Source organism: Nitratidesulfovibrio sp. D1, assembly GCF_051133415.1.
Lineage (GTDB): Bacteria > Desulfobacterota > Desulfovibrionia > Desulfovibrionales > Desulfovibrionaceae > Cupidesulfovibrio.
The window spans coordinates 516,718-604,596 of record NZ_JBPGNZ010000002.1 but is presented as its reverse complement, the minus strand read 5'-3'; the positions used below and the strand labels follow the sequence as shown (position 1 = coordinate 604,596).

Annotated in this window: 83 protein-coding genes (1 of these 83 only partly in view); 45 read left to right on the top strand and 38 right to left on the bottom strand. The window is 69.3% G+C overall.

Features of this window, described 5'->3' with window-relative positions; translation table 11 throughout:
* Positions 1–120 precede the first annotated feature (120 nt).
* Positions 121–891, bottom strand: a complete 771-nt coding sequence (thpR, locus tag ACR4XJ_RS05760; RefSeq protein WP_434754304.1) for an RNA 2',3'-cyclic phosphodiesterase — start codon at positions 889–891, stop codon at positions 121–123.
* Complete coding sequence (locus tag ACR4XJ_RS05755; protein ID WP_434754303.1) at positions 888–1,520, bottom strand: CinA family protein; 633 nt, start codon at positions 1,518–1,520, stop codon at positions 888–890. Before ACR4XJ_RS05755 ends, thpR begins: the two co-directional genes overlap by 4 nt.
* 156 nt (positions 1,521–1,676) lie before the next feature.
* Here ACR4XJ_RS05755 and ACR4XJ_RS05750 point away from each other — a divergent pair, with 156 nt between their 5' ends.
* The 4 genes from ACR4XJ_RS05750 (at position 1,677) to ACR4XJ_RS05735 (ending at position 5,529) form a co-directional block, all read left to right on the top strand.
* Positions 1,677–2,456, top strand: coding sequence for a hypothetical protein (locus tag ACR4XJ_RS05750; protein ID WP_434754302.1), 780 nt, complete (start codon positions 1,677–1,679; stop codon positions 2,454–2,456).
* Between the two features lie 196 nt (positions 2,457–2,652).
* Positions 2,653–2,994 carry a PilZ domain-containing protein gene (locus ACR4XJ_RS05745; RefSeq protein ID WP_434754301.1) on the top strand — a complete coding sequence of 114 codons (342 nt, stop codon included), beginning with the start codon at positions 2,653–2,655 and terminating at the stop codon, positions 2,992–2,994.
* Positions 2,995–3,045: 51 nt separating this feature from the next.
* Positions 3,046–4,092, top strand: coding sequence for a glucokinase (locus ACR4XJ_RS05740; RefSeq protein WP_434754300.1), 1,047 nt, complete (start codon positions 3,046–3,048; stop codon positions 4,090–4,092).
* A 483-nt stretch (positions 4,093–4,575) separates the two neighbouring features.
* Positions 4,576–5,529 (top strand): deoxyribonuclease IV, encoded by a 954-nt coding sequence (locus ACR4XJ_RS05735; protein WP_434754299.1) that lies wholly within the window; start codon positions 4,576–4,578, stop codon positions 5,527–5,529.
* A 56-nt stretch (positions 5,530–5,585) separates the two neighbouring features.
* On the opposite strand, the gene ACR4XJ_RS05730 is transcribed toward ACR4XJ_RS05735, so the two are convergent.
* Together ACR4XJ_RS05730 and ACR4XJ_RS05725 are read right to left on the bottom strand one after the other, a co-directional pair.
* Positions 5,586–6,215, bottom strand: a complete 630-nt coding sequence (locus ACR4XJ_RS05730; protein ID WP_434754298.1) for a hypothetical protein — start codon at positions 6,213–6,215, stop codon at positions 5,586–5,588.
* A gap of 144 nt (positions 6,216–6,359) precedes the next feature.
* A complete protein-coding gene (locus tag ACR4XJ_RS05725; protein ID WP_434754297.1) occupies positions 6,360–7,121 on the bottom strand; it encodes a hypothetical protein in 762 nt (253 codons plus the stop codon).
* Positions 7,122–7,312: 191 nt separating this feature from the next.
* On the opposite strand from ACR4XJ_RS05725, the gene ACR4XJ_RS05720 reads away from it, so the two are divergent.
* The 17 genes from ACR4XJ_RS05720 (at position 7,313) to ACR4XJ_RS05640 (ending at position 23,426) form a co-directional block, all read left to right on the top strand.
* A complete protein-coding gene (locus ACR4XJ_RS05720) occupies positions 7,313–7,777 on the top strand; it encodes an Hpt domain-containing protein (protein WP_434754296.1) in 465 nt (154 codons plus the stop codon).
* 129 nt (positions 7,778–7,906) lie between these two features.
* Positions 7,907–8,536 carry a hypothetical protein gene (locus ACR4XJ_RS05715; RefSeq protein ID WP_434754295.1) on the top strand — a complete coding sequence of 210 codons (630 nt, stop codon included), beginning with the start codon at positions 7,907–7,909 and terminating at the stop codon, positions 8,534–8,536.
* Between the two features lie 86 nt (positions 8,537–8,622).
* Positions 8,623–9,672, top strand: a complete 1,050-nt coding sequence (locus ACR4XJ_RS05710) for a FlgO family outer membrane protein (protein WP_434754294.1) — start codon at positions 8,623–8,625, stop codon at positions 9,670–9,672.
* 298 nt (positions 9,673–9,970) lie between these two features.
* Positions 9,971–10,108, top strand: a complete 138-nt coding sequence (gene rpmH / locus ACR4XJ_RS05705) for a 50S ribosomal protein L34 (RefSeq protein ID WP_333506890.1) — start codon at positions 9,971–9,973, stop codon at positions 10,106–10,108.
* Positions 10,096–10,653: a ribonuclease P protein component gene (rnpA, locus tag ACR4XJ_RS05700; RefSeq protein ID WP_434754320.1), complete on the top strand. Its 558-nt coding sequence runs from the start codon at positions 10,096–10,098 to the stop codon at positions 10,651–10,653. Before rpmH ends, rnpA begins: the two co-directional genes overlap by 13 nt.
* On the top strand, positions 10,650–10,967 hold the full coding sequence (gene yidD / locus ACR4XJ_RS05695; RefSeq protein WP_434754293.1) for a membrane protein insertion efficiency factor YidD: 318 nt from the start codon (positions 10,650–10,652) through the stop codon (positions 10,965–10,967). Before rnpA ends, yidD begins: the two co-directional genes overlap by 4 nt.
* Positions 10,957–12,555, top strand: coding sequence for a membrane protein insertase YidC (gene yidC / locus ACR4XJ_RS05690; RefSeq protein ID WP_434754292.1), 1,599 nt, complete (start codon positions 10,957–10,959; stop codon positions 12,553–12,555). The genes yidD and yidC overlap by 11 nt, the downstream gene beginning before the upstream one ends.
* 157 nt (positions 12,556–12,712) lie before the next feature.
* Complete coding sequence (locus ACR4XJ_RS05685; RefSeq protein ID WP_434754291.1) at positions 12,713–14,047, top strand: Jag N-terminal domain-containing protein; 1,335 nt, start codon at positions 12,713–12,715, stop codon at positions 14,045–14,047.
* 191 nt (positions 14,048–14,238) lie between these two features.
* Positions 14,239–15,678, top strand: a complete 1,440-nt coding sequence (gene mnmE / locus ACR4XJ_RS05680; RefSeq protein WP_434754290.1) for a tRNA uridine-5-carboxymethylaminomethyl(34) synthesis GTPase MnmE — start codon at positions 14,239–14,241, stop codon at positions 15,676–15,678.
* A 129-nt stretch (positions 15,679–15,807) separates the two neighbouring features.
* Positions 15,808–16,620, top strand: a complete 813-nt coding sequence (locus ACR4XJ_RS05675; protein ID WP_434754289.1) for a 4Fe-4S dicluster domain-containing protein — start codon at positions 15,808–15,810, stop codon at positions 16,618–16,620.
* Between the two features lie 18 nt (positions 16,621–16,638).
* Entirely contained in the window at positions 16,639–18,036 is a 1,398-nt protein-coding gene (locus ACR4XJ_RS05670) for a 4Fe-4S binding protein (protein ID WP_434754288.1), read from the top strand.
* A gap of 194 nt (positions 18,037–18,230) precedes the next feature.
* A complete protein-coding gene (locus tag ACR4XJ_RS05665) occupies positions 18,231–18,836 on the top strand; it encodes a 3'-5' exonuclease (protein ID WP_333506862.1) in 606 nt (201 codons plus the stop codon).
* Between the two features lie 263 nt (positions 18,837–19,099).
* Positions 19,100–19,792: a response regulator gene (locus ACR4XJ_RS05660; RefSeq protein WP_035065555.1), complete on the top strand. Its 693-nt coding sequence runs from the start codon at positions 19,100–19,102 to the stop codon at positions 19,790–19,792.
* Positions 19,793–19,951: 159 nt separating this feature from the next.
* Positions 19,952–20,719: a phosphate ABC transporter ATP-binding protein PstB gene (pstB, locus tag ACR4XJ_RS05655; RefSeq protein ID WP_434754287.1), complete on the top strand. Its 768-nt coding sequence runs from the start codon at positions 19,952–19,954 to the stop codon at positions 20,717–20,719.
* Between the two features lie 277 nt (positions 20,720–20,996).
* Positions 20,997–21,677, top strand: coding sequence for a phosphate signaling complex protein PhoU (gene phoU / locus ACR4XJ_RS05650; protein WP_434754286.1), 681 nt, complete (start codon positions 20,997–20,999; stop codon positions 21,675–21,677).
* A gap of 191 nt (positions 21,678–21,868) precedes the next feature.
* Positions 21,869–22,171, top strand: a complete 303-nt coding sequence (locus ACR4XJ_RS05645; RefSeq protein ID WP_434754285.1) for a hypothetical protein — start codon at positions 21,869–21,871, stop codon at positions 22,169–22,171.
* A complete protein-coding gene (locus ACR4XJ_RS05640; protein WP_434754284.1) occupies positions 22,161–23,426 on the top strand; it encodes a GAK system CofD-like protein in 1,266 nt (421 codons plus the stop codon). Before ACR4XJ_RS05645 ends, ACR4XJ_RS05640 begins: the two co-directional genes overlap by 11 nt.
* Positions 23,427–23,732: 306 nt before the next feature.
* Here the strand turns inward: ACR4XJ_RS05640 and alaS are convergent, their stop codons facing one another.
* Together alaS and recA are read right to left on the bottom strand one after the other, a co-directional pair.
* Entirely contained in the window at positions 23,733–26,372 is a 2,640-nt protein-coding gene (alaS, locus tag ACR4XJ_RS05635; RefSeq protein ID WP_434754283.1) for an alanine--tRNA ligase, read from the bottom strand.
* A gap of 48 nt (positions 26,373–26,420) precedes the next feature.
* Positions 26,421–27,494, bottom strand: a complete 1,074-nt coding sequence (recA, locus tag ACR4XJ_RS05630) for a recombinase RecA (protein ID WP_434754282.1) — start codon at positions 27,492–27,494, stop codon at positions 26,421–26,423.
* Between the two features lie 222 nt (positions 27,495–27,716).
* Between recA and ACR4XJ_RS05625 the strand changes: the two genes are divergently transcribed.
* Complete coding sequence (locus ACR4XJ_RS05625) at positions 27,717–28,823, top strand: tRNA(5-methylaminomethyl-2-thiouridylate) methyltransferase (RefSeq protein WP_434754281.1); 1,107 nt, start codon at positions 27,717–27,719, stop codon at positions 28,821–28,823.
* Between the two features lie 293 nt (positions 28,824–29,116).
* Positions 29,117–30,481, top strand: a complete 1,365-nt coding sequence (locus ACR4XJ_RS05620; protein ID WP_434754280.1) for a sodium-dependent transporter — start codon at positions 29,117–29,119, stop codon at positions 30,479–30,481.
* Here the strand turns inward: ACR4XJ_RS05620 and ACR4XJ_RS05615 are convergent.
* The 3 genes from ACR4XJ_RS05615 to ACR4XJ_RS05605 form a co-directional block, all read right to left on the bottom strand.
* Positions 30,478–30,684 carry a hypothetical protein gene (locus ACR4XJ_RS05615; RefSeq protein WP_434754279.1) on the bottom strand — a complete coding sequence of 69 codons (207 nt, stop codon included), beginning with the start codon at positions 30,682–30,684 and terminating at the stop codon, positions 30,478–30,480. The two genes, ACR4XJ_RS05620 and ACR4XJ_RS05615, sit on opposite strands and share 4 nt — an antisense overlap.
* A gap of 144 nt (positions 30,685–30,828) precedes the next feature.
* On the bottom strand, positions 30,829–31,293 hold the full coding sequence (locus ACR4XJ_RS05610; protein ID WP_434754278.1) for a thermonuclease family protein: 465 nt from the start codon (positions 31,291–31,293) through the stop codon (positions 30,829–30,831).
* A gap of 281 nt (positions 31,294–31,574) precedes the next feature.
* A complete protein-coding gene (locus ACR4XJ_RS05605; RefSeq protein WP_434754277.1) occupies positions 31,575–31,937 on the bottom strand; it encodes a molybdenum cofactor biosynthesis protein MoaE in 363 nt (120 codons plus the stop codon).
* A gap of 52 nt (positions 31,938–31,989) precedes the next feature.
* Between ACR4XJ_RS05605 and ACR4XJ_RS05600 the strand changes: the two genes are divergently transcribed.
* Positions 31,990–34,614 (top strand): tetratricopeptide repeat protein, encoded by a 2,625-nt coding sequence (locus ACR4XJ_RS05600; protein ID WP_434754276.1) that lies wholly within the window; start codon positions 31,990–31,992, stop codon positions 34,612–34,614.
* A 15-nt stretch (positions 34,615–34,629) separates the two neighbouring features.
* Here ACR4XJ_RS05600 and ACR4XJ_RS05595 read toward each other — a convergent pair whose 3' ends face one another.
* Positions 34,630–36,834, bottom strand: a complete 2,205-nt coding sequence (locus ACR4XJ_RS05595; RefSeq protein ID WP_434754275.1) for a Tex family protein — start codon at positions 36,832–36,834, stop codon at positions 34,630–34,632.
* 109 nt (positions 36,835–36,943) lie between these two features.
* On the opposite strand from ACR4XJ_RS05595, the gene ACR4XJ_RS05590 reads away from it, so the two are divergent.
* A complete protein-coding gene (locus ACR4XJ_RS05590) occupies positions 36,944–37,180 on the top strand; it encodes a hypothetical protein (RefSeq protein WP_333506876.1) in 237 nt (78 codons plus the stop codon).
* Positions 37,181–37,290: 110 nt separating this feature from the next.
* Here ACR4XJ_RS05590 and ACR4XJ_RS05585 read toward each other — a convergent pair whose 3' ends face one another.
* Together ACR4XJ_RS05585 and tpx are read right to left on the bottom strand one after the other, a co-directional pair.
* A complete protein-coding gene (locus ACR4XJ_RS05585) occupies positions 37,291–37,764 on the bottom strand; it encodes a hypothetical protein (RefSeq protein ID WP_434754274.1) in 474 nt (157 codons plus the stop codon).
* Positions 37,765–38,077: 313 nt separating this feature from the next.
* Entirely contained in the window at positions 38,078–38,590 is a 513-nt protein-coding gene (gene tpx, locus ACR4XJ_RS05580; RefSeq protein ID WP_434754273.1) for a thiol peroxidase, read from the bottom strand.
* Positions 38,591–39,019: 429 nt separating this feature from the next.
* Between tpx and ACR4XJ_RS05575 the strand changes: the two genes are divergently transcribed.
* The 4 genes from ACR4XJ_RS05575 to ACR4XJ_RS05560 all read left to right on the top strand — a co-directional run bounded on the left by ACR4XJ_RS05575 (position 39,020) and on the right by ACR4XJ_RS05560 (position 44,856).
* Positions 39,020–40,228 carry an ammonium transporter gene (locus ACR4XJ_RS05575; RefSeq protein WP_333506879.1) on the top strand — a complete coding sequence of 403 codons (1,209 nt, stop codon included), beginning with the start codon at positions 39,020–39,022 and terminating at the stop codon, positions 40,226–40,228.
* A gap of 84 nt (positions 40,229–40,312) precedes the next feature.
* A complete protein-coding gene (locus ACR4XJ_RS05570; protein ID WP_434754272.1) occupies positions 40,313–40,651 on the top strand; it encodes a P-II family nitrogen regulator in 339 nt (112 codons plus the stop codon).
* 94 nt (positions 40,652–40,745) lie between these two features.
* Positions 40,746–43,658, top strand: a complete 2,913-nt coding sequence (locus tag ACR4XJ_RS05565) for a bifunctional uridylyltransferase/uridylyl-removing protein GlnD (protein ID WP_434754271.1) — start codon at positions 40,746–40,748, stop codon at positions 43,656–43,658.
* 493 nt (positions 43,659–44,151) lie between these two features.
* On the top strand, positions 44,152–44,856 hold the full coding sequence (locus tag ACR4XJ_RS05560) for a hypothetical protein (protein WP_434754270.1): 705 nt from the start codon (positions 44,152–44,154) through the stop codon (positions 44,854–44,856).
* Positions 44,857–44,989: 133 nt separating this feature from the next.
* Here ACR4XJ_RS05560 and ACR4XJ_RS05555 read toward each other — a convergent pair whose 3' ends face one another.
* From ACR4XJ_RS05555 to ACR4XJ_RS05535, 5 genes are all read right to left on the bottom strand, one after another.
* Positions 44,990–45,736, bottom strand: coding sequence for an amino acid ABC transporter ATP-binding protein (locus ACR4XJ_RS05555; protein ID WP_434754269.1), 747 nt, complete (start codon positions 45,734–45,736; stop codon positions 44,990–44,992).
* Complete coding sequence (locus tag ACR4XJ_RS05550) at positions 45,723–46,514, bottom strand: amino acid ABC transporter permease (protein ID WP_434754268.1); 792 nt, start codon at positions 46,512–46,514, stop codon at positions 45,723–45,725. The genes ACR4XJ_RS05555 and ACR4XJ_RS05550 overlap by 14 nt, the downstream gene beginning before the upstream one ends.
* A gap of 88 nt (positions 46,515–46,602) precedes the next feature.
* A complete protein-coding gene (locus ACR4XJ_RS05545; protein ID WP_333506885.1) occupies positions 46,603–47,343 on the bottom strand; it encodes a basic amino acid ABC transporter substrate-binding protein in 741 nt (246 codons plus the stop codon).
* A gap of 197 nt (positions 47,344–47,540) precedes the next feature.
* Positions 47,541–48,146, bottom strand: coding sequence for a lysine exporter LysO family protein (locus ACR4XJ_RS05540; protein ID WP_434754267.1), 606 nt, complete (start codon positions 48,144–48,146; stop codon positions 47,541–47,543).
* Positions 48,136–48,474: a LysO family transporter gene (locus tag ACR4XJ_RS05535; protein WP_434754266.1), complete on the bottom strand. Its 339-nt coding sequence runs from the start codon at positions 48,472–48,474 to the stop codon at positions 48,136–48,138. The genes ACR4XJ_RS05540 and ACR4XJ_RS05535 overlap by 11 nt, the downstream gene beginning before the upstream one ends.
* A 309-nt stretch (positions 48,475–48,783) precedes the next feature.
* On the opposite strand from ACR4XJ_RS05535, the gene ACR4XJ_RS05530 reads away from it, so the two are divergent.
* Complete coding sequence (locus tag ACR4XJ_RS05530) at positions 48,784–49,101, top strand: cupin domain-containing protein (RefSeq protein WP_007522704.1); 318 nt, start codon at positions 48,784–48,786, stop codon at positions 49,099–49,101.
* 443 nt (positions 49,102–49,544) lie between these two features.
* Here ACR4XJ_RS05530 and ACR4XJ_RS05525 read toward each other — a convergent pair whose 3' ends face one another.
* From ACR4XJ_RS05525 to ACR4XJ_RS05490, 8 genes are all read right to left on the bottom strand, one after another.
* Entirely contained in the window at positions 49,545–50,324 is a 780-nt protein-coding gene (locus ACR4XJ_RS05525) for an MlaA family lipoprotein (RefSeq protein ID WP_434754265.1), read from the bottom strand.
* A gap of 57 nt (positions 50,325–50,381) precedes the next feature.
* Positions 50,382–51,059 carry an ABC transporter substrate-binding protein gene (locus ACR4XJ_RS05520; RefSeq protein ID WP_434754264.1) on the bottom strand — a complete coding sequence of 226 codons (678 nt, stop codon included), beginning with the start codon at positions 51,057–51,059 and terminating at the stop codon, positions 50,382–50,384.
* Positions 51,060–51,061: 2 nt separating this feature from the next.
* A complete protein-coding gene (gene mlaD / locus ACR4XJ_RS05515; RefSeq protein WP_434754263.1) occupies positions 51,062–51,508 on the bottom strand; it encodes an outer membrane lipid asymmetry maintenance protein MlaD in 447 nt (148 codons plus the stop codon).
* Between the two features lie 55 nt (positions 51,509–51,563).
* The gene (locus ACR4XJ_RS05510) at positions 51,564–52,385 is read right to left on the bottom strand and encodes an ABC transporter ATP-binding protein (RefSeq protein WP_434754262.1); all 822 of its coding nucleotides are present in this window, start codon (positions 52,383–52,385) and stop codon (positions 51,564–51,566) included.
* A 15-nt stretch (positions 52,386–52,400) separates the two neighbouring features.
* Positions 52,401–53,204, bottom strand: coding sequence for an MlaE family ABC transporter permease (locus ACR4XJ_RS05505; RefSeq protein ID WP_333507017.1), 804 nt, complete (start codon positions 53,202–53,204; stop codon positions 52,401–52,403).
* A 116-nt stretch (positions 53,205–53,320) separates the two neighbouring features.
* The gene (locus tag ACR4XJ_RS05500) at positions 53,321–54,148 is read right to left on the bottom strand and encodes an SPOR domain-containing protein (protein WP_434754261.1); all 828 of its coding nucleotides are present in this window, start codon (positions 54,146–54,148) and stop codon (positions 53,321–53,323) included.
* A gap of 25 nt (positions 54,149–54,173) precedes the next feature.
* Positions 54,174–55,829: an arginine--tRNA ligase gene (argS, locus tag ACR4XJ_RS05495; RefSeq protein WP_434754260.1), complete on the bottom strand. Its 1,656-nt coding sequence runs from the start codon at positions 55,827–55,829 to the stop codon at positions 54,174–54,176.
* Between the two features lie 325 nt (positions 55,830–56,154).
* Positions 56,155–57,117: an ACP S-malonyltransferase gene (locus ACR4XJ_RS05490; protein WP_434754259.1), complete on the bottom strand. Its 963-nt coding sequence runs from the start codon at positions 57,115–57,117 to the stop codon at positions 56,155–56,157.
* Positions 57,118–57,417: 300 nt separating this feature from the next.
* On the opposite strand from ACR4XJ_RS05490, the gene ACR4XJ_RS05485 reads away from it, so the two are divergent.
* On the top strand, positions 57,418–58,140 hold the full coding sequence (locus ACR4XJ_RS05485; protein WP_434754258.1) for a 16S rRNA (guanine(527)-N(7))-methyltransferase RsmG: 723 nt from the start codon (positions 57,418–57,420) through the stop codon (positions 58,138–58,140).
* A 27-nt stretch (positions 58,141–58,167) separates the two neighbouring features.
* On the opposite strand, the gene ACR4XJ_RS05480 is transcribed toward ACR4XJ_RS05485, so the two are convergent.
* Positions 58,168–58,386, bottom strand: coding sequence for a hypothetical protein (locus ACR4XJ_RS05480; protein ID WP_434754257.1), 219 nt, complete (start codon positions 58,384–58,386; stop codon positions 58,168–58,170).
* A gap of 305 nt (positions 58,387–58,691) precedes the next feature.
* Here ACR4XJ_RS05480 and ACR4XJ_RS05475 point away from each other — a divergent pair, with 305 nt between their 5' ends.
* Positions 58,692–60,995, top strand: coding sequence for an STT3 domain-containing protein (locus tag ACR4XJ_RS05475; RefSeq protein ID WP_434754256.1), 2,304 nt, complete (start codon positions 58,692–58,694; stop codon positions 60,993–60,995).
* Positions 60,996–61,008: 13 nt separating this feature from the next.
* On the opposite strand, the gene ACR4XJ_RS05470 is transcribed toward ACR4XJ_RS05475, so the two are convergent.
* Positions 61,009–61,476: a 23S rRNA (pseudouridine(1915)-N(3))-methyltransferase RlmH gene (locus ACR4XJ_RS05470; RefSeq protein ID WP_434754255.1), complete on the bottom strand. Its 468-nt coding sequence runs from the start codon at positions 61,474–61,476 to the stop codon at positions 61,009–61,011.
* 137 nt (positions 61,477–61,613) lie between these two features.
* Between ACR4XJ_RS05470 and ACR4XJ_RS05465 the strand changes: the two genes are divergently transcribed.
* On the top strand, positions 61,614–62,249 hold the full coding sequence (locus ACR4XJ_RS05465; RefSeq protein WP_434754254.1) for an L-threonylcarbamoyladenylate synthase: 636 nt from the start codon (positions 61,614–61,616) through the stop codon (positions 62,247–62,249).
* Positions 62,250–62,597: 348 nt separating this feature from the next.
* On the opposite strand, the gene ACR4XJ_RS05460 is transcribed toward ACR4XJ_RS05465, so the two are convergent.
* Positions 62,598–63,668 (bottom strand): glycosyltransferase family 9 protein, encoded by a 1,071-nt coding sequence (locus ACR4XJ_RS05460; protein ID WP_434754253.1) that lies wholly within the window; start codon positions 63,666–63,668, stop codon positions 62,598–62,600.
* 142 nt (positions 63,669–63,810) lie between these two features.
* On the opposite strand from ACR4XJ_RS05460, the gene ACR4XJ_RS05455 reads away from it, so the two are divergent.
* The 9 genes from ACR4XJ_RS05455 to ACR4XJ_RS05415 all read left to right on the top strand — a co-directional run bounded on the left by ACR4XJ_RS05455 (position 63,811) and on the right by ACR4XJ_RS05415 (position 75,294).
* Positions 63,811–64,305, top strand: a complete 495-nt coding sequence (locus ACR4XJ_RS05455) for an NUDIX domain-containing protein (RefSeq protein ID WP_434754252.1) — start codon at positions 63,811–63,813, stop codon at positions 64,303–64,305.
* Between the two features lie 109 nt (positions 64,306–64,414).
* Positions 64,415–65,881 (top strand): glycogen synthase GlgA, encoded by a 1,467-nt coding sequence (gene glgA, locus ACR4XJ_RS05450; protein ID WP_434754251.1) that lies wholly within the window; start codon positions 64,415–64,417, stop codon positions 65,879–65,881.
* Positions 65,882–65,970: 89 nt separating this feature from the next.
* The gene (gene glgB, locus ACR4XJ_RS05445; protein WP_434754250.1) at positions 65,971–67,902 is read left to right on the top strand and encodes a 1,4-alpha-glucan branching protein GlgB; all 1,932 of its coding nucleotides are present in this window, start codon (positions 65,971–65,973) and stop codon (positions 67,900–67,902) included.
* Between the two features lie 285 nt (positions 67,903–68,187).
* Positions 68,188–69,168: an isoaspartyl peptidase/L-asparaginase family protein gene (locus ACR4XJ_RS05440; RefSeq protein ID WP_434754249.1), complete on the top strand. Its 981-nt coding sequence runs from the start codon at positions 68,188–68,190 to the stop codon at positions 69,166–69,168.
* Positions 69,169–69,294: 126 nt separating this feature from the next.
* Complete coding sequence (gene pdxA, locus ACR4XJ_RS05435) at positions 69,295–70,350, top strand: 4-hydroxythreonine-4-phosphate dehydrogenase PdxA (protein WP_434754248.1); 1,056 nt, start codon at positions 69,295–69,297, stop codon at positions 70,348–70,350.
* A 3-nt stretch (positions 70,351–70,353) separates the two neighbouring features.
* A complete protein-coding gene (locus ACR4XJ_RS05430; protein ID WP_434754247.1) occupies positions 70,354–72,096 on the top strand; it encodes a hydantoinase/oxoprolinase family protein in 1,743 nt (580 codons plus the stop codon).
* Positions 72,093–73,664, top strand: coding sequence for a glycoside hydrolase family 3 N-terminal domain-containing protein (locus tag ACR4XJ_RS05425; protein WP_434754246.1), 1,572 nt, complete (start codon positions 72,093–72,095; stop codon positions 73,662–73,664). The genes ACR4XJ_RS05430 and ACR4XJ_RS05425 overlap by 4 nt, the downstream gene beginning before the upstream one ends.
* A gap of 119 nt (positions 73,665–73,783) precedes the next feature.
* The gene (locus ACR4XJ_RS05420; RefSeq protein ID WP_434754245.1) at positions 73,784–74,242 is read left to right on the top strand and encodes a tRNA (cytidine(34)-2'-O)-methyltransferase; all 459 of its coding nucleotides are present in this window, start codon (positions 73,784–73,786) and stop codon (positions 74,240–74,242) included.
* Positions 74,242–75,294 carry a CobD/CbiB family cobalamin biosynthesis protein gene (locus ACR4XJ_RS05415; protein WP_434754244.1) on the top strand — a complete coding sequence of 351 codons (1,053 nt, stop codon included), beginning with the start codon at positions 74,242–74,244 and terminating at the stop codon, positions 75,292–75,294. The genes ACR4XJ_RS05420 and ACR4XJ_RS05415 overlap by 1 nt, the downstream gene beginning before the upstream one ends.
* An 11-nt stretch (positions 75,295–75,305) precedes the next feature.
* Here the strand turns inward: ACR4XJ_RS05415 and ACR4XJ_RS05410 are convergent, their stop codons facing one another.
* The 3 genes from ACR4XJ_RS05410 to ACR4XJ_RS05400 all read right to left on the bottom strand — a co-directional run bounded on the left by ACR4XJ_RS05410 (position 75,306) and on the right by ACR4XJ_RS05400 (position 78,493).
* A complete protein-coding gene (locus tag ACR4XJ_RS05410; protein ID WP_434754243.1) occupies positions 75,306–75,578 on the bottom strand; it encodes a DksA/TraR family C4-type zinc finger protein in 273 nt (90 codons plus the stop codon).
* Between the two features lie 29 nt (positions 75,579–75,607).
* Positions 75,608–76,966, bottom strand: a complete 1,359-nt coding sequence (locus tag ACR4XJ_RS05405; RefSeq protein WP_434754242.1) for a hemolysin family protein — start codon at positions 76,964–76,966, stop codon at positions 75,608–75,610.
* A 288-nt stretch (positions 76,967–77,254) separates the two neighbouring features.
* Complete coding sequence (locus ACR4XJ_RS05400) at positions 77,255–78,493, bottom strand: NAD(P)/FAD-dependent oxidoreductase (protein WP_434754241.1); 1,239 nt, start codon at positions 78,491–78,493, stop codon at positions 77,255–77,257.
* Between the two features lie 317 nt (positions 78,494–78,810).
* On the opposite strand from ACR4XJ_RS05400, the gene ACR4XJ_RS05395 reads away from it, so the two are divergent.
* Positions 78,811–79,803, top strand: coding sequence for a YheT family hydrolase (locus ACR4XJ_RS05395; RefSeq protein ID WP_434754240.1), 993 nt, complete (start codon positions 78,811–78,813; stop codon positions 79,801–79,803).
* Between the two features lie 21 nt (positions 79,804–79,824).
* On the opposite strand, the gene ACR4XJ_RS05390 is transcribed toward ACR4XJ_RS05395, so the two are convergent.
* The 6 genes from ACR4XJ_RS05390 to ACR4XJ_RS05365 all read right to left on the bottom strand — a co-directional run bounded on the left by ACR4XJ_RS05390 (position 79,825) and on the right by ACR4XJ_RS05365 (position 83,899).
* Positions 79,825–80,190: a hypothetical protein gene (locus ACR4XJ_RS05390; protein WP_434754239.1), complete on the bottom strand. Its 366-nt coding sequence runs from the start codon at positions 80,188–80,190 to the stop codon at positions 79,825–79,827.
* Positions 80,191–80,389: 199 nt separating this feature from the next.
* Positions 80,390–80,959, bottom strand: coding sequence for a hypothetical protein (locus ACR4XJ_RS05385; RefSeq protein ID WP_434754238.1), 570 nt, complete (start codon positions 80,957–80,959; stop codon positions 80,390–80,392).
* Positions 80,952–82,850, bottom strand: coding sequence for a heme lyase CcmF/NrfE family subunit (locus tag ACR4XJ_RS05380; RefSeq protein WP_434754237.1), 1,899 nt, complete (start codon positions 82,848–82,850; stop codon positions 80,952–80,954). Before ACR4XJ_RS05380 ends, ACR4XJ_RS05385 begins: the two co-directional genes overlap by 8 nt.
* 87 nt (positions 82,851–82,937) lie before the next feature.
* Complete coding sequence (locus ACR4XJ_RS05375) at positions 82,938–83,345, bottom strand: periplasmic heavy metal sensor (RefSeq protein ID WP_434754236.1); 408 nt, start codon at positions 83,343–83,345, stop codon at positions 82,938–82,940.
* Between the two features lie 182 nt (positions 83,346–83,527).
* Positions 83,528–83,737: a hypothetical protein gene (locus tag ACR4XJ_RS05370; RefSeq protein WP_434754235.1), complete on the bottom strand. Its 210-nt coding sequence runs from the start codon at positions 83,735–83,737 to the stop codon at positions 83,528–83,530.
* Positions 83,738–83,770: 33 nt separating this feature from the next.
* Positions 83,771–83,899 carry an SHOCT domain-containing protein gene (locus tag ACR4XJ_RS05365; RefSeq protein ID WP_434754319.1) on the bottom strand — a complete coding sequence of 43 codons (129 nt, stop codon included), beginning with the start codon at positions 83,897–83,899 and terminating at the stop codon, positions 83,771–83,773.
* 465 nt (positions 83,900–84,364) lie between these two features.
* Here ACR4XJ_RS05365 and ACR4XJ_RS05360 point away from each other — a divergent pair, with 465 nt between their 5' ends.
* Positions 84,365–86,143, top strand: coding sequence for an ATP-binding protein (locus ACR4XJ_RS05360; RefSeq protein WP_434754234.1), 1,779 nt, complete (start codon positions 84,365–84,367; stop codon positions 86,141–86,143).
* A 10-nt stretch (positions 86,144–86,153) separates the two neighbouring features.
* Positions 86,154–87,524, top strand: a complete 1,371-nt coding sequence (locus tag ACR4XJ_RS05355) for a sigma-54-dependent transcriptional regulator (RefSeq protein WP_434754233.1) — start codon at positions 86,154–86,156, stop codon at positions 87,522–87,524.
* A 156-nt stretch (positions 87,525–87,680) separates the two neighbouring features.
* Here the strand turns inward: ACR4XJ_RS05355 and typA are convergent, their stop codons facing one another.
* On the bottom strand, positions 87,681–87,879 hold the 3' end of the coding sequence (typA, locus tag ACR4XJ_RS05350; protein WP_434754232.1) for a translational GTPase TypA. 1,640 nt of this gene lie beyond the right edge of the window; 199 of the gene's 1,839 nt are visible here — the last part of the coding sequence; the start codon falls outside the window, past its right edge; the stop codon is at positions 87,681–87,683.

The following is an 87,879-nucleotide window of genomic DNA, read 5'->3' as shown; positions in this document are numbered from 1 at the left end:
TGCCAGATCTAAAAATATGCGCCTGCTAGGGCGCTGCTGGTAACAGAGCCTTACAGGCGCATATGAAATACCACCGGCTATGCCGGTGGATTTTTATTCGTACGGTGTCCGGCATGCGCGCTACGTCCGCGCGGGCAGTACGGCCAGCGGGGTGTATACCGGGTGGGCGCCGCCAAGGTCGCTGCGCCACAGCACCATGTCGCGCACGGTGCAGCCGGGCCACGGCGATGCGGAGCGGGAGACGCGGGCATCGACGGCGGCAAGCAGGGCGTCGCGTGCCTCCCATGCCGCACGGGGGAAAGGCGGGGATGGCGATTCGCCGCCCCGCCGTTCGTGTCGCTGATGGTCGTTTCTTTGCCGGTCATTTTCGCGCCTGTCGGGGCGGTGCGCCTCGCGCAGCCGGGCCAGGGTCAGGTGCGGGGCAAAGGGGCGGTCATCCGGCGCGAACCCCAGCGGGACCAGGGCCGCGTCAACCGCCCCGGCCAGGGCCGCGCATTCCCGAGCGCCCCGCGCCAGCCCCAGCCATAATACGCGCGGCGCGCCCCTTGCGGGAAACACGCCCGCACCGCCCACGGCCAGCGAGACCGGCGCGAAGGGGATGGCCTTCAGTGCGTCCGCCACCTCGCCGCAGCGGCTGGCGGGCACGCCGCCCAGAAAGCGCAGGGTCAGGTGCCAGTTGCCGGGGGGCGTCCAGCGCAGGCGGCGCAGCAGGTCCGTCAGTGCCGGATCGCGAACGTCGCCGGAAGCGTGACCGGACACGCTCAGTTCGTCGCGCAGCGCGGCCAGCCGGTCCTGCCATTCCGGGGGCAGCGGCAGCCCCACGAAGCAGCGGAACATGCCGGGCGCGTCCTGCGTGGCTCCCGGCGGCGCGGTCTGTTCGCCTCCGCTCAAGGCGCGTTCCCTCCACCCGGCATGGCCTGCCCGTCGCACAGGGCCAGCAGCGCCTCCACGGCGGCGTCCACCGTGGCGTTCCGCACGGCGGCCCGGTCGCCGGAAAACAGAAAGCGCAGGGCTTGCACGTGGTCTCCGTCGGCCACGGCCATCCACACCGTGCCCACGGGCTTTTCCGGCGTGCCGCCGTCGGGACCGGCCACGCCGGAAACGGCCACGGCAAAGCGCGCGCCAGTCAGGCGGCGCACCCCGGCGGCCATGGCGCGCACCACCGGCTCGCTCACCGCGCCGTGGGCGGCCAGCAGGGCCGGGTCCACGCCCAGCACGTCGCGCTTCACGTCGTTGGCATAGGCCACCACGCCCCCGGTGAACCACGCGGAACTGCCCGGCACGTCCGTGCAGCGCGCGGCGATGAGCCCCCCGGTGCACGATTCCGCCGTGGCCAGGGTGGCCCTCAGGGCCGCCAGCCGCTGGCCCAGCAGCCGGATGCGCGCATGCGCGCCGTCAGCGGGAGCGGGGGGGGGAGCGGGGGCGGGAGAGGGGGCGGAGGGAGGAGGGGCGGGTGCTTCGGGCCGGGCGGCACGGCATGGGGCAGGGGGACGGGGCGCGCCGTGCGGTGTGGCGGGCATCTGGCCTCCGTTGCGGGTTTGGGCAGGCGGACGGCGCGGGAAGCGCCACCCCTTCCGCCCGGCTACCACCGAGGAAACCCGTCCGGCAAGTGGCGCGCTTGCTACGGGCTGCCCGCGCTGCTACTCTGGTGGCCGACCCGCAGCCATGGAGACGTGATGACCGACCAGCGTGAGGAGATGGTTTCGGCCTTGCAGGATGAAGTGCTCAGCGAGATGGCCGAGACCTTCTTTTCCGCCCGCAAGGCCGTGGACGACGAGACCGAGCTGTTCCGCTCGCGCGAGGATGACCTGCGCCGGGCCGGGCAGCGCGCCCTGTGCCATGCCGGATGGCTGGCGGACCTGCTTACCGGGCCGGACATGGCCGAACAGTTGTGGCGCGCCCTGGGCGTGCCCGTGGACTTCATGCGCCTGCCGGTCGGCACGGACGCTTGCCCGCACCGCGACCTGCCCTTTGCCTGGACCCGTGGCGGCCTGTACGAAAAGCTGTTGCAGGAGGTGTACGAGGACACCTGGCGCGCCTTCGACGACTACGTCAACGGCGCCGCATCCCCGGTGCCGGGGCGGCCGGGCAAGGTGCGCAGGCTGGGATACCGGCGGTACCGCCAGTGGGCCGCCGAGATCAATCAGCTGGTGGACAAGGCCAACCGCGACCACTCGCCCTCGTGCGTGCTGGGCATGGCCCGGTCGCTGGACGTGGAAGGGCAGGAAAAGCTGCGGGTGGCGGGCAGCGGCATGGAAAGCTACGCGTGCGCGCTGGACGCCACGCTGGCCCTGCCGCGTCTGGACGAGGGCTTGCCGGGTCTGCCGGAACTACCGGAACTGCCGCCGCCCGACGCTGCGGCGCGCACCCTGCGGGCCTTTGCCAGGCGGGTGTGGCGCGAACGGCGGGACCGGGCGGCCGAAGCCCTGGCGCGCGTGGAGCGTGCCCAGGAGTGACGGTTTTCCCTGCCGCGCTCCATCTTCTCTGATGCCGAACCTGTGGACAGGCCGCACAGGACGCAGGACACGCGAATTTCAATGATACTGCGCGCATGGTCCGATATGGGGCGGCCATGCCGATCAACGCACATCAGACGACGCGCCGCGCGCAGGGGGCCGCACGCGGACATGTCATGCAGGAGGGGAACAGAGGATGGAAGAGAAACAGCCGGACGCCGCACCCGCCGCCAAACAGGGCGGCGAACGCAGGCGCGCCGCCCGCGTGGCCGGGCGGTACAAGGGGCGCATCGAGATTTCCGGGTACGGTTTTTCGGTGATGACCTGGGACGTCAGCCTGACCGGCGCGCGGTGCGCCGTGCGCGGCAAGTTTCCCGAGGGCACCGTGTGCACGCTGTTCGTGCAGAACCCCAGGGGCGAGGAAATGGGCCTGCCCGCCCGCGTGGTGCGCGGTACCGGCAACGACGTGCGGCTCAGCTTTTCGTCGGTGTCGCCAGAGGCTGGCGCCTTTCTGCGGGCGTTGACCGGTCTGACCTAGCGGCGGTGCGGACCGGCCCGTGCGGCATGCCCGCGCGAAAGGAGAAAATGCATGCGCGTGCTGGCGGCGGACATAGGCGGCACCAACAGCCGCTTCGCCCTGTACGATACGGACGGGCTGGCGCGCGGCGACGTGCCGCGCCCGAGGGATCGCCTGTGCGCGGTGCGCCTGCCCACGGCTGCTGCCGCGTCCTTCCCGGACCTGCTGCGCCGGGCCGCCGCCGCGGAGCCGGGGCTGTTCGCGCTCCCGGCGCTGCTGGTGCTGGCCGTGGCCGGGCCGGTGCGGGACGGACGCCGCTGCACGCCGCCCAACATCCCCTGGACGGTGGACCTGGACGACCCGGCGTTGCGCGCGCCGGATGTGCCGCCCCTGCCGCCGGTGCTGCTGATCAACGATTTCGTGGCCCAGGCCTACGCCTGCCTGCGCCCGGCCGCGCTCGACGTGCTGGAGGTGCTGGACGGCGACCCCGCGCCGGGGGCCGCCATGGCTGTGGTGGGCGCGGGCACGGGCCTTGGCAAGTGCCTGCTGCTGCCCCCGTCCGATGCCTGCGCGCCGCCCCGTGCCCTGTCCTCGGAAGGGGGGCACGCCCTGTTCCCCTTCACGGACGAGCGGGAAATGGCCTTTGCCGCGTTCATCCGCGCCCACACCGGGCGGGAGGTCATCGGCGACCTGGTGGTGTCCGGACCCGGCCTGCGCCTGCTGCACGCCTTTCACACCGGGCAGTGGCTGGACCCGGCCGAGGTGGCGGGCCGCCTGACCTCAGGCTGCGGGAACGATGAAGGCCCCGGCCAGGTGCTGCCCCCGATATCGTCACAGGTGCTGTCATGGTTCGCCCGGTTCTACGGCCGCGCCTGCCGCAACTATGTGCTGGAAACCCTGGCCCTGGGCGGGCTGTTCATCGCCGGTGGGGTGGCCGCCGCCGTGCCCGTGGTGGTGACGCATCCCGCCTTCGCCGCAGCCTTCCGGCAAAGCGACACCCACGCCGACCTGCTGCGCAGGGTGCCGGTGCGCCTGGTGCGCAGCCCCGACGCCGGGCTGCTGGGCGCGGCCCTGTACGGAGCCCTGAATGGTGTCCCCTGTGCTCCCGGTGTGCGCTGACACCGCCCCGCGCCGGACTGCCGGACTGCCGGACCGTCGGGCGGACGGACGGGAAGCGGGCAGGCGACAGGCAATAAAGTGCCCCCGAAGACGGTGGCAGAAGCGGGGGTACCGTCTCCGGGGGCTGTTCCGGGGGCATGTTCGGGAAGGGAGTGATGCAGTTCGCGGCTCCCTTTGATGATGCCTGTCTAGCACGCGCATGCACTGCACGATATTGGGTGGAACGCTGAATTCACCGGTAGGGGACGCGGTAGGGGACCCCCATGCGGAGCGCATGGTCCATGCCATCATGCAGGGATGCGGCCGTGCCATATGGGGGCATGCCGCCCCGCGATGTTATGGGTTTTCCGCGCCGTGGCGGTGCGGGCATACAGAGCCGCATGCGATGAAGGGAACCTGCACGATACGGAGGCGCGGCGGTACGAGCCGCGCCACGCGCAGCACAGTTGCGGACGACACTCAACGATACGGGGATGATGGCCGATGCCGTTGTTCGGAGCGCACATGTCCGTGGCCTGGGGGCTGTGGCGCGCGGTGGACCACGCCCGGGCCGTGGGGGCGCAGGCCCTGCAAGTGTTCACCGCCAACCAGCGGCGGTGGGAGGTGCTCCGGCCGTCGCCCGGCGACGCGGAACGCTTCCGCGCTGCCGTGGCGGAGTGGGGCGGGGGCTTCGTGGCCTCGCACGCCTCGTACCTGTTCAACCTGGCCTCGCCGGACGAGGATGCCGGGCTGCGTTCGGTGCACGGGTTGGCCGCCGAGATCGAGCGTTGCGCCCTGCTGGGCATCCCGTGGGTGGTGCTGCATCCGGGCGCGCATCTGGAGGGCGGCAGCGGCGGGCGATCCGTGGCGAGCGGCAGCGATGGGCGATCTGTGGAGAACGGCGTGCGCCGGGTGGCCGCGCGGCTGGCCACGGCCTTCGACGCGGCGGACCGCCTGCATCCCCATGCCGGGGGCGTGGGCGTGCTGCTGGAGAACACCGCCGGGCAGGGCACCTGCCTGGGGGCCGACATGGCGGAACTGGGCCGCATCGTGGATGCCTGTCCGGCCCGCGAACGGCTGGGGGTGTGCATCGACACGGCCCACGCCTGCGCCGCCGGGTACGACCTGGCCACGCGGGAGGGCTACGAGCGGCTGACCGGGGAGGTGGACCGCGCGGTGGGTCTCGGGCGGGTGCGGCTGTTCCACGTCAACGACAGCGCCACCCCGTGCGGGGCACGCAGCGACCGGCACGCGCATATCGGCCTGGGCCACGTGGGCGCGGCCGGGTTCGCCCGGCTGGTGCGCGACCCGCGCTTTGCCGGTCACCCCATGGTGCTGGAAACGCACAAGGGCAAGGATCTGGCCGAGGACCGCCGCAACCTGCGGGTGCTGCTCCGCCTGGCGGCGGGTGACGACCCGGCCGAGGCGGCGCGCGACGTGGACGGTTTGGGGGAATAGGGACGGCAGCCCCGATCTCCATGGGTACGCGGGGGCGGCCGCGCCGGGAAGGCGGGCTAGCTCTCGCCGTCGTCGGCGCCGTTCTCCGTGTCGTCGTCCGGCGTGTCTGCCTGGGGGACCGGGGGCGCATCCTGGCCGGGCAGCAGCGAGCCGGGGCACGCCGCGCCCGACGGGCATCCCCCCACCCCGGCCGAGGCGCATCCCGAACAGCCCGCGCCGGTGTCCTCTGTACCGGGCGCGGTGACCGCGTATTCCGGGCGCAGGTGGGGCATCAGTTCCCTGGTGGCCGTGCGCTGCGCGGCTTCCACGAACACCTTGCCGTCCCGCGCCGTCACGTCGAAGCGCGTCACCACCCGGCGGTCGTCCGGGAACATCAGCCGTTTCTGGCGGATCATCTCCTCCACGATGCCTTCCAGCGCCTCCTGCGTGTCGTCGGTCAGGTCGAAGCGCACCAGCGACAGGCGCAGGTTGGCGCGCCAGCGCTCGTCGGGCAGGAAGGCCGCGTTCCACGCGAACACGCCAAGGCTCACGGCGTTCTCCGGGCCGCTCAATTCCTCGGCCACGGCCAGCAGCGGGCGGCAGAAGTCGTGGATGAGTTGCGAAAAGGGGTCCATCTTCCGCTCGGCCTTGCGGCGGCGGATCTCGGCGATGCGTTTCTTCAGCTTCCTGGCGTCGGTGGCGGCCATGGTGCCTCGCTGCGGTAGGGTGCGTGGCGCGCGGTTGGGCGCGAACGGCAGGTGCATAGGCGGTTTCGCGGGCAAGCGCAACCCGGCGGCGCGCGCCTGGCCGGACTGCGGGCCGGGGCGCACCGGGCAGCGCCGGGGGCGTTTTCAGCGGCGGCGCGAACGGGCCCACAGGGCGATGCCCGCCAGCCCCACGATGTACCCGATGCCGCCCGCCACGTCGGCCATGCGCGGCCCGCCGGACTGCATGGCCGCCAGCGAATGGCGCAGCGGGGCCACCTGTTCGGCCACGGCCTCGGCCACGATGCGCCGCAGGGCGGCCTCGTCGATTGCCGCGCCCCCGGATTGCGCGATGGCAGCGGGGGGTGCGGCGGCAGGGGCGGGCGCGGCGGCCTCGGGGACATCCCGGACCGGGGCGGCGGACGTGCCGGGGGGTGCGGCCAGGTATTCCTCCGCAGGCATGGTCCAGGTGTTGCGGTGGCCTTCACCCGCCTGCACCTCGATGATCAGGTCGGCCCTGGCGGCGCGCAGTTCCGGGGTGATGGGCAGGGCGCAGCGGCCCTTGGCGTCGGTGACGGCGGTGCCCATCACCGTGCCGCTGCCCGCCAGCGTGGCGGTGACCTTGGCGTCGCGGGCGGGGTTGCCGCTGCTGAACGAGCTTTCGCAGCGGATGGCCCCGCCTTCCGCCCAGGCGAAGATGTTCACCCGGTGGGCGAGGGCAGGGTGCGCCTGCCCCAACAGCAGGACTACGCCCGTGAGCAGGGCCGCGAGCAGCGGCGCGGCCCGCCGGACCACGGTCAGGGGCGCGGGGCATGCGCCTGACGTGGCGTCGTATCGCGTGCGCATGGGGATGGTGGGCGTGCCGTGCCGAGGCGCGCGGGCCTGAACCCTGGTCTGTTGGGACTGCATGGGGCCTCCTGCGTGTTGCCCCCTTGCCATGCATCTTTTTTTCGCAAAATTCAAACGTCAAGTGCGCGATCTGTCAAATCGTGCCACCAGATTCGGTGCCGGGCATACGCACCGGTCGCCTTTTGCTTGCCTGCGCACGCCGTTGGGGCTATCTGCTTGGAGATATCACCTTCAGGAAGAAGGGCAGACGGATGAAGGACGAAAATCCGAACACCAGGACCAATGGCCGCTCCGGCCCGGCGGATGCCGCCCGCGAGGACGGCGGCTATGCCGTACCGGACCATGCCGTGCCGGACCATCCCGTACTTGACCGGTCCGGGGCCATGCGCCGCCTGGAACTGGACCCCGAAAGCTACGACCAGTTGCTGGCGCTGATGACCGTGGAAGTGGCCGGGGCGCTGGACGCCCTGGCCGAGGCCTGGCGCAGGGGCGACACGGTGGCCGTGCGCCTGCACGCCCACCGGCTGAAGAGCGAGGCCGCCAATGTGGGCGCCGAAGAGGTGCGCTTTGCCGCCAGCCGGCTGGAGTGGCTGCTGCGCCGGGAAGAAGAGCCGGACGGCGAAGAGGACGGGCAGGTCCGTCCCGGCGATGCCTCCGCTGCGGTCAGCCATCTGCGCACGGCCCTGGCGCGCCTTGCCGCCGTGCTCGGGCAGTAGCGCCGGGCCGCCGACCCCGCACGTTCCCCCGCTCCGCAACCGGCGCTCTAAAGCAAAAGGCCATCCGGCCGATGAGGTTTCCGACGGGGTGCGCCCACCCCGCCGTGACCCTTTGCGGAAGGTACCCCCATGCTTCGCCGTTCCCGTGCATTCCACGCCGCCGCCCGCGCCCTGCTGCTGGCCGTGGCTCTTGCCATGTCCGGCCCCGCCGTCGGCCTGTGCGGCCCGGTGGCCACTCCGCCGCCGCGCAACGTGCCCGACCAGCCCTTTGCCGACACCCGTTCCGGGCGCTCCCTCGACGAACCCGGCGACTGGAGCCGCATGGCCACGGCCACGGCCCTGCGGGTATACAAGGCCCTGGACGACCGCAGTGACTTGGTGGCCCTGCCCATCCGCATCACCCCGCCCAATGCGCGGCCCTTCGCGCTGGCCTACCAGAACCTGCTGGCCACGGAACTGGTCTCGCGCGGGATGCAGGTTTCCCTGGCGCCCGAGGCGGATTCCGTGGAACTGGACTTCGCGGTGCACGCCGTGCCCGTGGGGGCGCAGCAGCCGGTGGCCGCCGCGCACACCCGCCCCGACGACAAGTGGGAAGTGGTGCTGACCACCACCATGTGGCACGGCAACCGCTACGTCATCCACACGGCCGACGGCTTCGTGGTGCGCGGCGACGAACTGGGCAAGTACGTGGACCCCGACGCGTCCGGCCATACCGTGCGGCCCTTCCGGCCGCGCAGCGTGCCCATGGTGAACAGATAGGCCGGGGAAAGCCGCCGGGACCACGGGCCGCCGGAACGCCGGGGCTCGATGGCCCGCGATCACAGAAGAAAACCGGGAGGCGACGCATGTCCGCATCCGCCATATATCCGAAACGTTGCCGGGCCGTGCTGCCCGCCATTCTGCTGGCCTTGGCGCTGCATGCCGCCCCGGCCTGGGCCGACGCCGGTCCCGTGGGCGCGGCCGCACGCCAGCCCGCCGCGCCGGACGCCGTGCTGGTCAACCCGCCGGAAGGGTCGGAACTGCTCAACGCCAACACCTACGCCGCCGACGCGCTGCACGCGGTGATGGCCTCGCGCGTGGGCACGGGCAGCCCCATTCTGGTGGCCACCCTGGCCGACGTGGACAACCTGGAGCGCAGCACCCCCTTCGGCCGGGTGACCATGCAGCAGGTGGCCTCGCGCCTGGGGCAGCACGGCTACCGCGTGATCGAGGCGCGCATGGGCCGGGCCATGACCTTTTCGCCGCAGGGCGAATTTTTGCTCTCTCGCGACGCCACCCGGCTGATGCAGTTGGAATACGACGCCCAGGCGGCCCTGGTGGGCACCTATTCGCTGGCGGGCGGCACGGCCTACGTCTCGCTGCGCGTGGTGCGGCTGGACGATGCCGCCGTCATGGCCGCCTACGAGTACCACCTGCCGGTGCGCGGCGACACGCGCAGGCTGATGGCCGGGCAGGGCGACCCGTGGAGCCAGTATTCCGGGCGGCGACAGGCGTTTTCCGGCGCGGCGGGGGCCATGGTGGCTCCGGCCACGTCCGCCGTGCAGGGGCAGCCGGGCGGACGCCCGGTGGCTCCGCCTCCGGTTTCCGCAGGGCCCACGGACCCGGCGGCCATGCCGCTGCTCAAGGATTTCCCGCCCATCGGGTCCAGGTCTTCCGCCACGGCGGGCAAGCCGGTGGCCAGGAAGGCGACCCCGGCCCAAAAGCAATCGGTCCAGAAGCAGGCGGCTAAAAAGCCCGCCGCCAAGGCGCCCGCGAAGAAGCCGGTCGCGGGGGCGGCTGTCAAGCCTGCGGCCAAGGCCGCTCCGGCCCCCGCGCCGCAGGCGGCCCCCCAAGGCACGCCCCAATCGGGGCAGGCCCCGGCGGGACAGTCCGATCCGGTGTGGCGGGCTTCCTGACGGCAGGCCCCGGAATATCCGTCAAGGCCCGGCGGCGCGCCCCACGGTACGCAGCGCCGGGCCTTGCGCATGGTGCGCCCCCCAGCCCGGCGGGGCGGAAGGGCTGGCGCGGCAAGGCCGTGGGGGCTGGGCGCGTGTCAATTTCACTTGAATTCCAAGCCCGAAGAGCCTATGTCTGCGGTGCCGGAGGCGGGCCGCACCCCGTCCGGCGCCGTTCCTGACGGCCTCAGGCCCCGCTTGACGCGGACCTGCATACCGGGTAAACAGGTCCGTTCATATTTTTTGAAGGAGAAATTCCATGTCGAAGAGAACCTACCAGCCCAGCAAGATCCGCCGCAAGCGTACCTGCGGCTTCCGCGTCCGCATGAGCACCCCCAACGGCCGCGCCATCATTCGCCGCCGCCGCGCCAAGGGGCGCAAAAGATTAGCTCTCTAGTCTTTCCCCGGCGTAACCGGCTTGTCCGGCGGCCCGACTACGTGGCCTGCTACGACAAGGGACGCCGTCTCTTTTCCAAGCATTTCGTTCTATTCGTCCTGTTCGACCTGGATCGCACGGCCAGCCCGGAAGGGTGGCGCCTGGGGCTGGCCGTTACCAGGAAGACGGGGTCGGCCGTGCGGCGCAACCGCGTAAAGCGGGTGCTGCGCGAGTTCTTCCGGCTCCACCGCGCCTTACTGCCCGATGGCGTGGACGTCATCGCGGTGCCCAAGCGCCACCTCAAGCCCGAGCGGGTCACACTCGCCCTCGTCACCCGGGAACTTCTGCCCCTGCTGGCGGAACTCCGCGCCCACCACGGCGCGGACGACCGCACCGGCCCCCACGGGCCAAAGGCAGTCATGGCGGATGGTTCCGGACCGGAGCCTTCGGGACCGGAGCCCTCCGGGCCCGGAACAGCCGCGCCATGCACGGCTGCCGCAGGCGCCACCCCCACCGACGAGGCCCGGCCGGTCACGGCCCGCGAGGCGGAAACCGGAGCGCAATGAGCACGTTATCGCGCGAACTGGTCGTGTGGCCCATCCGCTGCTACCAGCGCTTCATCTCGCCCTGTCTTCCGCCCGCCTGCCGGTACGTGCCGACCTGTTCCGCCTATGCCGCCGAGGCCGTGCTGACGCACGGCGTCCTGCGCGGCCTGCTGCTGGCCTGCCGGCGGTTGCTGCGCTGCCACCCGTGGTGCGCAGGCGGGTATGATCCCGTGCCCCCGCCCCGGCATTCCGGACGCGTTGCCCCCGGCGCTTCCGCCACCGCAACAGCCAGACATGCAACAGCACAGGAGCTGTCGATCTCCCATGGAAAGTAAGCGCGTCATCATTGCCGTCACCTTGAGCCTGGTTGTCATGCTGGGCTGGAGCTACCTTGCCGAGCACATGGGCTGGAACGGCCAGCCCGTTCCTCAGACCCAGCAGGAACAGGCCGCCCCGCAGGCGGCCGAGCAGGTCCCCGCACCCGCCCCCCGCGCCGATGCCCCCGTCTTCCTGCCGTCCCCGGGACGCGAGGTGACGGTGACCACGCCGCTGTACAAGGCCGTGCTGCATTCCGGCGGCGGCGTGCTGAAGCATTTCAGCCTCACCCGCTACCGGGCGGCTATCACCACCGGCGCCCCGGCCGTGGACCTGGTGGACACCGCCTCCACGGTCATGTCGCCCCTGGGCCTGCTGATCAACGGCCAGCCCTCGTGGAGCACCGGCCAGTGGTCCTTCGAGGGCGGCGACATGTCGCTGGCCGCCGGGCAGTCCGGCGTGCTGACCTTCACCGGCGAGGTGGACGGCGTGCGCGTGGTGCGCGAACTGACCTTCAACGCCGACACCTACCTGATTTCCGAAACGGTGCGCCTGGCCCCGCTGGCCGAGGCGCGCACCGTGCGCGTGGGCTTCACCGTGGGCGCGGGCAACCTGTCGCCCAACGGCGGCCAGTACGACCACACCCGCGTGGCCTGGCTGCACGACGGCTCCTTCGACGAAAAGACCAGCGCCTCCGACCTCGAGAAGGGCGTGCAGCAGACCGGCGCCCTGAGCTGGGGCGCGGTGATGAGCAACTACTTCCTGGTGGCGGCGGCCCCGGTCGACACCACCGGCGTGACCATGAAGGGCAAGCTGCAGGAAGGCGTGTACCGCGTGGCCATGGAACGCGGCGACGTGTCCATCCCCGCCGGCGGCGAAACCTCCGCCGCGTGCAACTACTGGTTCGGCCCCAAGGAACGCGAACTGCTGAAGGACGCGCCCAACCACCTGTCCGAGGCCATCAACCTCGGCTGGTTCAGCGTCATCGCCCGCCCGCTGGTGGACATGCTGGTGTTCTTCCACAAGTACGTGGGCAACTACGGCGTGGCCATCATCCTGCTTACCGTGGTCATCAAGCTGGTGTTCTGGCCGCTTTCGCACAAGAGCTACAAGTCCATGGAGCAGATGAAGAAGCTCCAGCCCATGCTCCAGAAGCTGCGCGAAAAGCACGGTGACGACCGCGAAAAGATGAACGAAGAGATGATGCGCCTGTACAAGACCTACAAGGTCAATCCTGCGGGCGGCTGCCTGCCCATGCTGGTGCAGATTCCCGTCTTCTTCGGCCTGTACCAGGCGCTGCTGAACGCCATCGAACTGCGCCACGCCTCGTTCATCACGCATCTTCCGTTCACCGACATGGTCTGGCTGGCCGACCTTTCGGCCAAGGACCCGTACTACATCACCCCCATCGTCATGGGCGCCACCATGCTGTTGCAGCAGAAGCTGACGCCCGCCCCCGGCGATCCGACCCAGGCCAAGATCATGATGTTCATGCCCGTGGTGTTCACCTTCATGTTCCTGAGCTTCCCGTCGGGCCTCGTGGTGTACTGGCTGTGCAACAACGTGCTGTCCATAGCGCAGCAGTGGTGGATGCTCCGCAAGGCATAGGAAGTGGCTTGCGCCGTCCCTCCGTCCGCCAGGCGCGGGCGGAGGGCGGCCACGCGCCGGGTGCGCGTCCGCATGACGGGCGCATGCGGCGGCGGGCCAGCCGCCCGCAAGACACCTCCCGCTCCGCCTCCCCTCCCTCCCTTTTCGAGGTGACAGCATGGATGGATACAAGGAGTTCCAGGGGAAAAGCCTCGACGATGCCATTCGCGAGGCTTGCTCCTACTTCGACGCCCCCCGCGAGAAGCTCGAGATAGACATCGTCCAGGACGCCAAGTCCGGCATCTTCGGCATCGTGGGCGCGCGCAAGGCCAAGATCCGCGCCCGCCGCGCCCAGATCGGCCGGTTGGCCCCGTCTGCCTCTCCGGCGGGCGTGTCCCGGCAGGAGGCGGCTGCGCCCGGCGCCGACGCCATGGACGCTTCTCCCACCGGGCAGTCCCGCGACGAACGCGGCGAAGACGCCCCGGCCGTGGCCGAGGCCCCTGACGATTCCCGCGACGACGCCGAATCCGGCGACGAGGACGACGAGCGCAGGCCCGAAGGCGAGCGCAGCGGCCGTCGCCGCCGCCGTGGCGGCCGTGGCAGGCGCGACCGCGACGGCGAGGCCCGTGGCGAACAGGCCGACAGGCCCGGCCAGCCCCGCGAAGCGGATGCCCAGTCCGCCGAAGGCGCAGCGTCCGACGAATCCCGTCCGGGCGGCAGGTCTTCCCGTTCGCCGCGCCCCCAGCCGCCGCGTCCCCAGTCGCCGCAACGCGGGCCCCGTCCCGCGCGCCAGGCGCAGGAGGGCGATGGCCACGGGCAGCCGGACCAGCCCGACCAGCCAGACCGGCCAGATCAGCCGGGCCGCCGGGGCGGACCCCGCCGCAACGGCGAACGGCCGGAGAGACCGGACAGGCCAGGCAGGCCGGACAGACCGGACAGGCCGGAACGGATCGAACGGCCTGAACGGGCCAGCGCCGACGCCGACATGCTGGACGACGCCGACGAGCACGGCGGCGACGGCCTGCCCGAAATCCCGCTGGAACAGCTGGACCAGGAGCAGGTGAAGCAGGTGGCCGTGGAGGTCATGGAACGCCTGGTCACGCCGGTCATCGGCGAAGCCGGTTTTTCCGTCGAACTGGCCGAGGGCCGGGTGAACGTTTCCGTGGATTGCGGCGAGAATTCCGGGCTGCTCATCGGCCGCGAGGGGCAGACCCTGTCGGCGTTGCAGTATCTGGCCTCGCGCATCGTCTCGCGCAAGCTCGGCGCGTCGGTGCGGGTGCAGCTGGATTCCGGCGACTACCGCGAGCGGCAGGACGACAAACTGCGCGACATCGCCCTGCACCTGGCCGAAAAGGTGCGCGCCACCGGCAAGCCGCAGTCCACCCGTCCGCTCAGTTCGTACCACCGCCGGGTGGTGCACGTGACATTGCAGGACGACGAAGAGGTGGTCACCCGCAGCAAGGGCGACGGCCCGCTGAAGCGCGTGATCATCATGCGCAAGAAGAAAAGCTGAGCAGGCCGACTCCGGCGGCAGTGCCGCCGGGGGCCGCGGGCGGAAAATTCCGTTTGCGGCGGGCGGCGGGAACATACATGGTCGAATCGCGTCGCGGGGGAGGCCCACAGGGTTTCCCCCGTTCGCGTCCGTCAGGGCGCGCGCCCGCCGGGACATGAGTCCGGGCGGGGCATCGCGCCGGGGAGCAGGTCATGCGGCAGGAAGGCACCATCGCCGCCATCGCCACCCCGCCCGGTCACGGGGGGGTGGGCATCATCCGCATCAGCGGGCCGGACAGCCATGCCATCCTGGGGCGGCTGTTCCTGCCCGCTTCGCCGCGTTTTTCCGGGTTCCGGCCGTGGACGCTGCACCGGGGCCGCGCGTGCGACGCATCCGGCGCGCCGCTGGACGACGTGCTGGCCGTGGCCATGCCCGGCCCGCGCACCTTCACCGGCGAGGACGTGGCCGAAATCCACTGCCACGGCGGCCCGGCCGTGCTGGCGGCGGTGCTGGAGGCGGCCTGCGCCCAAGGCGCGCGGCTGGCCGGGCGGGGCGAATTCACCCGGCGGGCCTTTCTGAACGGGCGCATGGACCTGACCCAGGCCGAGGCCGTGGCCGAGATGATCGCCGCGCCCGCACGGGGCGGGCTGCGCCTGGCCCAGGCCCGGTTGCAGGGGCTGCTGGGGACGCGGGTTGCCGGCCTGCGGGCGCGGCTGCTGGACCTGCGGGCGCAGGTGTGCGTGGCCGTGGATTTTCCCGAGGACGAGGTGGACTGCCTTGCCCCGGATGCCTTCGTGGCCGAATGTGACGCCGTGGCCGTCGGGGTGCGCGGCCTGCTGGCGGCCCATGAGCGGGGCCGCTGCTGGCAGGAGGGGGCGCTGGTGGTGCTGGCCGGGCACGTCAACGCGGGCAAGTCCAGCCTGATGAACGCCCTGCTGGGCCGCCGCCGGGCCATCGTCACCGACATGCCCGGCACCACCCGTGACTTCATCGAAGAGCCGGTGCAACTGGCCGGGCTGCCAGTGCGCCTGGTGGACACGGCGGGCCTGCGCGACACCGGCGACATCGTGGAACAGGAGGGCGTGCGCATCAGCCGCGACCTGGTGGCCCAGGCCGACCTGGTCCTGCTGGTGGTGGACGCCGCCGCCGGGCTGGGCCACGCCGAGCGCGAACTGCTGCGCCAGGTGCGCGACCAGCATACGGGCGCGGCGCATTCCACCTCGATGCTGGTGGTGCTGAACAAGACCGACCTCGCGGAATTCACGGAGGGGGCGGCCGCCGTCCAATGGCCGTCCGAGGTGGAAGGCTGCCCCTGCGTGGCCGTGTCCGCCCTGCGCGGGCAGGGGGTGGACGAACTGGCCGCCGCCGCGCGGGCCATGGTGCTGGCGGGGCTTGGCGCGCCGGATGCGACGGGCGCTGGCGGCGAGCCGGAGTCCGGCGATCTTGCCCCCAACCTGCGGCAGGCCCAGGTGCTGCGCCGGGCGCTGGACGAACTGGAGGCCCTGGTGGCGGACGTCCGCGCCGGGGTGCCGTACGACCTGTGCTCGGTGCGGCTTGACGGCGCCTGCGCCGTGCTGTCCGAAATCACCGGCGAGACCACCCCCGCCGAGGTGTTGGAGCATATCTTTTCTTCGTTCTGCATCGGGAAGTAGGCGAAATCCGCCCGTTGCGAAACCACGCGCACGCGGGCCTGGCCTTCCCTTTCGTTGTGACCTGCGTCACTGACCGGAACCCGCCGCCGTGCCATGGTGCACGCACGGCGGACACGCCACAGGAGTACCATGTCCGATCGCGCTCCCTCTCCCTTCATCGTCAACGGTTGCCGCGGCACGACCGTCTCCTCCTCTCGCGGGGGCACCTGCCGTTTTTCCTTGCCCGTGCCGGAGGGCTTTCTGGCCCGGCTGGAACGGGTGGTGGCCGAAAGCGGCTGGCCGGAATTCCTGCGTGACGTGGTGCGCGGCCCCATTCTGCACCATCACGCCTTCCGCGTGGCGGTGTCCGCGTGTCCCAACGGCTGCTCGCGCCCGCACATCGCGGACGTGGGCATCATCAGGGCCTGGACGCCGGGCCGCGCCTCCGACGCCTGCACCCGCTGCGGGCTGTGCGAACGGCTGTGCCCCGACCACGCCATGACTCTGGGAGCGGAGGACGAGAACGGGCCGCGCCTGCACCCCGAGAACTGTCTTTCCTGCGGGCTGTGCATCAAGCGCTGCCCGGAAAAGGCCCTGCCCGTGGCCCGCGAGGGCTGGCGGGTGGTGGTGGGCGGCCGCCTGGGCCGTCGCCCCCGGCTGGCCACCGAACTGGAAGGGCTGGACGAGGTGCCCGGCGCCTCCGGCTTCCCCGGCCAGTCGCACCTGCTGGACGACGACGGCGTGGTGCGCGCCCTGCGCAACGCGCTGGCGTGGTACATGCGCGAATACCGGCTGCACCTGCGCTTCGGCGACCTGGTGGCCTCCGACCCCGCCACGGCGGCGCGTCTTGCGGGCACCTTGCCGGGGCCGGTGCGCGCCCCCGAAAAGATGGCCCCCGTGCGCTTCGACGCCCCGGACCCGGAAACCGGTGAAGGGGAGGGCGCACCGGGCGCAACCCCGTAACATCCATTTCCACCGCGCATGGCCAGCGACCTTCCCGAATCCCGCCGCCCGCGTGGCGCGTTCTGGTCCGTGACCGTCCCCTGCCTGCTGTCCTTCGCCCTGCTGGCGGCCCACGCGGTGCGCTCCGGAGACTGGGGCATGGCGGCGGCCTGGGGCGTGATGGCGGGCCTGTCCTGCACCAGCCTGGCCTGGGCGCGGCTGGTGGCCATGGCGGCGCTGTTCGGCGGCGGGCTGTTCTGGGCATCCACGGGCGTGGATCTGGTGCGTTTCCGCATGGCCTTCGGCATGGACTGGCTGCGCCTTGCGGCCATCATGGCGGCGGTCACCGGCCTGGCCATGGCCGCCTGGTGGCGGCTGGCGGGCGAGGCGGGGCGCCAGCGCCATCATCTCGGCACGGACACCGCGTGGCCCCGGGCCGTGGCCTTCCTGCTGGCCGCAGGGCTGCTGTGGCTGGCCCGCCAGCGTACTGCCAGCATCGTACTGCTGCTGTCCGACCGCTTCCTGCCCGGCTCCGGGCCGCTCCAGATCGTTCTGGCCGGGGTGTACGCCGCGTGGGTGGCCGGGCTGCTGCTGGACCCCGTGCGGGCGCGCAAGGCGCGTCCGCGCCTGTGGGCGCTGTTTTCCGCCGTGTTCTTCGGGCAACTGGCCCTGGGGCTGCTGGGCGCGCACCGTCTGCTGATGACCGGGGCGCTGCACCTGCCGGTGCCCGCGCTGATCCTGGCTGGTCCGCTGTTCCGGGGCGAGGGCCTGTTCATGCTGGTGCTGTTCGGCGTCTCGGTGCTGCTGCTGGGGCCCGCGTGGTGCAGCCACCTGTGCTACATCGGCGCGTGGGACGACGCCTGTTCGCGCCTGCGCGGGGCCGCCGCGAAGAAGGGCGGCCAGGGCGTGAAGCCGCGAAAGGGCAGGGGGCCCGCGCCGTTGCCGCGCTGGGCCGTGGCGCTGCGCTGGTGCCTGGCCGCCACGGTGTTTGCCGCCGCATGGGCCATGGGCCGGGCTGGGGTGCCCGTGGGCGTGGCCGCCACGGCGGCCGGGCTGTTCGGGCTGGCCGGGGTGGCGGTGATGGCGGGGCTGAGTTCGCGCCGGGGCATGATGGTGCACTGCACCGCCTTCTGCCCCATGGGGGCCGTGGGCAATCTGCTGGGGCGCATTGCGCCGTGGCGGCTGCGCGTGGGGCCGGGCTGCACCCGCTGCGGGGCGTGCCTGGCCGTGTGCCGGTACAACGCGCTGGACGCGCGGCGGCTGGAGGCCGGGCGGCCCGCCCTGTCCTGCACCCTGTGCCGCGACTGCATCGGCGCGTGCCGCCACGGGGCCATGCGGCTGACCCTGCCGGGCGTCTCCCCGGCGGTGGCGTGGCGCGCGTTCGCCGTGCTGGCGGCCGTGCTGCACGCGGTGTTCCTGAACGTGGCCCGCATGTAGCGGCGCGCTTGGCCGTGACCGGCCCGAACCCGCCACAACCGGGCATACCGGCCACCGGGGGTTTACGTAATCCGGCCCATCATGTATGAATGCCGCCGCCGGAGCCACCGCGCGCTTCGTGCCTTTCAGCATCCCGCGCCGCCGGTTCGTCGCATCTCCGGCTCCGTGGACCGCGCCTTCTCGAGTGCCACCTGATGAAGAAGATTCCCGAACGGTATCGGCGTAAGATCAGCAAGGACGAGATCAACGAGCTGCCTCTCGAGCGGTATGCGGGTGAAATCCGCATCGTCCGCAGCGAGGAAGAGCTCGCGGACGCCATTGACCGTCTGCGCGACGAAGATGTGCTGGGCTTCGACACCGAAACCCGGCCCACCTTCCGCAAGGGCAAGATCAATCTGCCGTCGCTGGTGCAGCTTGCCTGCAGCGACGTGGTCTACCTGTTCCAGCTCAACTGGCTGCCCTTCGGCGAGGCCCTGGCCTCGGTGCTGTCCGACGCGGACATCGTCAAGACCGGCGTGGCCGTGCGCGACGACATCCGCGACCTGCAGAAGCTGTTCGCCTTCAACGACGCGGGCGTGGTGGACCTGGGCGAGGTGGCGCGCGACCTGGGCCTTGAGACGCACGGCCTGCGCAACCTTGCCGCCAACTTCCTGGAAGTGCGCATCTCCAAGGGCGCCCAGTGTTCCAACTGGAGCAACCGCGAACTGGCCCCCCAGCAGGTGCTGTATGCCGCCACCGACGCCTGGGTGAGCCGCGAGATCCATCTGCGCATGCGCAGGCTGGGGCTTATCGGCCGCTAGCCCGCCTCGTCCCGCATTCATCCTTCCCGCCGTATCGCCCCGCACGCCCCGGTTTCCGTCCGCTTTTTCTCCGTACCGCCTTCATCGTCACATCATCGTCACCAAAGCGCGTCACGTGTGGTGGCGCCGCATGGCATATCCCGGCCATTCCTGTCGCCTTGGCAGTGCCGGGGAAAAATGTCACATCGTTGTAACGGTGCAACCACGCATCCGTCACCGGCGACGCACATCTTCTCGGGCAGGAAAGCGCCAAGGAGAACCACATGACGAAAGAGCGCATTCTGGTGGTGGAAGACGACGAGGACATCCTGCAGTTGCTGACCTTCACCTTCGAATCCGCCGGGTTCGAAGTGCGCACGGCCACCACGGGACGCGAAGGGCTGGACATCGCGCTGCGGCAGAAGCCCGCGCTGGTCCTGCTCGACCTGATGCTGCCCGGCATGAGCGGCCTTGACGTGTGCCGCGAACTGAAGCGCCTGCCGGAGACGGAAGACGTGCCGGTGATCATGCTCACCGCGCGCGGCGAGGAAGTGGACCGCATCGTGGGTCTGGAACTGGGCGCGGACGACTACGTGGTCAAGCCCTTCAGCCCGCGCGAACTGGTGCTGCGCATCCGCGCGGTGCTCAAGCGCGCGCAGGGCGTGGCGGAAAACCCCCAGCGCTCGCAGTGGCAGATCGACGGCCTGGCCCTGGACCTGGACGCGCACCGGGTGGAGGTGGACGGCGAGGAAGCCGCCCTTACCGCCACCGAATTCCGCCTGCTGGCGGAACTGGTGCGCAACCGGGGCCGCGTGCGCACCCGCGACCAGTTGCTGAACACGGTGTGGGGCTACGAGTTCGAGGGGTACGCCCGCACGGTGGACACCCACGTGCGCCGGCTGCGCCAGAAGATCGGCGGCTACGCGGCCATGATCGAGACCATCCGGGGCGTGGGGTACCGCTTCAAGGAACAGTAGCCCCCGGTTTCGTCGACCCGCGCCACGGCCGCGAACCGCGCGGCGGCCATGCGCCGCCACGGCACCGGCACACCGCCCCGCACGGCGGCATGGCCCTCTTTCGCCCAACGCCCCAATGCCCCCAACGCGCGGCGCGCCACGCGCCGCCGGGAACGAGACATGCCAGACAGCAAGAACGTGAAGATGCACGCGGCGTCGCTGAATTTCTACTACGGCGACTTTCAGGCGCTGCACGACATCAACCTGGAGTTCGAACGCAACCAGGTCACCGCGCTCATCGGGCCTTCGGGCTGCGGCAAGAGCACCTTCCTGCGGTGTCTGAACCGCATGAACGACCTCATCCCCATCTCGCGCGTGGACGGCGAGATATTCCTCGACGGGATGAACATCCACGACCCCCGGCTGGACGTGGTGGAACTGCGCCGCCGCGTGGGCATGGTGTTCCAGAAGCCCAACCCCTTCCCCAAGTCCATCTTCGAGAACGTGGCCTACGGGCTGCGCGTCAACGGCGTGCGCGACAAGGAATACCTCGCCGAAAAGGTGGAGCAGAGCCTGCGCCACGCCGCCCTGTGGGACGAGGTGAAGGACCGCCTGCACGAATCGGGGCTGGGCCTTTCCGGCGGCCAGCAGCAGCGGCTGTGCATCGCGCGGGCCCTGGCCGTGGAGCCGGAGGTGCTGCTGATGGACGAACCGGCCTCGGCGCTGGACCCCATTGCCACCCAGAAGATCGAGGAACTCATCCACATCCTGAAGAAGGACTACACCATCATCATCGTGACCCACAGCATGCAGCAGGCGGCCCGCGTCTCGGACCTGACGGCCTTCTTCTACATGGGGAAGCTGGTGGAGTGGGGCGCGACGGAAATGATGTTCACCCGGCCGCGCAACAAGCAGACCGAAGACTACATCACCGGCCGGTTCGGGTAGGGGGGAGTTCTCAAATTGTCCTTTCGTCCGGGGGCTAACCGACCCGAAGGGCGCGAAGCGTGTCCGTTGGGCGAGCTTGCGAGCCCTACGGACATCGAGCGCAGAGCGGTCGAACTTCGCCTGCCATATCGGTCGAATACAACTAGAGTACGCGTTGCGGTCGCCATCCGTAAGGCTCGCAAGCTCGCCTAACGGCTGCCGCACTCCCTCATGGCAGGCTTGTTCTCCTTGCCGCCGAACGAAAATCCTGCTTTGACAACTCCCCCAGGAGAGTTCTGTGGAAACGCATTTTCACCAGCAATTGCAGAAGCTTCGCCTGAAGGTGCTGGAAATGGCCGCGCATTCGCAGACGGCCATAGAAACCGCCGTGCGCGCCTTGCAGCACCGCGACGCCGACGCCGCGCGCTCGGTCATCGCGGGCGACAAGCTGATCAACACCATAGAGTGCGAGATCGACGAACTCAGCTTCCGGCTGCTGGCGCTGGACCAGCCCATGGCCGTGGACCTGCGCATCATCGTGGCCATCATGCGGGCCAGCATGTACCTGGAACGGGTGGGCGACGAGGCCGTGAACATCGCCGAGGCGGCCATGTTCCTGGCGTCCCGGCCGCCGCTGCCGGAAATGCCCAGCCTGAACGAACTGGGCACCCACGCCGTGGACATGTTCCGCAAGGCGGTGATGTCCTTCCGCGAAAGCGACGCCGCGCTGGCCCGCGAACTGCGCCTGCTGGACAAGCGCTGCAACCAGTTGGACGTGCAGGTGCTGCGCGAACTCATGGACTACATGGGCCGCGAAAGCCCGGCCGTGGAGCGCTCGGTACACACCATCCTGGTTTCGCGCAGCCTGGAACGGGTGGGCGACCTGTCCACCAACGTGGGCGAGACGGTGATGTTCATCGTGGAAGGGCTGAACATCAAGCACAGTTTCCAGATCAATTCCGGCGGTGCGTGCGGCTAGCGCGCAGGGCAACGCCGCGCGATGCCGCACCGTCATGCCGACAATCCGGGCGGGGCCACCACACGGCGGCCCCGCTTTGCATTCTCGGGCGGCTGCGGTAAACTGCACGCCCCGCCGCCCGCCGGATGCGGTCGGCGGCCCCATCCCAACCATCCGCGGCGCCGCGACCACGGCGCCGCCCCGGAGATCCGATGACCCAATACGGCAAGCGCACCGTGCAGTTCCCCATAACCCCGGAAGAAGCCCCCGCCCTGGTGCGCCGCATCGGCGAGCAGATGGCCACCGGCGTCATCAGCCTGGAAGGCCGGTCCATAGAGATCGACGGCTACGAAAGCATCGGCATTTCGCTGAAGCGCACCGGCGACAGGCTGCGCGCCCGCGTGAAGGTGAAGTTCCCCAAACGGCCCGGCGAAGCGGGTGACGACGCCGGATTCGGCGATGGCGGCGACCCCGATGGCGGTGACTCCGATGGCAGCGACGGGGATGACGACTAGTCGCCACGCGGCGGCAGCGGGGGGTGGCCCGCGCATCGTCTTCTTCACCGGCGGCACGGCGCTGAAGGCGCTCTGCCACGCCCTGACGCCTCATACGCACAATTCCGTGCACCTGGTCACCCCGTTCGATTCCGGGGGCAGCACGGCCGTGCTGCGGCGCTACATCCGCATGCCCGCCGTGGGCGACCTGCGCAACCGGCTGCTGGCCCTGGCCGACCCCGCCGTGGCCACCCCGCCGCTGGTGGCCCTGTGCGACCTGCGCCTGGCCGACGCCGGCGAACACGACACCCTGATGCAGCGGCTGTACGCCCTGGCCTCGGAGCGCGACCCCGCCTGGCGCGGCATCGACCCGCTGGTGGCCGACGTGTTGCGCCTGCACCTGCGCTGGTTCCTGGAATTCGCGCCGCCCGGCTTCGACCCGCACGGGGCGTGCCTGGGCAACCTGCTGCTGGCGGGGGGCTACCTGCGCCACGGCGGCGGGCTGGAGCCCGTGCTGCACCTGTTCTCGCGCCTGTTCCGGGTACGGGGCACGGTGGCGCCCATCGTGGACGACGACCTGCACCTGGCGGCGGAACTGGCCGACGGCACAGTGCTGCTGGGGCAGCACCGCATCACCGGGAAGGGCGCGCCCGGCATCACCGTCCCGGTGCGCCGCCTGTTCCTGACCCGCACCCGGCCCGAGGGCGAAGGGGCGGGCGGGGAGGCGGACGACGATGCGACGGGGAAGGAACGCGGGCAGGGTGTCGGTGCGAACGCATCCGCCCACCCCGCCGAGGCCCGCGTGCCCGTATCCGGTGTGGCCGCCCGGCACATCGCGGACGCGGACCTGATCTGTTTCCCCATGGGCAGCTTCTACACCAGCGTGCTGGCCAACCTTTTGCCGGAGGGAGTAGGGCGCGCCGTGGCCGAAGCGCCGTGCCCCAAGGTGTACCTGGCCAACAGCGGCGTGGACCCCGAGCAACTCGGCCTGTCCGTGGCCGACTGCGCCGCCGCGCTGCTGGCCGCGCTGCGGCGCGACGCGGGCGCGGACGTGCCCGCCGCCCGTCTGCTGGGCACGGTGGTGGTGGACACCCGCAACGGGGTCTACCCCGGCGGCATCGACCACGAAGGGCTGCGCGCGCTGGGCGTGGAATTGCTGGACGCGCCGGTGGTGCGGGCGCGGCCCGGCGGTGCGCGACCCGTGGACATGGCCGGGCGGCACGACGCCGAGGCCGTGGCGGGCCTGCTGCCGCGCCTGGCGCGGCGGCACGGATAGATGGTTCGGGCTTTGGCCTTCGAGGTTTCCGGCGGATGAACGAAAACGCCCCCGCGTGCATGCACGCGGGGGCGTCGTGTTTCGTCTAGCCAGGGGCGGTCTCCAAATTAGGATTTTTGTTCGTTGGCAAGGAAAACGAGCCTGCCATAAGGGAGTATACTCTTATCGTATTCGACCGATATGGCAGGCGAAGTTTGACCGCGTTGCGCTCGATGCCCGTAACACTCGCAAGCTCGCGTAACGGGCACGCTTCGCGCCCTTCGGGTCGGTCAGCCAACGGGCAAAAAGACAATTTAGAGACAGCCACTATCCCGCGATGGTCTTGCGCAGGATGTCAAATGCCTCGTCGATGCCCGCCGGGTTGGTGCCCCCGGCCTGGGCCATGTCGGGCCGCCCGCCGCCGGAGCCGCCCACGGCGGCCGCCACGGCCTTGATCAGGGCCGGGGCGGTGAAGCGGTCGTGCAGGTCCTTGGAAACGGCCACGATCAGGCTCACCTTGTCGCCGTCGGGGGCGGCCAGGCAGGCGACGCCCGAGGGCAGCTTGGAGCGCACGTCGTCCATCAGGTCGCGCAGGGCCTTGACGTTGGGCACGTCCACCCTGGCGGCCAGCACCTTCACGCCGTTGATCTCGGCCAGTTCGTCCATGATGTTGCGGCCCTGGCCGGACGTGGCCTGGGCGCTGGCCTTTTCCAGGTCTTTGCGCAGGCCCTTCACGTCCTTTTGCAGGGCTTCCACGCGGGGCACGATCTCGCCGGGGCGGGCTTTCAGCAGCCCGGCCACCTGGCCCAGTTCGGCGCGCTGGTCCATGACCATGCGCAGGGCGTTCCAGCCGGTGATGGCCTCGATGCGGCGCACCCCGGCGGCCACGCCGCCCTCGGACAGGATCAGGAACAGCCCGGCCTGGCCGGTGGCGCGCAGGTGCGTGCCGCCGCACAGTTCCACCGACTCGTCGGCGATGGCCACCACGCGCACCTCGTCCCCGTACTTTTCGCCGAACAGGGCCATGGCCCCCCGGTTCAGCGCGGCGTCGTAGGCCATGTGGTCGGTTTCCAGGGGCAGGTCGGCCAGGATCACCCGGTTCACCTCGCGCTCCACGGCGGCGATTTCTTCCGGCGTCATGGCCGCGATGTGCGTGAAGTCGAAGCGCAGGCGGTCCGGGGCCACCAGCGAACCGGCCTGCTTGACGTGGTCGCCCAGCACGCGGCGCAGGGCGGCGTGCAGCAGGTGGGTACAGGTGTGGTTGCGGGCCGAGGCCACGCGCTCGTCCTCTTCCACTTGCAGGTGCACTTCCTGGTCAGGCAGCAGTTCGCCGTCCACGGTTTCGATCTGGTGCACCGTGAGTTCGGGCGAGGGCTTCAGGGTGTCCAGCACGCGGGCCTTGCCCGAGGGCGAGGCGATGGAGCCGAGGTCGCCCGTTTGCCCGCCCGACGCGCCGTAGAACGGGGTGCGGGTGGTCACCACGTAGCCCTTGGCGCCCTTGGGCAGCCCCTCGCTGGGCAGGCCCGAGGCGTCCAGCAGGGCCACCACGCGGCTGTCGCCCGCGAGGTGCTCGTAGCCGATGAATTCGGAACGCAAGCCCTCTTCGAGCAGGGCGTGGAAGCGCGAGGCGATGTCCGATTCGCCCGACCCCTTCCAGGCGGCCTTGGCGCGTTCCTTCTGTTCGGCCATCAGCGCGCGGAAGCCGTCCTCGTCCACCGTGAAGCCGCGCTTTTCCGCGATGTCGTTCACGATGTCCAGCGGAAAGCCGTAGGTGTCGTACAGCCTGAAGGCCACGTCGCCCGCCACGCGGGCGCTGCCCGCGCCGCGCAGGCTTTCCAGTTCTTCCTCCAGCAGGGCCAGACCCTTGTCCAGGGTGCGGTTGAAGCGCTCTTCCTCCTCGCGCACCACGCGGGCCATGAAGTCGGCGTTGCCGCGCAGTTCGGGGTAGTCGTCGCCCATCACCTCGACCACCTTCAGGGCGGTCTTGTGCAGGAAGGTGCCGGTCTGCCCGATGAGCCGCCCGAAGCGGTAGGCGCGGCGGATCAGGCGGCGCAGCACGTACCCGCGCCCCTCGTTGGAGGGCAGGATGCCGTCGGTGATCATGAACGCCACCGAACGGCTGTGGTCGGCGATGACGCGCAGGGCGGTGTCGGTTTCGTCGTTGGCGCGGTAGGACACCCCGGCGATTTCGCAGGTGTACTGGATGATGGCCTGGAACAGGTCGGTATCGAAGTTGGAGTACACGCCCTGGCACACGGCGGCGATGCGCTCCAGACCCATGCCCGTGTCGATGGAGGGCTTGGGCAGCGCGGTGCGGGTGCCGTCGGCGGCCTGGTCGTACTGCATGAACACCAGGTTCCAGATTTCCAGGTACCGGTCGCAGTCGCACTTGCCGATGCCGCAGTCCGGCCCGCAGGTCATGTGCTCGCCCTGGTCGATGAGGATTTCCGAGCACGGGCCGCAGGGGCCGGTATCGCCCATGGACCAGAAGTTGTCCTTTTCGCCCATGCGGTAGATGCGTTCGGCCGGGATGTCGGTGTGCGCAAGCCACAGGTCGCGCGCCTCGTCGTCGTCGCGGAACACGGTGGCGTACAGGCGTTCCTTGGGCAGCTTGAGGTCTTCGGTCAGGAACTTCCAGGCGAACTTGATGGCGTCTTCCTTGAAGTAGTCGCCGAACGAGAAGTTGCCCAGCATTTCGAAGAAGGTGTGGTGGCGCGCGGTGCGGCCCACGTTTTCGAGGTCGTTGTGCTTGCCGCCCACGCGCAGGCACTTCTGCGAGGTGGTGGCCCGCACGTAGCCGCGTTTTTCCTGGCCCAGGAAGATCTTCTTGAACTGCACCATCCCCGCGTTGGTGAACAGCAGCGAGGGGTCGTCCTTGGGCACGAGGGAAGAGGAGCGCACGATCTCGTGGCCCTGGGACCGGAAGAATTCAAGGAACCGGCGCCGGATTTCGTTGGCGGTTATCACTGGGTGTCTCCTGTGCGGAACGTATGGCGTCGCAGGCGCGGGGCGCGGCTAGAATTCGTCGTCGTCCATGGCCCCGGCGCTGTCGTCCGGGTCCACCACCTTGGCGGGCATCATGCCGAGGTGCTCGATGAGCTTGGCCTCCACGCTCTGGCGCAGGGCCTCGTTCTCCTCCAGCAGGGCGCGGACGTTCTCCTTGCCCTGGCCGAGCCGCTCGGAGCCGAAGGCGAACCACGAGCCGCTCTTTTCGATGATGCCCACGTCAGAGCCGAGGTCGATGAGTTCGCCGGTGCGCGAGATGCCCGTGCCGTACAGGATGTCGAACAGCGCTTCGCGGAAGGGCGGGGCCACCTTGTTCTTCACCACCTTGACCCTGGTGCGCGACCCGTAGACTTCTTCCTTGTCCTTCAGGGTCTGGATCTTGCGGATGTCCATGCGGATCGAGCTGTAGAACTTCAGCGCGTTGCCGCCGGTGGTGGTTTCCGGGTTGCCGTAGCCCATGGTGCCGATCTTCATACGGATCTGGTTGATGAAGATGACCGCCGTGCGCGACTTGTGGATGGTGCCGGTGAGCTTGCGCAGGGCGTGCGACATCAGGCGGGCCTGGCCGCCCACCTGCATTTCGCCCATGACGCCTTCCAGTTCCGCCTGGGGGATCAGCGCGGCCACCGAGTCGATGACCACGATGTCCACGGCGCTGGAACGCACCAGCATGTCGGCGATGTCCAGCGCCTGCTCGCCGAAGTCGGGCTGCGAGATGAGCAGTTCGTCGGTCTTCACGCCAAGGCGCCGGGCGTAGTTGGTGTCCAGCGCGTGTTCGGCGTCGATGAACGCGGCGGTGCCGCCCATCTTCTGGCATTCGGCGATGATGTGCAGGGCCAGCGTGGTCTTGCCCGAGGATTCCGGGCCGTAGATTTCCGATACGCGGCCGCGCGGGATGCCGCCCACGCCCAGGGCGAGGTCGAGCCCGATGGAGCCGGTGGGAATCACCGGAATGTTCACGTGGGCGGTGTCGGACAGTTTCATGACCGAGCCCTGTCCGTACTTGCGCTCGATGGTGCTGAGGGCCGTCGCGAGGGCTTCGCGGCGCATCTCTTCCGGCGTCAGCGCGGGTTTCTTCGCCATGTTATGGTCTCCGGGGTGGGATGATTGCGGGCGTCGACAGGTCTGGACCGCCGAAGCGGGCGTCAACGGGCGTCGATGGGCTTCACGGGGAATACCAGAAGGCGCGGCGGCGGGCAACGCCGGTCGCGCGGCTCCGGACGGCGGGGATGGGGGCGCTGCTTCCGGCCGCGCTCCGGCCCGCGCCCCTTGCCAACCCGCCCCCCGCGCCGTATGTCACCCCCCATGGAACGCAAACGCTATGACGCCGTGGCCCTGTTGTCCGGCGGTCTCGATTCGATTCTGGCGGTGAAGGTCATCGAGGAGCAGGGGCTTGCGGTCAAGTGCCTGCACTTCGTCTCGCCGTTCTTCGGCAAGCCCGGCAAGGTGAAGCACTGGGAGGCCGTGCACGGCCTGGACATCGCCGCCGTGGACGTGGGCGAAGCCTTCGCCGCGCTGCTGCGCGAACGCCCCGCGCACGGTTTCGGCAAGGTGCTGAACCCCTGCGTGGACTGCAAGATACTTCTGGTGTCCCGCGCCCGCGAACTGATGGAGCGCTACGGGGCCTCGTTCATCATCACCGGAGAAGTGCTGGGCCAACGCCCCATGTCGCAGCGCCGCGACACCCTGAACGTCATCCGGCGCGACGCCGGGGTCAAGGAACTGCTGCTGCGCCCCCTGTGCGCCCTGAAGCTGGACCCCACCCCGGCCGAGGAATCCGGCCTGGTGGACCGCAGCCGCCTGCACGGCATCTTCGGGCGCGGCCGCAAGGAACAGATGGCCCTGGCCGAAAAGTACGGCCTGACCGAAATTCCCACCCCCGCCGGGGGCTGCAAGCTGGCCGAGCGCGAAAACGCCCGCCGCTACTGGCCGGTGCTGGTCCACGCCCCCCACGCCACGGCCGCCGAGTTCAAGCTGGCCAACATCGGGCGGCAATACTGGGCCGGGCCGCACTGGCTGTCCATCGGCCGCCACCAGGCCGACAACGAAGCGCTGGTGCGCTTCGCCTTTCCGTCGGACCTGCACTTCAAGGTGGCGGGCTTTCCCGGCCCGCTGGCCATCGGACGGCAGTTCGACGGCAGGGCCTGGGACGCCGGGGTGGTGCGCGACGCGGCGGCCTTCGTGGCCTCGTTCTCTCCGAAAGCGGTGCGCGAGGGCACCCCGGTCACCGTGCGCGTGGCCGGGCCGGACGGCATGGCCGAGGTGACCGTCACCCCCGCCCGGACCACCTCGCTGGGCTGGGGCGAACTGAACTGGCAGGGCGTGCGCGAGGAAATCCGCGCCGATGCCCGCGCCCGCGCGCTGCCCGTGCCCGAGGGCAACGACGACGGCCCCGACGGGCAGTCGGAGTAGCCCCGGAAACTGCCGGCCGGGTGTTCCGCCGGGCAGTGCATCCGCCGGAAATTCCTCAAGCGTGGTACTGAAAAGTACGACCATGATTGCACCGTTCACAGGCGGCGCTCGCGCATGCGAGTGCCGCTTCTTTTTGGTATGGTCTGCCATTTCGCACCGTTGCGCGCCGCTGCCGGATCGCGGGGTGCGCACGGGCGGTCCGGGCCACACAAATATCTTGATAAAGAAGGGGGATGTGTCTAATGAGGGGTGCCCGGATCGCCCGGAGCTCACATTGCAAGGAAACAGTGCACATGGCGAAACAGATCACCACCGCCCGCGACGGCTTCGCGACGCGCCTCGGCGTGCTCGCGGCCACCCTCGGCTCGGCCGTGGGCCTCGGCAACATCTGGAAGTTCCCGGCCCTTACCGGGCAGAACGGCGGCGCGTCGTTCCTGCTGGTGTACGTGCTGGCCACCTTGCTGGTCGGCCTGCCGGTGATGATATCCGAAATCATGCTCGGCCGCCGCGCCCGGGCTAACGCGGTGGGCACCTTCCGCCAGCTTGCCCCCAAGGGCCAGCCCTGGCATCTGGTGGGTTTTTCGGGCGTCATCGCGGCGTTCCTGATCATGGGCTTCTACACCGACGTGGCCGGGTGGGTGTTCGCCTACATCTTCAAGGCCCTGTCCGGCGAAATCGCCACCACCGACCCGGCCGTGGCCGCCAAGGCCTTCGAAGGGCTGGTGGGCGACCCGGTGCAGTCGCTGCTGTGGCAGTGGGGCGTGCTGGTGCTGATCAGCGTCATCATCATCGCCGGGGTGGCGCAGGGCATCGAGCGCACCACCAAGGTGCTCATGCCCGTGCTGCTCCTGCTGCTGGTGGCGGTGTGCGCGCGCAGCCTCACCCTGCCCAAGGCAGGCGAGGGCCTGGCCTTCCTGTTCACGCCTGACTTCGCCAAGATCACCCCCGGCGTCATCCTGATGGCGCTGGGCCTCGCCTTCTTCAAGCTGTCCATCGGCATGGGCACCATGACCACCTACGGCAGCTACTTCCGCAACGACCAGGACATTCCACTGACGGCCACCCGCGTCATGCTGTGCGACCTGACCATCTCCATCCTGGCGGGCATGGCGGTGTTCCCCGCCGTGTTCAACTTCGGCTTCGAGCCCAGCGCCGGGCCCAGCCTGCTGTTCATGACCATTCCCGCCGTGTTCACCTCGCTGCCGGGCGGCCAGGTGTTCATGGTCATCTTCTTCTGCCTCACCGCCATCGCCGCCACCGGCGCCATGCTCTCGCTGCTGGAAGTGCCCGTGGCCTGGCTGGCCGAATCGTTCGGCATGCCGCGCACGCGGGCCACCATCCTCACCTCGGTGACGCTGGCCATCATCGGCATTCCGGCCACGCTGTCCATGTCCACCATGGCCGACGTGAAGCTCTTCGGCATGACCGTGTTCGACCTGTACGACTTCCTGTCGTCCAACGTGCTGCTGCCCGTGGGCGGCATCTTCATCTGCCTGTTCGCGGGCTGGGTGTGGGGCGCGGCCAACGTGAAGACGGAACTGTCCAACCGGGGACAGTTGGTCAACGGGGCCATCATTTCCGCGTTCCTCACCGTGGTGCGCTGGGTGAGCCCGGTGCTGGTCTTGTTGGTTCTTCTCAAGGGCCTCAAGGTCTTCTAGCGCGCGTTGAAAACGCGCAGTACGCGGGCAATGGCGGCGTCAAACCGTTTTTTTGCTCCGGTCGAGTACGGGAAGAGTACACTCCCGTCGCAAAAAAACGGTTTTCCTTGCCCTTGCCGCACGTCCTGCGCGTTTTCGGAAAGCCGCTGAGCCTGCGCGAAAGCCGAGAAACGGAAATGCCGCCGTGCGCAGGCGCGGCACATGGCAACTCCAACAGCCGGATTGCCGGATCATGGATGATAAAGGCCCCGCTTCGGCGGGGCCTTTCGCGTTGGCAGGGAGGGGGGAACCCTGCGTGGACGCGCGGAAACCATGGGAGAGAGAAGGGTGCGGGTGGATGGAGGGGGCTACCACTCCTTGCGGCCGCCCGCGTAGGGCTTGGCCAGCCCGCGCTGGATGAGCGCGGTGGCGATGTCGCCTCCGTCGGCCTCCACGTCGGCCAGCAGGCGGAAGTACTTGTCGCGGCGCAGGTTGCGCAGGGTCACCGTGCTGCCCGGTGCGGCCATATGCAGGGTCAGTTCGCGGGCGCGGCGGGAAAGTTCGCGCAGTTCGGCGCGCGGGTCGCGTTTTTCCGGGGTGTCGCACCCGGCGATGCGCACGCTGACGGACCGGCCCGCCACGGGCGGGTAGCCGGGGATGTCCACCACCAGGGTGTCGCCGTCGGGCACGCGCAGCACCACGGCCAGCGCGTCGCCGAAGACTTCCCCGGCCCGGCAGGCGGAATCGCCCGTGTCCGCCAGCAGCGGCGGGCACAGCAGGAGCAGGGCCAGAAGCCCGGCGCGGAGCATGCGGGCAAGAAATGTGCGGCGCATGCGTATTTAAAAATCTATATCAGAAAAAATGCAAGGGGGGGGCGCAACTCGGGACGTGCTGCGGCAGTGCCGCGGGTGACGGAATACACGGCGGGACCCGGCATCCGGCGGCGGTGCGACACCGCCGCCGCGCGTCCGGCCCCTGTTCGGCCCCCGTCCGGCCCAGTCTGGCACGAAAAGGAATGGAACTTGCTGTAGTTTCGGCGGAAGGAGAAAAAAATGCCCCGGCGGCATTGCCACCGGGGCGGAACAGGCAGCGGCGGGGGCGCGCGCCCAAGGCGTCAGCCGAAGATTTCCTCCTTGGTCACCGCCTCGGCCTTGATGCGGTCCAGCAGTTCCGCGAACACGGCCTTGACGTTTTCGCGGATGTCGCCCGCCACGACAAGGAACAGCACGTCGTCGCCGGGGGCCAGTTCGCCCTCCACGGCGTCGGCAAGGATGCGGAAGATGCCGGGGCGCTCCGACAGTTCGCGGCATATTTCATTGATGCGCTGGCGGTCGGGGGTTACCCTGATGGCGACCACGTTGTGCTTGTCCTTGCGCGACCAGCCGCGCACCACGCCGTTGTGCACCAGCACCATGCCGACGTGGTCGGCGAAGCCCGGTTCCTTCTTCAGGTCCGCGAGGGCCTTGGTAACGTCCATTCGTCACTCCGTATCAGGGTAGTTCCCTGGTTAGCCGTATCCAGAGGTTCGGATGCCCCAGTTGCAATCGTTGCTGCGCCGCCTGCCGGAGTTCCGCGAATCGCGCATGAGCGCCGCGGGCCTTGCCCTGTGGCTGAACTGGCAGGGCGACATCAACCCCGCCGTGCCGCAGACCCTGCAGGACTACGGCGGCATGACCATCGCCGCCGAGCGCGACCAGTCGTTGTGGTTCTTCTTCTCGGCAGACGTGTTCCTGGCGCTGGCGCGGCTGGAGATATGGGGCAAGTTCAACTCGCTGCCCGTGGCGGTGCAGGTGCTGCCCGCGCGCCTGCTGCTGGGCATGAAGCGCGAGATATCCCTGTCGCTGGAAAACGTGCTGACCACGCAGGAACTCATCTCCCCGCAGGAATTCCAGGTGTGGGTGCACCCCCGCGCCCGCGAGATGGGCACCGGCGTGCCGGGCCTGTCCTTCGAGAAGGCGGCGGCCCTGCGCGGCATGGTGCCCGCCGAGTGGAGCCTGCTGCGGGCCGACTCGCGCCTGCCGTACCAGTCCACCACCGGATGGTACTCGGTGCTGCGCCCCCTGGGCAACCCCCTGGACAAGGGATTCCAGGCGGGCTGGCGGGCCATGTTCGGCGAGATCGAGGAAATCCTCAAGCGCCACAAGTTCAAGTACATCCTGCACGAATCCTTCCTCATCTTTCCGCTGGAAAACCTGCGCCTGTACCGCCAGTGGTGCCGCGACCTCCTGCAACGCGTGCGCGAGGTGAAGGAACAGCGCCCCGACGCCTACTGGCCGTGCGTCAGCGCCATCGTGGACCGCAAGGGGTTGAACTTCAACAACGAGTTGCCCCGCAAGATCGCCCTGGACTGGGACCAGCTGGTGCCCGACTACCCGCACACCAGCTTCCGCAACGCCTACCTGCTGGGCGAGGGCTTCACCATCCACGAGGTGCGCTTTTCGGTCGAGCACAGCAGCATGGACGACTGGTGCAACGTGGGTCTTGCCGACGACGGCCAGGAGGCGGGTTCGCTGCCGGTGGTGGTCTCCACCCGCGCGGTGGCGGGCAGCCATCCGTGCTGCTTCTACTGCGGCATGCGCAACCACGAGGTCACCGCCTGCCCCACCCGCAAGCTGGACACGCTGACCCCCAGCGTGTGGCGCGACGTGGCCCTGCTGGACTTCGAAACCCTGAACCGGGGTTTCCAGATCATCGACGGGCAACTGGCGGGCGACATCGGCGAAGGGTTCGCCGCGCTGCTTGCTTCCGAGGGCGCGGAAGGCATCGTGACCCGCGCCATGTTCGACATCGGCAGCGCGGCGCAGCACCGCATGGTGCGCCGCATGTGGCTGGCGCGCGGCAAGGACTATCCCAAGGGGCTCGACGAACTGGCCCCCAGGGACGACAACCCCGTGTGGGGCGTGCTGGAAGCCATTCGCCACGGCGAGCCCGTGGCGCTGGAGCGCGAACTGGGCCAGATCCAGATCAAGAACCCGCGCGACTACCGCAACCGGACCATGCTGGGCTACGTGGCGCTGGAGCGTGGCGACCTGCTGCGCGCCGCCTCGCTGTGGAAGGAGGCGGAAACCCTGGCCTCCTCGCCGTTGCAGCAGGCTTGGCACATCTTTTTGCAGGCCCGCCTGCAAGAGGTGCAGGGCAAGTACCAGCCCGCCACCCAGTTGTACCGGCAGGTGGTGCGGCTGTGCCCGCAGTGGTCCGACGCGGAGTACCGGCAGGCCGTGTGCCACGTGAAGATGGGCTTCGTGGAGCAGGCCACGGCGCAGTTGCTGGCCCTGATCGGCCAGGACCCCAACGTGTTCAACCGCGTGCTGCTGGACCCGGAACTGGAGCGCGGCCACCTGCACCTGCTTACGGCGCTGCACGTGCCGTGGGCCGAGGCCGAGAACCGCGTGGAAGAGGAAAAGGAAGGGCTGTCGCGCCTGCGCGGCGAGGTGTCCACCTGGTTCAGCGACGAACACCCCTTCGCCACGCAGACCGACGTGCGCGTGGCCAACCTGATCCGCATGTCCGAAATCCGCAACTTCGTGCCGTACCAGACCGTGATCCACGGCCGCTCGCAGTTGGAAAAGGATCTGCAACTGCGCATCAACCGCGAGGTCAAGGACCTGAAGACCCGGTTCCAGGGCTACATGACCCGGCTGATGTACGTGCGCGACGAGGCGGCATGGTTCCCGTTTCCGCGCATCCTTGTGGAATTCAACAAGAACTACAATCTGTGCGCCGCCAACCTGAACTGGGCGCTGAAGAACAACCTGCAAGTGGCGGAGACCTTCAAGCGGGCCCACACCGTGGCCGAAGCCGAGGACGAGCGCTTGCAGAAGCTGGAATCGCGCCTGAAGTTCCTGCGGGTGGTGCGGGATTCCACGCTGTTCCTGCTGCTGCTGGGGCGCAGCTTTCTGTGGATGGAGATCATCGGCCTGCTGCTGATCCTGGTGGTGCTGCCGCTCAGCCTGTACTACGGCGAACGCGCCGGGGCCGCCTGGGCCACGGGGCTCATCAGCACCCAGAAGTGGCAGTTGCAGAAGGGGTTCATCCTCATCCTGTCCATCGTGGCGCTGGGGCTGGCCGCCCTGCGCACGGCCCTGGTCTTCGAGAAGAAGAAGGAAAAGCTGTTCAGCGAGGCCCGCGAGAAGGGCAAGAAGAAAAAGAAGTAGACGCGCCGGGGCGGGTCACTGTTCCACGCCCTTCATGGCCAGGCTCACCCGGCCGCGCGCCCGGTCCACGTCCAGCACGCGCACCCGCACCGTGCGGCCGGGGGCCACCACTTCGGCCGGGTCGCGCACGAAACGGTCGGACAACTGGCTGACGTGCACCAGCCCGTCGCGGTGCACGCCCACGTCCACGAACGCCCCGAAGGCGGTGACGTTGGTGACGATGCCCGGCAGCACCATGCCCGGTTCGAGGTCGTCGGGCGAATGCACCCCCTCGGCGAAGCGGAACGGGGTGAAGGCCGGGCGCGGGTCGCGTCCCGGCCGGGCCAGTTCGGCCAGGATGTCGGTGAGCGTGGGCAGCCCCACCTCGCCGGAAACGTACCGCTCCGGCCGGATGCGCCCGCGCAGGTCATCGCGGCGCAGCAGGTCGGCCACCGCGCAGCCCAGGTCCGTGGCCATGTCGGCCACCAGGGCGTAGCGTTCCGGGTGCACCGCGCTGGCGTCCAGCGGGTTGCCGCCGCGCACGCGCAAAAAGCCCGCCGCCTGCTCGAAGGCCTTGGGGCCAAGGCGCGGCACCTTCAGCAGGTCTTTCCGGGTGCGGAAGGGGCCGTTCTGTGCCCGGTGGGCCACGATGTTGCGGGCCAGCACCGGGCCGATGCCGGAAACGTGGGCCAGCAGTTCCGGGCTGGCCGTGTTGGCGTCCACGCCCACGGCGTTGACGCACGAGGCCACCACCTCGTCCAGGGCGCGGCGCAGGGCGGCCTGGTCCACGTCGTGCTGGTACTGGCCCACGCCCAGCGAGCGCGGGTCGATCTTCACCAGTTCCGCCAGCGGGTCCATGAGCCGCCGTCCGATGGACACGGCCCCGCGCACGGTCAGGTCGTGCTCCGGAAATTCGCGCCGCGCCGCCTCTGACGCGGAATACACCGAGGCCCCGGTCTCGTTCACCAGCACCACGTCCACCCCGGCGGGCAGGCCCGCGCCGCGCGCAAAGGCCTCGGTCTCGCGCCCGGCGGTGCCGTTGCCCACGGCCACCACCTCGATGGCGTATTTCGCGCAGCAGTCGCGCAGGGTGCGCGCGGCGCGCTCGGCCCCGGCGTCGCCGGTGAGGGGATGGATCACCTCGTGGTGCAGCAGCGCGCCCTGCGCGTCGAGGCAGACCAGCTTGGCCCCGGTGCGCCAGCCGGGGTCCAGCGCCAGCACGCGGCGGCCGCCCAGGGGCGGGGCCATGATCAGTTCGCGCAGGTTGGCGGCGAACACGCCGATGGCCTGCGCCTCGGCCCGTTCGCGCAGTGCGGTGCGCAGTTCGTTTTCCAGCGAGGGGGCCAGCAACCGCTTCCAGGCGTCCGCAAGCGCCGCGTCCACCTGCCCGGCGGCCGATTCCGGCCGGGCAGAGGGGACGCCCGGCAGGTCGGCGCGGCGGCGCAGGATGTCCAGCGCGTCGGGGTCTTCCGGGCGCACGGCCACGGACAGGAAACCCTCGCGTTCGCCGCGCAGCATGGCCAGCAACCGGTGCGAGGGCATGGCGGCGGCGCGTTCCTCGTGGCCGAACCAGTCGGCGTAGGTGGCGCCTTCCGCCTCCTTGCCGGGCACGGCCTTGGCGCGCAGCACGGCGCGGCGCGCGAACAGGTCGCGCAGCGCACCGCGCAGGGGGGCGGATTCCGCGAAATTTTCGGCCAGGATGTCGCGGGCGCCCGCCAGGGCGGCTTCCGCGTCGGGGACGGCCAGTTCCGGGTCCGTGCCGTGCGGCGTGACGTAGGGGGCGGCCAGCGCGCGGGCGTCCGCCGAAGGCCGTGCCGTGCGCAGGGCTTCCGCCAGCGGGGCCAGGCCGCGCCGCCGGGCCTTTTCCGCGCGGGTGACGCGCTTGGGCCGGTAGGGCAGGTACACGTCCTCCAGCGCCGTGAGGGTGGTGGCCCCGGCAACGGCCTTGGCCAGTTGCGGGGTGAGCAGCCCGCGCTCCTCCAGCGAGGCCAGCACGGCGGCGCGCCGCTTGTCCAGTTCGCGCGCCTTTTCCAGCGCGTCGCGCACCGCCGCCACCTGCACCTCGTCCAGGCTGCCGGTGGCTTCCTTGCGGTAGCGGGCGATGAACGGGATGGTGGCCCCCTCGTCCAGCAGGGCCACCACGGCGGCCACGCCGGACACCGGCAGGACCAGCGCGGCGGCCAGGGCTGCCGGGGCGGAGGCGGCGGAAGCGGAAACGGTGTCCGGGAGTTCTGGCGTCACGGTATATTCCTGTTGTTGTCCGGTGACGGACGATGTAAGCATGTGATTACGTCAGTGGATTGGTTACCTGCCACAATCCCACCGTCCGCAACCGTGAAGGAGGCCTGCCATGAGCCATACCGAAGCCGACCTGCCCGCCGTGATCCGCGAGGCGGAGTTCGTCATCCTGGCCGATGGAACCCAGGTGCGCTACGAGGAAAGCGGCGGCGCGCGCGACGTCTTCGTCAACGACGAATGGACCGCCCGCGCCACGTTGTTTCCGGGGTCGGATTACTGTCTCGACACCGGAAGCTGCACCTACCTGCTGACCGCCACCGACGACGGTCTGAAGGTCGAGAAGCAGTAGCAGACGGAACGTCCGGCGGGGGCCGGTGGAAATCGCGGGGCCGCGCATGTGCGCGGCCCTTGTTTTTTGCGCCGGTTGCGCCAGTCGCGCCCCGCGCCTGCGCGCCGCGTTCAGTTGGCCGGGCCCTGCCCGCGCGAGGTGAGCCGGGCGCGCAGGTATGCCCCCAGCAGGGCGCCCGCGTCGTCCTGCCCCTGCTGCGAAATGCCCAGGGCGTGCAGGTCTTCGGCCACCTGGCGCTCCATCTTTTCCGATTCCATGAACATCACGTAGACCAGCGCGAGGGTGGCGTCGTTTTCCGCGCTGCCGTCGCACAGGGCCGCCACGTGCTCGTGGGGCACGGTTTCCTGCAACCGGTCCACGAACATGGAGGCCCACTTGCCGTACAGCGATTCGGGCAGCCGGGGCACCATGGAGGACAGCGCCCGCGCCCCCCGTTCGTCCATGTCGGGCATGGTCACGGCCAGAAAATCCTCCAGGGCTTCGGTGCGGCGTTCCATGCCCCGCGACAGGTGGCGCAGCACCGTGGCGACGACGTGGGCGCGGGTCTGGTCGGGGGTGAGGGGCGATGCGGATGTTGCGGACATGGGGCGGGCGTTCTCCTGAAGGCTGCGTGTCGCGGAACGGGCCGTCCCGGCGTGCGGCGCGGGGCTGGCCCGGATGGTGACGGGGTGGCGCAGCCTAGCCCAGGCGGGGCCGCCGTGCAAGGCTGGCTGGCCGTTGCGGCCTGCATCCCGCACACGGCAACGAACCGGACAGTAAATGACAATCCGGACAGGAAACGGCAATGCGGTTCCGCGTGGGCGAAACCGCATTGTCATTTTCGTAAAACAGGCCGTTTTTGCACACCCGCCGCGCATTGCCGGGGGGCTGGCCCGCGCGCGGCGGGGAAGCCCCCCGTTAGAGGGCGGCGCGCACGGCGGCCAGGGCGGCCTCGTAGTTGGGCTCGTGGCTCACTTCGGGCACGATCTCGGTGTAGGTGACCGTGCCGGACCGGTCCACCACGAAGATGGCGCGGGTCAGCAGGCGCAGTTCCTTGATCACCACGCCGTAGGCGGTGCCGAAGGACAGGTCGCGGTGGTCGGACAGGGTTTCCAGCGCGTCCACCCCGGCGGCGCCGCACCAGCGGGCCTGGGCGAAGGGCAGGTCGCAGCTGATGGTCAGGATGCGCACGTCCCCGCCAAGGCGGGTGGCCTCCTGGTTGAAGCGCCGGGTTTCCATGTCGCACACGCCGGTGTCCAGCGAGGGCACGGCCGATATGAGCAGCACCTTGCCCGCGTAATCGGCCAGACTGCGCGGGGAAAGGTCGTTGGCCAGGGCGGAAAAGCCGGGGGCCTTGTCGCCCGCGGCCACCGGGCTGCCGCCGAGGGTAAGGGGAGTGCCTCTGAAGGTGATGATGCCGGTACGGTCCATGGGTATCCGCCTCCTGCGGAATGAGGTTCAACGGGCCCGCCCGCCAGGGCGAGGAGTCCTGGCGGCGTGCCGCTGCGCCCGTGGCGGCAGCGGCGGCTTCGCGTCCCGCCGCCTGCGGCAGGCGGAGGGGCACGGCGGTTCGTCAAGGCATACCACAACTGCGGGGGCATGCAAACCTGGGGGAGGCGTTTTTTCTGGTGCTTGCTGCAAAAGTGTTCATTTTTACAAAATAAGCACCATTTCTGTTTTTATTATTACCAAAATGATAAAACAGTGAAAACGTTGATTTGCGCAACACGGTGAATTCATTGAACCAGACCTTTTTGTAGGCGCTGGCACGCTCCTTGCCTTTACCCAGACATCGTTCGGGTTTGCCCCTGTCCGTTCGGTCCGGCGGGGGGTGTACGTCAACATTTCGAGGAGGTTCACATGAACGCGGCGGATACCGCCTTCATCCTGGTCTGCTCCGCACTGGTCATGTTCATGACCCCGGGGCTCGCCCTGTTCTACGGGGGGCTCGTGCGTGCGCGCAACGTGCTTTCCACCACCATGCACAGCTTCATTCTTTTGGGCGTGGCCAGCATCGTCTGGGCGGTCATCGGCTACACGCTGGCGTTCGGCCCCGACATCGGCGGGGTCATCGGGGGGCTGGACTTCGCCTTCCTGAACGGCGTGGGCATGGAGCCCGGCGAATCGGTCACCAACATCCCGCACCTGCTGTTCATGGTGTTCCAGTGCATGTTCGCCGTGATCACCCCGGCGCTCATCTCCGGCGCCTACGCCGAACGCATCCGCTTCCGCGCCATGCTGCTGTTCTCGGTGCTGTGGCTGGTGGTGGTGTACGCCCCCATGGCCCACTGGGTGTGGGGTGGCGGCTGGCTGTTCGGCCTTGGCGCGCTTGACTTCGCCGGGGGCGCCGTGGTGCACATGAGCTCGGCCGCCGCCGCCCTGGCCGCCGCCCACGTGCTGGGTCGCCGCCACGGCTACGGCCGCGAGCCCTTCGTGCCCCACAACCTGCCCATGACCGTGCTTGGCGCGGGCATCCTGTGGTTCGGCTGGTTCGGCTTCAACGCGGGCAGCGCCCTGGCCGCCAACGGCCTGGCCGCCAACGCCTTCGTCACCACCCACCTGTGCGCCGGTGCCGCCGCCGTCAGCTGGATGGCCGCCGAATGGCTGCACACCGGCAAGCCCACCACCCTTGGCGCGGCCTCCGGCGCCGTGGCCGGTCTTGTGGTCATCACCCCCGCCGCCGGGTTCGTCCTGCCCATGCCCGCCATCATCATGGGCCTGGTGGGTGGCGCCCTATGCTACGGCGGCGTGCTGATGAAGCATGTGTTCAAGTACGACGACGCGCTCGACGTGGTGGGCGTGCACGGCGTGGGCGGCACCTTCGGCGCCCTGGCCACCGGCATCTTCGCCGTCGAAGCCGTGAACGGCGTCAACGGCCTGCTCTACGGCAACCCCTCGCAGCTCTGGATCCAGTTCATCTCCGTGGTCGCCACCTGGCTGTTCTGCTACGTGGCCAGCCGCATCCTGTTCCATGTGGTTGACGCCCTCGTCGGCCTGCGCACGGACGCGGAAGCGGAGGTCGCCGGTCTCGACGTCAGCGAGCACAACGAAGCGGGCTATCAGCTCTAGGGTTGCCGCTGCCGCCGTTGTCGCCTACAAGGCGGAAGGGGTCATCCCTTCCCTGAACACGAACCGAGCTTCAGGATGGACATCATGAAGAAACTTGAGATCATCATCCGCCCCTTCAAGCTGGACGAGGTCAAGGAAGCGCTGGCCAGCCTCGACGTGAAGGGCATGACCGTCACGGAAGTCAAGGGCTTCGGCCGCCAGCGCGGCCACAAGGAAGTGTACCGGGGCGCCGAATACCAGGTGGACTTCATGCCCAAGGTCAAGATCGAGGTCGTCGTCGACGACGCGCAGGTGAAAACCATCGTCGACGCCGTGGTCAAGGCAGCCCGCACGGGCAAGGTGGGCGACGGCAAGATCTTCATCTCTCCGGTGGAAGACGTGCTGCGCATCCGTACCGGTGAAACCGGCGTGGAAGCCATCTAGCCGCAACATACCGCAACCATTGGGCGGCGTCCCGGCAACGAACGGGGCGCCGCCCGTCCATACTCACCCCCACCCCACCACCCACCCCACCCACATGATGCAGGCACACGGGCCCTCTTCCTCCGCTTCCGCCGGCGCGCCCGGCACGCCGCGCGATGCCGCCACGGTCCTGCGCGAGGGGCGCGCCGGGCTGCTCGGACGTCTGGACGCCGCCCCGTCTTCCACCAATGCAGGCACCAACGCGGGCGCTGCCGCATCCGGCCCGGAAGGGGATGCCTGCGGGCTCCGGCCCGACGCCCGCTGCCGCGACACCGCGCCCGCGCCCACGGGGGCATCGCGTTTCGAGCGGGCCTACAGCCGCCTGCTGGACGACTATTTCCGCCTCCGCTTCGCCGAACTGCGCGGCGGCCACGACAAGGTGGCCCTGGTGGCCGTGGGCGGCTACGGCCGCGAGGAATTGTGCCTGGGGTCGGACATCGACATCCTGATCCTGTGCGGCCGCTCCATCCCGCCGCAGGCCATCGACCTTGCCCAGCCGCTGTTCCTGCCGCTGTGGGACGCGGGGTACACCCTGGGGCACGGGTTCCGCACCATCGGCGACTGCGTGAAGCTGGCGGCCAAGGACCACAAGGTGCTGGCCAGCCTGCTGGACGCCCGGCTGATCACCGGCAACGAGGCCCTGTTCCGCGAACTGGTGGACCGCCTGAACGACAAGGTGCTGCCGCGCCGGGGGGCCTCGTTCCTGGCCTGGAACGACGAGGAGCACGAGCGCAGGCGCGCCGCCCACGGCGACGGCGCGGTGCTGCTGGAGCCCAATCTGAAGGACGGTTTGGGCGGCCTGCGCGACTACCACCGCATCCTGTGGATAGGCCGCATCCGCAACGAGGCGGGCACCGTGGAGGAAATCCTGGCCCAGTCCGGGTTTTCCGCCTCCGACGCGGCCCTGCTGCGCGAGAGCGTGGGCTTTCTGCACGACGTGCGCAACCTGCTGCACCATCTTTCGCACCGCAAGAACGACCAGCTGTTCCTGGACCTGCAACCGGAAATCGCCGCGCGCCTGGGCTTTCGGGAGTGCGGCAACCTGCTGGCCGTGGAATGCTTCCTGGGCCGCCTGCACCGGTGCATGTCGCACATCAAGGCATTGTCCGCCGCCCTGCGGGGCATTCCCGGCGGCCCGGTGCACCCCGACCGGCCCTGCCCCGAGGTGGAAGGCCCCGTGGTCATGGCGGGCGGCACGCTGCACATCTGCCTGCCCGACCCGGCCGCCGTCACCCCCGGCCTGGCCCTGTCCGCCTTCGTGCGCGCCGCCGAATGGCCGGGTCCCGAGGCCCCCGCGCCTGACTGGAACACCCGCAAGGCCATGGAGCAGGCCCTGCAACAGGCGCTGTCCGGCGAGGCCGGAGCCCTTTCCGGGGCTGAGGTGGGCGCGGCGCTGATGCGCATCCTGGCGTCCGGCAAGGCGTTTCCCGTGCTGGGGCACATGGACGAGACGGGCCTGCTGCCCGCCATCCTGCCCGCCTACGCGGCCGCGCGCGACCGGGTGCAGTTCGACGGGTTCCACACCTACCCCGTGGGCATGCACACCCTGTTCGTGATCCGCCAGCTGGAATCGCTGGCCAGAGAGGACGTCGAGCCGTTTTCCGGCTTCTGGCGCGGCGGTTGCTTAGGTGTGGCGGACGCGGGTGAATGTGGTGCCGCCAACGCGCTTGCACCAGCCGCGCAGGACGCGGACGCCGCGCGCGACCGGCTGTGCCTGCTGCTGGCCGCGCTGCTGCACGACCTTGGCAAGGGCGGGGCCGACGCCTCGCACCATTCCGAGGTGGGCGCGGAAATGGCCATGCAGTTGCTGGCCCGGTGGGGCGCGCCGCCGGAGATCATCGACGACGTGATCTTTCTGGTGCTGCACCACCTGCTGCTCATCCGCACCGCCCAGCGCCGCGACCTCAACGACGAGTCGGTGGTGGCCCAGTGCGCGGGCACCGTGGGCAGCCTGCGCCGCCTGAACATGCTCTACCTGCTGACCCATGCCGACTCCATGGCCACCGGTCACAAGGCGTGGAACCGCTGGACCGCCAGCCTGCTGTACGAACTGCACGGCAAGGTGGCCAACATGCTGCGCGACGGGCAGCTTGCGGGCACGCAGACCGCCCAGGCCATCGTGCGCACGCGCGACATGGCGCGCGCTCTGGTGCGCGAGCGGCAGGCGTCGCTGCACTACACGCCGGAAACGGCGGGGCTGTATCTGGACGCCATGCCGTCGCGCTACCTGCTGGCCATGCCGCCCGAGGACATCGTGCGGCACATGTCGCTGGTCTACCAGTTGAACCGCGACGTGGCCGAGTCGCGCCGCCGCCTGCCCGAGGACCGGGCGGAGCGGGGCGTCGTCGTGCTGGAGGGCAGGCCGCTGCACGGCGGGCGCGACAGCGAGCTGTGGGAAGTGCTGGTGGCCGCGCGCGACCAGTCCGGGCTGTTCGCCACCATCGCCGGGGTGCTTTCGCTGCACGGGCTGAACGTGTTCGGGGCCGATGCCTACGTGTGGAGCGACGGCACCGTGCTGGACGTCTTTCATGTCAGCGCGCCGCCGGACCCGCTGTATGCCAGGGATTTCTGGGGCAAGGTGCGCGGGGCCATCCATTTCGCGCTGACGGGCAAGCTCTCGCTGGACTACCGGCTGGAGCAGGCCCGCGCGTCCAACGCCCTGAAGCACGAGGTGCCCAGCGTGCTGCTGGATGCGGTGCGCCGTCCGCCCGAGGTGCGCATCGACAACGAGTTGTCGGACTTCCACACCGTGGTCGAGGTGTTCGCGCCGGACCGGCCCGCGCTGCTGTACGATGTCGCGCGGGTGTTGCAGGCGTTGCAGCTGGACATCCTGTTCGCCAAGATCGCCACCCTGGGCAACCGCACGTCGGACAGTTTTTCGGTGCGCACGGTGTACGGCCAGAAGATCACCGACGAGCAGCAGATGGACGAGGTGCGCGCGGCCCTGCTGCACGTGGTGTCGCAGTAGCGGCTGCGGTTCTTTTTGAGCAGGTGACCTCGCGCGGAGTGCCTCTCGCTGTGGTCATGCTGCGGGCGGAATCCGCTTTTTGCCGCCGGGCGGCGTTGGCGCTTGATTTCCGCTGCTCATGTACATCAGTACACTGCGCGCGGAAATCGCGCGCCGCCTTGCCCGGCGACAAAACCCGTAATTCCTGGCATCAGGTCCACACAGCCACCCGCGACGGAAGACCGTCGCGGGGTATAAGGAAAGAAGACACGTCAGAAAGCCAGGGGATCAAATAAGTGCGGGCACCCTTACGGGAGAGCCTTGATGATGTTGTCGTGCGTTCAGGATGCCTGTGCATCCCTTGGGAACGCACGTTTTTTTTGCTATCCACCTTGGGCGGCGCGGTGAGGCGGGGCAGGGCGAAGGTGCGGTGCCCCGCGAACTGGCTTGCGCGGCGGTCGCGCGGATGGGGCCAGGGCCGGTCGGGCGAGTTTTCACGGCACACGGAGGCAGCATGTTCGAGCGGTATGCCGCGCAGGTGGACGAGTGGCGCGACGTTCATTCCGGGGTGGATTTCATCAACAGCCGCAGGCAGGGCGAGGCCGAGGCGCGCGCCCTGCTGGACGCGGCCTTCGGGCCGGGCGGCGGCGGGGTCATGTCTGCCGAAGACTTCCGGGCCATGTGCATGGCCGTGAACCGCGAATGCATCGAGGGCAGCGTGCCCAAGCGCATCACCTGCACCCGGTTCGGGGCGGGGCTTGCCAGCCTGTTGCGGCTTGCGCCCCGCATGGCGGAGCTTGCGCCGTGGCTGGCGGGGCTGTGGGCGCTGCCGGTTGCCGGGAACCCGGACGATGTTCTGGCTGAAGCCTTTCGCCTGCACGAGGCGCGCAGGGTGGCGGGCGCGGGCATCTTCGCGCTGACGCTGCTGCTGTACCTGAAGTCCGGGGCCGCTGGTATTGCGGGGGACGTCGACGACGCGGCCTTCTTCCTGCCGTGCACCCCGGCGCTGTGGCGGGGGCTGGCCTTCCTGAAGGGGCAGGCGGTGCGGGATGGGGCCGGTCCGCGCACGCTTTCCGGCTACCGGCGCTTCCTGCGCGATGCCCACGCCCTGCGCGAGCGGTTCTGCCTGCTGCCGCTGGAGGTGGACTTCGCGCTGGCGCGGGCCGAGGCCATGCGCCTTGCCGAGCATCGAGGCGGAGTGGCAGCCGCCGGTTCCTGATCTTTTCAGTCGTCCAAACTCCGTCGCCAGGCCGGGCATGCCCGGAACGCCTTGCCGCAAACGGCAAAACGGGCCGCCCCTTGCGGAGCGGCCCGTTCATGTTCGTCCTGCGGTTTGCGGCGCGGCGGGCGCGCTACAGGATCTGGTTCAGGAACTTCTGGAGTCTCGGGTGGTTGGGCGCGCTGAAGAACTCCTGCGGCGCGTTCTCTTCCAGCACCTGGCCGTGGTCCATGAAGATGATGCGGTCGGCCACCTCGCGGGCGAAGCCCATTTCGTGGGTCACGCAGACCATGGTCATGCCTTCGCGGGCCAGGGTCACCATGACGTCCAGCACTTCGCCGATCATTTCCGGGTCCAGCGCGCTGGTGGGCTCGTCGAACAGCATGATCTTGGGGCTCATGGCCAGGGCGCGGGCGATGGCCACGCGCTGCTGCTGCCCGCCCGAGAGCATGGCCGGGAAGACGTTGGCCTTGTCGCTGATGCCCACCTTCTTCAGCAGTTCCAGGGCCCGGCTTTCCGCCTCGGCGCGCGGGGTCTTGCGCAGCCGCATGGGGGCCATGGTCAGGTTCTGGAGCACGGTCTTGTGCGGAAAGAGGTTGAAGCTCTGGAAGACCATGCCCAGTTCCTGGCGGATCTTGTTGATGTCGTTGTCGGGCGAGTTCACGTCCTGCCCGTCCACGATGATGGTGCCCTTGTCCACGGTTTCCAGCCGGTTGATGGAGCGCAGCAGGGTGGACTTGCCCGAGCCGGACGGCCCGCAGATGACCACCTTTTCGCCGGGCATCACCTCGAGGCTGACGTCGTTGAGGGCCGTCAGCTCGCCGAAGAACTTCCACGCGTTGCGGATGCGGATGATGGGTTCGGCGCTAGCGTCGGTCATAGTAGTTCAACCTCGATTCCATGATGCTGACGCCCTTGGACAGGAACAGGGTGATCAGAAGGTAGATGAGGGCGACCATGGTGTACGTCTCGAAGTACAGGAAGCTCTCCGAGGCGAATTCGCGCCCGCGCCGCAGGATGTCGGCTACGGCGATGATGGACACCAGCGAGGTGTCCTTGAGCATGGCGATGAATTCGTTGCCCACCGGCGGCAGGATGGTGCGCCACGCCTGCGGCAGGATGACCATGAACATGGTTTCGGCCCGGTTGAAGCCCAGCGAGCGCGCCGCCTCGGTCTGGCCCTTGGGGATGGAGTCGATGCCCGCGCGGAACACCTCGCCCATGTAGGCGCCGTAGCACACGCTGAGCGCGATGATGGCGGCCAGCAGGTCCGGCACCTTCAGGAACCGGCCCAGCGCGTAGTAGATGTAGAACAGCTGCACCAGCAGGGGGATGCCCCGGACGACCTCGACGTAGGTGGAGGCCACGAGGTTGATCAGCCGGTTGCGCGACAGGCGGCCGAGCCCGGTGACGAGGCCGATGGGGATGGAGCACAGGATGGACAGCACGGTCACCTTGAAGGTGACGGCGATGCCGTCGGGCAGGAATTGCAGCAACCGCCAGTAGGGCTCGGGCCGGCTCGTGCACAGGTAGACGAGCGCGGCCAGCGCGCCCACGAAGGAGATGGACCACGCGGTTATGATCCGCCGCTCCTTCGGGTCCGGTATGATCGCGCCGTCGGTGATGACGATGCGGACGTTCTGGGGTTCGGTGGTCATGGCGTCTCGGATGCTTTGGCGTTGTAAAACGGGGGACTGGCGTCATACCGCCAGTCCCCCAGAGTGCGCAAGCGTCTGCGGGCCAGGGCTAGCGGCCGATCCACTTTTCGCGGAGCTGCTTGTCGATGCCCTTGGCCTTCACGGCGGCGATGCCCTTGTTCAGAAGGTCCAGGACTTCCTTGTTCCCCTTCTTCACGGCGATGCCGTAGAATTCCTTTTCCTGCGTCTCGATGACGAAGGCGATCTTCATCTTGGCGGCGTACTGTTCCTGCTGCAGGGCGTAGCTGGCGGCCACGGGGTCGTCGCACACCACGCCGTCGATGCGGCCGTTGAACAGGTCTTCCATGGCCAGGCCGATTTCGTCGTACGACTTGGCGGTGACGCCGGCGGCGCGCTTGATGGTGAAGTAACCGGTGGTGCTGATCTGGCCGCCAAGGGTCTTGCCCTTCATTTCGTCCAGCGTGGTGACGTTGGTGGTCTTGGGCACCACGAGGGCCTGGCGCACTTCATAGTAGGGCTCGGTGAAGTCCATGGCCTTCTTGCGTTCTTCGGTGATGGACACCGAGGACACGATGGCGTCGTAGCTGCCCGATTCGAGACCGGCGAAGATGCCGTCCCAGGCCACGTTCTTGTGCACGATCTTGAAACCGGCTTCCTTGGCCATGGCGTCGGTGTAATCGACGGAGAACCCGACGATGTTCTTGCTGGCGTCAACGAACTCCATGGGCGGCCAGGTGGCGTCCTGGGCGACGACGATGGTCTTCTCGGCAAAGGCCACGTTGGCGGTGACCAGCAGGGCCGCAAGGGTGAGGACGATCTTCTTCAGCATCCCGGATTCTCCTCTGGACAAGTGGTTGGTGTGACGGACGGACTCCCCTTTCTGGAGCATAGGTGAGCAGATTGTCAATGAATGAGTGAGAAAACGCCAGACCTCGGCGACATGATTGACACATTTGTCACCACTTGCCGGAAAGGGGCGGCCGGGCCGGGATTTTCCGCCCCCCGCGCGGGGCGCGCGCGCGTGCCCTACATCCAGGTGAAGATGGCCGTCACCAGGATGGGCACGGCCACGGTGAGCGCCATGCCGCTGAACACGGCGATGATGCCGTAGCGCTCTCCGGCAAAGCGCGCGATGACGGGCAGGCTGGTGTCCATGCTGGTGGCCCCGCCCGCCATGACCGGGGCCAGCCCGCCGAACAGGCGCACCAGCAGCGGGGCGGCCAGCAGGGTGGCCAGTTCGCGCGAGATGTTGGCCATGAGCGCCATGGAGCCCAGGGCCGCGTCGCCCATCTTCGTGATCATGATGCTGGACAGGCTGTAGTAGCCGAAGCCCGCGCCCACGCCCAGCACGTCGCGCAGGGGCATGTCGCCCAGCAGGGCCCAGGCGGCCAGCGAGCCGCCAAGGGTGCCGATGCCCACGAACAGCGGCACCAGCGCCACCTTCACGTGCAGTTCGCGCAGGATGCGGAACGAGCGGGTGTCGAACCCGATGCCCATGCCCACCACGAACAGCAGCATGTACAGCGCCCACGAGGCCAGCCCGCCCGCCTGGTCGGCACGGGGAATGATGTCCAGCCTGCCCAGCAGCACGCCGGACAGGAAGACGCCGAGGATGATCAGGCTACCCTTCATGGCCCGCCCCCGGAGTGGCGGATGCGGCGGACGCGGCGGGGGCGTTCGGCCCGTCCAGCGCGCCGCGCAGCAGCACGTGCTGCAACAGCCACCCGGCGGCCACGCTGCCCGCCAGCGAGGCCATGCTGATGACCACGGCCCGCAGGCCGATGTCTCCGGCCTGGGCCACCAGCGCGTCGTCCGAGCCCAGCGACAGCCCCAGCAGGAACAGCAGCGCGTAGATGGACCAGGTGGTCAGCCGGTCCACCGCGCCGACCACGGCCGGGCGCGCGCGCAACAGGTAGCCCGCGGGCACGCCCACGGCGATGCAGCCGATTTCGACGATCATGAAACAGAATCCTTGCGCGGCGCCGTCCCGCCGGGGCATGGCGCCGATGATGCGCGGCAACGGGCCGCCGTTTCAGGGAAAGGCCAGCGGTAGCCTGCCCGTACCGTAGTGTCAACCCGTGCCGGAGGCCGCCCGGACGCGGGAAACAGCGAAAAAAACGCACCGCCCGTGATGCGCGTCACGTCCGTTCCCGCGCCGCGGACTTATATTGCGGGCGAGGGCGAAGGAAGCACCGCCGCCCCGCAACCGGAACACCACGGGCGGCCCGTCCGCCAGCTTGTAACGAACCGTAACGACAGGGAGACCGCCATGCGCCACATCCGCCTTGACGACATGCGCACCTTCAAGGACGCCGGGTTCGCCATGAATCTGGTGCACGATTCGGAAAACTTCAAGATCATCAACTTCAACTTCAAGGCCGGGCAGGAATTGCCCGTGCACAGCCACGACATCGACGGCGAACTGGCCATCACCGTCATCGAGGGCGAGGGCGAATTCCTGGGCGCGGACGGCGCGGCCATCCCGGCGAAGCAGGGCGACATGCTGGTCTCGGAAATCCGCGTGCCCCACGGCGTGCGGGCCAAGACCGAGATGCGGGTTGTCGTAGTCATCGCCCCTCCCATCTAGGAGCTGTTTCTAAATAGTCCTTTCGCCCGTTGGCGGACCGACCCGAAGGGCGCGAAGCGTGGCCGTTAGGCGAGCTTGCGAGCCTTACGGCCATCGTGCGCAACGCGGTCAAACTTCGCCTGCCATGGCTTTGCTGTCCTTATCCGTAAGATTCGCGCTACGCGCTCACCTAACGGCTAAGGCTCGGTCGAATACGATAAGAGCGCGCTGCGGTCCCCATCCGTAAGGCTCGCAAGCTCGCCCAACGGCTGAGGCATACTCCCTCATGGCAGGCTTGTTTTCCTTGCCAACGAACGAAAATCCTAATTTAGAAACAGCCCCTAGGAGCAAACCGTCCTTCCCGGCATTCGGGTCATGTACGAACGCCGCCGGCAATGAAAAAAGGGAGGCCCCATCGGGGCCTCCCTTTGTCGTTCATTGGTTCCGGGAGCGGGCCGATCCGGCTATTTGGCCACCTTGGCGCGGCGCAACTGGATGTAGGCGTTGCGCACCGAGGTGTACGGTTCCACCGCGCTCTTGGTCACGGCCTCGTAGCTGGAGATGGTCTCGTCCGCCTTGTTGAACTCACCGTAGGCCCGGCCCGCGAAGTAGGTGACGTCGTCGTCCACCATGTAGCCGAACGGGTCGGCGAAGTAGTCGCCCACAAGGCCCACGCTGTCGCGCAGGGTGCTGGGGCCGATGACCGGCCAGACGATGTAGAAGCCTTCGCCCGCGCCCCATACGCCCAGGGTCTGGCCGAAGTCTTCCTTGTCCGGCTCCACGATGGGCTTGTCCTTCTTGGCCACGTCGATGAACCCGGCCATGCCCACGGTGGAATTGATGATGAACCGGCCCATCTCCACCCCGGCCTCCATGGGCTTGCCCTGCAACAGACAGTTCAGGAAGCGGAGGGGAAAGGCCAGGTTGTGGAAGAAGTTGCGCACCCCGCTGCGCAGTTCGTCCGGGGTCACGGCCACGTAGCCCTGGTGCACCGGCTTGACGACCTTGAGCAGCAGCGCGTCGTTGATGGCGAACCACATGCGGTTCCAGCCCTCCAGCGGGTCGGGCACCATGTCCTCGTTGCCGGTGTCGTAGTCGTCGAGATCGGCGGAAATGGTGGGCGGGGCATGCTGCGCGCCTTCGGCGGGCGTGTCGGCGCGCGCGGCCGCCGGGGCCAGCAGCAGGGTGCAGGCAAGGCATGCCGTGTACAGCGCGATTGTGATGCGGAACGAACCTGCGGGCATGGAAACTCCCTCCGGGAGCGGATTCATGGTGCGTGCGCCGGGCGCGGTCCGATCCGGCTAGCCGGGCTGGCCCGACTGGGCTGGCTGGGCGGGCTGCTTGCGCACTTCCTCGGCCTTGGCCTGCACCCGCTCGATGAGCTGGTCGGCGGTGCCCTTTTCCAGCAGGTCCTGGAATTGGGTGCGGTAGTTCTTGACCATGCTCACGCCCTCGATGATCACGTCGTACACCACCCAGCTCTGCTGGCGGTTCTGGAGCATGCGGTAGGCCACGGGCACCTGCTTGTCCTTGATCACCACGGTGGTCTGGACCTCGACCTTGTCGCCCTTGCCGCTGACCAGTTCGCCGGTGAACAGCACCTGTTCGCCGCTGTAGCCGTCGAACTTTTCAAGGTAGGTGGCCCGCAGCAGCGAGGCGAACGCCTCGGCGAAGCGGTCCTGCTGGTCGGGGGTGAACGAGCGCCAGTTGACCCCCACGGTGCGGGCCGAGAACTCGCGGAAATCGAAGATATGGCGGATTTCGTCCTCCACCTTGTCCATCAGGGCGGGGCGCTGGGCCGGGTCCGTGTAGCCCGGTTGCTTGACGATGCCGAGGATGCGGTCCACGGACGCCTTCAGCGTTTCGCGGGCCGCGCCCGCGCTGTCGGCGGCGGCCAGGGCCGCGCCGGTCCAGCAGGAAAGGACGGTGACGAGCAGCGCGGCAAGGGCCGCGCCGCGCATAACTGTGCGGATGGGCATGGCTAGACTCCCCCGAACACGTACTTGCTGATCAGCGATTCGATGTCGATGGCCGATTCGGTTTCCGTGATTTCGTCGCCCTCGCCCAACTGGTCTTCCGACCCGCCGGGAGAGAGCTTGATGTACTTGTCGCCTATGAGGCCACTGGTCTTTACCGAGGCGATGACGTCGTCGGTCAGGTGCACGCCTTCCTTCATGCGCAGGCTGACCATGGCCACCGGCTTGTCCGGCGCGAGCGTGATGGCCGCCACGCGGCCCACGGGCACGCCCGCTATCTCCACTTCCGCGCCCACGCGCAGGCCGGTGATGGAGCTGAACCGGGCATGCACGGTGTAGCCCTTGTCGGACAACAGTTCCATGCGCCCCAGCTTTACCGTGAGGTAGCCGACGCACAAAAGTCCGACGAGCACGAAGATGCCGACCGATGTTTCTCGCGAATACTTCTTCATGATGCCCTTCCCGTATCCGTTGGGGGCTGTTGTTACCGTATGTCCCCGGCCGCCGTCAGCGGTCCAGCCAGGCGTCGAGGGCCTGCTGCACCTCCGGCGCCAGCGTCACGTCCGCCCGTTGGTCCTCGTCGGCCCGCCGGTCCAGAAAGCTGCGCACGTAGGGGGCCTGCGTGGCGCGCAGCGCGTCCACCGGCCCCGCGAAGGCCGCGGTGCCGTCGTGCAGCATGAGCACGTAGTCGGCGATGGCGTCCAGGCTGCGCAGGTCGTGGCTGACCACCACGATGGTCATGCCGGGAAAATTGGCCCGCATGTCCAGCAGCAGGTGGTCCATGCGCGCGGCGTTGACCGGGTCCAGGCCCGATGTGGGCTCGTCGCACAGCAGGATGGGCGGGTCCATGACGATGGCCCGCGCCAGGCCCGCGCGCTTGCGCATGCCGCCGGAAAGCTGGTTGGGGTAGTAGTCGGCGTAGTCGGCCAGGCCCACCAGGGCCAGCTTGTGCAGCACTATCTGGCGGATGGTGGCCTTCGGCAGCCCGGTGTGCTCGCGCAGGGGCAGGGCCACGTTGTCGCCCAGGGTCAGCGAACCCAGCAGCGCGCCGTCCTGGAACAGCACGCCCATGCGCCGCCGCACCTTGCGGAAGTCGCGCCGGTGCAGGGCGAACAGGTCGCGCCCGCCCACCGAAAGGGTGCCCGCCATGGGCCGTTGCAGGCCCAGCACGTGGCGCAGCAGGGTGGACTTGCCGCAGCCCGAGCCGCCGATGATCATGGAAATTTCGCCCGCGGGCAGCAGCGCGTTCACGTCGCGCAGCACCACGTGGTCGCCGTAGCCCACCGTGAGGCCGTCAAGCCGTATGTCCCATCCGGAAGTCGCGCGCATGGCCGTGGTCTCTTCTTACAGCAGGAACGAGGTCAGCACGTAGTCGGCCACCAGCACGAACACGCACGAAAGGACCACGGCGGAGGTGGTGGAATTGCTGACGCCCTCGGGCCCCACGCCGTCGCGGCGCATGTGGGTGAAATAGCCCTGGTAGCAGCTTACCGTAGCCACGATGACCGCGAACAGCAGCGACTTCATGAAGCCGCCGGTGATGTCGGCCATCTCCACGCTGGACTCGATGCGGTAGAAGTACACGCCCTCGTTGATGCCCAGCAGGGTGACCCCGGTGACGTAGCCGCCAAGGATGCCCACCACGTCGAACACCGCCGTCAGCAGCGGGAACGAGATGAGCGAGGCGGCGATGCGCGGGGCCACCAGGTAGGCCATGGGGTTGATGTCCATGACGTCCAGCGCGTCGATCTGGTCGGTGATGCGCATGACCCCGATCTCGGCGGCCATGGACGACCCGGCCCGGCCGGTGACCATGATGGCCGTCAGCACCGGGCCCAGCTCGCGGATCAGCGAAAGGGCCACGGCCGCGCCCAGCAGCCCTTCGGACCCGAACTTGACCAGCGTGTAGTAGCCTTGCAGCCCCAGCACCATGCCGGTGAACACCCCGATGAGCAGAATGACGAACAGCGACTTGGAGCCGATGACGAACACCTGGTTCAGGATCTTGGGAATCTGCTTGGGCGAGGCGAAGATGAGCCGCAGGCCGTCCGCCAGGAACAGGAACATGGCGCCCATCTCGCCCAGCAGGCGCAGGGTGGCCGCGCCAAGGGCGGTGACGGGGGCGAGTATGTTGGGGCCTGTGCTCATGGTGTTATCTCCCGGCGGGCGGGCGTTGGAAGGGCGGGGCGAGTGGCGCCTGCCCGTTCCCGGTGTCTTCACATCCTTACATGCTAGTCCCGTCGCAACATGCCGTCAAGGCAGCCCTATCGGGAAACCGGCGTCTTGCTGCGCAGAATCACCTTGTCTATGCCGTGTTTGGACAGCGCGGCGCGCAATTGGCGCGTGTCTTCCGGCGTGCCCCGGAACAGCGCGTTCAGGCGGTACCACGACACGCCGTTTTCCACCGAGGAATCAAGGCGCACTTTGATGCCGGACGCCTCCAGCTTCGCCTTCAGGGCGTTGGCCGGGTCCGCCGTCTTGTAGGCCGCCACCTGGTACACGTAGTCGAAGCGTTCGCCGTCGGCGGGCTTGGTTTCCGCAGCCTTGGCGTCCCTGGCGTTCTTTGGAGCGGCCGCTGCGGAGGCTGCGGTCGCGGGGGCCTTCTTGCCGTCCTTTTTGGCGTCGGGTTTCTGGGCGGTCCGGGAATCCGGCTTGGAATCCGTTTTGGCGTCCTTCTTCGGATCGGGCTTCGGATCGGGCTTCTGGTCCTTCCTGCCGCCCTTGGCCACGATTTCCGTGGCGTTCACCGACACGCCCGCATTGCCCGATATGGGGGCGGGCTTGGCCCGCAGGGAATCCATGAACTGGAGTTCCTCGGGCTTGAACACGCCGCCGGGCATGGGGGTGGGTTGCGAGGCGTTCACGGCGGGCTTGGGCATGATGCGGTCGATGCCCAGGCGTTCCTCCGGGTTGTAGCCGCGTCCCACGATGACGCCGAGCACGAACACCCAGCCGAAGCCGATGATGGCCACGATGCCCGCCGAAATGAGCGAGGGCAGGGTGACGTTGATGGTGTAGACGCCCTTCCTGCGTCCGCCATCCTTCGCCCCTTGTCCGGAGTGTCCGGGCTGCCCTTGTCTGGGTGCTGCCATGCCTGGTTCCCGCGCCCCGGCGCGCCTACATGGCCTCGGGCGCTTCGACGCCGAGCAGATTCAGGCCGTTGGCCACGGCCCGGCCCACGGCGCGCAGCAGGGCCAGACGGGCCACGATGGTTTCCGCGCCGTCGGCGTTCAGCACCGGCACCTTGGCGTAGTAGCTGTGCAGGGCGCCCGCCACTTCCATCAGGTAGAAGCTGACGTGGTGCGGGGCCAGCCCTTCGGCGGCGGCGGAAAGGGTGTCCGGCATGCGGTCGATGAGGCGCAGCAGGTCCAGTTCCTCCGGCAGGGCCAGCGGGGCCAGCGCCGCCGCGCCCACCCGGTCGGGCAGGGCGATGCCCCGCTCCGCCGCCTTGCGCAGCACGGCGCGCACGCGGGCGTGGGCGTACTGCACGTAGTACACCGGGTTGTCCATGGAGCGCTGCTTCACCAGTTCCAGGTCGAAGTCCAGGTGGCTGTCGCTCTTGCGCGAAAGGAACATGAACCGCGCGGCGTCGGCGCCCACTTCCCTGACCACGTCGTGCAGGGTTTCGAACTGCCCGGCGCGGGTGGACATGGCGATCTGCTCGCCGCCCTGCAACAGGTTCACCAGTTGCACCAGGATCACGTCGAACTGCTCGGGCCGCTTGCCAAGGGCCGCCACGGCGGCGCGCATGCGCGGCACGTAGCCGTGATGGTCGGCGCCCCAGATGTCCACGACCAGGTCGAAGCCCCGGTCGTACTTGTTGTCGTGGTAGGCGATGTCCGAGGCGAAGTAGGTCAGCGTGCCGTCGGACTTGCGCAGCACGCGGTCCTTGTCGTCGCCGAGGGTGGTGGTGCGGAACCATAGCGCGCCGTCCTGCTCGAAGGCGAGGCCCGCCTGCTTCAGCCGTTCGAAGGTCTTTTCCACCGCGCCCTCGCGGACCAGGGAAAGCTCGGAGAACCACACCTGATGCTCCACGCGGAAATCGGCCAGGTCCTGCTTGATGCCGTCCATGATGGAGTTCATGGCGTATTCGAAGCAGCGGTCCTGGCCTTCGGCCTCGGGCAGGTCCACCAGGCCGGGATCCTTCGCCAGCATCTCGGCGGCGATGTCCTTGATGTAGTCGCCGCGGTAGAAGTCCTCGGGCAGGGTGAACGGGCGGCCGGAAAGCTCCAGCGCGCGCAGCCACACCGAAAGGCCCAGCAGGCGCATCTGCCGCCCGGCGTCGTTGATGTAGTATTCGGTGGTCACGTCATACCCGGCGAAGCGCATCACCCGCGCCAGGCAGTCGCCCAGGGCCGCGCCGCGTCCGTGGCCGATGTGCAGCGGCCCGGTGGGGTTGGCGGACACGTACTCCACCTGCGCCTTGCGGCCCGCGCCCACGTTGGTCGCGCCGTAGCGTTCGCCCGCGGCCTCCACGTGCAGCACGGTTTCGCGCCAGAAATCGGGCGAGTAGGTGACGTTGAGGAAGCCCGGCCCGGCGATGTCCACCGAGGCGATGGCCGGGTCGGAATCGCGCAGGGCGCCGGCAAGGCGCGAGGCCAGTTCACGCGGGGGCACGCCTGCGTCCTTGGCGAGCACCAGGGCGATGTTGGCGGCAAGGTCGCCGAACGACTTGTCGCGGGGCGGTTCGAGGGTGGCCTTTTCGGGCCAGGAAAGCCCCATGTCCTTCACGATGGCCTGAAGGGAGGCCAGCAACTGCTGACGTGCGCGCATGTGATGTATGGTGTTCCTGTTGGCTTGGAATGAATGACTGCGTGGGCGTCGCCGTTCCGAAGGGGGCGCGCGCCGGACTGGCCCGGATTCCGCGCGCGGCAGGGGCGTCCCGGCCGCGTCAGGCCCACGTATGGGCCACATCAGGATAAGGTCGCCGTGCGCGGAATGGATGCCGCCATGGCGGGGGCGTTTGGTCCAAGGTGGGTCGTGTACCAGAAATCGGCGCGACTGCAAAGCCGCCGGGACGCTCGGTACCGGCGCGCCGCACGCGAAGGGCCGGGTGCGCATGCGCACACCCGGCCCGTGGAATGTCCATGCGCGGGGGCTAGAACGTAAGGGCGTCGGCCTGTTCCAGGCTGCCCGCGCCCTCGGCGGTCCAGCCGCCTTCCGGCGCGGCGGGCACATTGGAAGCCGCAAGGATGGGGCCCACCATCTTGGTCAGCACGCCCTTGGGACCGGCCTCCACCCAGCGGCGCACCCCGGCGTTCCACTGGTTGGTCACGGTGCCGATCCACTGCACGGAAGAGGTCATCTGCCGGGTCATGACCTCATGCAGCGATTCGCCGTCGGTGACGGCCTGGCCGGTGACGTTGCAGTACACGGCAAAGCGCGGGCGCGACCAGGTGGCCGTGCGCATGGCCTTGGCCAGTTCCCTGGCGGCCTCGTCCATGAGCGGGCTGTGGAAGGCCCCGCTGACGGGCAGGACGAGCGCGCGGCCCTTGCGGTCCTTGACCCTGGCGGCGGCGTCGGCGATGGCGTCGCGCGTGCCGGACAGCACCAGCTGCCCCGGCGTGTTGTAGTTGGCGATGCGGATCATCTGGCCGGTGGACTCGGCGGACTCGGCCACCACGGCCTCCACGTCGGCCAGCGAAAGTTTCAGCACGGCGGCCATGGCCCCCTTGCCGCCGGGGTCGGCCTCGGACATCAGGCGGCCGCGCAGGGCCACCAGTTCCAGGGTGCTGTCCACGGACAGCGCGCCGGATGCGGCGGCCGCCGCGTATTCGCCCAGGCTGTGCCCGGCGGTGCAGGCCGGGGAGACGCGCCCGGCAAGGCGCAGCCACAGGGACAGGTTGACGGCGGTCAGCGCGGGCTGGAGGTTGCGGGTATCGGCCATGGCCTTCTCGTCGCCGCCGTCCCAGTAGATTTCGCGCAGGGGCAGGCCGCTTGCGCGTTCGGCCTTCTTCCACAGGTCCATGGCCTCAGGCATGGCGTCGGCCACGTCGCGGCCCATGCCGGGTTCCTGCGAGCCCTGGCCGGGGAACAGAATGGCGAGGTCGGTACGGTTCATTCGGTGTCGCTCCAGACGTAGGAATGGCGCCGGGCGTGTCCCGGCCGGTGGGTGTGCAGTATCGTGCGCGGGGCGGACGCGGTTCCACCCCCCTCAGGCCCGCTCAGGCCCGCTCAGGACGGTGCGGCGGCGATGCCGCGCGGGTGCGTCGCCCGTTCGCTGCATAGTCAAACACGCGCGCCGACGCAAGTGGTGCTGTCGTTTTCGCCCGCGCGGCATGGTATGGAAAGCGGCCGGTGCTTGCCAGCATCCGCAGGGGCGGCTACAAGGCCGCCAGTTCCCGTGTCCGGAGGAGATGTCATGCCCCCCGCTGAAGTCCACGTATCCCTGAAGGAACTGGCCCGGCTGTGCGCCGAGGCCGGTTTTGCGCCCGACGAGACGCCCGAGGCCGCCCAGGCGGTGCTGGCGGGCTATCTGGAACTGCTGATGAAGTGGAACCGGGTCATGAACCTGGTGGGCACGCGCACCTGGCAGGCCACCTTCCGCACCCTGATCGTGGACAGCCTGCACCTGGCGCGCTTCCTGCGTTCGCTGCCCCTGCCCGAAGCCCCGGAAACCTGGGACCTCGGCGCGGGGGCCGGGCTGCCGGGCATTCCGCTGCGTGCGGTGTGGCAGGTGGGCATCTATCATCTGGTGGATGCGCGCGAGAAGCGCACCCTGTTCCTGTCCAACGTGCTGGCGCGCCATCCCCTGCCGGGCACCGTGGTGTTCCGGGGCAGGGTGGAGGAGTTCATGCCCACGCGGCCCAAGGCGGATTGCGTGGTGAGCCGGGCCTTCCTGCCCTGGCCGGAGGTGCTGGAACTGGTGCGCGGCCACGTGGCCCCCGGCGGGGTGGTGGTGTTTCTGGCCAACGAAGGCGCGCCCGCAAGCCTGCCCCCCGGCTGGCGGGTGGCGGCGCGGGCGGAATATGCGGTGCAGGCTCCGCCGCCGCACGGAGTGCAAGGCCGGGGCGGCGGCGCGGCGGGGAAGGGTGCGGAACCCGAGGCCACCATGCGCCACCTGTGGGCGCTGGCGCTGGCCTGAGGCCGGACAGGGCAGGCCCCGGCAGCGCTATTTTTCGGGCGGGTTGCCCATCAGCGCGCCGAGCTGCGACTTGCGGAAAATGAGTCTGGTGGCGGCGGCGTCGGCCTTGTCCGCCACGTCCATGAGGCGTTCGAGGAATTCGAGGATTTCGTGGCGGCGTTCCTCGGGCGAATATTCGAATTCGTCCTCCAGGCGTTCCGACGTCAGGTATTCCTCGAGTTCGTCGAGATACTTCATGTTCAGCATGGCGGCGTCTCCATGGGCCGACGGGGCTGGCCCGGCGGTGCGGTGTGGTGGCGGCGCGCGGCCCAATGCGCGGGTGTCCAGGGGCGTCTGAACGACGCGCCCGTGCGCACGGGCCTGGCGGTTCGGGCGGGCGGCAGCCCGCGCGGATGTTCGGTTCGCGCAGTGCTCTACCGCATTTCGCGGCGCAGGTGAAGCGGTTGTCCCCACCTTTGCCGCATCCGGCCCCGCTGGCGATGCGCCGCCGTTTCGCGTATATCCCCCCTGCGCGGTCCACGGGCCGCAGCCCTTTTTCACGGCAGGAAGCCATGAGCGTGCACGCGCCCGAAACATCCCCCCTCGCCGCCTCCTGCGCCGACCACCCGGAATCCGGGAGCAACGGCGAAGGCACTTCTTCACGGGACGGCCGGGAACGCCCCCCGGCGGGGCGGTCCCCCGCCGTCATGCTGCGCGCCGCTCTCGCCGCGCTGTGTTCGCCGGGCGGGCGCGCCGTGTTGCTGGGCCTGCTGGCCTTCTGCACGGCCTTCGCCATGCGCATGCTGGAATACCCCGCCTGGCAGACCCCGGAATACCAGTTGGACGGCGAATACCTGCTGGCCACCCACGACGCCTATCACTGGACGGCGGGGGCCGACGGCTTCGAGTTCGGCGCGGGGCATCCCATGTCCGAACTGGTGCGCTACGTGGCCCTGCTGACCCATTCCACGTCGGGAGAGGTGGGCTTCTGGCTGCCGCCGGTCATGGGCAGCCTGCTGGCGGTGGCGGTGTTCGCCTGGGCCGCCGCGCTGGGCGGCATGGAGGCCGGGCTGTGCGCCGGGGTGCTGGCCTCGCTGGCGCCCGGCTTTCTGGCCCGTACCCTGCTCGGCTACTGCGACACCGACCTGGTGACCCTGCTGTTCGCGCTGGTGGCCGGGCTGGGACCGGGGCTGTGGCTGGCTCCGCGCCTGCGTACCTTGCCGGGGATGGCCGTGTCGCTGTACCGGCGGCTGCGGCGCGGACCAGCGCCGACAGCAGGTGGCGGAGCCACGCCCGATGACGGCGACGACCCCCTGGCTCCCCGCTGGATGGCGGTGCTGCTGTGCAGCGGCCTGCTGGGCTGGTGGTCGCAGGAATGGCATTCCATGTTTCCGTATCTGGTGCGCTACTACGCGCTGCTGGTGCCCGGCCTGGCCGTGGTCTTCGGCAGGCGCGGCCGTCGGGCGGACCTGATGGTGGGCGGGCTGCTGTACGCCCTGCCCATGCTGGGCGGCTGGCCGGGCTTTGCCGGGGCGGCGCTGCTGGCGGTGGGGCTGCGCGGGCCGTGGCCCTTCCTGCGGGCGCTGGCCGAACGGCGGGTGGTGCATGCCGCGCTGTGGCTGGTGGTGCTGTGGCTGGTGGCCGACGCCGAGGTGTTCCAGACCATGCTGCGCTCCGCCCAGAGCTACATCAAGCGGGCGGGCGACGCCGTGGCCCAGCCCGACGGCGACGTGCTGGTCTACCCCTCGGTGGCCCAGAGCATCATCGAGGTGCAGGACCTTTCGGTGGCCGAGGTGCTGGCCTATTTCCATCCGTGGATACCCGCCGCCCTGGCCGGACTGGCCGGATTCGGCGTGGCGCTGGTGGCGCGTCCGGCGGCGCTGTTCCACCTGCCGCTGGCGGTGCTGGCCTTCCTGTCCATCAAGCTGGGCGGGCGCATGGTGATGTTCGGGGCGCCGGTGATGGCGCTGGGCATCTGCATGCCGGTGCACTGGCTGGCGGGGCTGGTGCTGCGCGACAATTTCTACCGCACCGCCGGGCGGCTGCTGGTTTCCGCCGTGCTGCTCACGCTGCTGGGCGCGCCGTATCTGGAAGTGATCCCGGCCATGACCCAGGGACCCATCCTGAACAAGCGGCACGCGGCGGCACTGAAGTTTTTGCGCACCAACACGCCGGAAGATTCCATGATCTGGAACTGGTGGGACTGGGGCTATTCCACCCACCATTTCGCGCACCGCTCGACCATCGCCGACGGTGCCAGCCACGGCGGGCCTTCGCTGTTCGTGCCCGCCGCCGTGTACGCCTCGGACAATCCGCGCTTCGCCCGGCAACTCATCAAGTACGCGGCCAGCAAGGGCAACATTCCCGGCAACGTCTTCGAGGGCATGAACAACCACGACGCCGACGACCTGATGCGCAAGCTGGCCGCCCGGAAGGAGCCGCTCGTCGCCGCGCAGGGCAGGCAGTACCTGGTGGTCAGCTTCGACATGCTGCGCCTGGGCTTTTGGATAACCACCTACGGCCGCTGGGACTTCCTGGCCAGGGAAGGGCGGGGCTACCAGATCGCCTCCATCAGCAAGCCGTTGCAGTTCAGCATGGAGAACGGCGTGGTGCTGGTGCAGAACATGGACCCGGTGTACGCCGAATCCATCGACGTATTCGACGATACCGGCCTGCAACGCCAGATGTATTTCCGGTTCAACGGGCGGCACTTCATCTTCAACCGCACCACCGGCGACAAACTGGTCATCGACGACGACATGTACAACACGCTGATGGTGCAACTGTTGCTGTCGTCACCCGAGGACCCGCGCTTCACGCCCTATTTCAAGCTGGTGTTCGACAACGTGCATACGCGCGTCTATGAAGTGTTGTGATGGCTCGATGCCGTTAGTGGTGGTAAGGCGAGCCGCGTAGGATGCAATCCGCGCGGTACAGTTGTTCCAGCAGCACCACGCGGGCCATCTCGTGGGGGAAGGTCATGGGGCCAAGGGACACGCGCAGGGCGGCCCGCTGGAGCACGGCCGCGTCCAGCCCGTAGGCGCCGCCGATGACGAAGCACGGCACGGCCGTGGCGTTTTCCGTCAGCCGGTCCAGCAGCGCGGCGAACTCGCGCGAGGTGTGGGCCTTGCCGTGTTCGTCCATACACACCACGATGTCGGCGGGGCCAAGGGCGGCCAGCAGGCGCGCGCCTTCGTCGGCGTTGCGTCTGGCGGGCGGCAGGGCGGCGTCGCCGTCGCGGACCAGGGTTTCGGTCACGCGCCAGGTGTGGCGCAGCCGTTCCATGTAGTGCGCGGCGGCCTGCTGCCAGAACGGCGTCTTCAGCTTGCCCACCGCCAGAAGGCGCAGTGATTTCACGAAACCTCCGGGTGCGTGCGTTTCCGGCCATGGTCTATCCCGGAGCGGAGCGGGGGGCAAGGCGCGCCGCGCGGCGCGGCATCCGGCCCGATGCTCCGGTTTCCTTTTCGCTGCCTGATCCAACAACGGATTGCGTCATGCTGAACATGGACGATGCGGCCGCGCTGCTGCGCACGGGACGGGTGGTGGTGTTCCCCACCGAGACCTTTTTCGGGGTGGGCTGCCTGGCCACCCATGCCGGCGCCGTGGACGAGGTGTACCGGGTGAAGCGCCGCGTCCACCGGCTGGCCCTGCCGGTTATCGCGGGCCACGTGGACCAACTGGCGCAGGTGGCCGCCCGCATGGACCCGGTGGCGGAAGGGCTGGCCCGGCGGTTCTGGCCGGGGCCGCTTTCCGTGCTGCTGCCCGCCGCGCCCGGTGTGCCCGCGCCGCTCACCGGCGGCACGGGGCGCGTGGCCGTGCGCCTGACCCCGCACCCCGTGGCCCGTGAACTGTGCCTGCTGGCCGGTGGCCCGCTGGTGGCCAGCAGCGCCAACATCAGCGGCAGGCCCGCCGTGACCCGCGTGGCCGACCTTGACCCCGAACTGACGGTGGAAGTGGCCGGGGTGCTGGACCTGCCCCCCGCCCCGCCCGGCGGGTTGCCCTCCACGCTGGTGGAGGTGCTGGATGGGGGCGGCGGCGGTGCCGCTGCCGGCCTGCCCCGTCTGCGGGTGTTGCGGGCCGGGGCCGTTCCGGTGCAGGCCCTGCGCGACGCCGGGTATGCGGTGGAGTGATCGGTTGGGGGATTCCCTACCGGGTCAGTACAAAAAATTTCCGAGGCCCTTGGGCGGAAAAAGGAGCCGCAAGACCGCGCCGGACAGGCGTTGCGCGGCGGCGGCACAGGACGCGGCAAAAAAGTTGAACTGATTGTGCAAACGGCCTGCGCGGTGAATTGGCCGTGCGTGTGCCGTGAAATACAGTGAAAACAGTGGAGTATGTCTTGGCCGAGAAGGCCGGGCATGCCCGGTCATCCCGTATTCGCGCCTTGGCACACCGCTTGCTGTAGCTTGATCACCTTCCTTTCTTTGCAGAGAGCCGGTCCTACAGGGGTGTGGGGCCGGTTTTTCTTTTGCGCGCATCCGTCACCGCGTCTCCAGCAGCGCCCGCGCCGCGTCCAGCACCGCGTCCACGGTGATGGCGTCCATGCACGGGGCCGCCTCCGGCATCCGGTCCACGTCGGCGCGCTCCTGCCCGCCACGGTTCCGCCAACCGCACCCGAGAACGCGCAGGGTGGCGGAGCAGGGCGCGCAGTCCAGGGGGCTGGTCAGCGCCACGGCCCCGTGCGGCCGCCACGCGGCGGCGGGGGCCGGGCCGAACAGGGCCAGCACCGGCGCACCGTGCAGCGCGGCAAGATGCAGTGGCCCGGAATCGTTGCCCACGACCAGCCGCGCGCGGCGCAGCACGCGGGCCAGTTCGCCGTGGTCGGCCGGGGTGACCATCGGGATCTCGCACCCTTCCGGCATCAGGGAGCCGTGGGCCATGCCGCGCTCCAGTTCCGCCGGACCGAGCACGTACAATGGATTGTACCCGGCCTTCGCCAGTTCCCCGGCCACGGCGGCGAACCGTTGCGGCGGCCACTGCTTGGCCCGGTGCCCCGCGCCGGGCGCCAGCGCCACGGTGCGCGAATCCGCGCCTTCCCAGCCGCCGAACAATCGTTGCCATGTGCCGTGCCAATCCGCGTCCCAGCGGGGCGTCCAAGGCAGGGCCGCCGGACCCGCGCGTTCAAGCCGGTCCCGCAATGCGCCGGTGACGTGCCGCGTGGGGGCCGCTTCCCTCGTGGTCCTGCCCTGTTCCCCCTTGTCTTCTTCGCCGCCGTTCGGCCCCGGCGGCAGGCAGGGCAGGGGCACGATGCGCGGATGGGCGGCCACCGGCAGGTGGTCCAGGCAGAACCAGGCCACAACGGCTCCCGCCAGGCCGTCCGGCCACGCCGGTTCGCCCGCATCGCCGTACAGCCCTTCCAGCGCCCGGCGCATGGCCGGGGGGCAGGGGGCGTAGCCCAGTGGGGCCAGCCAGCGCATGCGCTCCATGTTGCCCGCGAACAGCAGACGGGGGGCGTCTCCAACGCCGCGCGCCAGCGCCAGCAGGGCGGGCCAGGCGCACAGGAAGTCGCCCAGCGCCCCGTGGTGTACGGCTATCAGCTTGTCACTTTTCATCTCTGCGCGTATTCTGGGAAAGTGGTGTCGTATCCGCCGCCTTCCGGGACGGGGTGTTCCGGCCCGTCGGCGGGTGGCGGGGGCCGAGGCGGAGCCTGCGGCCAGCCCGGCAATCGTTACGCCCGAAACCCGGACCAGTACAATGGAACATCGCGTCCCCTGCCCGCACTGCGGCGGTTCCGTGGTCATGTACCGCAACCCTGCGCCCACCGTCGACATCCTCATTCACGAGCCGGGGCGGGGCATCGTGCTCATCCGGCGGCGCAACGAGCCGCCCGGCTGGGCGCTGCCCGGCGGGTTCATCGACTACGGGGAATCGGCCGAGGCGGCGGCGGTGCGCGAGGCCCGCGAGGAAACCGGACTGGACGTGGAACTGACCGGCCTCGTGGGGGTGTATTCCGAACCGGGGCGCGACCCGCGCCACCATACCCTCAGCGTGGTCTATGCCGCGCGGGTGCGTGGCGGAACCGGGGCCGTCCCGGTGACGGGACCCGTTGCAGGAGATGACGCGGCCGACGCCCGGTTCTTCGCGCCGGACGACTTGCCGCACCCCATGGCCTTCGACCACGCGAAGATCATCGCCGACTGGCTGCGCGGCCGGGCATCCTGCCCGGAGCGCAGGGGCGAAGGGGCCTGAGGCGGACCGGTGACAGGCCCGCGGCCCCGGCACGATCAGAACGCAAGCGCCAGGCGGCGCGCAACGCACCGCGCGGCCACGCCGCGCGCAAGGGGAGGAACGCGCGATCATGCGACGTGAGGTCGTTTTCGTCACCTCGGAAATGTATCCCTTCTCCAAAAGCGGGGGCCTGGGCGACGTGCTGGGCGCTCAGCCCCTGGCCCTGCACCGCATGGGCGTGCCCACGTCGGTGATCACGCCGTTCTACGGCCGCCTGCGCACGGCGGACTACGGCATTCACCTGACCATTTCCGACTGTCACGTGGGCTACCCGTGGGACCCCATCACCTGCGACGTCTACGAGGCCGACTACCACGGCATGAAGGTGTACTTCGTGCACCGTGGCGAATACTTCGACCGCCGCTACTACTACAACGACCACAAGGGCGACTATTTCGACAACTGCGAGCGGTTCATCTTCTTCTGCCGCACCGTCATGGCGCTGCTGCGCCGTCTGGGCACACCGCCCGCCGTGCTGCACGCCAACGACTGGCAGAGCGGGCTGGTGCCCGCCTACCTGCACTTCTGGCGGCAGACCGACCCGTTCTGGGCCGACACGCGCAGCGTCATGACCATCCACAACCTGGCCTTCCAGGGGCGGTTCGCCTCGCGCCTGTTCACGGGCTGCGGCCTGCCGCCGCAGGCGTGGGCCATGGACGGGGTGGAATTCTGGGGCGACTTCAACCTGCTGAAGGCGGGCATCGCCTACGCCGACATGGTCACCACGGTCAGCCCCAGCTACGCCCGCGAAATCCTGGGACCGGCCTACGGCTGCGGGCTGGAGGGCATCCTCCAGGCGCGCCAGCACGCGCTGCACGGCATCCTCAACGGGGCGGACTACGGCATCTGGAACCCGGCCCAGGACAAGTTCCTGCCGTGCCGCTACGGCCCGGACGACCCGCAGGGCTTCGCGGGCAAGCAGCGCTGCAAGACGGCCCTGCTGGACGAACTGGGCCTTGCGCCGGAACTGGCCCACCGGCCGGTGCTGGGCTTCATCGGGCGGCTGCGCGGGCAGAAGGGCATCGACCTGCTGCTGGACATCGTGCCCCGGCTCATGGAGCGCAACGTGGGGGTGATCATCCTGGGCGAGGGCAACCTCGCGCACGAAGCGCGGGCGCTGGACCTGATGGAGACCTACCGGGGCAGGCTGTGCGCCATCGTGGGCTACACCGAGGACCTCGCCCACCGCATCCAGGCGGGCAGCGACATCTTCCTCATGCCCTCGCGCTACGAGCCCTGCGGCCTGACCCAGATGTACGCCCTGCGCTACGGCACCCCGCCCGTGGCCACGGCCGTGGGCGGCCTGCGCGACACCATCGTGCCGTGGCCGTCGCCCGAGGCCACCGGCTTCACCTTCGGGCGGTCCGACCCGCAGCTGTTCCTGGAGTCCATCCTGGACGCCGTGAACTACTGGGAACACGACACCGAGGGCTGGCGCGGCATGATGACCCGCGCCATGCGCCAGGACTTCTCGTGGGAGCGGGCCGGGCGCAGCTACGTCAACCTGTACAGGCAACTGGGATTCGACTTTTCCTGATATCCGCACGCCGGAAGGACCGGGCATCTCCCGGTACCGGCCCGTCTCCTTCGCAACCGGCTGACCCCAAGCCACGGAACGCACACGCCATGCAGCTTACCCATCCCGCCTTCATCGAGCCCTTCGACCTGTACATGTTCGGCAAGGGCGAACACTGGGACCTCTACCGGGTGCTCGGCGCGCATCCCGCCATGCAGGACGGCGCGCAGGGCTACCGGGTGGCCGTGTGGGCGCCCTCCGCCCGCGAGGTGCACCTGGTGGGCGACTTCAACGACTGGCGCTGGGGCGAATATCCGCTGTACCCGGTGGGCGTTTCCGGCGTGTGGGCGGCCTTCGTGCCGAACATGCGCAAGGGCGCGTTGTACAAGTTCGGCATCCGCACCAATGACGGGGGCAACGGGGGGGACGGGCGCATCGTCTACAAGACCGACCCCTTCGCCCTGTACGCCGAAATGCGGCCCGGCGTGGCCGCCGTGGCCTGGGACATCGACAACCATCAGTGGGCCGACGGCGACTGGATGCAGCGCCGCGCCGAGGCGGGCACGCCGTTGCGGCAGGCCGTGTCCATCTACGAGGTGCACGCGGGCTCGTGGCAGCGCAAGACCGACGGCACGGGCGTGGGCGGCCACCCCTTCCTGTCGTGGGACGAACTGGGCGACGGGCTCATCCCGCACGTGCAGAACCTGGGCTTCACCCACATCGAACTGCTGCCCGTGGCGGAACACCCGCTGGACCAGTCGTGGGGCTACCAGACCGGGCACTACTACGCGCCCACGTCGCGCCACGGCAGGCCGGAGGACTTCAAGCGCTTCGTGGACCGCTGCCATCAGGCGGGCATCGGGGTCATCCTCGACTGGGTGCCCGCGCACTTCCCCAAGGACGACTGGAGCCTTGGCCGCTTCGACGGCACGGCCCTGTACGAACACCTGGACCCCCGCCGGGGCGAGCACCCGGACTGGGGCACCTTCATCTTCAACTACGGCCGCCACGAGGTGCGCAACTTCCTGCTGGCCAACGCCTTGTACTGGCTGCGCGAATTCCACATCGACGGCCTGCGCATGGACGCCGTGGCCTCCATGCTCTACCTCGACTACTCGCGCGAGGGCGGCGACTGGCTGCCCAACGACCACGGCGGACGGGAAAACCTGGATGCCGTGGAATTCCTGCGCCAGCTCAACGTGGTGGTGCACGGGCAGTTCCCCGGCGCCATGACCATCGCGGAAGAATCCACGGCCTGGCCGGGGGTGTCGCGCCCGGTGTACACCGGCGGCCTCGGCTTCACCTTCAAGTGGAACATGGGCTGGATGCACGACACGCTGGACTACTTCCGGCACGAGCCCGTCCACCGCTCCTACCACCACAACGCGCTGACCTTTTCCTTGCTGTACGCCTTCACCGAGAATTTCGTGCTGCCGCTCTCGCACGACGAGGTGGTGCACGGCAAGGGCGCGCTGCTCTCCAAGATGCCCGGCGACATGTGGCAGCAGCAGGCCAGCCTGCGCGCGCTGTACGCCTACATGTGGGCGCATCCCGGCAAGAAGCTGCTGTTCATGGGCGGCGAGTTCGGCCAGTGGAACGAGTGGGACGAAAGCCGCGCGCTGGACTGGAGCCTGTACCAGTTCCCCGCGCACGCGGGCATTCATGCCCTGTTGCGCGACCTGAACGGAATCCTGCGGCGTGAACCGGCCATGCACGTGCACGACCACGACTGGACCGGGTTCCGCTGGATGGACTTTTCCGACTGGGGCGGCTCGGTGATCAGCTTCGTGCGGCAGTGCGACAGCACCCCGCCCGTGCTGTGGGTGTTCAACTTCACCCCGGTGGTGCGCGAATACTACCGGGTGCCCGCGCCCAGGGGCGGCGCGTGGCGCGAAGTGCTGAACACCGACAGCGAATACTACGGCGGCTCCAACGTGGGCAACGGCAGCGAGTTGCAGGCCCGCAGCGACGACTGGGGCGGCGGCCACCATCTCATCCTGACCCTGCCGCCGCTGGCGGGAGTGGCCTTGATGCCGGGGTAGCCCGGGGTTGCTGGTGATCTTCAATTTATGCGGGGGAGGGACCCTTTTGAAAAAGGGTCTCCTCCCCCGCGCCCCCGCTTTGCTGTCCTCTTCCGTAATGCTCGAAGACTCGCATAACGGCTGAGGCTCCCCCCAAAATTTTCAATTGTTTTCAGTAGCCTGTCTGCCTCCTCTCCTTTCCCCTTCACCTTCGGGCCGCGATTGCGTAGATTCCGCCCGTCCACGCACGGCGTACGGCGTACGGCGCACGACGCGCGGGCGCATTCCGGAACCGCAGGAACGCACATGACCGAACCGAGAATCATCGTGCACGGCGGCGCGTGGACCATCCCCGCCGACCGGCGCAAGGCCCACGTCGACGGCTGCCGCGCGGCCGTGGACGCCGTGTGGGGCGAACTGCAACGCGGCATGCCCGCGCTGGAGGCCGTGCGTCTGGCCGTCAACGTGCTGGAGGCCGACCCCACCTACGATGCCGGGCGCGGGGCCGTGCTCAATGCCGACGGGCAGATCGAACTGGACGCCGCCATCATGGACGGGGCCACCCTGAACTTCGGGGCGGTGGCGGCGGTGCGCGGCTTCCTGCACCCCGTGGACATCGCCCGCAAGGTCATGGACACCGAATTCTGCTTCCTGGTGGGCGAAGGGGCGGAACGCTTCGCGCGCGAGGCGGGCATTGAAGCCATCGACCCGACCGAACTGGTGGTGGAGCGGGAGGTGCGCCTGTTCAACGAACTGCGCGCCCGCGCGGGGTTCAGCACCCACGACGCGTTCCGGCCCCAGGCCGGTGCGGCGGAGACCGGCGACGCCGCATGCCGCTGCCCCGAACCGCCCATGCCCAAGGGCACCGTGGGTGCCGTGGCGCTGGATGCGGCGGGCAACGTCGCCGCCGCCACCTCCACCGGCGGCACCCCCATGAAGCGGCCCGGCCGGGTGGGCGATTCGCCCCTGTGCGGCGCGGGCACCTACGCGGACAACGAGACCGGCGGGGCCTCGGCCACCGGCTTCGGCGAAGGGATCATCCGGGTGCTGCTGACCCGCTCCGCCTGCGACTTCCTGCGCGGCGAGGTCAACGGCGCACCGTCCGCCCCCGACGATGCCGCCCGCGAGGCCATCGAACTGCTGCACCGCCGGGTGTCCGGCCACGCCGGGCTGATCATGCTGGACCGGCACGGCCGTTACGGCGTGCACTGCAACACCGAGCACATCGCCCATGCCTGTGCCCTGCCGGGCGGGGGCATTCATGCGGACGTGCACGTGCGGCGCTGACCGCGCCGCACGTCGGGTCGCACAGGTACGGCGCTGATTGCGCCGCACCGGCGGGCTGAGGTGGACGCAGGGTGCTGACCGCGCCGGATATGGACAGCCCGCGCGAATGCGCATAGCCTGTGCGGCATGCGTGCGGAACCGTTGCTGATAACCCTTGGCGACGCCAACGGCCTCGGGCCGGAGCTGGCGTGCCGCCTGCTGTCCGGGCCATTGCCTGCGTACCTTGCCGGGCGGGCGTTGCTGCTGCTGGGGTCGGAAGCGTCCTTGCTGGCGCATCTTTCCCTGGCGGGGGGCACCCCCTTCTGGAGCCGGGTGGACGACCCGGCGCGGGCGCTCGGCCCGGACGCCACGCCCGGCGTGTACCTGTACGAGCCGCCGGGCCTTGACGGCATCCGCGTGCAGGTGGGGCAGGCCACGCCGGACGGCGGCAGGGCGGCGGGCGCGGCCCTGTCCACGGCCTGCGACCTGCTGCTGGCCCCGGCGTCAGCCGGTGTTGGGGGCATCGGGGGCATCCCGTCCCCGCGCGGCCCCCGTGGGCTGGTCACCCTGCCGCTGCACAAGGCCATGCTGCACGCCGCCGGGTACGACGCGCCCGGCCATACCGAATATCTTGCCCGGCGCGCGGGCCTTGGCGACGACGAGGTGTGCATGCACCTTGGCGGCGACGTGCTGCGCGTCAGCCTGGTCACCACCCACCCGCCCCTGCGCGAGGTGCCCGGCCTGGTCACCCGCCAGCGGGTGCTGCGCTGCCTGAGCCTGACGGCGGCGTACGTTCGGGCCATCGGGGCCACGGGGCCGGTGGCGGTGTGCGGGCTGAACCCCCACGCCGGGGAATCGGGCCGCATCGGCCGCGAGGAGATCGACGTCATCGCCCCGGCCGTGGCCGACGCCGTGGCCGAGGGGCTTGACGTCATCGGCCCGCTGCCCGCCGACACGCTGTTCGTCAAGGCGGCGCGCGGGGCCTACGCCGCCGTGCTGGCCATGTACCACGACCAGGGGCTGGCCCCCCTGAAGATGCTGCATTTTTCCGACGCCGTGAACGTCACCCTGGGGCTGCCCTTCGTGCGCACCTCGGTGGACCACGGCACGGGCTTCGACATCGCCGGAACCGGCGCGGCGGACACGGGCAGCTTCGCCGCCGCGCTGCGCCTTGCCTGCACCCTCTGCGACGCAAAGGACTGAGCCATGTACATGGGAATCGACGTCGGCGGCACGCATACCGATGCCGTGGTCATGGACGGCCGCACCATGGCGGCCAGCGCCAAGGTGCCCACCGACCACCACGACCTGCTGGCCTCGGTGCGCGCGGCCATGCAGGCCCTGTTACAGCCCCATACGGCGGTGGAGCCGGGCCGCATCACCCGCATGAACCTCAGCACCACCCTGTCCACCAACGCCATCGTGGAAGGCAAGACAGAGGACGTGGCGGTGGTGGTGTCCGCCGGGCCGGGCATAGACCCGGAACACTTCCGCGTGGGGCGGTTCTACTTTCCGGTGGGCGGGTCCATCGACCACCGGGGCGAGGAGATTTCTCCCCTCGACCCGGCCGAGATGGAACGGGTGGCCGCCGCCTGCTGCGACGCGGGCGTGCGCCTGTTCGCGGCGGTGGGCAAGTTCTCCACCCGCAACCCCGCGCACGAGGCGGCCATGGGCGAGGCGTTGGGAGCGGTTGCCCGCAGCGGCTGCGGCGACTTCGTCTCGCTGGGGCACCGCCTGTCGGGCCAGCTGAACTTTCCGCGCCGGGTGGCCACGGCCTACTACAATTCGGCGGTGTGGCGGGTGTACAACCGCTTCGCCGACGCCATCGAGCAGTCGGCGCGCGAATTCGGCATCACCGCGCCCATCCACATCCTGAAGGCCGACGGCGGCACCATGCCGCTGGCCGTGTCGCGCGAACTGCCGGTGGAATCCATCCTGTCCGGCCCGGCGGCCAGCGTCATGGGCATCATCGCCTTGTGCGACATCCGCGAAGACTGCGTGATCCTGGACATCGGCGGCACCACCACGGACATCGCCGTGTTTGCCTGCGGCTCGCCGGTCATCGAGAAGGACGGCATAGAGGTGGGCAGCTACCCCACGCTGGTGCGTGCGCTGAAGACGCGGTCCATCGGGGTGGGCGGCGATTCGCGCCTGCACGTGGCCGCCGGGACGGTGCGCGTGGGGCCGGAGCGGGCCGGGGCCAGCATGGCCATGGGCGGGACGCGGCCCACGCTCATCGACGCGCTGAACTACCGGGGGCACGCCGCCGTGGGCGACGTGGCCGCCTCGGCGCGGGGCATCCGCGAACTGGCCGGGCTGTGGGACCTGTACCCGGAACGCCTGGCCGACGACGCCATAGCCGAGGCCGTGGCGCGCATCCGCGAGGCCGTCACCGACCTGGTGGACGAGGTCAACGCCCGTCCGGTGTACACCATCATGGAACTGTTGCAGGGCAGGGTGGTGGAACCCGCCGCCGTGTACCTGATGGGCGGCCCGGCCAAGGTCATGCAGCCGCTGCTGGCCCCGGCGCTGGGCAAGCGGGTGGAGGTGCCGGACGACTTCGCCGTGGCCAACGCCATCGGCGCGGCGCTGACCCGCACCACGGCGGAACTGGAACTGTTCGCGGACACCGAAAAGGGCGTCCTGTTCATCCCCACCCTGGGCGTGGAGCGCAAGACCGGCCGGGGCTTCGACCTGGAACGGGCCAGGGACGAGGCGCGGCAGGCCCTGCTGGATCATCTGGCGGGGCTTGGCGTCACCGGCGGCGAGGCGGCGGTGGAGGTGGTGGAGGCATCGTCGTTCAACATGGTGGGCGACTACGGCACCGTGGGCCGGAACATCCGCGTGAAATGCCAGGTGCGGCCGGGAATCATGGGGGATGGGGCAAATGGAGGCCGGGGCGGGAACGGCTGCGGGTGCAAGCCCTGCCCCGGCGAGGGCGGGGCGTGAGGAAGAAGTTTTTGGGGGGCGCGGCCGGGGCGGTGCGCCTCCGGCGCGCCTGTCTGGTGCTGTTGGCCGGGGTGATCGTGCTGGCCTGCGCCGTCCTGCCGGGCGTGCACGGGGCCATGGCCGCAACGGCCAACGCCACGGTGACCAGGCCCGCCGCTCCTGCCGTGCCCGCGCCCAAAGGTCCGTCCGTTCCCGGCGTGCCCGCGCCCATGCAGGGGCAGATGCAGGGGCAGGCGCAGGGGCAAGGGCAGGGCAAGGCTCCGGCCCACGGCGAACCCTCTCTTTCCGACATGATCGGCCAGATGTTCATGGTGGGCTTTCGCGGGGCGCAGGCGCAGGCCGTGGCCCCGCGCGCGGGCGGCGTGCCGGGCCTGGGCGCGCTGCTGCGGCCCGGCGCGGCCAACGCGACCAACGCCGCCCCGCCAGCCGGAAACTCCGCCTACGGCGTGCACGAGGTGTTGGACGACATCCGCGCCGGGCGCGTGGGCGGGGTCATCCTGTTCGACCGCGACGTGACCACCGGCAGCCCGGAGCGCAACATCGTTTCCCCCAAGCAGGTGCGCGCGCTGTCCGCCGCGTTGCAGGCCGCCGCCTCCGCGTCCCCCGCCGGGCTGCCGCTGTTCGTGGCCGTGGACCAGGAAGGCGGCCGGGTGCAACGGCTGAAGCCGGAGCGCGGTTTCACCCAGTATCCCCCGGCGCGCCAGTTGGGGCAGGGCACGGTGGGCGAAACCCGGCTGCGCGCCGTGGCCATGGGCCGCGAACTGGTCGACGCGGGCGTGAACCTGAACTTCGCGCCGGTGGTGGACGTGGACGTGAACCCGGACAGTCCGGCCATCGGCAGGCTGGGGCGGTCCTACAGCCGCGACCCGCGCGCGGTGGCGGCCCACGCGGCGGCGTTCGTCAACGGCATGGCCCAGGCGGGCGTGGTCTCGTGCCTCAAGCATTTTCCCGGCCACGGCAGCGCCCGCGCCGACTCGCACCTGGGCGTCACCGACGTGTCCGCCACCCGCAGGCCCGAGGAACTATGGCCCTACCGCGCGCTGCTGCGCCCGGCGGGCAACGCCTGGGCCGAGGGCTGGGGCGGCATGGTCATGGTGGGCCACCTGTACGACAACCGGCTGGACGCGGCGCACCCGGCCACCCTGTCGCGGGCGGCCATCGACGGACTGCTGCGGCGCGACATGGGCTGGCGGGGCGTGGTCATCACCGACGACTTGCAGATGGGCGCCATCACCGACCGCTATCCGCTGGAAGAGGTGGTGTTCCGCGCCGTGGACGCCGGGGCGGACATCCTGCTGTTCGGCAACAACCTGCGCTGGCAGCCGGACTTGGCCGCGCGGGCGCATGCAACGCTGACCGGCCTCGTACGTTCGGGGCGCATCTCCGAGGACCGCATCCGCCAGTCGTACCAGCGCATCGCCCGGCTGAAGGGGCTGCTGCGCACGGGTGACGCCACCTTGGCGGGCAACGGGCTTGCGCTGCCCGAGTCGCCGGACCTGCCCGATGTCGGGGATGGGGGCAAGCAAGGCCGGATGGGTATGGGAGGAGGCAGCAGTGCTACGCCCTAGTGTGCGTACCCTTAACAAAAAGTTTGGGGGGGAGGGGGCCGGGGAGGGAGACCCTTTCCAAAGGGTCCCCTCCCCGGTTATCTCCCGTCTCCCTCAACCCTCTTTCCCGTGACCACCGCATGCACATCGTCCTGTACCACCCCGAAATTCCGCCCAACACGGGCAACGTGGCGCGGCTGTGCGCGGCCACGCGCACGGCGCTGCACCTCATCGAGCCGTTGGGCTTCAGCCTGGACGACCGCTACCTGAAGCGGGCCGGGCTGGACTACTGGCCGCACGTGGACCTTGCCGTGTGGCCGGACTGGCAGGCGTACCTGGACGGGGCGGGACGCGAACGCCGCCTGGTCATGACCAGCGCCCGCGCGGGCGCGGCGGTGCACCGCTTCGAGTTCACGGAACGGGACGCCCTTGTCTTCGGGCCGGAGACCACCGGCCTGCCGCCGGACGTGCTGGACGCCACGCCCCACCACGTGCGCATTCCCATCTGGGGTGAGGTGCGCAGCCTGAACCTGTCCACGGCCACGGGCATCGTGCTGTATCAGGCGCTGGCGCACACCGGTGCGCTGGAAGGGCGGTGATGGATTCCCTTTGGGGCGCGTGGGGCCTGCTGGCCGTGCCGCCGCTGGCCCTGGCCCTGGACCTGTGGCTGGGCGACCCGCGCGGCCTGCCGCACCCGGTGTGTGGCGTGGGCTGGCTGCTGGGCCGGGCCGAACGGCTGGCGCGCGGCCATGCGGACCGCCAGCCGGAAGCGGTGCGGCCCGCCGCGTTGCGCCGGGCGGGCGTCCTTGCCGTCATGGCCGTGGCGGGCGGCTCTGCGCTGGCCGTGTGGCTGCTGTCCGGCCCGGCCGTTCTCGCCCCTTGGCTGGGCGGGCTGGCGGCGGTGTATTTCGCGTGGGCCGGGCTGGCCCTGGGCGGCCTGCTGCGTGAAGGACGGCGCACCCTGCACGCCATCGAGCACGGGACGCTGGACGAGGCCCGCACGGCGGTGTCCATGCTGGTCAGCCGGGACACGGCCGCGCTGGACCGGCCGGACCTGCGCCGGGCGCTGGCGGAAACCCTGGCCGAGAATTTCAACGACGGCTTCGTGGCTCCGTTCTTCTGGCTGCTGGCGGGCGGACCCGCCGCGTTGTGGGGCTACAAGGCGGTGAGCACCATGGACTCCATGTGGGGCTACCGCACGGAAGAATGGCGCGACCTGGGCCGGGCCTGCGCCCGGCTGGACGACCTGCTGGCGTGGCTGCCCGCGCGGCTGTCCGCGCTGTTCTTGTGGCTGTCGCGTCCGCTGATTGGAGCGGACAAGGGGCCGGGCGGCGGGCGCGGCGGCTGGCAGGGCTTCGGCCCCATGGCTCGCGACGCCCGGACCATGGAATCGCCCAACGCGGGCTGGCCCATGAGCGCCGCCGCGTGGCTGCATGGCGCGTCCATGGGCGGCCCCACCCCCTACTTCGGGGTGGTCAGGCACAAGCCGGTGCTGGGACCACGCCCGGCGGGGAATGAGGGTGGCCCGGCACCCGCCCCCGCATGGGACGCCGACCGGCTGGAAGGACTGCTGCGCCACCTGCGCGTGGCCGGGCTGGTGGCGGCGGGATGTCTGTGGGGCGCGGCGCTGCTGCTTGCGACGTTGACCTGACCGGCAGGATGTCAGCGCAACTGGCTGTCCTTGCTGCCCTTGCGGTTGTACGGCGAAACCGCCTGGCGGTCCCGGTCGGCCTCGGCCTCTTTCTGGCACTGCACGCACAGGCGCACGCCGGGCAGGGCGCGCTTGCGCGCCTCCGGGATGGGGTCGCCGCATTCCTCGCAGAAGTCCAGCCCCGGCCCTTTGGGCAGGCTGTCACGTGCCCGCTGCACCTCGTCGGCGATGGAGTCGCGTATCTGGTCGTTGACGGCGTTGTCGCCCGCCCATCCGGTGGCCATGGTCGTCTCCTTGCGCGGCGGGCCGCCCGCTACGGCGCGTCGTCGCCCACGTCGTCGGCGCGGTCGGGGGCGGGAGTCAGCAGCACGCGGTCGATGCGGCGGCCGTCCATGTCCACGATCTCGAAGCGGTAGCCGCGCCAGCGCAGGGAATCGCCCAGGCGGGCAATGCGGCCCAGGCGGTGCAGCATGAACCCGGCCAGGGTTTCGTACGAACCGGGGCGGTCATCGGGCTCGTCGGGCGCGCCCAGGCCCACCAGCGAGCACATCTCGTCGAAGGACAGCAGGCCGTCCAGCAGCCAGCTGCCGTCCTCGCGCTGCATGGCGGCGGGTTCCGGGTCGCCTGCATCGTCGGGAATTTCGCCCACCACGGCTTCCAGCACGTCGTAGGTGGTGATGACGCCCTGCACTTCGCCGTACTCGTCCACCACCAGGGCGAAGGGCAGCCCTTCCGAGTTGCGGAACAGGTCCAGCAGGGTCAGGGCGCGGGCCGTCTCGGGAATGTACAGGGGCTGCCGGACGAAGCTGTCCATGGGGATGGCCGGGTCGTCCAGCCGGGCGGCCAGGAAGTCGCGCGCCTTGAGCACCCCGGTGGCGGCGGCGATGTCGCCCCGCGCCACGGGGAAGCAGGAATGGGACGACTGCGCGATGCGCAGCATGCTCTCTTCGTCGGACTGGTCCAGGTCCAGCCATTCCACCTGCGAGCGGTGGGTCATCAGCGACCCGGCGCGCCGGTCGCCCAGCCGGAAGATGCGTTCCAGCATGTCGCGCTCGGCGTGTTCCACCACGCCGGATGCGGCCCCTTCGCCGATGAGCCCCCGGATGTCCTCTTCGGTCACCGCCCTGTCGCCGCCCTCGGGCAGGCGCAGCAGGCGCGACGCCGCGCGCGACGACGCGCTGAGCAACTGCACCAGCGGCAGGGACACGCGCAGCAGCAGCGCCATGACCGGCGCGGTGCGGCGGGCGCACGCCTCCGGATTGCCGAAGGCGATGCGCTTGGGCACCAGTTCGCCAAGAATCAGAGTCAGGTAGGTGATGATCAGGATCACCAGCCCGAAGCCCAGCGGGCCGCTGTAGGGGCGCAGCACGTCTACGCGGGCCAGCGCGGCGGATAGGTGCTCGGCCAGCGCGGCCCCGCCGTAGGCCCCGGTGAGAATGCCCACCAGGGTGATGCCGATCTGCACGGTGGAGAACAGCCGGTCAGGTTCGCGCAGCAGGCGCAGGGCCGTGGCCGCGCCCTTGGTGCCGCGTTCCGCCTCCTGGCGCAGGCGCACCTTGCGCGAGGCCACCAGCGACATTTCCGCCAGCGAGAAGAAGCCGTTGATCAGGATGAGCAGGACGATGACGCCTGCCTCGAAGTAGAGGGAACTGGATGTGCCTGTGTCGTCCATGGGAATTGGGGGGGAATTCGGGGGGAACCCGTGGGGAAGGTTGTGGAAAGGTCGTGCGGGCGCGCGGGTGGTGGCCGCCGGAAGGGTCAGCGGACGGGCCGGCGAGCGGAGTGCGGGGCGTCTCTCCGGTGTTCACCGCCGGTCCGCGCCTGTGTCATTCCATAATCTTAGGGCGCGCGCGGCCCGCAGGCAAGGGTGAAACGGAAAATTCGCGCGAATGTCCGGAAAGGGTGGCGGGCGGGATGGGGATGGGCTTGGCGCGGCGGGTCCTCCGCAGGTAGGCCGGGGTCAGGCAACCTCGCCGGCGGCCTTGCCGCTGGCCCAGGCCCAGTGCAGGTTGTAGCCGCCCAGTTGCCCGGTGACGTCCAACACCTCTCCGGTGAAGAACAGGCCGGGGCGCAACGCGCTTTCCATGCTGCGCGAGGATATCCGGTCAACGCGCACGCCGCCTGCGGCGGCCTCCGCCTTGCGCATGCCCTCGGTGCCCGCGGGCACGGCAGTGTGGACGTGCACGGCCCCATGCAGGGCGGCGCGGGCGGTTTTGGACAGTTCGGCGATCCTGCGGCCCGAAATGCCGGGCGGCACAAGCCGTTCCGCCAGACGGTCCGGCATCAGGCGGCCCAGCAGGGTACGCGCCAGCAGCTTGCCGTGCTCGGGGGCGCGCAGCATTTCGTCCAGGTTTTCTCCGGGCAGAAAGTCGATCTCCACCGGCGCGCCGGGCTGCCAGTGGCAGGACGCCTGCAACGCCGCCGGGCCGCTGATGCCCCGGTGGGTGAACAGCAGGGACAGGGTGAAGGACACGCCGCAGGTCGTCACGCGGGCGGGCAGGGCGATGCCCGCAAGCCCGTGCAGCGGCCACTGCGGGGGCATGGCCAGCGGCGCCAGCACCGGGCGGGGCGGCGTCACCGCGTGGCCGAACTGGCGGGCAATGCGGTGGCCGATGTCGGTGGCCCCGACCTGCGGCCAGGCCGGGCTGCCCGTGGCCACCACCAGCGAGGCGGCGTGCAGCCGGACGGGGGAGCCGGGGTCCTGCGCCGGGGCGACGGTCACCACGAAGGCCGTGCCGTCGTGTTTCACGCCTTCCACGCGCTGGCCCAGCAGAAAGCGGCAGCCCGCCGCGCGGCAGCGCCGCTCCAGCAGGTCGGCCACGTCATCGGCCGAGTGCAGGCAGAACAATTGGCCGTGCTCGCGTTCTTCCCAGGCGATGGCGTTTTCGGAAACCAGGCTGACCATGTCCCACGGGGTGAGCCGGGCCAGGGCGGACTTGGGGAAGTGGGGATTGCCGCCCACGTAGTGCTTCGCGTGCATCTCCAGGTTGGTGAAGTTGCACTTGCCGCCACCGGCGATGCGCACCTTGCGCCCGGTGGCGCGGGCGTGGTCCACCAGCGTCACGCGGCGGCCGCGCGCGGCGGCGGTCATGGCGCAGAACAGGCCGGAGGCCCCGGCCCCCAGAATGATCACGTCGGTGGCGATCACGTCGGTGGCGATGACGTCGGTGGCGATGACGTCGGTATCGGTACGGGTCACGTGGTGCGGTGCGCCGGGATGCTCCCGGCGTTGCCGGAAGGTTGGGTTGAGGGGCGGGATGCGCCCGTGGCGGCACTCCTACCCGAGGCCGCGCCGCTTGTCACCCCGTGAGCCGAGGCGACGGGGAAGACAGGGTCGTTCCGTGCGCCCGTGGTGCGCAACCGCCCATCGACAGCCGCCGCCGGGTGCCGTATGTTCGCCACCGCCGCGCCCCCGTTGCCCGCGGCCATTTCGGGACCGTCCGAGACCTTCCCGGAAACCGCCCCGAGAATCCCCCCCGCAGACTTCCCCGAGAATACTCCCAAGGACCGTCTCCCATGCCCGTCTCCTTCGCCTCCAGCTATCGCGCGCCGTTCTTCCTGCGCAACGGGCACGCGCAGACCATCTTTCCCGTGCTGTTCCGCCCCCGCCCGGAGGTGGAGCAGCGCCGCGAACGGTTGCACCTGCCCGACGACTTCATCGACCTCGACCTGACCCCCGCCGACCCCTTCGCCCCGTTCCGGGGCGTGGCGATCATTTCGCACGGGCTGGAGGGCCATTCGCGCCGTCGCTACGTGCAGGGCATGGCCCGCGCGCTGGCCGCCACCGGCTGGGACGTGGTGGCCCGCAACTTCCGGGGCTGCGGCGGCGAGACCAACCTTCAGCCGCGCATGTACCACAGCGGCGAGACGGAAGACCTGCACGCCACCGTGCGGTTCTGCCTGGCTCGGGGCTACCGCCGCATCGCGCTGGCGGGCTTCAGCATGGGCGGCAACCAGACCCTGAAGTACCTGGGCGAGAATCCCGGCCGCGTTCCCGCCGAGGTGGTGGGGGCGGTGGCCTTTTCCGTGCCGTGCGACCTGGTGGGCGCGGCCGCCGTGCTGGACCGCCCGGCCAACCGCATCTACATGGAATACTTCCTGCGCTCGCTGCGGGTGAAGATGCGCGAAAAGGCGGCCCTGTTCCCCGGCATGTTCGACTTGGCCGGGCTGGACGCCATGCGCACCTTCGCCGAGTTCGACGAGCGGTTCACCGCGCCGCTGCACGGCTTCGCCTCGGCCATGGACTACTGGCGGCGCAGCGGCTGCCTGCCGGTGCTGCACGCCATCCGGGTGCCGACCCTGCTGGTCAACGCCTGCGACGACCCGTTCCTGTCGCAAGGGTGCTTCCCCGAGGCGGAGGCGGCCCGCAACCCGGCGCTGCACCTGGAGATGCCGCGCGACGGCGGCCACGTGGGCTTCGTGACCCTGAACGGCGACAACCGCTACTGGTCCGAGGCGCGGGCGGCGGACTTCCTGGCGGGGCTGGGCGCGGAGCGGGCCGGACACTGATCCGGGAGGCCGGTGAATCCGCTAATTGAGCCGCCTGTTGTGCTCGGGCATGACCGCCAGCAGGGTGTCCTTGTCCATCGCCTCGGAGCGGGCCAGCAGGTTCTGGCCGCGCAGGGCGGAGGCCCCGATGCGCCGCATCACCGACTGGTAGGCGGGGTGGGCCCTGTCGGGCAGCGTTTCCAGAAAGCCGTGCCGGTTCAGCAGGGTCAGCAGGCTGCGCACGGCCTCGGCCATTTCGGCCATCTCGGCGCACAGGTCGGCGCGCAGGTCCATGTCCAGCGCGGGCTTGGTGCCGTCGGTGCGGGTGGCCTCGCCAAGGCGGCGGAGCATGTCGCGGTCTTCGGTGGTCAGGTTTTCGGCGGCCTGGCGCATGATGTTGTCTTTCATGAGTGTGCCTCCTTGGGCTTGCAGCCGGAAAAGCAGGAAGCATGCCGTTTGCGTATCTTGATGAAGTTGCAGAAGATTTTATGGACGGCGTCAGTTTTCGGACAGCGCCGGGCAACCGCGGGGCGGCACCCCGCGCGGGCGGCCGCCGGCATGGCCCGGCGCGGCCTGCCCGTGGGGGCCGGCCACGCCGGGCGCATGGTTATTTCAGGCTGGCCAGTTCCTTGTTGAGTTCCGCCACCAGTCCCTTGTCCTTGGGATTCAGGGACAGCGCCTTCCGGAAGTGCTCCCGCGCCACCTCGGGGGCGTTTTTTTCGTACTTCTGGATCATGCCGATGTAATAGTGCGCCACGTAGGCGTCGGGCTTCAGGGTGACGATGGCGCCGTAGTCGGCCAGCGCCTCGTCGAAGCGTTGCAGTTCCAGCAGTGCGTGACCCCGGTGGAAGTAGGAGCTGGTGTTGCCCGCATCGAGCGCGATGGCCTTGCCCCAGAAGATGGCGGCGTTGGGCCAGTCCTTGGCCCGGCTGAACAGTTCGCTCAGTTCCAAGATGGCTTCCTTGTCGCCGGGGTTCTCCTGCACCTTTTTCATCAGCGCCGCCACCTGGGTTGCGTCCGGGCCACCCTGGCGCGCCTGGGTTCCCCCCTGCCGGCGGGATGCCGCGGGGTCTCGCAGGAAGGCCGCCAGGAATATCGCGGCCACGGACACGGCCACCACCAGCAGCACGAACTTGCGCGGGGTCGTTTTCAGGTCGTTTTCCCGTGGGTTACTCATCGGAGCCCTCCTGCGCGGCGCCCCTGCGGCGCAGGGCGAAGAACGGCAGCAGGCAGATGGCCAGGCTGCCGATCCACACCCAGTTGACCATGGGGTTGATGTTCACCTTCAGGGGGGTCACCCGGTCGCTTTCAAGGTCGTGGATGGTGGCGTACAGTTCCTCGCCCAGGCTGAACAGGATGGACACCTCGCTGCTGGGGTGGTTGTAGTTGCGGTAGATGCGGCTCTGGGGGGTGAGCTGCCCTAGCGGCTTGCCGTCCCTGGTCACGGAAATGACCGCCTCGTCGATGGCCATTTCCGGGGTCTCGCGCTGGCGTTTTTCCACGTAGACGAAGTCGTAGCCGCCGAAGGAAAACCTTTCTCCCGGCGACAGCGGGGTTTCGTGGCTTTTCTGGAACGGGCCGGACACGGCCACGCCAAGGACGATGACCGCGAACGCCAGGTGCGAGCCATGGCTGCCCAGGAACCACCGGGAACGGGCGATGCCCTTTCGTTGCAGCGCCAGCAGGACGCACGAGACGGTCACGGCGGCGGCCGACGCCACGCCCGCCACCGACAGCAGCGGATCGACCCCGGACCACCAGCCGACGGCCAGGATGGCGCACCACGTGCCCGCCACGGCCAGCAGGGCGCCGGGCTGCCGCACCCCGCCGGTCCAGCCCAGCCACGGCGCCACGGCCAGCAGCATGGCCATGGCCGTGAACAGGGGCAGGCAGATGGTGTTGTAGAAGCCCTGGTTCACCCCTACGGGGTTGGCTTCCCACAGTTGGCTGATCACCGGCCAGATGGTGCCCAGCAGCACCACGGCCCCCAGGGCCGAGAGCAGCCAGACCAGCAGCACCACGGCGCCCCGCCTGCTGGCGGGGTGTGCATCCTCGCCGTCCTTGCGCCCCTGCGAGCCCACGGCCAGCGCGCCCAGGCTGATGGCCATGCCGGAAATCATGGCCAGCAGCAACGGCCTGCCCACGCCGCCTTCGCCGAAGGCGTGCAGCGATTCCACCACCCCGCTGCGCACCAGATAGGTGGCGAAGATGCACAACAGCAGGTTGAGGCAGGCCAGGAACACGTTGGTGCGGCGCAAATCGCCCAGCCGCCGCTCCACCAGCATGGTGTGCAGCAGCGCCGTGGCGGAGAACCACGGGATCAGCGAGGCGTTTTCCACCGGGTCCCATGCCCAGTAGCCGCCCCAGCCCAGTTCCATGTAGGCCCACCACCCGCCCAGCAGGATGCCGGCGGTCAGCAGCGCCCACGAGGCGATGTTCCAGTTGTGCGCGATGTCCACCCAGCGCCTGCGCTCTTCGGCCATGGTGGAGGCCAGCGCCAGACAGGCGGGAATGGCGAAGCCCGCATACCCGGCGAACAGCAGCGGGGGGTGCAGGATCATGCCGACGCTGCGCAGCAGCGGGTTCAGCCCCTGGCCGTCCGGCGGGGGGCTGTCCAGGCTGACGAACGGGTTGCTGGGTCCCGTGAGCAGCAGCAGAAAAAACGCCTGCAACGCCAGGAAGAACAGCCAGAAGTGGGTGCGCGTGCGGGGTGCGAGGTCCTGGTAGGAGCGGGAAAACATGAACAGCAGCCCGGCCGCGGCCATGGAGAGCGCCCAGAACAGCAACGACCCCGCTTGCCCGGCCCAGAATGCGGTAACGGTGTAGAACAGCGGCAGGGTGGTGTCGGTGTACTGGGCGACGTAGGCCAGCGAGAAATCGCGCAGCACCAGCGCACGCAGCAACACGGCGGAGGCAAGGATCACCAGGGACGCGGTGCCCAGGTTGGCCCGTTCCAGCCACGGCAGGCCCCGGTCGCGGCCGTTCCAGGCCTCCAGGCAGGCGAATCCTGCCGCCAGGATAACGAGAAGCAGGGCGATGGACAGCGCCCCATTCGCCAGAAGATACATCCATCCTCCGATATCCGGAAAAATCCGGACATGCTGAAGGCGGGACGCACTGCGCCCCGCCGTTTATCGTTGGCCTTGGTTCCGTGGCTACATGGAGTGGTGCGGCCCCATGCCGCCACCCATCATGCCGCAGCCCATACCGCCCATACCCGTGGCCGGAATGCCGGCCTTGGCCAGCGCCCGGCGCAGGTCGACCTGTGCGGCGTACAGCTTGGCGCGGATATCGCCCACTTCCCTGGTCAGCGACTGGACCTTCTTGTCGTCCCCGCCCTGCGCGTAGATCTGGGCGTCGAGTTCGGCCTGCCTGGCGTACAGTTGCTGCTGCAACGGGGCCGTGGCCGCGTAGTGCTCGGCGTGGATCTTCTGCGCCGCGGCCTGTTGTTCCGCGGAAAGGCCGTAGTACATGTGGCCGCCCGTCATGTGTCCCTGGGCGAACCCGGTGGCGGACAGGGCGAACAGGGTGAACAGAGCCGCCATGGCGGTTGCCAGGGGCATCAGGCGCTTCCTTGCGTTTTTCATGTCGTTCCTCGTGAAGAAGGTGGTTGTTGTGGCGGAAAGGGGTGCCAGGCCCTGGAATGGGTGGTCTCGCGCTCATTTCCTCCCGCACGGTGCGGAAGGCGCGCAGGAAAGGGGGTGGGAAATCCCCGGGCGAGGCCCTGCCGCCGATGTTGCCGTTGTTACCAACTGCATCCGCCATGGCCGCCGGGGTAGCCGTGGCCGTTGTGGTATCCGGCGTCCGTGCCGGTGCCCGTGGACAGCGTCATGTCGGTGCGGCCGTGCATGGTGTTGAAGGCGCTGGCGGTACCGATGTCGCCGAGGATCAGCGCGCCGCCCATGGCGGCGGTGATGGCGAAGGCCGCCGCGATCTTCCTGATGAACTCGAACATGTCGTTCTCCTTGCTTTGCGTTGCGTGAATATATCAGAGCACATTTTTCAATGTGTTGTATTCTTCAAGGGTTATATCTCCACGGGCCAGCCGTTCCTTGAGTATTTTCAGGGAATCGGAACTGTCCGATGCGCTTCCTGACCGACGGGATGATGTGCGCATGAATGCATATGCGAAAACAAGAATGATCAGTGCAGCGATTGCATATGCAGCATATCCATGCATTCCGAATTCATGATGAGGAAAGAAATATGATTCACAATCGTATGTGTTCATTTTTCTGTCTTGTGCATACTTTCAGGTTGACGTTTCAAATGGCATATTCTTGTACTAACCGCATTACATCAATGTATTTGTGCACATTTTATGGCGGTATGAAGTTTCTTATGGTGGCCTGATGTTCGCGGCACATTTGGCGTAAGCCGTTTTTCCGATCAATGCATCCCGTAAAGCATGAGTCGTGCCAGACACGCGAATTTTATATAATACCATGTAATAAAAGATGTTTTTTATTGGTTTCGGGGGGCGTTCGCCTGCTCCGGCCCCGCCGGGGTGGGGAATTGGGTTACAGGTGGGGTGGACGATGCGGGTAAAAAGGTTACATGTTTGCCTCGACAGGAGGGCCAGATGACGTTGAACCATGACGTGCCCGGCCGGAAAAGCGCGGCGCTTCGGCTTTCCCCGTGGCTGGTGGTGGGCATGGCCATCATACTGGCCTTGGCCGTGGCAGTTCTTGCGGTGCGCAACACCCAGCGTGAAAGGCGGCACATATCCCAAAACCTCATGGACCGGGCGGAGGCCCTGGTCTGGGCGCTGGAGGCAGGCACGCGGATATGGATGGGGAAAGGCAGCGGCGGCGGGCACTTGCAGGCGCTGCTGGAGGAAACCGCCAAGCAGCCGGGCATTGCGTACATGGCGGTGACCGATGCGCGCGGCGTCGTCCAGGCCCACAGCGACAGGGCGCGGATCGGCCAGCCGCTGCACGGGGCCGATGAGGGGGGCATGCCGAAGGTGACGGACGAGCGGCAATGGCGGGCCATCGCAACGCCCGGGGGCAAGGTCTTCGAGGTGTACAAGATTTTCGCACCCTCGCTACCGCTGTTCCACGATTCCGGGCATGCCCCCGGCGCCGGATGCGGGGACGACGGCTCCGCCGCTTCGCCGCTTCGCCCGTGGGGCGCGGCGGGCGGGACGGGCCGCCACGACATCTACGTGGGCCTTGCCGTGGCCCCGTTCGAAGAGGCGCTGGCCGAAGACTTCCGCAATACCGTCATCGTGGCGCTGCTGGTGGGCACGCTGGGCTTCGGCGGGTTCATCTCGCTGTTCTGGGCCCAGAACTACCGGTTGTCGCGCCGCCTGCTCCAGGACGCGCGCGCCTTCGCGTCCGAGGTGGTCACCCACCTGCCCGTGGGGCTGCTGACCAGCGACGCGGAAGGCAGGATCACCCTGGCCAACGCCCCGGTGGCGGACATGCTGGGGCTGGCGCGCCAGCGGATCGAGGGCACCGTCCTTGACGGACGGTGGGGGGTGGACTGGCAGGCGGCCTGCGCCGACCTTGCCGAAGGAAAACCCGTCATCGAGCGGGAATGCGAGCTGGTGGCGGAAGAGGGAAGGACGATCCCCGCCAGCCTCAGCGCCTCGCGCATCGTCAACGAAGAGGGACAGTTCCTGGGCCACCTGTTCATCCTGCGCAACCTGGAGGAGGTGAAGCGCCTGCAGGACCAGGTGCGGCGTAACGAACGGCTTACCGCGCTGGGCAATCTGGCGGCGGGCGTGGCCCACGAGATCCGCAACCCGCTCAGTTCCATCAAGGGGTTCGCCACCTATCTCGCGGGGCTTCTCCGGGACGAGGACAAGGGCAGGGACGCGGCGAAGCTCATCGTGCAGGAAGCGGACCGGCTGAACCGCGTGGTCTCGGAACTGCTGGAGTTCGCCCGCCCCGGCGTGCCGGACCTGCGCGAGGAGCACGTGGACCGGGTCATCGAACGGTCCGTGCGCCTGGCCACGGCCGATGCGGCGGCGCGGGGCGTGGAACTGCGCTTCGTGCCGAACCCCGCGTTGCCGCCGGTTTCCCTGGACGCGGAACGGTTCACCCAGGCCCTACTGAACCTGCTGTTGAACGGGGTGGAGGCCACGCCGCCGGGCGGGCGCGTGGAGGTGTCGGCCGCGGTCCGGCAGGACGGAGGACTGGACGTTCAGGTGGCCGACACCGGGCGGGGCATGCCGCCGGCCGTGCTGGCGGAGATATTCAACCCCTATTTCACCACCAAGCCCTCCGGCACGGGCCTGGGGCTGGCCATCGTGCACGGGGTGGTGGAAGGGCACGGCGGCGCCATCAAGGTGGAGAGCCAGCCCGGCAGGGGCACCACCGTGAACATATCGCTGCCGCTCCGGCGGCCCGCGTGAGGAAGGCGGCATGACCAGAACACCCGGAACGCGGCTGCTGGTGGTGGACGACGACGCCACGCACCGCAACATGTTGCAGACCCTGCTGGCCGATTGGGGCTACCGCACCGAAAGCGCCGAAAACGGCGAAACCGCCGTCACCCTGTGCAGGGAAAGCCCGTTCGACCTCATCCTGATGGACCTGCGCATGGGCGAACTGTCCGGCATCGGCGCGCTGCGGGAAATCAGGGCCTACAACCCGGCCATCCCCATCCTGATCATGACGGCGTATTCCAACGTGGAGTCCGCCGTGGACGCCATCAAGTCCGGGGCCTACGACTACCTGACCAAGCCGCTGGACTTCGAGGAACTGCGCCTGACGCTGGAGCGCGCGCTGGACCACGCCGCGTTGCGCGACGAGAACGCGGCGCTCAAGACCACCCTGGCCGCCTCGTTCGATCCGGCGGGCATCATCGGGCAAAGCCCGCCCATGCACCGGCTGATGGACATGCTGGCCACCATCGCCCCGTCGGAGGCCACGGTGCTGGTCACCGGCGAATCGGGCACCGGCAAGGAACTCATCGCCCGGGCCATCCACGCCAACAGCCAGCGCGGCCAGGGGCCCTACGTGACGGTGAACTGCGCGGCCCTGTCGGAAACGTTGCTGGAATCGGAACTGTTCGGGCACGAGAAGGGTGCGTTCACCGGGGCGGAGCGGCGGCGCGAGGGGCGTTTCCAGGCCGCGGACCGGGGCACCATCTTTCTCGACGAGATCGGCGAGACGTCGCTGCCCATGCAGGCCAAGCTGCTGCGCGCCATCCAGGAACGCGAGATACAGCGCGTGGGCAGCGACCAGACGCTCAGGGTGGACGTGCGCATCCTGGCCGCCACCAACCGCGACCTCAAGGCCGAGGTGGAAGCGGGCCGCTTCCGGCAGGACCTGTACTACCGGCTCAACGTGGTCACCCTGCACATTCCGCCCCTGCGCGAACGGGTGGAGGACATTCCCCCGCTGGCCGGGCACTTTCTGCGCAGGTTCACCGAAAAGAACGGCAAGCCGGTGAAGGGCTTCACGCCGCAGGCCATGGACAGGCTGCTCAAGCACGGCTGGCCCGGCAACGTGCGCGAACTGGAAAACACCGTGGAGCGCGCCGTGGTGCTGCTGGTGGGGGAATACATCAGCGAGCGGGAACTGCCGCAGAACATCGCGGGAGGGGACGGGGACGAGCCGTGCCCGGCCCCCCGGTTCCACGGCATGACGCTGGAGGAAATAGAGCGGGCCGCCATACTGGACGCCATCGACGCATCGGAAGGCAACAAGAGCGAGGCCGCGCGGCGGCTGGGGATCACCCGCAAGACCCTGCACGCCAAACTGAACCGCTACGCCGACGAGGACCAGTGAAGGGCGCGCGGGCCTGCCCGCCGCCTGCCTCGCCGAGACAATGCGCGTCGCCACCCGCAAACGAAAGGCGGCCGGAACCCTTTCGGATTCCGGCCGCCATGCATTTCGTTGCGGCATGCCTTTCGGCCGTCCGCCGTGCAGTTGCGTTCCCCCTGACTACTTGCCCTTCTTTTTGGCGGCTTCCATCTGGTAGCGCTTCTGGGCGGCCAGGATGGTCTTGCGCAGGCGGATGGACTGGGGGGTGACCTCCACCATCTCGTCCTCGCGCACGAAGTGCAGGGCGCGCTCCAGGGTCATGGGCCGCACGGGGGTAAGGATGACGTTCTCGTCCTTGCCCGAGGCGCGCATGTTGGTG

What these genes read in the sequence shown, in the direction of transcription:
- ACR4XJ_RS05415 (WP_434754244.1), top strand. Translation starts at nt 74,242, where the DNA reads ATGGATTCCCTTTGGGGCGCGTGGGGCCTGCTGGCCGTGCCGCCGCTG.
- ACR4XJ_RS05535 (WP_434754266.1), bottom strand. Translation starts at nt 48,474, where the DNA reads ATGATCGTCGAAATCGGCTGCATCGCCGTGGGCGTGCCCGCGGGCTAC.
- ACR4XJ_RS05740 (WP_434754300.1), top strand. Translation starts at nt 3,046, where the DNA reads ATGCGCGTGCTGGCGGCGGACATAGGCGGCACCAACAGCCGCTTCGCC.
- ACR4XJ_RS05600 (WP_434754276.1), top strand. Translation starts at nt 31,990, where the DNA reads ATGCCCCAGTTGCAATCGTTGCTGCGCCGCCTGCCGGAGTTCCGCGAA.
- glgA (WP_434754251.1), top strand. Translation starts at nt 64,415, where the DNA reads ATGCGACGTGAGGTCGTTTTCGTCACCTCGGAAATGTATCCCTTCTCC.
- ACR4XJ_RS05460 (WP_434754253.1), bottom strand. Translation starts at nt 63,668, where the DNA reads ATGAAAAGTGACAAGCTGATAGCCGTACACCACGGGGCGCTGGGCGAC.
- ACR4XJ_RS05380 (WP_434754237.1), bottom strand. Translation starts at nt 82,850, where the DNA reads ATGTATCTTCTGGCGAATGGGGCGCTGTCCATCGCCCTGCTTCTCGTT.
- ACR4XJ_RS05420 (WP_434754245.1), top strand. Translation starts at nt 73,784, where the DNA reads ATGCACATCGTCCTGTACCACCCCGAAATTCCGCCCAACACGGGCAAC.
- ACR4XJ_RS05620 (WP_434754280.1), top strand. Translation starts at nt 29,117, where the DNA reads ATGGCGAAACAGATCACCACCGCCCGCGACGGCTTCGCGACGCGCCTC.
- ACR4XJ_RS05360 (WP_434754234.1), top strand. Translation starts at nt 84,365, where the DNA reads ATGACGTTGAACCATGACGTGCCCGGCCGGAAAAGCGCGGCGCTTCGG.
- ACR4XJ_RS05395 (WP_434754240.1), top strand. Translation starts at nt 78,811, where the DNA reads ATGCCCGTCTCCTTCGCCTCCAGCTATCGCGCGCCGTTCTTCCTGCGC.
- yidD (WP_434754293.1), top strand. Translation starts at nt 10,650, where the DNA reads ATGAGCACGTTATCGCGCGAACTGGTCGTGTGGCCCATCCGCTGCTAC.
- ACR4XJ_RS05410 (WP_434754243.1), bottom strand. Translation starts at nt 75,578, where the DNA reads ATGGCCACCGGATGGGCGGGCGACAACGCCGTCAACGACCAGATACGC.
- ACR4XJ_RS05385 (WP_434754238.1), bottom strand. Translation starts at nt 80,959, where the DNA reads ATGAGTAACCCACGGGAAAACGACCTGAAAACGACCCCGCGCAAGTTC.
- ACR4XJ_RS05475 (WP_434754256.1), top strand. Translation starts at nt 58,692, where the DNA reads ATGAGCGTGCACGCGCCCGAAACATCCCCCCTCGCCGCCTCCTGCGCC.
- ACR4XJ_RS05720 (WP_434754296.1), top strand. Translation starts at nt 7,313, where the DNA reads ATGAAGGACGAAAATCCGAACACCAGGACCAATGGCCGCTCCGGCCCG.
- ACR4XJ_RS05525 (WP_434754265.1), bottom strand. Translation starts at nt 50,324, where the DNA reads ATGCCCGCAGGTTCGTTCCGCATCACAATCGCGCTGTACACGGCATGC.
- ACR4XJ_RS05540 (WP_434754267.1), bottom strand. Translation starts at nt 48,146, where the DNA reads ATGAAGGGTAGCCTGATCATCCTCGGCGTCTTCCTGTCCGGCGTGCTG.
- ACR4XJ_RS05715 (WP_434754295.1), top strand. Translation starts at nt 7,907, where the DNA reads ATGCTTCGCCGTTCCCGTGCATTCCACGCCGCCGCCCGCGCCCTGCTG.
- ACR4XJ_RS05670 (WP_434754288.1), top strand. Translation starts at nt 16,639, where the DNA reads ATGGCCAGCGACCTTCCCGAATCCCGCCGCCCGCGTGGCGCGTTCTGG.
- ACR4XJ_RS05550 (WP_434754268.1), bottom strand. Translation starts at nt 46,514, where the DNA reads ATGACCACCGAACCCCAGAACGTCCGCATCGTCATCACCGACGGCGCG.
- ACR4XJ_RS05640 (WP_434754284.1), top strand. Translation starts at nt 22,161, where the DNA reads ATGACGACTAGTCGCCACGCGGCGGCAGCGGGGGGTGGCCCGCGCATC.
- pdxA (WP_434754248.1), top strand. Translation starts at nt 69,295, where the DNA reads ATGCGTGCGGAACCGTTGCTGATAACCCTTGGCGACGCCAACGGCCTC.
- ACR4XJ_RS05750 (WP_434754302.1), top strand. Translation starts at nt 1,677, where the DNA reads ATGACCGACCAGCGTGAGGAGATGGTTTCGGCCTTGCAGGATGAAGTG.
- ACR4XJ_RS05675 (WP_434754289.1), top strand. Translation starts at nt 15,808, where the DNA reads ATGTCCGATCGCGCTCCCTCTCCCTTCATCGTCAACGGTTGCCGCGGC.
- ACR4XJ_RS05665 (WP_333506862.1), top strand. Translation starts at nt 18,231, where the DNA reads ATGAAGAAGATTCCCGAACGGTATCGGCGTAAGATCAGCAAGGACGAG.
- ACR4XJ_RS05755 (WP_434754303.1), bottom strand. Translation starts at nt 1,520, where the DNA reads ATGCCCGCCACACCGCACGGCGCGCCCCGTCCCCCTGCCCCATGCCGT.
- ACR4XJ_RS05480 (WP_434754257.1), bottom strand. Translation starts at nt 58,386, where the DNA reads ATGCTGAACATGAAGTATCTCGACGAACTCGAGGAATACCTGACGTCG.
- ACR4XJ_RS05520 (WP_434754264.1), bottom strand. Translation starts at nt 51,059, where the DNA reads ATGCCCATCCGCACAGTTATGCGCGGCGCGGCCCTTGCCGCGCTGCTC.
- ACR4XJ_RS05355 (WP_434754233.1), top strand. Translation starts at nt 86,154, where the DNA reads ATGACCAGAACACCCGGAACGCGGCTGCTGGTGGTGGACGACGACGCC.
- ACR4XJ_RS05625 (WP_434754281.1), top strand. Translation starts at nt 27,717, where the DNA reads ATGGAACGCAAACGCTATGACGCCGTGGCCCTGTTGTCCGGCGGTCTC.
- ACR4XJ_RS05615 (WP_434754279.1), bottom strand. Translation starts at nt 30,684, where the DNA reads ATGTGCCGCGCCTGCGCACGGCGGCATTTCCGTTTCTCGGCTTTCGCG.
- ACR4XJ_RS05570 (WP_434754272.1), top strand. Translation starts at nt 40,313, where the DNA reads ATGAAGAAACTTGAGATCATCATCCGCCCCTTCAAGCTGGACGAGGTC.
- ACR4XJ_RS05490 (WP_434754259.1), bottom strand. Translation starts at nt 57,117, where the DNA reads ATGAACCGTACCGACCTCGCCATTCTGTTCCCCGGCCAGGGCTCGCAG.
- ACR4XJ_RS05510 (WP_434754262.1), bottom strand. Translation starts at nt 52,385, where the DNA reads ATGCGCGCGACTTCCGGATGGGACATACGGCTTGACGGCCTCACGGTG.
- ACR4XJ_RS05730 (WP_434754298.1), bottom strand. Translation starts at nt 6,215, where the DNA reads ATGGCCGCCACCGACGCCAGGAAGCTGAAGAAACGCATCGCCGAGATC.
- ACR4XJ_RS05430 (WP_434754247.1), top strand. Translation starts at nt 70,354, where the DNA reads ATGTACATGGGAATCGACGTCGGCGGCACGCATACCGATGCCGTGGTC.
- ACR4XJ_RS05375 (WP_434754236.1), bottom strand. Translation starts at nt 83,345, where the DNA reads ATGCCCCTGGCAACCGCCATGGCGGCTCTGTTCACCCTGTTCGCCCTG.
- ACR4XJ_RS05365 (WP_434754319.1), bottom strand. Translation starts at nt 83,899, where the DNA reads ATGCGCACATCATCCCGTCGGTCAGGAAGCGCATCGGACAGTTCCGAT.
- ACR4XJ_RS05725 (WP_434754297.1), bottom strand. Translation starts at nt 7,121, where the DNA reads ATGCAGTCCCAACAGACCAGGGTTCAGGCCCGCGCGCCTCGGCACGGC.
- ACR4XJ_RS05390 (WP_434754239.1), bottom strand. Translation starts at nt 80,190, where the DNA reads ATGAAAGACAACATCATGCGCCAGGCCGCCGAAAACCTGACCACCGAA.
- pstB (WP_434754287.1), top strand. Translation starts at nt 19,952, where the DNA reads ATGCCAGACAGCAAGAACGTGAAGATGCACGCGGCGTCGCTGAATTTC.
- ACR4XJ_RS05405 (WP_434754242.1), bottom strand. Translation starts at nt 76,966, where the DNA reads ATGGACGACACAGGCACATCCAGTTCCCTCTACTTCGAGGCAGGCGTC.
- ACR4XJ_RS05455 (WP_434754252.1), top strand. Translation starts at nt 63,811, where the DNA reads ATGGAACATCGCGTCCCCTGCCCGCACTGCGGCGGTTCCGTGGTCATG.
- ACR4XJ_RS05485 (WP_434754258.1), top strand. Translation starts at nt 57,418, where the DNA reads ATGCCCCCCGCTGAAGTCCACGTATCCCTGAAGGAACTGGCCCGGCTG.
- glgB (WP_434754250.1), top strand. Translation starts at nt 65,971, where the DNA reads ATGCAGCTTACCCATCCCGCCTTCATCGAGCCCTTCGACCTGTACATG.
- ACR4XJ_RS05465 (WP_434754254.1), top strand. Translation starts at nt 61,614, where the DNA reads ATGCTGAACATGGACGATGCGGCCGCGCTGCTGCGCACGGGACGGGTG.
- ACR4XJ_RS05685 (WP_434754291.1), top strand. Translation starts at nt 12,713, where the DNA reads ATGGATGGATACAAGGAGTTCCAGGGGAAAAGCCTCGACGATGCCATT.
- ACR4XJ_RS05545 (WP_333506885.1), bottom strand. Translation starts at nt 47,343, where the DNA reads ATGCTGAAGAAGATCGTCCTCACCCTTGCGGCCCTGCTGGTCACCGCC.
- ACR4XJ_RS05505 (WP_333507017.1), bottom strand. Translation starts at nt 53,204, where the DNA reads ATGAGCACAGGCCCCAACATACTCGCCCCCGTCACCGCCCTTGGCGCG.
- ACR4XJ_RS05605 (WP_434754277.1), bottom strand. Translation starts at nt 31,937, where the DNA reads ATGGACGTTACCAAGGCCCTCGCGGACCTGAAGAAGGAACCGGGCTTC.
- rpmH (WP_333506890.1), top strand. Translation starts at nt 9,971, where the DNA reads ATGTCGAAGAGAACCTACCAGCCCAGCAAGATCCGCCGCAAGCGTACC.
- ACR4XJ_RS05735 (WP_434754299.1), top strand. Translation starts at nt 4,576, where the DNA reads ATGCCGTTGTTCGGAGCGCACATGTCCGTGGCCTGGGGGCTGTGGCGC.
- ACR4XJ_RS05565 (WP_434754271.1), top strand. Translation starts at nt 40,746, where the DNA reads ATGATGCAGGCACACGGGCCCTCTTCCTCCGCTTCCGCCGGCGCGCCC.
- yidC (WP_434754292.1), top strand. Translation starts at nt 10,957, where the DNA reads ATGGAAAGTAAGCGCGTCATCATTGCCGTCACCTTGAGCCTGGTTGTC.
- ACR4XJ_RS05530 (WP_007522704.1), top strand. Translation starts at nt 48,784, where the DNA reads ATGCGCCACATCCGCCTTGACGACATGCGCACCTTCAAGGACGCCGGG.
- ACR4XJ_RS05745 (WP_434754301.1), top strand. Translation starts at nt 2,653, where the DNA reads ATGGAAGAGAAACAGCCGGACGCCGCACCCGCCGCCAAACAGGGCGGC.
- ACR4XJ_RS05645 (WP_434754285.1), top strand. Translation starts at nt 21,869, where the DNA reads ATGACCCAATACGGCAAGCGCACCGTGCAGTTCCCCATAACCCCGGAA.
- recA (WP_434754282.1), bottom strand. Translation starts at nt 27,494, where the DNA reads ATGGCGAAGAAACCCGCGCTGACGCCGGAAGAGATGCGCCGCGAAGCC.
- ACR4XJ_RS05560 (WP_434754270.1), top strand. Translation starts at nt 44,152, where the DNA reads ATGTTCGAGCGGTATGCCGCGCAGGTGGACGAGTGGCGCGACGTTCAT.
- mnmE (WP_434754290.1), top strand. Translation starts at nt 14,239, where the DNA reads ATGCGGCAGGAAGGCACCATCGCCGCCATCGCCACCCCGCCCGGTCAC.
- ACR4XJ_RS05590 (WP_333506876.1), top strand. Translation starts at nt 36,944, where the DNA reads ATGAGCCATACCGAAGCCGACCTGCCCGCCGTGATCCGCGAGGCGGAG.
- ACR4XJ_RS05370 (WP_434754235.1), bottom strand. Translation starts at nt 83,737, where the DNA reads ATGTTCGAGTTCATCAGGAAGATCGCGGCGGCCTTCGCCATCACCGCC.
- ACR4XJ_RS05440 (WP_434754249.1), top strand. Translation starts at nt 68,188, where the DNA reads ATGACCGAACCGAGAATCATCGTGCACGGCGGCGCGTGGACCATCCCC.
- ACR4XJ_RS05555 (WP_434754269.1), bottom strand. Translation starts at nt 45,736, where the DNA reads ATGACCGACGCTAGCGCCGAACCCATCATCCGCATCCGCAACGCGTGG.
- mlaD (WP_434754263.1), bottom strand. Translation starts at nt 51,508, where the DNA reads ATGAAGAAGTATTCGCGAGAAACATCGGTCGGCATCTTCGTGCTCGTC.
- ACR4XJ_RS05585 (WP_434754274.1), bottom strand. Translation starts at nt 37,764, where the DNA reads ATGTCCGCAACATCCGCATCGCCCCTCACCCCCGACCAGACCCGCGCC.
- ACR4XJ_RS05710 (WP_434754294.1), top strand. Translation starts at nt 8,623, where the DNA reads ATGTCCGCATCCGCCATATATCCGAAACGTTGCCGGGCCGTGCTGCCC.
- argS (WP_434754260.1), bottom strand. Translation starts at nt 55,829, where the DNA reads ATGCGCGCACGTCAGCAGTTGCTGGCCTCCCTTCAGGCCATCGTGAAG.
- ACR4XJ_RS05660 (WP_035065555.1), top strand. Translation starts at nt 19,100, where the DNA reads ATGACGAAAGAGCGCATTCTGGTGGTGGAAGACGACGAGGACATCCTG.
- ACR4XJ_RS05500 (WP_434754261.1), bottom strand. Translation starts at nt 54,148, where the DNA reads ATGGCAGCACCCAGACAAGGGCAGCCCGGACACTCCGGACAAGGGGCG.
- ACR4XJ_RS05575 (WP_333506879.1), top strand. Translation starts at nt 39,020, where the DNA reads ATGAACGCGGCGGATACCGCCTTCATCCTGGTCTGCTCCGCACTGGTC.
- ACR4XJ_RS05610 (WP_434754278.1), bottom strand. Translation starts at nt 31,293, where the DNA reads ATGCGCCGCACATTTCTTGCCCGCATGCTCCGCGCCGGGCTTCTGGCC.
- tpx (WP_434754273.1), bottom strand. Translation starts at nt 38,590, where the DNA reads ATGGACCGTACCGGCATCATCACCTTCAGAGGCACTCCCCTTACCCTC.